The sequence below is a fragment of the Pedobacter frigoris genome, from assembly GCF_032678645.1.
Taxonomy (GTDB): Bacteria; Bacteroidota; Bacteroidia; order Sphingobacteriales; family Sphingobacteriaceae; genus Pedobacter; species Pedobacter frigoris_A.
Map to the genome: position 1 here is coordinate 576713 of NZ_JAVTSP010000003.1, position 115343 is coordinate 692055.

A 115343-nucleotide genomic window follows, 5' to 3' on the forward strand; every position below is an offset into this window, starting at 1 on the left:
GGCAGTATTGTAGATTTTCTGCAGGAGGTTCAGCCGGGCGATGTTGCTTTTTTTGACAATGACGAGGGCAGGATCACACATGTTGGGATGATGTTGAATACTACAGAGATCATTCATGCTTCAGGCAAGGTGAGAATAGACAAAATGGATAACCAGGGCATTTATAATGCGGACCTTGGCAGGTATACTCATAAACTCAGAATTATTAAAAGATTTGCTTAATAGTTTTATATAGATTTATGGAATAATTATTTTTCCGCATCTCTATTAGAAATATATAAGTATGAAATCTTTTTTGCTCTCAATGTTACTGCTTACTGCAGGTACGACGTCTCTTTTTGCACAAAAAACCCTAACCAACAGCAAGACTTCAGGCTATTATACTTATATCTATAAGTTGACGGATAAAGAAACTTTTGAGATCGCATCAAAATCAACAGCTGTGATCAATGATGGATTTTTACACACACTGGTCGACTCTTTCTATAATGTAAAGTCCAATGTGTATCCTAGGAAACTTCCGTATGGTAATTACTTAAAGGTAAGAGCGGTTGAAAGTAAATTGCAGTACAACCTTGAAGCCATAAGTAATATAAGTATAGCCTTTATCAGTAATACCAGGGATTTTCAGATCAGTGTTTCAGACTTAAAGGGGAATCTTCTGGAAGATGCCGTGGTAAAAGTAGGTAAGAGTAAGCGAATAAAATATAATGCAAACAGCAAGCTTTACATAGCATCATCGGGAGCAAAACCTAATGTCATCACCGTAAATTATAATGGGGTCAATAACTTCTTTACTTATGATGAAGAAGAGCGATACAGACCCGACAAGGGACCTTCATTTTTCAGGAAGCTATTTAATGCAAAAGCTTATAGACACAAATCCCCCCAGTATAAACCTGAAATACCTAAATACAAAGGATACATGGTATTTAATAAACCGATGTATAAGCCTGCTGATACAGTGAAGTTTAAGGCTTATTTGCTGACAAAAGAAGGTAAGTCGCTTCGTAATAAACCATTAAGAGCTGAGTTAGAAAGAAATGGAACCAATGTATTGCTGACGACTTTAAATCCTTATTTTGAAGGTGGTTATGAGCATAGTTTTCTACTACATGACAGCTTAAATCTTGTGCTTGGAAGAAACTATAATATCGTGCTTAAAGAACAGGTGAAAAATGAGTGGAAACAAGTGTACAGTAGCTATTTCAGATACGAGGATTATGAATTAAAATCTGTTGATTTTTCTGTACGAACCGACAAGGAGGAGTATAGCCCGGGAAGTCCTGTGACGATTTACTTAAAAGCTTCTGATGAAAATGAACTTGCTGTACCTGATGGGAGAGTGGAAGTAGTTGTAACCAGCAATTATCCCTCAAATTATTATAACCGACAGGTTTTTGTGAAAGATACGTTGTGGAAGACAAACGTTGTAATGGATCCGGTGGGCGAGACAAAACTGGTATTGCCGGATAGTATTTTTCCTCAGGCCGATCTTGGCGTTTCCATGAGTTTTACATTCTTAAACAGCAATAATGAAAGCAGAACAGCATATAAAGGATTTAACTATAAAGTCAAAAGCCAGGAAATAAAATTTCACCTTGTGAAAGACAGTCTGAATCTAAACTATTTAGTTAATGGACAGTCACTGAAACAAGGTGCCACAATTTATACTTCTTACCCAAATAGTGATTCGCAGGACTCTGTCAAGGTTCAGCTTCCTCATATCATGACAATGGATTATCATGTTAGTGAGTATAAAATAAAAACGGCAGATGGTTTTGTCGACTATAAACGGCCGGAGGATATGAATGCAAACATCAAGGTGCTGGCAGCTCAAAATAAAGATTCTTTAGTTATCGTTGCATCCAATGTAAATAAGATTCCTTTCTGGTATACTGTCTTTTCGGGAGATAAAGTCTTTTTAAGGGGGTATACCACTAAGCTGGATACGCTGATTAAACACAACCCCGCCAAAATCAGTCAGGTTAAAATCGTTTATAATCTGGGCGAAGCACTAAGAGGGGCGCAGACCAGTGCCGCTTATAAGCCAAATATATTGAGTGTTAAACTCCTGGGGCCGGAGATTGTATATCCCGGTCAGACTGTCAATATGCTGGTGAACGTAACCAATTCTGATGGCCAGCCTGAAGCAGGTACAGATGTTACCGCTTATGCCTATACTTCCAAATTTAAAAATGCGCAAAACCCTGAAGTACCTTTTTTTGGTAAACAGTATGTTTTCCGTAAGCAAAGGCCTCATATAGATATTGATGATATCAACAAAGCCAGCGAAATTAAGCTAAATTGGAGTAAATGGGGTAAAGCTCTAAACCTCGATACTATTGAGTATTACAAATTTATGAATACTACAGATTTGTATTCCAATAATGAAGCAGGAAATGATACGGCGAGAGCAAGCGTTGCTCCATTTGTAGTTAAGGATGGAGCTGTAGAGCCCGTTCTAGTGGCTTATATAGATGAGGTGCCGGTATATTTTAACAATGCAGAGCAGCCCAAGAGGTATGCTTTTTGGTTGAGCCCTGGTCGTCACAACATCCGTTTGCGTACAGCTGAACATCTGGTTATTTTAGATGGTTATAAATTTGTAAAGGGGAAAAGAACTGTACTGGCAGTCGCAGCAGATGTCAGGAATACAAAAGCGACAGTAACCAAGGTAACTGCTGTGCTAAGCGAAGACGAAGCAGCCTTACTATCACAATACATGATCCGGGTCGAGAATAATTTTGGCGTAGAAAAGACGACCATTAGTAATCAAAATACCACTACTTTATTGTCCCTTCCGATGGATGATGGAAATGGCATTATGGTAAGGAATCAAAGTGCGAGATACGCAAATGGCAAAGGTTTCTTATTTGGTCCTTTTCCTGAAATGTTCCTGCATTTCAAATCCGGCGATCTGGAACATCCATTTTTAAAAGAACCTGGCTATACTTATACATTCGAACCTGGCCTGATCAAACAAAAATCTTTTCCGGGAAAATATGTATTCAACACCACTTTAGCTAAGAGTGTGGATGACAATAGAGATTATAAACAATATCCTATAAAACGAGGGGAGATCGACAGCATTTGGAATGAATACCTGAATTTAAGAAGCAGCACCAGCACGTTATTCCGAAATCAGTCTGGTTATAGCGATGACTACGGACGGTTAATTATGAAACTGGATACTGCCCTGGCAAAAAAGATGCCTTATGTGAAAAATATAATTATTTTAAAGGAAGGAGAACCAGACTTTTTGCAAATCTTTCCTGGAAATAGCAATGGATTCCTTAACCTCGAAAAAGGTAAATACCGGGTACTTTATTTGTTCAGAGACAATCGTTATTTAATTACCAAACATGAAGAAATTAAGCCAAAGGGCAAAAATTATTTTGAGTGGACAGGACTGCAAGTGCAGGCTGCAGATAGTCTGAGCAATAAAGTAGATGCAGAAATTAAGTCTGTCAATTCAGGTAGATTGGGTTCGGCTTCTGAAGATGCTAAAGAACGTATCTCAAAAATTCTCAATGGAAAATTTCTAAATGCAGCATCAGTAAATATCCCTAGCTATGGAAGAATATTTGAATTAAAAAGCAAAAAGCCAATTCAGGGAGCCTTGGTCGTTGTAAAGGGATTAAATTCGGGGACAACTACAGATGTAAACGGGAAATTTGAGATTAAAACGCCTTCCCGCGGATCAATAATCATCAGTTTTATTGGGCACCAAAAACTGGAAGTTAAGGCGCTGGCCGGTAATATGGGCGATTTCTATCTGGAAGAATCCGGACACGCGCTCAATGAAGTTAAAGTAACCGCGTATGGTAGTGAAACTAGAACTAAAACTCTGATGACGGGTTCTGTAACGACCATACGTCAGGAGGTAGAAGCTTTGCCTGCCAGTGACGTGATGAAATTATTGCAAGGGAAAGTCGCAGGACTGAATATACAGGAGGATGCTTCGGTTATGCGCGGATCTGTGACGATACGCGGAATAAGTAACATTCCGATCGGCGGGGCTGATAAGGCTGGTTATTCTTCTGGTGTTAAGCCTCTGATCATCGTAGACGGCCTGCCTTATAACGGAGATATAAGTGATATAGATCAGGCTACTATAGATAATATAAATGTGCTGAAAGATGCTGAGGCAACCGCAATTTACGGATCCAGCGGAGCGGGTGGAGTGATCATCGTAAAAACCAAAGGTGGGAAATCACAAACGAATGCAGCAGGAGAAATTGTGCAACAGCAGCAACAAACGATGCGTAGCAACTTTTCTGATTACGCCATATGGCAGCCTAAGTTGCTAACCGATGCCGAGGGAAAAGCTTCATTTAAAGTTAAATTCCCGGATGACATTACCAATTGGACGACGAAGTTGGTCGCCGTGAATGGTCGCAAACAAAGCGGTGTCAGTGAAAGTAATATCAAATCCTTCAAAGTGTTCAGTGCTAATTTTGTCTCGCCGCTTTTTGCAGTAGTTGGCGATAGCATTAATGTCATCGGCAAACTAATGAATTACAGTAATGTAGAAGAAGCGGCGTTAAGAAAATTGAGTTACAACGGTACAGATATGCTGAACGGCGCTGTTAAATTCAAAAATGCTCATATTGATACCGCGGCTATTGTCGCCAAAAGCTCGGGAAAACAAACCCTGAAAGACAGTCTTGCTTTTGAATACAGCATGAAACAGGATAACGGGTATTTTGATGGAGAGTTGCGTAAGATCCCATTGATGCAGGCAGGAGTCCTTGAAACCAAAGGCTTTTTTAATGCACTGATGCGTGATACGATAGTCACCTATAATTTTGACAAAAGCCTTGGTAAGGTAACATTAAGGGCTGAAACTTCGATATTTCCAACACTATTGGATGAAATGGAAAAACTGCGGAATTACGAATATTTGTGCAATGAGCAGCTGGCCTCCAAGTTAAAAGCACTATTACTTGAAAAGAAGGTGAGGAAATACCTTGGAGAAGAATTTAAGGAAGAAAAGAATATTACTAAGATCATTGAAAAGCTTCAGAAGAACAAACGTCCGGAGGGAACCTGGGGATGGTGGCAAAACAGTCAGGAAGAACTTTGGATCAGTTTGCATGTCGTAGAAGCAATGTTGCAGGCTCAGAAGCAAGGGTATACGGTTACTTTGGATAAGCAAAGGCTCTATAGTTATATAGTTGATAAAATGGTCAGCCAGAAGTATTTCGATCAGATCTATGGAATCAGACTGTTGCTATTGCTAAACGAAAAGTATTACGTAAAAGATTGGATAGAAGCTATAGAGAAACAGAGAAAAGAACAGGAAGAAAAGAACCTGGTTGAACGAAAAAAGAACCTGACCACCTATGTGTACAAGCAGCCTTTGTACGAGAAATTACAGCTCATGCAATTGAAACAGCAGGGAGGTATGGCGGTAGACCTGAAATGGCTCGCAGCACAGAAAAAGGAAACCATGTTTGGGAATATTTACTGGGGTGAAGAAGGTAGTCGTTTCTGGGATAATAATATCCAGAATACTTTGCTCGCTTATCAGATCCTCAAAGAAGGAGGCGCGCACAGGGACGAGCTTGACGCCATAGCACGTTACTTCCTGGAGCAAAGAAAAGATGGTCAGTGGCGCAATACCTTTGAGTCCTCCCTAATCCTGGAAACCATACTTCCTGAACTGATGGTTGATAACAAAAAATCAGAACCTGCCTCCATTTCACTAAATAACGAAGAAAATATTACCGTTTTCTCTTTCAACAAGTTCATAGAACCGGCAACCTTGAAATTGAGTAAAAAGGGGAATGCACCAGTTTACTTTACAGCTTATCAACAATTCAATAACCCTAAGCCTGAAAAAGTAAGTAAAGATTTTACTGTGAAAACGACATTAAATCAGAATGGGGTGGAAGTGAAAAACTTAAAAGCTGGAACACTGACCACTTTAAATGTGGAAGTAGATGTTCGTGCCGATGCGGATTACGTGATGATCGAAATCCCTATTCCTGCAGGTTGCTCGTATGAAAACAAAATTCAGAGTTTCTGGGGCGTTGAGACACACAGGGAATATTTTAAGCATAAAACATCTATATTCTGTACGAAGCTTAAAGCAGGTAAGTACAATTTTTCTATACAATTGTTGCCAAGGTATTCGGGAAATTATGTGTTAAATCCGGCTAAAGCTGAAATGATGTATTTCCCGGTATTTTATGGAAGAGAAGAAATGAAAAGAGTTGGGATTAAATAAGCTCCCAGATCATTACCTGCCTGTCGTCTCCCGTGGAGATCAGGTACTTCCCATCTGTGCTCCAGATGAGTTTATTGATCGAGTGAAAATGGCCTGGGGTGGTTTTCTCCAGGCTCATGATCTTATATAGTTTAAGGTCTTCACTGCCCCAGATTTTGATGCTTTTATCCTGACTGCAGGTCGCAAAGTAAGGGAGGGAAGGATGAAAAGCAACGGCATATACGCTGAACATGTGCGCAGGTATATTGTTGACAAGTTCATAGTCTGGTAGGCTCCAGAACTTCAATTGTGCGTCTCTGCTACCCGAAATCAGCTGACTGCCATCAGGAGTGTATTGCAAGGCTGTGACAGCAAATTTGTGACCGTTCAATTCTTTGCTCAGCGAATAATCCTCAGAATTGTAAATACGAATTATACCATCCTTGCAGCCCAAGGCAACTTCCTTTTCATCTTTACTAACTGCAATGGTACGAACAGTATCCTGAAACACTTGAAAATGATACAGCAATGAGAAGTCGTTCAAAGACCATACGGCGACTACACCATCTTCTCCGGTGCTGAGCAATTCTTGTTTGTATGCCAGGGTTTTCAAGTCGAACACCCCTTTTTTATGATGGCTCAAAGTAGCTTTTAACTTTTGCTCTTCCAGATCAAATACTAAAATCAGTCCGCTTCTCTGGGCGATGAACAGCATGTTTTCATAGCAATGCATTGCATACACAGAACTTTGCACCGGCACCAGTACCTTTACAAAACTCATGGTCTCCAGCGACCATTCTACTACACCTTTATCATTTCCCGCGCTAAAGAAATATCCTTCTTTGGGAGAGTTGATTAAGGTATAGACTGGATTTTGATGTCCGCTCAGTGTATGTAGATGCTTCAGCATAATGTTATTTGCTGTGTCTGCCTTTTAAATTCAAGCCAATATCAGCCAACGTTTTCCCTTTTTCCCTTAACAATACCAGAAGGTGGAAAATAAGGTCGGAGCTTTCATTGATGAAGTCTTCATCAGTTTCATTTAAAGCAGCGATAACAGTTTCTACACCTTCCTCGCCAACTTTCTGGGCAATCTTATTCAAGCCTTTTTGACGAAGCTTATTTACATAAGATTCTTCTGAGGGGTTAGCATACCTATCCTCAATGATTTTCTCGAGTTCAAAAATGAAATTCTGGTTGTATTCAGTTTTAAAGCAGCTGCGTGAACCCGTATGGCAGGTTGGGCCAACAGGACTGGCTTTGATGAGAATGGTATCATTGTCGCAGTCAATATGCGTATCTTTTACGTAAAGAAAGTTTCCGCTTTCCTCACCTTTAGTCCACAGGCGGTTTTTACTGCGGGAAAAGAAAGTTACTTTCCCTTCAGCCCGGGTTTTATCCCATGCTTCCTGGTTCATGTAGCCGAGCATTAAAACCTCAAGGGTTTGTACATCTTGTATGATGACAGGAACCAAACCCTGTGTTTTTTCAAAATCTATAGTCATTGTTTATAATCTTTACGTCATCCTGAATTTATTTCAGGATCTCCGGCCATTCTAATCAACCTTTCTTTTGCGGGATCCTGAAATAAATTTGCTTCGCAGCTTCTCCGAGGTCAGGATGATGCCCGCTTTACCTCACCGGTATGTTGTGTTTTTTTAATTCTTCTTTTAAATAGGGTATGGGAATCTCTCCAAAATGGAAAACCGAAGCTGCCAATGCTGCATCTACACCCGTTTCCAAAAATACTTCTGTAAAATGTTCGACTTTTCCTGCACCACCGGAAGCAATCACCGGAATATTGATCGAGCGTGCTACCTTGTCCAGCAACCCGCAATCGAAACCGTTCTTTGTACCGTCATGATCCATGGAAGTCAATAGTATTTCACCGGCTCCGAGGCTCTCCGCCCTCCGGATCCAATCTTCCGTCTCCAACTCAGTGATCAATCTGCCGCCATTCAAGTGCACCATATTTCGACCGTCAACGAGTTTGGTGTCTACCGCAACAACCACAAACTGAACTCCAAAAGCCTTTGCAAGATCTTCGATTAATGAAGGATTTCTAACTGCTGCGGAATTGATGCTGATCTTGTCAGCACCTGAATTCAGCAATGCTTCAGCATCAGCAACAGTTGTAATGCCGCCACCAATGGTGAATGGAATGTTCAGCTGTCTTGCTACAGACTTTACCATTTCTATGGTAGTTCCTCGCCGTTCATGAGTAGCAGTGATGTCCAGAAATACCAGTTCATCTGCACCCTGCTGAGCATATTGCCAGGCAAGTTGTACCGGATCTCCGGCATCTTTAAGGTCTACAAAATTAACTCCTTTTACTGTGCGCCCGTCTTTTACATCGAGGCATGGAATGATACGTTTACTCAGCATCTGATTACAGAGAAGTCATTTGCTTCAGGTTCCATTCCTTGATCTCTTCAATCGTGATTCTGTTTTCATAGATTGCCTTTCCAACTACTACAGAACGAATTTCCAGTTTGTCAAGTTCTTCAATGTCCTTCATAGAACTTACACCACCGGAAGCGATCAGTTTAATAAAAGGAGAGTGGTCTAATAACTTCTTATACAGATCAATTGCTGCACCACCTAATTTACCGTCTTTGTTGATATCTGTACACAGGAACCTGAAAAAGCCCAGTTGCAGGCACTTATCAACGTAGTCCATTAGCTTGATCGGTGAGCTTTCCATCCATCCTGAATATTTAATGACCTCATCCAATACATCGATAGCAATCACGATGCGGTTTGCGTAATCGTATTTTTTACCAACCTCAGTACTCAGTTCTTTCAGAAAGTCAGGGTTTGTAATCGCTTGCGTGCCTACAATCACGCGGTGAACACCTGCATCAAGCAAGTTTGTTACTTGTTCGATTGTGCGGATACCCCCTCCGTACTGCACGCGCATATCTGTTTTTTTAATGATGTCAAACAGCTCCTTTTGATTGCTGAAATCACCTTTGGCGCCATTTAAATCAATAATATGTATGAATTCTGTACCATTCGAACGGTACGTTTCAATCATTTCGGCGATGGAAACATCATAAACTGTTTTCTGGTCATAGTCGCCTTCTCTTAAGCGAACAACTTTCCCATCTAGAATATCAATTGCTGGAATTATGTACATTTTACTGTTTTAAGTTTGAAAAATTCTTTAATAAACTTTCTCCGGCGGCACCAGATTTTTCCGGATGAAATTGCACGCCATAGAAATTATCCTTTTGTACAGCTGCAGAAAATGGTTGCCCATATTCAGCAGTTGCAATGTCAAAAGTAGGGTTATATTCAATAAAGTACGAATGCACGAAGTAAAATTGTGACCCACTTTTAACATCTTCAAAGAGCAAATTGTTTTTATGCTCAATGTTGTTCCATCCCATGTGAGGGATTTTAATCCCCTGATTCTTATTGAATAGCCTTGTTTTTAATGGGACAATGCCGATTAATTCGGCATCTCCCTCTTCAGAATGATCGGTTAGGAGCTGCATACCTACACATATTCCCAATACAGGCTTTTTTAATGCTTTTATCGGTTCCACCAGCCCGGTGTCTGCTAATTTCTTCATAGCGGCACCCGCATGACCTACGCCAGGTATGATGATGTGGCTATATTTATCCAGGTCAGCCTCTGTGTTGACCATGCCGTAAGGCAGGTCCAGCCTGTCCAGCGCTGAAGTTAGCGAAAAGATGTTGCCGGCTCCGTAGTTTACAATTCCAATCATGATTATCTTCTTATTACTCATTCTCGTCATTCCGACGATAGGAGGAATCTCTTGTTGATGCTTAGTTCAAGAGATCTCTCACCATGTTCGAGATGACGATCAATATTACAATACTCCTTTAGTACTCGGTAAGACTAACTTCTCCGCATCCCTTTTAATCGCCATTTTTATTGCCTTTGCAAAGGCTTTAAATATAGCTTCAATTTTATGGTGTTCATTATCTCCCTCTGCTTTAATGTTCAAATTGCATTTAGCGGCATCAGTAAACGATTTAAAGAAATGATAGAACATTTCTGTTGGCATATCACCTACCTTTTCACGCTTAAATTCAGCATCCCAAACAATCCATGCCCGGCCACCAAAATCAATTGCAGCCTGAGCCAGACAATCATCCATTGGCAGACAGAAACCATATCTTTCCAACCCGAGTTTATTACCTATTGCTTTAGCAAAAGCCTCCCCAAGCGCAATTCCAGTATCTTCAATGGTATGGTGTTCATCAATATGCAAATCACCATCAGTCTTAATACTGAGGTCGATACTGCCATGACGGGCGATTTGATCCAGCATGTGATCAAAGAAGTTCAGCCCGGTATGGATATCCGCTTTTCCGGTACCATCCAGATCTATCTTAATGGCAATCTTTGTCTCATTGGTGTTGCGCTCATGTGAAATCACCCTGGCTCCAGCTTTTAGCATGGTATAAATGTCTACCCAGTTAGAGGTCTGCAATGCAATGTGCTCACTCAAAGCCTCAGCCTTGCCAAGATTTTCATGAGCCCCCAATGTGTCATTGTTGCGCAGATAAATGGCCTTAGCCCCCAGATTTTTAGCTAGTACGACATCATTCAGTCGATCACCGATTACAAAGGAATTTGCCATGTCGTAACCTTCATCGAAGAAATGCTGTAAAAGCCCGGTATTTGGCTTGCGGGTAGGAGCATTGTCGTGCGCAAAGGTCTTGTCAATAATTACCTCGTTGAACACGACACCTTCACCTTCAAAAGTGCTCATGATGAAATTATGCACTGGCCAGAAGTTTATTTCCGGGTGTGAATCTGTGCCCAGTCCATCCTGATTGGTGACCATTACCAGATCATAATCCAATTCGGCGGCAATCTTTGAAAGATAGTACAAAGCCTTCGGGTAAAATTCAAGCTTAGCAAATGAATCAATTTGCTCATCGGCAGGCTCTATGATCAATGTGCCATCACGATCTATAAAAAGTACTTTTTTCATTATATATTTTTAAGGGCTTCTAACAACGTTTTGTTCTCTTCCGGGGTTCCAATAGTGATGCGCAGACATCCTTCGCACAGTGTCACCTTAGAGCGGTCTCTTACAATGATTCCCTGGTCTACTAATGTGTTGTAGGTATTCAACGCCTCATCGACCTCTGCGAGTATAAAGTTAGCATCTGAAGGATATACTTTTCTAACATTAGGAAGCGCGAGCAGGTCATTGCTTAGCTTTTCTCTTTCTGCTACCGTGATCCTGATCCATTCATTAACTTTTTCAATGTTCTCAAGTGCCTTTAATGCGATATCCTGAGTAGCCTGATTGATGTTATACGGGGGTTTCACTTTATTGAAAATGTCGATCACCGGGCGCGAAGCAAAAGCCATTCCCAAACGGAGTGCTGCAAGTCCCCAGGCTTTTGAGAAAGTCTGTAAAACCACCAGGTTCGGATACTCTGTTAATTCCTTGATGAAGCTGCGTTGTTTAGCATAATTGATGTAGGCTTCATCAATGATCACAAGGCCTTTAAAATTGGCAAGTATAGTCTCAATATCTGTGCGTACAATTGAGTTTCCGGTAGGGTTGTTTGGAGAGCAGATGAAGATCAGTTTGGTGTTTTCATCTATCGCTTCGGCAATCCCGTCAAGGTCTGGTTGGAAGTTTGGCAGGAGGTTTACTTTACGCACTTCAACGTTGTTGATGCCGGCCGAAACTTCATACATTCCGTAGGTAGGGGGCAGGATAATTACATTGTCTTTTGCCGGTTCGCAAAAAGCGCGGAACAACAAATCTATGGCCTCGTCACTTCCGTTTCCAAGGAAGGTGTTTTCGATGGGAACTCCTTTGATTTTGCTGATGGCATCCTTTAAATCCAGTTGCAAAGGATCGGGATATCTATTGTAGTTTTTATAGGATTCGCCTGCTTCCTCTTGTGGAAATGGCGAACCAAAACTGTTCTCATTGGCATCCAGAAATACACTGGCCTGGCCTTTATATTCATCCCTGGCAGTAGAGTAGGGGCGAAGGTTTTTTATGTTTTCTCTTTGTAAATTATTAATGTCCATTTTGTGTTATCCTTTCAATCGTATACTAATCGCATTTTTATGTGCATCCAGGCCTTCTGCGGCAGCAAGTACTTCCACTGTAGTTCCAATATTGTCTAAACCCTTCCTGCTGATGTGCTGAAAAGTAATCTTCTTAACAAAAGAATCAAGTGAAACGCCTGAATATGCTTTAGCAAAGCCACTTGTAGGTAATGTGTGGTTGGTTCCGGAAGCATAATCCCCTGCACTTTCAGGAGTTAGATTTCCTAAAAATACAGAACCTGCATTGACAATCAATGGAATAAGTTTTTCAAACTCCGTTGTTGCAAGAATGAGGTGTTCTGGTGCATAAACATTGCTGAATTCCATTCCCTGCTCTAAATTTTCAACCAAAACAGCATAAGAATTTGCTATAGCCATTGCAGTAACATCTTTTCTGGGTAGTTCTTTTAATTGAATATCAAGTTCTTCAAGTGTTTTGTCGATGATTTCTCTGGAAGTAGCGACCAAAATTGCCTGACTATCAGAACCATGTTCTGCCTGAGCGAGCAGGTCGGAAGCTACGTATGAAGGATTGGCAGTCGTATCAGCAAGTACCAAAACCTCTGAGGGGCCCGCCGGCATGTCTATTGCAGTGCCCGCAGCCGACTGTACCAGTTGCTTAGCCTGAGTTACGTAGCGGTTACCGGGACCAAAGATCTTGTAGACCCTTGGGACGCTATCTGTACCGTAAGCCATAGCTGCTACAGCCTGTGCTCCGCCAATCAAATAGATCCTTTCAATACCTAGTTTTATTGCACAGTAGGCGACGTAGCAATTGGTCTTCCCATCCTGTTGAGGAGGAGAGCAAACGACGATCTCTTTGCAGCCTGCAAGTACCGCTGGAATGCCCAGCATCAGGAAAGTACTCGGCAACACAGCGGAGCCACCGGGGATATACAAACCCACCTTTTCGATAGCTCTTGTTTCCCTCCAGCATTCTACGCCTTCCATGGTCTCTACGCGGGCTTCTTTGTTCGCTTGTGAGGCATGAAAAGTACGGATGTTCAGATAAGCGGTATCAATGGCTGATTTTGCATCAGCAGGGATGGTTGACGCAATGCTTTCAATCTCTGCTTTGTCGATGCACAGCTTGTTCATGATCACCTTGTCGAACTGTCTCGCATAATCAAATAACGCTTTGTCGCCTTCGCTTTTCACTCGTGCAACAATACTTTTTACACGTTCCTGTATGCTGTTATCGTCTTCCAATTGCCTCAGACATATTGACTCAATTTTATCTTTAGATAAATCAGTATAGCTATAGATTTTCAATTTGTTATGATTTGAGTTTAACTATTGGTTAATGATGAAAATGGGCTTAAGCAATGATTTTTTCAATTGGCATTACTACAATGCCCTGAGCACCGGCAGCTTTCAGGCTATTGATTTTTTCCCAGAAATCGTGTTCTGCAATTACCGAATGAACAGCTACCCAGTCCTCGTCAAACAACGGAACAACGGTCGGGCTTTTTACTCCCGGCAATAAATCCACTACTTTTTCAAGGTTTACTTTCGCCACGTTAAGGACAACATATTTAGTCTCTTTAGCACGCAGTACGGAACGGATTCTTTGCAGTAATTCCTGTACTTCCGGAAGCATTTCTGAACCTGCCTTTCCAATCAATACCGCTTCAGATTTCATGACTTCGGCAAAGGGTTTTAGTCCGTTGCTCTTTAAAGTTCCGCCAGTTGAAACGATATCGCAAATGGCATCACTCAGTCCAAGTCCCGGACCAATTTCCACCGATCCTGAAATCATTCTGATGTCTGCATTTACATGATTTTCCTTCAGGTATTTTTCAAGGATCACAGGGTAAGAAGTAGCGATGGCTTTACCTTCCAGCTGCGCAATTTCAGTGATGCGGCTTTCGTTGGGAATGGCGATTTTCAGTGTGCATTTTCCGAAGCCCAGTTTTTGAAGATAGGTCACTTCAGAACCAGACTCAATGATTACATTTTCACCAACAATACCGAGGTCGGCAATACCGTCCTGAACATACTCCGGAATATCATCATCTCTAAGGAAAAGGATTTCCAACGGAAAGTTAGTTACTGTTGAAATTAATGAGCTTTTGTAGTTTTCAAAAGATAAACCACAATTTTTAAGGATTTCTACTGATTTTTCGTTTAGTCTACCCGATTTCTGGATAGCAATTTTAAGTGTTTTCAATTATGCTGATTTGATATTATTGATATTGAACAAGAAATAAGGTCGGAAACAAGTTTTGAAGTACAAAACATTACATATACATCGCCAACTGGCGATGGTGCAAATGTAAGTGATGGTTCAAAGTTGTGTTCATATTTATTTAAGTTCCTTACCAACAACGACAAGCATGCTGAGGAAGTGCAAATATATAGATTGAAATTGCAAATGCAAATAAAAGCTGAGTTATATTTGTTACATCATCGCCCAGGGGTATAATAGAACAGGTTTTTTTCAGGCGCGGATTAGGACAGTTTTATGCCAGGTAAAACCTAAGGATATAGCAATCCCACTATTAACCTATACTTAATCTGTATCTACCCCACCTTTTATTAAGAAAAATGTGGGGTAGAGGTGGGGTAACTGTGGGCTAGAGGTGGGGTAGATGTAAGCATGAGTAGAAGTTAGGGTAAGGTGATAGTGAAGAGTTATTAATTGCTGAATTATTTTTCTAATTAATAATTAAGAAAAGGAGGTTCTCTGCTTGTCGATCAACTTTAAATTTCATATAAAAATAGTGGCATTCAATTTGCATCACCGGAAGTCTAAAATAACACTATTTTTGCGCTTAATTAAATCATGTCGAGAAAATCATTACTCATACTTGTTCCTCTAATAGCGATACTTGCCTCCTGCAACTGGTTCAGGGATACTCCTGAAATTGGTTTGGTGCTGTCGAAGCATTTTAAGCGCAAACTCTATAAGAAATTTGATACCACTGCTTATAATGTTGTTTTTAGGAAACGCCTTGATAGTTTAAGAGATAAGTTTTCTAATCCCAATACCCTGGCTAATTTTTATTATGCTAATAATTTAGAACCTATGCTGGTTACAAAATACTTTGCAGGTGGCGGACTGGATACGCTTTCGGCTTACATCAGCAGAAGCGAGCAGCATGGTTTTAACCCTAAATTATTCAGGAATCAGCAGATACGGGATTTGCTGACAACCATGGCGGCCAATAAATTTAAGACAATAGAAGAGGTATACCCTGTGGTGGCGGATCTGGAACTGAATGCTGCTGAAGGATTGATCAAGTACAATAACTTTGTGTATTATGGAAGTGTCAACCCGCGCAAACTGTTTAGCAGGTATTATGTTCCTGTAAAAAGACCTGATAGTTTAACGGTTACTGCGGTTTTAGCTACAAGGGATATTCAGAAGCTTCTGAGTGATATACAACCAAAGTCTGATGGGTATAAAGTATTACAGCAACAATACCTCCGTGCGGGTCATGATTCAAATACAGTAAGTTCTGCTATAAAGACCATTTTAGTTAACATGGAAAGGTTACGCTGGAAACTACCCGAACTGGGAGAGGAGTATGTGGAAGTAAACATCCCGGACTTTTCCCTTACCTGGTTTGATGGAAAAGATACCACCACTCACATGAAGGTATGTGTTGGCGGAAAAAGGGAAGCCGATTATCTGGAAAAGCAAAAGTTATTTGCCAAATCAGGCAATCTGGATGATAAACCTAAAAATCATGAGACACCGATTTTATATAGCAAGCTAAACTCCATACAGGTAAATCCGGTCTGGAATATTCCTGTGAGTATTGCAAGAAGTGAAATTTACTGGCAGGCGCGTAAGGATCCTTATTATCTTTCGAACAACAACATCAAAGTTTATTATAAAGGGAAACAGGTGAATGATCCTGATACGATTCAATGGGATAAGTATCCAAGGGAAAAGCTGCCATTTCAATTTAAGCAGGGTTCTGGTGAGGACAATGCCCTTGGTAAGTTCAAATTTATATTCGACAACGGATCGAGCATCTACCTGCACGATACCAATAATAAGACCGCATTTGCAAAAGCCAATCGTGCCATCAGTCATGGTTGTGTTCGCGTAGAGCGCCCTCTGGAGTTTGCAGAAATGCTGGTTAAGGATAAATACCAGTATGATCAGTTGAGGATGGAGGTTAATTTGCCGCCAATAGATACCACTAAAATGGAGGTGTACCGCAAAAAACTGGCAAAAAAGACGGATACGGTAAATATTTTTCAATTGAAACCAAAATGGTTTGGGGTTAAAAAACCTATCCCATTGATCATAAACTACGTTACAGCCTGGTCGGATAAAGGAAATATTCAGTTCCGTCCGGATGTTTACGGTTTAGATGAAACTTTATGGGATGCTATGAGGAAATTCATGTAAAAGTTCTACCTTTGGTTTTTAATGAATTTCCTATACCCAGGTTTTCTTTTAGCGCTGCTGGCAATAGCGATTCCTATTGCGATTCACCTATTCAATTTTCGAAAATTTAAGAAAGTATATTTCAGTAATGTACAGTTTCTGAAGGAGGCCAAAGAGCAGAATTCTTCCAGGGAAAAGCTGAAGCATTTATTGATTTTATTCAGCCGTATATTAGCGGTAGCATTTTTGGTTCTTGCTTTTGCGAGACCATTTATCCCTTCTGATGCAAGTCACAACCCTGGTTTGCGAAATGTAGTGAGTGTCTATATTGACAATTCTTACAGTATGGAAACTGTAAATAAGGAGGGTAGTCTGCTGGATGAAGCTAAGCGTAAGGCTAAAGAAATAGCAGCAGGATATGGCTTAAATGACCAGTTTCAGCTCATCACTAATGATTTTGAAGGTAAACATCAGCGACTGGTCAATAAGGAAGAATTTATCAGGTTGCTTGACGAAGTGAAAATCTCTTCGTCTTCCAGAACATTGCAGCAGGTCATCAACAGGCAGCAAGCCGATCTTGCAGCCAATAGAAACCAGGTAAGTTATCTGTTGTCCGACTTTCAAAAAAGTTTTACGGGAACAAAGTCTCTTTCAGTGAATAATGATGTGGGTTACAATTTTGTGAAGCTGAATGCAAATAGTTTACCGAATATTGCTGTGGACAGTGTGTGGAGCCTTTCTCCGGTACATCAACCAGGCGCATCTGAAAAGATGGTCGTTGTGCTGCATAATTATGGAGAAGAAGATGCGACAGGTGTACCTCTTAAGTTGACTGTAAACGGACAGCAAAAGACAATCAGTAATGTGGCAGTACCAGCCGGGAAATCTGTAAAAGATACTTTGAGTTTTAGCGGATTGAGTGCAGGGTGGCAAAAAGCAACACTGAGTATCAAAGATTATCCATTGACTTTTGATGACGCACTGAACTTTAGCTTTAAAGTAAGCAACGAGTTGAAGGTGCTGAACATCAAAGGCGACCTTACCGATAAGTTTGTGAAGTCTTTGTTCGCCGCTGATCCTTATTTTAGATTAACCGAAATGCCGGAGTCCAATATCAGGTATTCTGAATTTGGACAATATGGCCTGATTGTATTGAGCGGATTAAAAGACCCTTCTTCCGGACTGGCACAGCAGTTGAAGAGCTATGTTCAAAATGGTGGCTCGATTGTGATTTTTCCGGATGTAAGTGCAGGGGCAAATGCATATAGCCCATTCTTTACTGCCATGGGACTTCCTGCTGTGCAACAGTTGAATGCAGGTGCCCCTGTTACAAGTACGATTGATCTGAAAAACCCGGTATTTAAAGATGTATTTGAACAGGTGCCTTCTAATATGGATTTGCCGGTGGTAAATAGATACTTCAGTTATGTAAATCAAAATTCAAGTGTAAAACAAAGTATTCTTCAGTTGCCGCTGGGCACTTCATTGTTCGCTATGTACAGTTTAGGAGCTGGAAAAGCCTATTTATCTGCGGTATCGTTGGATATCAAGGACAGCAATCTGCCAAGGCATCCGGTATTTGTGCCGATGATGTATAAAATTGCTTTTGCGAGTGCTAAGGAGCAGCCCTTGTATTATACAACCGGTGGTAGCGATCTTTTGGAAAGTGAAAAAGTATCGTTGTTGAAGAATCAATCACTTAAATTGGTTTCTGAGGGTCTTGAGGTAATTCCGGAGCTTAGACAGACATCTGATAAGACTTTGCTTTATGTGGCTGACCAGATAAAAAAATCAGGTTTTTATGAGCTTAAAAAAGCAGATTCAACTTTGGCTGTCGTTGCATTTAATAATGACCGTACGGAGTCAGATATGCATTATACAACCGAAGATGAATTAAACGGGTTATTCGGAAAGCAAAAAGTTGAGATTTTTAATTCTAAAAAAGACGCACAGTCATTAAATATACAGGCTAAAAATAACAGTACGGAGTTATGGAAACTTTGCATAATTTTAACACTTGTTTTTTTAGCTGTTGAAATACTATTGATCAGATTTTTTAATTATAAAAAAACCATAATAACATCATGAACCTTCTTATCACGGGCGTAACTATTGCCGATCCAAACAGCCAGTTCAATCAAAAGAAATGTGATGTACGTGTAGAACAGGGAATCATCACTGCTATAGGTGCAAATTTAAAGGAGGCTAAAGATGAGCAGGTATTTGATGGTTCTGGTTCTGTCTTGTCGCCGGGTTTCTTCGACCTAAACTGTTCGATTGGTGATCCGGGTTTTGAAACCAAAGAAGATATTCAAACCGCGACAGCTGCTGCTAAAGCAGGAGGGTTCACCGGAATTGCGGTTTTGCCCAATACCAGGCCTGTAGTTCATTCTAAAGCTGAAGTGGAGTATATCATCAACAGAGCTAAAGGAAGCCTTGTAGAGGTATTGCCAATAGGTGCTGTGAGCAGAGATATGGAAGGCAAGGAGCTTGCCGAACTGTATGACATGCAGCAGGCGGGAGCAGTAGCATTTTCTGATGGTGGTAAATCCATTACAGATGATGGATTCATGAGCAGGGCGCTGCAGTACGCCAAGGGTTTTAATGGTTTGTTGATGGTTTATCCTGAAAATAAATCTATCGCAGGGAAGTCTCAGGTAAACGAGAGCAAGACAAGTGTATTGCTCGGGATGAAAGGCTTGCCAGCGCTTGCGGAAGAAATGCACATCAGCAGGGATATTTTTCTTGCTACCTATCATGATGCTCCGGTACACATCAGCAATATTTCTACTTCGGGTGCGGTAGCCCTGATTAAAAAAGCTAAAAAGGATGGTGTGAAGATCAGCTGCGATGTGGCTGCGCATCACCTAGTGTTTACAGAGGACTTGTTGAATGATTTCGACAGCAATTATAAGGTAAAACCACCGTTGCGCGCCAAATCTGATGTAAGGGCATTGCTGGCTGGCTTAAAAGACGGAACTATTGATGCAGTGGGTTCACAGCACCGTCCGCATGAAATAGAACATAAGGATGTAGAATTTGAAATCGCAGCTTACGGGATTATAGCATTACAGACCGTTTTGCCTCTATTGATCAGGGCTGGTCTGGATGCTGTTCAGATTGCAGAGAAACTGGCCATTAATCCGCGTGCGTTACTTGGACTGGAAGTACCGGTGATACAAGAAGGCAGGGTAGCGAATTTTACAGTTTACAATCCCTCGGAAGAGTGGGTGTATGATTCAAAAAGCAATTTTTCAAAATCATCTAATTCACCGCTATTAAATAAAAAACTGACCGGCAAGGTTCAGTTGGTATATAACAACAAACAAATACAATCATATGGATAATCAGGTAAAAGTTGCGCTGATCGCGGCATTGGATAAATTTGCTGCGGCATCAGGAAAAGATTCTGTTCAGTTGGAAGAAAACCTGGTAGAGGTTTTTAGCAAGGATCTGGGTTTTTTGGAGAAGGTAGAAGAGTTCGATGAGGTATTTGACGGCTATCCTGCTTTTGACGAGTTAAGGGAAGTGTTTTTTGATTTGTTGATGATCAATTTCTTTACTTCAGATGTTAAGAAACTGGAAGAAGATTATCTGGATTCAGAAGAATGGGAAAACATTGAGGAGGAGACGATAGACAGGGGAACTGAATTGCTGAATTTACTGCTTTACATCAATGAATGCCATGATGAGAAGATCAAGCCTGAACTGGGAGATTTTCTAAAGGAGTTTTTATTGGTTGAAGAAGATGAATTCCAGGATGAATTTCACATTTACGAAGACCTGATTAGCAACCAGCAATTGGTAGAAAGCAGTGTGGAAGATATTTGCAGTCATGCCGGCATGATTGAACTGGGTGAGGAAATGGAAGAGTTGTTTGTGCCGTTTATGGTGTTCTTTTATTCGCCGAAGGTTAATGATAAAGTAATAGCTGAACTGGAAGAGTTTAGTTCGAATAAAGAATTTGATGCGGCAGTTTATACTTTGATTGCTAACTTTAATATTCAACAAAACTAACATTCAATAAAAATTATGGAAGAGAAGATCGAAAACGTAAATGCGTTAGAAAATTTGAAGCCAGAGGCAGCTAAAAGTGGAATTGGACTGGGATTGATCTCATTAGTCTTAATGGTGATTTCAGCTTATATATTGATTGGAGCTACTTCCATGTGGACAGTTTTTCTTGCTCCTGTTTTTCTTGGGTTGCTTATACCGCTGGGTTTGGTGATCTATCTGAGTATAGATCTGAGAAAGAAAGTTGGCGGATATTGGAATTTTCGTCAGGCTACCTCCGGTGTGTTTATTATGCTTTTGGTTTCTTATGTCATCTCCAATGTCGGTAATTATGCTTTTACCAAGTTAATTGAGCCTGATATGCCCTCGAAGATGCAGTCGACGGTTGTAGATGTTACCTCCAAAATGATGGCTAGTCAGGGCGTGGACCAGGAAGCCGTTGAGAAAAAAGTAGATGAAATGAATGCCGAGTTTGAAAAGAAACAAAATGGCACTTTTATGCAGACTTTTCAAGGCCATTTAATCGGAGTTGTTATCGTATTTGTCGTTTCCTTGTTATTTGGCGCGATTTTCAAAAAAGATCCGCCGAAATACTTGATAGAGGAGTAAAAACAATACGGGTGCCCTTTTTAAGAGCACCCGTATTGTTTTACGCTGGTGTCAGGTTTTCAATCATCCCTGCCTGAAATTCAAGAAGTGACATTTTTAGTTTATTCTGCTGCTTAAATATGACCAGTGTAAATGCATTTATTACATTGAAAAGCAATTCAACTTCAAGATCGAAATAGGTGTCATGACCAAAGTATTTCCAATCTTTCGATAGGTATTCTTCAAATTTGCTGCGTGTATCTGTGTCTATAAATTCATGATAGAGATCGCTTTCCAGTAAAAATTTCACTTGTTCTTTAAATGGTTCTTCCATTTTCTTTACTTTGAACATGTTGTTTTTAATCTCGTCGAATGGGGTTGTGGTTTGCATGAAATAAGTTGCTTCAACCAAATTGACATATGCATCGCGCTGGGTCTGTACTGGTTTTGCTATTTCCTGAAACGCAAGGGCATGTGTTTTGAAATCTTCGGCATTGCCGATCTCTCTGGATCTTTGTAAAAAGAAATTAAACAGCATTTTATCCCGTTTTTCCAAAGCACCTTTTAACTCCTTAATTTCTTTGTCCAGGAAGGCAGATACTGAATAAGCATCAGCTGAGCTATATTTTATTCCGTCATAATCAAAGGTGTTGATTTCCAGGATACCCTCACAAATATTATCAACAGTTGCCTTATCCGAAATTGCGGCGGTGAGGTTATTGATTTCTGCTGCGCTCTGGTCATTGATGAGGTCTTCAAATTTCAGTTGTTCCCGGGTCGCGTTAGGTTCGAAGTCCTCGGCGGTAAAATCTTGATAGGGATCTCTGGTGTCAAAGTAACCTTTAAAAACAGCAGGATAGTCATTCTCCTGTTTATTCTTGAAATATTGAGTTTGAAATTCATCCAGTCCTGTGATAACCGGTTCCTTTTCAAACTTTACATGTTCAAAAAGCCGTTTAGTGATCATTTCTTCAATGATTGTTTTATCTGCCAGAAGATTTATAGCGATTTGATTGGAATGAGCTCTTACCGGCAAGTTTAATTCCTCTAATTTAGCGACCCGCTGTTCCGTACTCGGATGTGATGACCATTGGTCATCCAAAACAAGTTTGGTTCTATTGAATTTTTTATAAACTTCAATTGGCAAATGAGGCAGTTTATCCTGGATTTCCAGTTCTTCCGCTTTGGCAATCTGATCGATGATAAATGAATGCTGGGGGTAGAAATTATTGGTTGTTTCTGATTCGGCGATTTTTGCGTTGTAGTAGTTGAATACAGCATCAAGAGATTGATTTGCAAGTCCAAGCCGCAACAAAGAATTGGCGAGCGGTGAGGATCCGGCTACGCTTGCCGCCACAGCATCCGCATGGAACTCCATTTCCCTCGAGAGTGCCATGTAATTTAAGTTTAGTACGCGGTATACCTTCATCAGCACATACTGAATGCCTCGTATGACCAATATTGATCCTTTAGAAAACAAAACAAAGTAAGCACTTACATCTGACCACCTGTCGAGCAGATTTCCATATCCTTCGTTCTCGTATAGCATGTTGTAGATCACTTTATTTACATTGTATACATAGCTGCCTACCTTCATACTGCGCTGCGAGAAATGACCAAACTCGTGAGCAAGTATGGCTTTTAGTTCAATTTCCGATACCGAATTCATCAGTCCCAGTCCGATTTGAAGATTCTTTTTTACCGGGAAAAACATACTCCAGAAACTGGAGTCGTAGAATACAGAAGCATTTACATCCGAGGAGAGGTATACTTTTTTTGGAAAGTTTGTTTGGACTTCATTTACAATTTCATGAATCATTTTGAACAATTCAGGTTGTTGTTTTTCAGTAATTTCAAGCAGATGACTTCTGTCTATTTTCTTTGGACTGCTAAAAATAAACTTAATGAGGAAGAAGAAAATCAAAAACCCCATCCCAAGGAAACCCAGGGCTAAAGCTGCGGTAACAGCCATGAATTTTAAGGCAACTAATCCGTAGGCAATCAGTCCACAAAGAAATATAACTCCTATGCCAAGAATGATCAATACTAAGTACGTAATAAAAAAAAGAGCAATGGCATATATAGATTTAACTGCCATTTTTCTGAAATTTTCAGAAACACTGAGCGCATTGTTTTGCATGTTTAATAGTTTTAAATGCAATATAATGGAACTAAATATTTTTTTGCTACTCCCCTGCAAATTTTGTCCGTTTCAAGATCGTGTTTTTGCTTAAAAGTTTAAGTTTTTGAATATGGGGTTTTAGTTTGCCGCTTACCGCAGGCGTACATTTGTAGAATCTGGCCCTTAACTACAAAGTGTTCAGGTAGTATAAACCAAAATACACATATGAAAATTTTTTACAGGGCATTAGGGACCTTGCTGCTTTTTGCGAATACGGTGGTGCAGGCTCAAATCCAAAAGATCAGTTATACTACGACTGATAATCAGGTTTTGAAACTTAACCGGATATCTCCGGCAGCTTCCAGGCAGCCAAATAGAATCGCACTGGATGGAACATGGCAATTTTCAACGGATATCAATTCATTGCCTGCTGATAAAAATATCCAGGTGCCCGGCGAATGGGTAATGCAAGGCTTCGAAGTGAAGAGAAACGTATTTGCAGGTTATAGACGATCCTTTGAAATACCTGCAGATTGGAAAGGTAAACGCGTGAAGCTAAGGTTCGATGCGGTATACAGTGAAGCTGAAATTTGGGTGAACGGCAAAATGACAGCCTCACATTTAGGAGGATTTACTCCATTTGAAGTTGATGTCAATGATTTTATAAAATGGAATGGCAGCAATGACCTGCTGGTGAAGGTGAAATCGGAGAGCAAAGCAGATTCGCTGGCAAGCGGATCAACTTATGCTATACATTCCCTGGGTGGAATTCCCCGCAAAGTATACCTGGTTGCGGTAGCACCTGTGAATTTTGCCTATGCAGATGTAAAAACCATTTTAGATAAGAATTATGAAAACTCCATTTTAAATACGGATGTGATCGTAGCTAACGAGCAGGATGGTAAAGCCAGTAACCTCGTGATAAAAGCAGAGCTTTTTAAGGCCGATGGCATGAGTAAGGTGGGTGAGAAGGCTGTAAACATTGAAAAGAGTATCAATAAAGGTGATTTTGTACAACAAAACATCAGCTTTGATGTGAATAACCCGGCAAAATGGGATCCTGAGCACCCCAATTTATATGTTGTCAAACTGAGCATTATTCAGGATGGTAAACTGCAGGATGTCATTACTAAAAACATTGGCTTTCGCCAGATAGAAGTACGTGGTAACCGTGTTTTTGTAAATAATATGCCTATTAAATTGCGCGGAGTTTGCAGGCACGAAGTGATGCCGCTGCGCGGTCGCTCTGTTAATGATAATACCTGGGAAAAAGACGTTAAACTATTTATCGACGGAAATGTAAACTATATCCGTACCTCACATTATCCTCCGGCTGAAGAGCTGATTGAGGCCTGTGATCGCTTAGGGATGTTTCTAGAGGTAGAGGCTCCTTTTTGTTGGGCAGACAGGGCCAGGGCGATACCTGCAGGAACAGAACTTTACCAAACGGTATTGGTAGACCAAACGCTGGATATGGTAAACTATTTCAGATCTAGTCCATCTGTGCTCATCTGGTCGATAGCTAATGAAAGTAATAAGTATAAAGAGTACTTTAAAGAAACGGCAAAACTGGTTAAAGATTTCGATCCGACACGGCCACGTAATTTTAGTCAGTGGACCCCGAATGCCGATGATGGGGAAATGGAGATTGCCAATCATCACTATCCGGGACCAACCGGTCCGGCGGTTTATAATAACTATAAGAGACCTATTGTTTTCGATGAGTACGTCCATTTAAATGCCTATAACCGCTTGGAGCTGGTAACAGATCCGGGCGTGCGTGACGCCTGGGGAATTGGATTTTTGGCAATGTGGGAGGATATGTATAAAACTGATGCCGTTTTAGGAGGCGCGATCTGGGCGGGGATTGATGATACATTCTTTCTGCCCAATGGGAAAGTTGTAGGCTATGGTACCTGGGGTCCGATAGATGGATGGAGAAGGGAAAAGCCGGAATACTGGCATATGAAAAAAGCATATTCCCCGGTAAAGATTGAACTAGCCGGTAACTGGAGCAACGGCAATGTAGCACTGACATTACAGAACAGGCTGCTGTTTAGTAATCTGAACGAGTGCAGGATAGAATGGAGCCTGGGATCGGAAAGTGGACGCATCACTGCCGATCTGAAAAGGAATAAGAGTACAACTGTAAATGTGGCGGTCGGCAAGAAGCCTTTATCAAAGGATAAAATGATGGTTAAAGTCTACGATCCACGGGGTGTAATGGTTGATATTTACGAGTTTTCTGTGGTTCCGGGTGTTAAAGAAGTCACTGAGCATGCCAGCGCGGCTGGTCAATCCTGGAGCTATACACAGAAAGGCAGCATATTGACTGCCAAAAATGCAAGTATAGAGGTCAAATTTAACCTCAGCAGCGGAGACGTGGAGCAGGTGACGAAGGGCGGAAAAAGCTTGTGGAATACCGGTGCGAGATTGATGGTATTGCCATTAACTCCAGAGGGCAGAGGAATACAAATGACAGGGGGCAGCCAGGAATTCGATCCCTTTACAGACGTATGTAAAGGTCGTATTGTTAAAGATATCACATTAAACAAGGCTAAAAATGGATTTACAGTAAGTGTTTCCGACTCTTATTTAGAAGCTGCGGGAGTTACGACCTACAACTTTATGTCCGATGGACAAGTAAAAGTAAGCTACAAGTATACCATTCTAAAAGCTGTGAACCCACGCCAGTGGGGATTCGTATTTGGTTTGCCAGATACTTTTCAAGAGTTGGACTGGAACAGAAATGCACTTTGGAACTACTACCCTTCAGATCATATTGGAAGATCATATGGTAGAGCGAAACTGATGTCTGAAGTGAAGGTTTCCGGACCTGCCGGACCAGCTGCACTGCCAACTAAACCCTGGAGTCAGGATAGGAGTGAGCTAGGTACCAATGATTTCCGTTCTACCAAGATGTATATCTATTCGGCTTTCCTGACAAATGGTGTTTCCACTTTTGATGTCATGGCTAATGGGCAGCAGCACATTCGTGCCTGGAAGGATTCACAAAATATCAAAGCTTTAATAGCTGGTTACAGTAATATGGGCGCGGGAGATTATTTCCGGGACCATGCAGCAAAAATGGACCGTCCGCTAAAAGTGGGCGATGTAATACAGGATAATATCGTCCTCAAATTAAGATAAGCTCTCCTCAATTCTTATGTAAGGTGCTCTGAAAGGTGCACCTTACTGTTTTTATGGCGTTCCGGAATACAAGAAGATTTCGGTTAAAAACGGCATGACAAGCAGCTTAGATATTATTTTAAAATAAATACTACTGTTTTAGTAGTATTTATTATATTTGCAGTCACAACAGTTCTTAAATTTACTTACTTATCCAGAAAGACTGAGGGAAAGGCCCTATGAAGTCTTAGCAACCTGTAATTATATAAGGTGCTAATTCCTACCACCAAAAGGTGGATAGATAATCTAGTTTTAGCTTAGTGCTATCCGGATAAGTTTTATTATTCACTTATAAAACGATAACCGAAAATGAGAATTTACCTTGACAATGCCGCCACTACACCATTAAGCAGAGAAGTATTTCATGCAATGGAACCTTATTTGTTCGACAATTTTGGCAATGCATCTTCTACACATCATTATGGATTACAGGCACGCGCTGCGGTGGAACAATCTAGAAGAACAATCGCCGAACTGCTAAATACCAGTCCTGAGCATATCGTATTTACATCGGGCGGTACTGAGGCAGACAATACTGCAATACTTTCAGCCATCAGGGGCAATGGCATTAAACTGGCTATAACAACACCATTTGAGCATCATGCCGTATTAAATACATTGAAGGCACTTCAACGAAATGGAGAGATAAAACTTGCGTTCCTGAAGCATGATGAGAAGGGTAATTTATCTGTTTCTCATTTAGATCAGCTACTTGCTGCACATGAAAAGGCATTCGTCTCTGTAATGCATGGAAATAATGAGATTGGAAACCTGAATGATATCCATGAAATTGGAGAAGTCTGTAGTAAATACGGTGCGGTCTTCCATTCAGATACGGTGCAGACCATGGGCCAATACGTATATAACACTCAAAAGCTAAAAGCCGATTTTCTGGTGGGGTCTGCTCATAAATTTCATGGACCAAAAGGAGTGGGATTTTTATACAAAAGTTCGAAGGAAGCTATTCTACCATTTATCAACGGAGGTTCACAAGAAAGAGGACAGCGTAGCGGAACTGAAAATGTGATGGGGATTGTCGGACTGGCTAAAGCTTTAGAGCTGTGTTATCGCAACGGGGCATTTTTTCAGGAGCAGCTTGGTAATTTGAAACAACGCATGGTAGATAAACTGAGCAATAGGATTGATGACCTGGCTTTTAATGGTAATTCTGCAAGCAGAGAACTGAGTCTGTCGACAGTGCTAAGCGTATCGCTACCTGATTTAAGTAATGGATTGAGTCCTTTAAGTTATCTTGATAAACATCAGATCTGTGCGTCCGGTGGGAGTGCGTGCAGCAGCCGGTCTGCTTCCGGATCACATGTATTGAGTGCTCTGGGAAGTGATTTTAACCGAAATACCATTCGTTTTTCTTTTAGTCGTTATAATACCGAGGAAGAGGTGGATTATGCGGTGGAAAAGCTGGCCCAGTTTTATGCCGGAGATAAATTAGAAGACATCCGGATTTCACTGGAGGAAGTAGCTTATTAGAATGTGGAATTGTTTATAAAATTATTTAGGTATCAAACTTAAGAATGACTAAATTGTTATGTATAAAGCAAGGGGCTAATTCCCAGGAAAAAAAGTCCTGTGAGCGGGAGATCCGCGGAGGGCAGGCACAGCATAAAGAAGGTCTTGATGGAAACCCATCAAGACCTTTATTTTTTAGATGAAATCCAGGTTTAGTTCATTGAATAGATGGTATTCAGTTGGTTTAGTATGGCCTTCCAATCTTTTCCGAACTGTACGTTCATCATCTTTCCTTCGGGAGATATGAGTATTTTGGAGGGGTATCCCGTAATTTTGTAATCGCGCTCTACTTTATTGTCTGACATGGCTACAGGAATGGAGTACTTGTTTTGAGCGATAAATGACTTTACTTTATTCTCCTGGTCGTTACAAGCGATACTCAGGAAATTGTTGTCACCATGTTTACCTGCTGCCAGTTCAGTATAAAATTTATTAACCGAAGGCAATTCTTCTTTACATGGGCCACACCAGGTACCCCAGAAATCCAGAATTAGCCATTTATTCTTATAATCTGCCAGGGCGTGCTCTTTGCCATCAATATTTTTAAGTTTGAAGTCTGGAGCGGCGTTCCATGAAGCCATTACATCCTGTATGAAGAAAGATTTAAAATCTTTCCCCGGAAAACGGGTCTTATAGATTTTCTGCATTTCCGGTAAGTTTTCAGGATTGGCATTAATGTCAACCACAATCAGTTTCAACGCTAGTTTTTCATTACCGGAACTTAACAGTTTATCTATGTAATCCTGCCGGTAGCTCTCTTTTGATTTGAGGAACACACGGTCATAGAAACTAATATGTGCTTTTTCATTATTTCCTTTGGGGGAGTAGTCCGCCGCTTTGGCCAGGTACTGAAGCGCTTGTGTTGAATCTTTGCTCAGCGCCGACTGATATTTCAGATACCATGCGTAGGCTAGTATATTCTGGTCTGCATAGTGATTTGGATTTTTAGCATCCGCAGTATATTTTTCAAGCTTTTTAATTGTGCTATTTAATAATGAATCGGCTTCGGTCCGTGCTTCGGCTTTTACCAGTATACTGTGTAACAGTAACGCATACCTGCCGCCATTTCCACTTTGCATCTGTGTGTCGTCCATTTTAGCGAATGCTGCTGCATTTTTTATGAGCAATGCCTTGTTTTGCTGATTTTTTTCAGATGCAACCCATAGGTATAGCGGCCTTACTTGCTGTTGATATAGCGGGTCTTTATCCTTCATGAATAGTTCTAAAAGCTCGTAAGCTTTGCCCGCAGATGGGTTTGGCTTTCCTTCGTCGGAGAGGAAACTTTGTGACATGGAATTTTGTATCCATTCGTAGAATGAAACATCTTTGTAAACATACTTGCTGACATCGTACGCAGCCATCGGACCTTGTTTGTCAAGTGCGCTACCCAATTTGTTAAAAAGATGATGCGTTTGTTCTAAATATTTATTTGGGGTAAGCAAGAGCAGACTATCATATATTTTATAAGACTCATCGCCGTCCAGTTGCTGAATCATGCCCAGCTTGCTAAGCATATAGTAGCGGTCGTTACTATATTTCTGGTCGTAGGCTTTAAATGCTGAGAGCATCTTTACAGAATCATATCCCAGTTGATTTTTAATTGCAGTGCTCCAATAGCTGAATTTAACAGCCATGTTGGTCCAGGCAGTATCCGGAATCGGTTTTGTAGTGCTGGCACTTATTTTCTGAGAAGATTTTACCCCGTCACTGTACTTTGCCGTTGAACCATCACCGGCTTTGCCGAATTTGGAATCTGTCTGAGCATTTTGTATAAGACCGCTAATCGGATCCACGTTGTATTTGCCCTGGATACTAAATCCACTTGTATCTACTTTGGATGAATTGAACGTTAGCGCTTTTGCATTCCTGCTGCCTAATTTAAATTTTGCTCCAGAGTCCTTGCTTTCCCATTGTGGGGTTATGGCCAGACTTTTTTCCGGAAACTGGAAAAACAAACCTTGCATTGTACCTTCAAAAGCTTTGTCGGAATTGTGCAGCAATTGCTTTTCTATCTCAGGGGTTAAATTCCAGGAGCTGAGTACATTTTTTAAAGCAGGTATCACACCGTTCACGCTGATTACTTTTCCCTTTGGGCTTACTACTACCGTAAAAGACTTATTTAACATTGCCATAGGAAAGAGCACACCTGTCGAATTTAAGCTGGTATTGTAAATGGAATCTGTATTCAAAATAGTCTTGCCCTCGCTGCCGCTCTTAATAACGGCCCTTACGAGCTTACAATCAAATACAGTATTTCCGGCGGCATTTTTACCAAGCGATTTAAAGGCATAAGTAAATTGCTCGTCGCTGGTGAAAGTTCCATGCTGAGTATTTCTTGTGGTATATTCAAACTGCTTGTTTTTAGGCACGTTTAATTGCTGTGCATAGGTGGTTGTTGCGGCTGTTAAGCCAAGAACCAATACGAGTAATTTCTTCATGAGTTATCGTTAATGGCTTAAATATAAAGGAAAAATTGTCAGATTTTATATAAGTTTGCACATTGTTTAATTGCTTGTAATCGTACATGGATATTTCTGTTGTAATCCCGTTATATAATGAAGATGAGTCTTTACCGGAATTAACTGCCTGGATTGCAAAGGTTATGGAAGATCATAACTTTTCCTATGAGGTTGTTTTTGTTGATGATGGAAGTACCGATAACTCCTGGGCTGTAATAGAACAGTTAAAGGAACAGTATGATGCTGTGAAAGCGATCAAATTCAGAAGAAATTATGGTAAATCTGCCGCGCTGAATGTAGCTTTTGCAGCAGCTCAGGGCGATGTAGTCATCACTATGGATGCTGACTTGCAGGACAGCCCGGACGAAATTCCTGAACTGTTCCGGAGAATAAAGGAAGAGAAGTATGATATTGTATCGGGCTGGAAGAAGAAACGCTATGATCCGATTACGAAGACCATACCTACCAAACTGTTTAATGCTGCAACCAGGAAAATGTCTGGTATTCAACTGAACGACTTTAACTGTGGCTTAAAAGCATATCGTAACGATGTGGTAAAGACCATAGAAGTTTATGGAGAGATGCACCGTTACATTCCTGTAATTGCAAAATGGGCAGGATTTAAAAAGATTGGAGAACAGGTAGTAGAACACAGGGCCCGAAAATATGGCGTGACCAAGTTCGGATTGAGTCGTTTTATCAATGGATTTCTGGATCTGCTTTCTATATTTTTTGTAGGCAAGTTTGGGAAAAGACCGATGCACTTTTTTGGTTCATTGGGTGTGCTGAGTTTCTTATTGGGAACTTTCATGGCCTTATGGTTGATTGGCGAAAAGCTTTATCACATCTCAATGAATATCCCTTATAAGAGAGATATTACAGAACAACCTTTATTTTACATTGCTTTGGTTGCCATTATAGTTGGATCACAATTGTTCTTAACCGGTTTTGTGGCGGAACTGGTGACCCGTAATGCACCGGAACGAAATCAATACCTGATAGAAAAGGAGATAGCTTAAGCGATGTTTTTTTCCATAATAATACCACTTTATAACCGTCCGCAGGAAATAGATGAGCTGTTAAATACGCTTACTCAGCAGACCTATATGCAATTTGAGGTTTTGGTAATAGAAGATGGCTCAGTTAAGGATGCAAAAGCAATAGTAGATAAATACACTAATTTATTAGACGTAAAATACTTTTTCAAACCCAATGAAGGGCAGGGATTTGCTCGTAATTATGGTTTTGAAAGGGCTAAGGGTGATTATTTTGTCATATTTGATTCGGATTGCCTGATTCCCAAAGATTACCTCGAAATCGTAAGGGATTACCTGTTTGAGCATAAGCTGGATGCTTACGGCGGACCTGATGCGGCACATCAAAGCTTTACACCAATACAGAAGGCCATTAGCTATGCAATGACCTCTCCATTTACCACAGGAGGTATAAGAGGCAATCAAAAGCATATTGGTCAGTTTCATCCCCGAAGTTTCAATATGGGGGTTTCCAGGGAGGTCTGGGAAAAAGTAGGTGGTTTTATTCTAACCAGACTGGGAGAAGATATTGAATACAGCATCAGGATTCATGAAAGCGGATTTAAAATAGGCCTGATCCAGGCGGCTAAAGTTTTCCATAAAAGACGTACAAGTTTTTCTCAGTTTTATAAGCAACTGCATTTTTTTGGCAGGGCGAGGATAAATATTTATAAACATTTCCCTTCTGAACTCAAATTAGTGCATTTTTTTCCTGCAGTTTTTACTTGTGGTGTCATATTTACTATACTTATTAATATCATTTACTGGCCTCTTGCCTTTGTATGCAACTTTTTAATGTTGGTATACTTTATGTTGATATTTTTTCATTCATGGCAGGTTAATAAATCATTAAAAGTTGCATTTTTGAGCATTATTGCTGCTTTCATACAATTGTTCGCTTACGGGCTGGGTTTCATACAGGATTTATTTAAAAGAGTAGTATTTAAACGACAATGATAGAGTTTTTAAAGGACAGTACTTTTGCTGTAAATGAAGTGATTAGTAAAGCCTGGGCGGTGACTAAGAGGAATTACTTCTCGATAGCTACGCTTTGCTTTTTGATGTTCATTACTTACGCGGCCTCTAATCTGATGGCATTTTTTATGAGTGAGGTAAATATTGGTCTGCGTTTGCTGATGTCATTTACATTTATCATGTTCTATTTTACCATCAACCTGTCGTTGTTCAGATACATTTTTCATTTACTGGATGATGAAGAAAACGACGTAAGTATAGTAAGTACTATCCCCACCAGACAGCAGATCATCAGGTTTCTGGTAGCATCGCTTTATTTTATGCTGTGTATTATAGGGGTGTATTCTGTGGTTATTTTGGTTGCTTTTCCATTTATTTACACTGGTATTCCATTGGAAATCATCACTAATGTCGCTATTTCCGTAGGAATCGTTGCCATTTTTATCACCTGGGTGCGTATTTCCTTTTTTCCGTTCTTTATCATTGATAAGAATATGGGACCTTTTACCTCTATTAAATACAGCCTGGCTACAACAAGAGGTAATTTCACTAAAATATTCCTGCTATTATTAGTATTGGCTGGTTTTCATTTGTTGAATCTTTTCTTTGGTTATATCCATTGGCCATTGGTTGCTTTTTTTGTCAATGTTTTGAGTTCCTTTATTATTGTTCCTCTGGCTAGCGTAGCCCTTACCGTTGCATACCGTAAGATGATGAATGAATATAAAGGAGAAGGCGAACCAGATATTTTACATAACATAGTTTAGTCAGTTATGGGATTAAAAGCGGCATTGAGCAAGCCATTTGCTGCCTTTATTGTAAGGGGCATTGAAAAATGGAAAAGAAATGCAGTTGCTGTTCAGAAGAGCACTTTACTAACATTAGTAGACTCAGCTAAAAACACTGCTTTTGGTAAGGATCATTCTTTTGCGGAGATCCGTAATTATGAAGATTTTAAAAAGCAGGTTCCTGTCAGGGATTATGAAGGGCTGAGAACCTATATAGACCGGGTCGTAGCAGGAGAGGAAGATGTGATGTGGAAAGGGAAGCCTCAGTATTTTGCTAAGACTTCAGGTACAACCTCCGGTGTGAAATACATTCCTATTTCCAAAGAGTCGATGCCGGAGCATGTAAAAGCAGCAAGGAACGCTTTACTTACCTATATACATGAAACGGGTAAATCCGCTTTTGTAAATGGGAAGATGATCTTTTTACAGGGAAGTCCGATTCTTACGAAGAAGAACGGGATAAATGTGGGAAGGCTTTCAGGAATTGTAGCGCACTTAGTGCCCGGTTATTTACAAAAAAACCGCCTGCCATCTTACCAGACCAATTGTATCGAGGATTGGGAAGAAAAGGTAGATGCGATAGTTGGAGAGACCTTTGATCAGGATATGACCCTCATTTCCGGGATACCACCATGGGTTCAGATGTATTTTGACAAGCTTACAGAAAAATCCGGTGGTAAAAAGATCAAGGATATTTTTAAGAACTTCAATCTGTTTGTATATGGCGGGGTAAACTATGAACCCTATCGTGCAAAGATTGAAGCCAGCATCGGCAAGAAGATAGATACGATAGAAACCTATCCGGCCTCAGAAGGATTTATCGCTTATCAGGATAGCCAACAGGAAAAGAGTTTATTGCTGCTGGCAAATGCAGGGATGTTCTATGAATTTATCCCTGCTGATGAGTATTACAATGACAATCCAGCGAGGCTTTGCCTGGAAGATGTGGAACTGGATAAAAACTACGCCTTAATATTGAATACAAATGCAGGGTTATGGGGTTACAGTATAGGCGATACCGTTAAATTCGTTTCTAAGAATCCGTATAAGATATTGGTGACAGGCCGCATTAAGCATTTTATTTCCGCTTTTGGAGAACATGTAATCGGTGAAGAGGTAGAACATGCATTGCTCACTGTTGCCAATGAAGAGGGGGTAGGAATCACAGAGTTTACCGTTGCCCCCCAGGTAAATACCCCTGCGGGTGAATTGCCGTATCATGAGTGGTTCATAGAGTTCTCAAATCCACCTAAAGATTTAATTTCTTTCAGTAAAAAGGTAGATGAGGCTTTACAAAAGAAGAATATTTACTATTTTGACCTCATTGAAGGGAAAATACTGCAGCCTTTAATCGTTCGTTCGTTGCAAAAAGATGCTTTTGTGAACTATATGCGCACCCAGGGCAAGCTTGGCGGGCAAAATAAAGTTCCAAGATTGTCGAACGATAGGAAGATTGCAGATGAATTAAGGAGTTTTATAGATTGAAAAATATATCCATTTTAGGTTCCACTGGTTCAATTGGGACACAGGCTCTGGAGGTCGTCAAAGCAAATCCTGATTTATATAAGATTTCTGCACTTACGGCACAGTCTAATGCTGATCTGCTGATCAAACAGGCGTTGGAATTTTTGCCTTCGATGGTAGTTATAGGAGATGAAGGCCAGTATTTGAAAGTAAAAGCTGCATTGTCAGCAACTGCTATCCAGGTATTGGCAGGTGTAGATGCATTGTGCGAAGCTGCCAGTATAGCGGAAGCAAATCTGGTACTGACTGCAGTAGTAGGTGCGGTAGGGCTGAAGCCGACAATTGCTGCAATTGAAGCCGGAAAGGATATTGGTTTGGCAAATAAAGAAACCCTTGTGGTGGCGGGCGACCTCATTACAGCACTCGCTAAGCAATATGGTGTGCGGATCATTCCTGTGGATTCAGAACATTCTGCCATTTTCCAGTGCCTGGTTGGCGAAGACAACAATCCAGTAGAAAAAATATACCTTACCGCGTCCGGAGGGCCATTCAGAGGTAAGGATCAGGCATTCTTATCGGGAGTTACAAAAGCCGAAGCATTAAAACACCCAAACTGGGTAATGGGTGCGAAAATCACCATAGATTCAGCTTCTTTGATGAACAAAGGGTTGGAAGTGATAGAGGCCAAATGGCTGTTTGGACTTGAGCCGGACCAAATTGATGTAATTGTACATCCTCAATCTATCATTCATTCCCTGGTTCAGTTTAATGATGGCTCAATGAAAGCACAGATGGGCTTACCGGATATGAAACTACCCATTCATTATGCACTGGCATATCCTCAGAGAATAAGCAGTGATTTTAAACGTTTCAATTTCATGGATTATCCAGAACTTACTTTCGCGCAGGCAGATAGGGAGACCTTCAGGAACCTTGATCTGGCATTCAGAGCTATGCGAAAAGGAGGAAATATGTCCTGCATCATCAACGCTGCAAATGAAGTTGTTGTAAATGCTTTCCTGCAGGGACAAATTGGCTTTTTACAAATGAGTGACGTGATTGAGTCCTGTATGGACAGCATTGCGTTTATTGCTGAACCAAGCCTGAATAATTATTTAGAAACAGACCGGTATACACGTATATTTGCCGGCGAACTCGTAACAAAACAAGTTAATTACAATCAAAACATAAAATATTAAAATTATATATGAGCGGACTGATTATGGCGGCCCAGTTACTTCTGGGATTATCGATACTAGTAATTTTGCATGAGTTAGGACACTTTTTGGCGGCACGTGCCTTTGGAATTAAAGTAGAGAAGTTTTACCTGTTTTTTGATGCCTGGGGATTTAAGTTGTTTAGTTTTAAAAGAGGCGATTGCGAGTATGGCATCGGATGGCTGCCTTTAGGTGGTTATGTGAAAATAGCAGGTATGATTGATGAGTCAATGGATACTGAGCAAATGAATCAGCCCGCACAACCCTGGGAGTTCAGATCTAAGCCTGCATGGCAACGATTGATCGTGATGCTGGGAGGTATCTTTGTAAATATAGTAGTAGGTATTTTCATCTTCTGGATGATGACCTTTAATTATGGAGAGACATTTATTCCGAATAATTCTGTATTAGGTATTAATCCAGGAAAGATAGGAAAAGAGATCGGTCTGAAGCTAGGAGACAAGGTAGTGGCCGTGAATGGTCAGGAAGTAGTTCGTTTTGAAGAATTGATCAGTTCCAAGGTATTATTAGGTAATACAACACTAACTATTCTTAGAGATGGTAAAGAAATTGACATCAAAGTTCCCGATAACATCCTGAATAAGGTTTCTGATTTAGGAATAGAAGAATTTATTAGCAGAATGCCATTGAGGTCTTCTTTAGTTGACAGTGTGCTGCCTAATAAAACTGCGATAAAGGCGGGACTTAAAGTTGGCGATAGGATCACTGCTGTAAATGGAACACCTGTGAGTTTTGATGCTGATGCACAAGCATTAATCGTTAAAAATAAAGGTAAAGTAGTGAATTTTGATGTGGAGCGTGGTTCAGAGAAACTTGCGATCAATGTCCCTGTGGATACAGCCGGTACTGTTGGTTTGCGTTTCAATATCGCAGATATTAAAGAAGAAACGATTAAATACGGTCTTTTTGCTTCCCTTCCTATTGGTGTTAACCAGGCCTGGAAAGTATTCAGTGATAATGGAAAAGGAATCTGGAAAGTATTAACAGGTAAAATAAAAGCCAATAAAGCATTCTCCGGACCTGTGGAGATTGCACGTAAGGTTTATGGAGGAGAGTGGATCTGGGCAAGGTTCTGGGCTTCTACAGGATTTATTTCAATAGCCCTTGCATTTATGAACCTATTGCCGATCCCGGCATTGGACGGTGGACACGTTGTATTCCTGATCGTAGAAATGATCAAAGGAAAACCTCTTGGAGATAAGTTTATGGAGCGGGCACAGATTGTTGGTTTCGTGTTGCTATTGTCGCTCATGGTCTTTGTGCTGGGCAATGATATCTTTAAAGCCTTCATGCATTAGATACCCTATGACAGATTATTTTGAGTTTTATGGTTTGCCGGTCAGTTTTAATCCTGATCCGGCGCTGATAAAACAAAAGTTTTATGCGTTGAGCAAGCAGTTTCATCCCGACTTTTTTATTAATGAAAGCGAGGAGAAACAAGCTGAAGTTCTTGAACTAAGTACTGTAAATAATAAAGCTTATCAGGTATTGTCTGATCCGCAAAAACGTCTTGCTTATATTCTTGAGCTGAAAGGTCATTTGAAAGAAGGAGAACATTATGCGCTTCCTCAAAGTTTTTTGATGGAGATGATGGAAGTAAACGAGGCACTGATGGACTTGCAATTTGAACCGGATGCCGCAAAGCTTGATTTTTTAAAATCAGAAGTTAACGCTATAGATAGTGGTATAACTGGGGAGATTGTACTATTGACTAATGACTTTGATCAAAAAAGTGAAGATGTTCAGGGGCAATTGTTGCTGTCAATCAAGGATCTTTACTACAGGAGTAAATATCTGTTCAGGATTAAAGAAAGCATTGCGAAGGCCGCTTCTGCTAACACATTGTAAAAAAGTGAAATGCTTGTTTTTTGACAAGCCTGTTTGGATATCTTTGCCCGCAAAGTCAATATAATTATGAATACACAATCCATTTTTAGAAAAGTTGCCGTTGCTGAAGGCTGGTCCTACGTCTTGCTTGTTTTTATTGCTATGCCTTTGAAATATTGGGCAGACATGCCTTTGGCTGTAAAATATACAGGATGGGCACACGGGCTCTTATTTATGCTTTATATCGTGTTTTTGATCATGGCATGGGTAGAGTATAAATGGAGTTTTAAGAAAGGGGTCCTCTTTGGAGGTGCGTCTTTGATCCCTTTTGCGCCTTTTTGGGTGGACAAAAAGTTAAAAGAAGATAAATTAAAATAAATCTTGCGAATTAGTATTTCAATTTATACATTTGCAACCCGCTGATAAAGCAATGCCCAGCTGGCGGAATTGGTAGACGCGCTGGTCTCAAACACCTGTGGGAAACCGTGCCGGTTCGACTCCGGCGCTGGGTACAGATCCCTCTTTACGAAAGTAGAGAGGGATTTTTGGTTTAAAACCCTCTTTTAAAGCTCTCAAATTGTGTTTTTTTAGTTCGACCTCCGGTTAAGATAAGTTGCTAATAGCAGCCGTACTAAATTCGAACCATTTGTTCTGTTTGCATTATGGAGCTATTACATAAAAAACACAGGCATTAACATGGATTTTCTCTTACGTGTGCTGAAGAGCCGGAGATTCCGTTAACCGGACGATTTAATTCTGTGCTATTTTGCTCACTTTTGTAATTTATTATTTTTATTAAATAGTCAGAATTTTTGTCGCTTTATCTTTCCTTTTTGAATGGGTAGTTTTTAGTAGAATAGCTAGTCAGGGGATTTCGGAAGGGGGTGTCCAGCAACCCGGAGTTTCTACGTACCGCTCAAAGTAGGTTCTAATAGAATTCTAGAATCTGAAGCTATCCTATTTTTACTCATTTTGCAATCCCTGTTTTAGAAAAGACTAAGAATAAAATGATCATAACTAATAATAAGAGTCCGTTAACCCAATGCCGGTTTTTCCATGGCTTTAAATCTACTGCTTGTTTGTTTTGGGCAACATAAGCGGTTTCCATAGGAAGTAATTTTCCGATAATGAGCATAATAGCAGTAGTTAGTAAAAAGAGGATGGCCAGTACATGTAGAAAGTGGATGCCTGTGTCGAACACAATTTGGGTAAGGATGTAGCCTGCAAAGCAAAATCCAAGTCCAATTTTAGCGGCAATAGGAGGTACCCGTTTTGTAACAAAGCCAACAAACATAATGGTAAAGATAGGGATGCTGAAAGCTGCATTTATCTTTTGCATAAAGGTATAAAAGCTGTCGTTAGAGAAAATGATCAGGGGCGCAATAAACATCGCCAGTAATGAAGCAAACATTTCAAATCTCTTTGAGTTTTTGAGCATATTGGCTTCTGTAACTACCATTCCTTTTTTTTCTTTGAAAGGTTTGTAGAGGTTTAAAATAAACAGGGTACTGGCGCTGTTAAGCCCAGGGGAAAAGGAGGTGATTGCTGCGCCAAAAATTACTGCTGCAATGAAACCGCTTAAAACAGGAGGAGATACATCGCTTACGACTCTTGAAAACACCTCGGTTGTGTTTTGCATGTTGCTATACAGGTGAACTGCAATGATTCCAGGTAGGATGAAGAGTAGTGGGCCAAGTAGCTTTCCTGCGCAGGCAAGTGCAATCCCTTTTTGACTGGTTTTTAGATCTGATGATGCGAGTGCTTGTTGTACAATTACCTGTTCGGTGCCCCAGTAAAAAAGGTTCATTAAGATCATTCCGGTAAAGATTGTAGAAAAGGGAACAGCATCGGCAGATGTACCTATAGAATTAAAATGTTCCGTTTTTGAGGTAAGGATGGTGTGTATGCCTAGCTGAAGGCTGCCGTTGCCCACATGACTTACTCCGAAGTAAGCCAGTAACAATGCCCCGGTAAACATACAGATCCCCAAAACAAGGTCTGAGATCACAATAGCCTTTAGTCCGCCCAAAATAGAATATAAGCTACCTACAAGACCTATGCACCAAACCAGGATCCAGATGCTGCTTGCATAGCTGATGTGCCATATGTCAGAAAAATGAAACAAGCCATTCAGGGCAACTGCACCACTGTAAAGTACAATAGGCAGCAGGTTTACCATGTAGCTGATCAGGAACACGAATGAAACCAGTTTCTTTGTGTCAGGGTCATACCTGTTTTCCAGAAAATCCGGAGTGGTAGACATGGCGCCTTTTAAATACACGGGGATTACAAACTCAGAAACAAGCAGCATGGCAAATACCGAGCTAATTCCCCAGGCCATTACCGTCATGTTGTTCACGTAGACTGATTCACTGCTGCCTACAAATTCTGCGGCGCTGATGTTCGTGAAAAACAAGGCACTCCCTACAGCGGTAAAACTTAAGGTACGGTTGGCCAGAAAAAGACCAGCGGATGTGGTAATTTTATGCTTTCTGGTTTTGAACCAGGAAATAACCCCTACAAGGAAGGTGACAACAATAAAGGTGATAAAGGCTGTTGTATTCATCTGAGCAGGTTAAAGCGATTTTCTTCGGATCAGTAGAGTAGGAATAGTTTCCTGTACTCTTTCCTTTTTCAATACCGCTTGTGCCACTTTTATGCCCATTAAAGAGAAATCGGCAGAGTAGGTGGTGATGCCGCCGCCAATGATTTCTTTAACCACCTCGTCGTTATGTGACAAGATGCCGATATCTTTGCCTGGCTGTAATCGTTTTGCTTCGCAATCTTTCAGTATTTTCCATATTTCTGAGTTGTTTAGGGTGAAATAAACCTTTCCCTTTTCTACGCTTCCGGGTTCATATTCGTGTAAGATCCTGGTGTTGACCTTGAAATCTTTAGTGAATCTCTTAAATGCTTTAATAATCTCAACCGGATCCAGAGAGCCGGGTATATGGAAAAAGATCATTTCATCAAATTTCTTTATAGTTTCTACCAGTTCTGCCAATATCGCGTAGGTAGACTGTTCAAATTCCTGCGTAATGTAATTGAACTCACCTTTAAGTGGTTCGTAGCGATCAAACATAATGAACTTATTGCTGGGTAGCATCTCCAGCAGGTGTTTGGTTTTGGGGTGAGGTATCGGAGAAATCACGTACATACCATACTTACCTTTAATCATATCCAGCATGGTTTCGAACATGGTGATGTTGCCATGGTGAAAAAAAACATCGATATGTACATTTGGACCGAGTTCGTTTCTGAAGTTTCGGTAAAATTGTTCCTGAAAGGAGTCGATCAGGTACATAAGTAGCGCCACCTTTAAAGTTTGTTCCGTGTCGTCATTTGCAACAAAGTATCCGAGTCTGTTTTTTGATTCTACAATTCCACGGCTGATGAGCTCTCGGTAGCCTTTCATTACGGTTTCCCTTGCAAAGCCAAGCTTTTTGATCAGGACATTTATAGAGGGTAGTGCCTCTCCCTTGGAAATGATTCTTTCGTCGATAGCATTAATTATGCCTTGTACAAATTGCTCGTGTTTGGAGTAAGAAGGTACTTCGTCAAGTTCCTGTATTTTTTCAAAGATGGTCATCATATTGGTAGTTTGGACTACACTAGTCTATAGGTGTAAAAAATGTTTTTTATCTCTTTTTTTACAAGGTAATAATTTTTTTATTAATCATTAGACATAAAATAAGGTAGTTGTGAAACTAAAATTTGCAATTATAAAAAAACTTCCTTTATATTTACTTAATTATAGAACAGTATAGACTAGACTAATAGCTATGCTGTACTGTTACTAACCAAAAATAAAACCAAATATGAATGTGAAACTTACTATCAAAAAGGTAGGCTATCCTGATTCGCTCCGGAAAAAGCTTATGCTATTACTGCTCTTTTTTGTTTTTTATGTCCATGCATTTGCTCAACAGCAGATCACAGGAAAGGTAACGGACAATAATATTGGCTTACCAAATGCCACGGTAAGGGTAAAGGGAACCCAGCTGGGTACCAAAACAGATGGCGAGGGGAAATTTAAACTGAATGTCCCGGATAATGCGGTACTAATTTTTAGCTATATCGGATTTACAGATCAAGAGATCGCCCTGAATGGCAAGAAGCACATTGAAGTGCAACTTATGGAAGCAGCTGGCTCCGGACTTAATGAAATTGTGGTTGTGGGCTACGGCACCAAGAAACGTGCAAACCTGACCGGAGCTGTCGCCACCATTAGTGGTGCGGAATTGGCAAAATCACCATCAACGAACCTCACCAATTCTATTGCAGGCCAGGTTCCAGGGCTGATTGTAAATGCCAGAAGCGGCGAGCCGGGTAACGACAATGCGGATGTGTTTGTTCGTGGAAAGAGCACACTTGGTAATTCAAGTGCTTTGGTGGTTATCGACGGAATTCCAGATAGGTCAGGAGGTTTCGCCAGGTTAAATCCGGCCGATGTAGAATCATTTACCGTGATTAAAGATGCAAGCGCTGCTATTTATGGTGCCAGATCAGCCAATGGAGTTATTCTGATTACCACAAAAAGAGGTAAGTCTGGTAAGCCGGTACTTACGCTTGGAACCAACTGGGCTACAACAGAACCAACCCGTGTTCCTCAGATGCTTAATTCTTACCAGTATGCGCAGGCTACAAATGAATATGATGCCCTGGTGGGGCAGCAGCTTACCTGGAAGCCGGAGGATATTGAAAAATTCCGTGATGGTTCTGATCCATTGGGTCGTCCAAACAGCAATTGGTGGGATGCTGTAATGAAGAAACGTGCATTACAACAAAATCATATCATGTCTTTAAGTGGAGGCACAGACAAGCTGAGCTATTTCTTTTCTGGTCAGCATCAGAAACAAGATGGGATTTACAGACGAGATGCTGCCTATTACAAACAAGATCAGGCAAGGGCTAATGTGGATGTAAATGTGACCGATAACTTTAAGATTGGTGTAGACGTATCTTATCGCAATGAATTCCGCAATGCAGCGAAACCAGGTTATGATGCAGGAGGTATTTTTAGAGAACTGTGGCTAGCCTATCCTTATCTGACGCCAATTTATCCTAATGGGCGTGTGGGTGTAGGTATTGGTGGTGGCCCGGATAACAGTATGGTATACATTACCTCGGGTGAGGCAGGATATCAGCGTTTTACAACTGACTATCTGCAAACCAAGGCTTCATTTAGCTGGAAGCTGGATAAGGTTACTCAAGGACTTTTTGTAGATGGTTATTATGCTTATGACAAGACCATATCAAAAACGAAGTCTTTCACCAAAACGCCACCGCCGGCGTATAGGTATGATCCTGTTACAAAAGATTATGTAAAGGTGAGCTCATCAATAGCGCCATCACTTTTTGAACAAAGAGGTGACATTGGACAGGGACTGCTCAATTTAAAACTGGGTTATTCAAAATCCATCAGCGACCACACATTTGACGCTTTTGTAGCCTTCGAAAGCTTTAAAGGAAACACCGATATCATAAACGCTTCAAGGTCAAACTTCCTAAGTAATAGTCTTGATCAGTTGTTTGCAGGGAGCCTTATTGGTCAGCAAAATAATTCTAATGCTGCAAAAGCTGCCCGTATCAATTACATTAGTCGATTGTCTTACAACTATAAGAGTAAGTACTTGATTGATTACACCATGCGTTATGATGGGTCGCAAAACTTTCCCGAAGGAAAACGCTATGGGTTTTTCCCAGGGGTTTCTGCAGGATGGCGTATTTCTCAGGAAGATTTCTTTAAATCAGATGTGATTAATGAATTGAAATTAAGGGCATCGTGGGGCAGAACAGGTAACGATATTGTGAGCGCTTTCAATTACCTGCAAACTTATCTGCTGGGTACAGGTTATGGTTATTCATTGGGATCGGGGGCTTCGCAGGTTTCCTCACTAGTGCTTGGACCAACCCCAAATCCTAACATTACCTGGGAGTTGGCTACCACTACCGACATCGGCTTAGAATCGCAGTTCTTTAATGGCAAGCTGGGCGTTAATGTAGATGTGTTCAGGTCTATGCGTTCCAATATCCTGATCACCAGGAGTGAATCTGTTCCCGGGTATACCGGACTGGTCCTGCCGAATGAAAACCTGGGAAAAGTATTGAACCGTGGTATTGAGCTTGAAGCAACGCATAATAATACCATAGGTAATTCCTTTTCTTATAACATTAGAGGTAACATCACTTTTGCCAGAAATAAGGTGATTTTTATGGATGAAGCAGCAAATATCCCATCATATCAGCGCAAAACAAATATTCCTGTCGACGCATGGTTCTTGTATCAATCAGATGGTATTTATCAAAACCAACAGGAAGTAGATAATAGTCCGCATCCTGCCGGTACAAAGCCTGGCGACATCAGATATAAGGATGTAAATGGTGATGGGGCTATAAACGACCTTGATAAAGTGAGGATGCCACTGGTACGTACGCCAGAGCTTATGTTTGGTTTGGCTTTGGGAGGATCATGGAAAAACATAGATGCGTCCGTTTTCTTCCAGGGACAGGCCAGGGCAAAATCATACTTGGCGCCTGCAGGCTTAAACATGGTGACCGAATTCTTTGACCAGAGGTGGCAAAAACCTGGTGACACGAAGTATCCAAGAAACTTTAGTGGCCCAACAGGAAGAACTTTTGGGGTAAATACTCTTGAATCTGATCTGTGGTTAAGGGATGCTTCATTTGTAAGGCTGAAAAATGTAGAATTGGGATATACTTTGCCAAAATCGGTGTCCGAAAGGTTAAAGATGCAGGGTGTAAGGATTTATGTCAGCGGTACAAATCTCTTTTCTATCGACAAGTTCGGGCCGTCATTTGATCCGGAAGTGCCAAACAACTCAGGGCAATACTATCCGCAACAGCGTTTGATCAATATTGGTGCAAACATCACTTTTTAAAAACTTATAAAGCATATCATGAAATTGAACATAAATAATTTTAAAATCAACAGCGCTGCTTTACTCGTTTGCACTGCGTTGATATTTGGAGGATGCAAAAAGGCATTAGACCTGCAACCTCTGGACTCTTATTCTGAAAAGGATGTCTGGTCGGATCCCAAATTGGCCCAGGTTTTTGTGAACAATATTTATAACGCAACAGTACTGGCCTACCAAGATGGGGGTTTTGGCTGGGCAGCGCAAACCGATGAGCTTTACGGAAACTTTAACTGGACCAATGAAAACTTATACGTGCGCGGAGAAGCGACACCGGATAACCAGAGTTCCGGTTCTTTGAACCATTGGAATAAAATGTATGCCTCTATCCGTTCCAGCAATATTTTCTTCACCAATATAGAGAAGATAACCGGAGCCGAGACTGCAGTAAATACCATGAAAGGGGAAGTCCATTTTTTAAGAGCATTGGCTTATTTTGAGCTGCTTAAAAGATTTGGAGGGGTGCCACTTATTGCAAAAGTTTATGATGTGAATGACAGGACCTTTGATGAAAAAAGAGCCAGCTGGACCGAGACTAAAGACTTTATACTTACAGATATTGCTGAAGCATTAAAAACATTGCCAGCGGTTTATTCCAACAACCCAGATAAAGGACGCGCAACAGCAGGAGCAGCACTGGCCTTAAAGTCGAGACTATTGTTGTATGCCGCAAGTCCGTATTTTAATAAAAGCAATGACAGGAAATTGTGGGAAGATGCTAAACTGGCCGCAAAAGCAGTGATCGATTTTACAGGAGTAAAGTATGCTTTGTATGGCAATGCAGCCGATGGTACTTATAATAAAACCTTTCTTGATTTCTTTAATCCGGAAATTATTTTTGGGAGGGTATATAGTGGTTTGGTGAAAGCTGACAGGTACAATACGGTAAGCAGAGATTTAAGTCCGAATGGCTATAATGGCTACAGTGCGTACAATGTTGTTCAGCAGATGGTGGATGATTTTGAGATGGCCGATGGTACAAAGTTTAGCTGGAGCAATCCTGAGCAGGCAAAAAATCCATACCTGAACAGGGAACCGAGATTTTATGAGACCATATTGGCAAACAATCAGCAATTTAAGGGAAGATTGACTGGCTTTTTTGAAGGAGGAAATGATTCTCCGCAAAGTCCTTATTCGCCATGGAATGCTTCTAAAACCGGGTATTGCGTGAGGAAAATGGTAGACGAAACCCATGACTGGAATGTTCAGGATTATGATGCTACACAATGGGCAGTTTTCAGATTGTCTGAAATTTATCTGAACTATGCAGAGGCTTGTTCAGCACTGGGAGAAGATGGAGAGGCACTGACTTATCTGAACAAAATAAGAACAGAGAAGGCGGGTTTGCCAGCGGTTAGTGGTGCAGGAACAGCATTAATGGAAAAAATAAGACATGAGCGCAGAATTGAATTGTGTTTTGAGGGACATCGTTATTTTGACATTAGAAGGTGGGGGATTGCTGAGATTGGTTCAGAAGATGCGAAGGGTGTGATTATCAGAAAGCAAAGCAATGGCACGTTTACGTATGAGTTAATCACGGTTCAGGAACGCACGTGGGTGCCAAGTTTTTATTATTACCCAATTCCAAGAAGCGAAAGGCAAAAGAATCCAGCTATAGCACAGAATCCAGATTACAAATAAATTTAACACCAACACATTCATCATCCTGAAATAAATTCAGGATTGGTTTTAGGATGACGAATGTTTATTTAATACCTAATTTAATATGAAATATTTCCCTATAAAAAGTTTATTGTTTTTCCTGTTTCTCCTGTACGGCGTTATTGATGCGAATGGACAAAACCTACGATGGCACTTGGTGAAAAACGGAGGTATAGAATGGACCGTAAAAAAAGGTGCTGCCCATACCGATCAGATTGAAATGAGTGGGAAACAGATTTCAGCAATAATTACTTATGGCGTAGATGATAAAGGTAATTTCATATTAAAAAGGAAACTGGTGTTCCCAATGCTGCGCATTATTCCTAATGATACACGGGGAAGTCTGATTAGGGATTTTGATCATACTATACCGTCAGTATCCATAAACGGGAAAGCAATAGAAGAGCAGCCTGATGCAATTTCATTTAATGGCACTATAAAAGTGAGATCGGCTATTGGAACGATAAGCTTGTCGCACGCGCTTTTTCCATCGGTTGATAAACCTGCATTTATTGAACAATGCACCTTTAAAAACAAGGGAACAAAGTCTGTTGAAATTACCATTCCGGAATTAGACAGGACTGACAGTACAAAGAAAAGCGAAGGGGTTTATGGAACTTACCTGTTAAATACTAAAATCTACGGTTCAGGAAAATTCACCTTAAAACCGGGCGATGAGCAGGTATATGCCATTGTTCATGCCGCCAGAAAAACCTCCGATCAGGCTTATGATTTCTCTTCTGAATACGAATCCTTAAAACGCAAAAAATTCATTACTGAAATTACCCAAGAGCTGGTGTTAAAAACTCCGGATGATACCCTGAACCAGATGTTCTCATTTGCAAAGATCAGAGCTTCCGAAAGTATTTTTGATACCAAAGGAGGGCTGATGCACAGTCCGGGTGGCGGCTCTTATTATGCAGGAATCTGGGCAAATGACCAGGCAGAATATATGAATCCGCTATTCCCGTTTTTAGGTTATGCTGCAGGAAACGAAAGTGCGATGAACAGCTTTCGGATGTTTGCAAAATACATGAACGAGCAGTACAAGCCCATTCCGAGTTCCATTATTGCAGAGGGGGAAGGAATGTGGAATGGGGCGGGAGATCGTGGAGATATGGCTATGATTGCCTATGGTGCATCAAGATTTGCGCTTGCTTATGCCGATACTGCCGAAGCGCGGAAATTGTGGCCGCTAATAGAATGGTGCCTGGAGTTTTCGAGAAGGAAGAAAAGTGCTGATGGTGTAATCGCATCCGATTCAGATGAATTGGAGGGTAGGTTTCCTGCTGGGAAAATAAACTTGTCGACCAATACACTTGCTTATGGTGCACTGATCAGTGCTTCGGATCTTGCAGCTACGCTGGGCGAGAACGCTGTGTCGAAAAAACTTGCTAAGGAAGCTATTGCATTGAGAACAGCCATTGAGAAGTATTTTGGTGCAAAAGTACAGGGGTTCAATACCTATCGTTATTTTGATGGAAATGATAAACTAAGGTCATGGATAGGTATGCCATTAGTAATGGGATTATATACCAGAAAAGCAGAAACTGCAAAAGCACTGCTCTCAAAGCATTTGTGGACCAAAGATGGTATGCTTACTGAATCGGGATCGAAGACGTTTTGGGACCGATCACTTTTATATGCCGTTCGGGGATTGTTTAATGCAGGCATAACCGATACCACGCTGAAATACCTGAAATATTATACCTCAAAACGTTTGCTTGGTGAGCATGTGCCTTATGCTGTTGAGGCCTGGCCAGAGGGAGATCAGCGTCATTTAGCGGCAGAGAGTGGTTTGTATTGCAGAGCGATAACAGAAGGATTGTTTGGGATGCAACCTAAAAGCTTTAAGTCATTTTTATTGATGCCTTATCTTCCAGCAGGTTGGAAAGAAATGTCGCTAAATCATATCAGGGCTTTTAATGAAGATTTTAACATTACGGTAGTTAGGTCTGGTCAGAAACTAAAAATTATTGTAGAACAAGCCGGTAGTAAAAAGCAGGAAATCAACTGGGACGGATTAAAAGCAGTAGAAATAAACTTATATTAAACACATGAAAAGAAACCTTTTTGTATACTTATTGCTTTGCCTTTGCTGCAGTGCATATGCCCAAAATGGCGGAGTAACTTTTACATCATCGGATGCTGCATTGCAGACTGCCTTCGGTAGGGCGAAAGAAATGGCCTTAAGCTATAAAGGAAAACCAGGTGATCCGGTGGGCCCATGGTATGAATCGGCATTGCCACCCAGATCAGCATTTTGCATGCGCGATGTTGCACATCAGAGCATTGGTGGAGAGATTTTAGGATTAAACAAGGAGAACAAAAATATGCTCAGGCTATTTGTGAGCAATATCTCGGCATCAAAAGACTGGTGTTCTTACTGGGAAATTAACCATTTGGGCAAACCTGCGGTTGAGGATTACCGTAATGATAAGGAGTTCTGGTATAACCTGAATGCGAACTTTGATGTGTTGACAGCGAACTGGAAATTGTATTTGTGGACCGGTGATGAAGAATACATTAAAGGAGCTGCTTTTGAAAATTTTCATGAAAAGTCTGTTACTTCATTTATTGACAGTTGGGTATTGCAGGCTGATTCATTATTGAGCCGGCCCACCCATCCAAATGCACCTGTGCCTTTTAATGATGAAGATTCCTTTCATCGCTGTCGCGGTTTACCTTCTTATTCTGAAGGTGTACCCAATATTAAAATGGGAGTAGATTTGATAGCAGCAATATACCGAGGGCTGATGTCGTACGCCTCGATGCTCGATGTGAAAGGTAAGTCTGAGGAAGCCAAATTGTACAGGGAAAAAGCTGCAACATATCAGAAAAGCATAGATGATTTGTGGTGGAACGAATCTGCTTCACTTTATAACACCTATTATTCGACTGACCACAAGTTTGGAATGGAAGAAGGAGAAACCTTTTTGCTGTGGTTTGATGCATTGAAAGATGGCGATAGAAAAGAAAAGACAATACAGCACTTATTGTCTAAGGATTGGAATGTAGAAAACCTGTCGTACTTTCCATTGATCATGTATCAGAATGGACAAGCCGAAAAGGCTTACAACTATATGCTTCACTTGACCAATCCTGAAACGAAAAGAAGGGAATATCCTGAGGTATCGTATGGGGTAGTTAAAGGTTTTGTAGAAGGATTAATGGGTTTAGAAGCAGATGCGAGATTTGATCGCATCACGACTTTATATCGAGGTAAAAAAGGGAGTATATCGGAGATTAAAGATGTACCTGTGCTGAAGACATTGATTACGGTGAAGCATGTAGGGAATAAAAGATCCAGACTAACTAATAACGGTAAAAAGAAAATCTTGTGGCAGCCCAGGTTTATAAATGATCAGGGAAAATTGATTATTAAAACTGCAGTTTGGGTGCAACCGAAAGCTTTTAAAGAAATTAGCCACATCTAAATTGAAGTGATAGATTGATGTTTCAGTCTGAGTACGATGAAGTGTGGTTTAAATATTAGATGAATATATTGTAATGATTAGATTTTTAAATGCTAAGGTTATTTGTTTTCTTATGGCACTAACACCAGGCTTGGTGGTGGCGCAAAAACGGGAATCCAAACCTAATGTGATTGTTATCTACGCCGATGATTTGGGTTATGGAGATGTGGGGGTATATGGTGCTACAAAAATAAAAACGCCGAATTTGGATCGTTTGTCCAAGAGCGGCATTCGTTTTACAAATGCACATTCCTCTTCGGCAACATGTACACCTTCTCGTTATGCTTTGATGACAGGTAATTATCCCTGGCGGGTTAAGGGAACTGAAATTTTATCTGGTGATGCGGCTTTGATTGTCCCTTTGGACAAAATTACCTTGCCTAAGCTGTTCAAGAATGCAGGCTATAATACTGGTATTGTCGGGAAATGGCATTTGGGTTTAGGTAAGGGAGTTAAAAAGGACTGGAGCACCAGGGTTTCGCCTGGACCCAATGAAATAGGTTTTGACTATTCTTTCATTTTTCCGGCAACAGCAGATAGGGTGCCTACAGTTTTTATGGAAAATCAGTGTGTAGTGGCTCTAGATCCTAATGACCCTATTGAGGTCGATTATCGAAATAAGGTGGGCAATGATCCAACCGGAAAAGACAATCCTGAATTGTTAAAGATGAAAGCATCTCCGGATCATGGTCATGACAATACGATTGTAAATGGAATTGGTAGGATTGGTTTTATGAGTGGTGGACACAGTGCAAGGTGGGTGGATGAGGAAATTTCTACTACCTTTTTAGCCATGGCTAAAAACTATATGAAACGAAATGCTGATCGGGCATTTTTCCTGTATCTTCCGGTGACAGAGCCTCATGTTCCAAGAATGCCAGCTACAATGTTTAAGGGCAAGAGTGGGCTTGGTTACCGTGGTGACGCAATTTTGCAGCTAGACTGGACAGTTGGTCAACTTCTGGATGAGGTGGAGGCACTGGGGATTAAAGAGAATACGATTATTGTTTTTAGTAGTGATAACGGTCCGGTATTGAATGATGGGTATCAAGACGGAGCAGTAACGCAACGAAATGGTCATCTGCCGGCGGGAGTTTTACGAGGTACTAAAGGCAGCGTTTTTGAAGCCGGAACTCGGATTCCTTTTATGATATCAGGGCCTAACATTGCAAAAGGTAAGGTGTCTGATGCACTTATTGGACAAATCGATCTTTTGGCTTCGTTTTCTAATCTGTTGAAACAAAACGTGCCTATAAGTGAGGCAAAGGATAGTCAAGATTTATGGAGTACGCTGTCTGGAGCTACAAAAACTGGCCGCAAAATCTATGTGGAGCATTCGGAAGGTTTGGCACTTGTTAAAGGGGATTGGAAATACATTGAACCTAATGCTGGAGTTTCTTATAGAAAGTCAACGGACACTGAAACTGGTAATTCTCCAGAACCGCAATTGTACAATTTAGCAGAGGATATTGCAGAGAAAAATAATCTTGCTAAAAAGTTTCCTGATAAATTGATAGAGTTGCAGAAATTATTGCAACTAGAAAAGGATAAGAAATAATTGATGATGTGTTAGTGGAGATTCCGCTGATTCAGTTCTTCCTCATTTTTGTTGGTTGAACCCTAAGCGTGTATTTTGGAGATAGTGGATCTTGTCTAGTGTATGTATCTTGTCAGAACAAGTATCTTATTTATTGCTGAAGCCCCATAGGAATGTGTTGTACAGAATTTTTACATGATTCCATTGACTGTATTACTCACAAATTTAAAACGTCCGTCGAAATGAAATTCTTAGTTTAATACCTGTGTAGTCAAAAAAACATCGGTATTGATCAATATTGGAATAGTTTAAATGTTAGGTTATAAGTAATTTGCATGCTTGTAGTTTTTTTACAGATTTAAATTGCGAATTATATAGAACCAAGTTTATCTTTTTAGATGGTTTCGTTTAATATTTGTTGTGAAAGAAGATTTAGGGATATTCCACCATGTTGATGTATTGTAAGCTCAATGATCAAGAATTAATTTCCCTGCTTAAGGAGGGGGATGAACTTGCGTACACAGAAATTTACAACAGATATAAAAGGCTCTTGCAAAATCATGCCTATAAAAAACTGGGTGATTTTGAAGAAGTAAAAGATGTACTACAGGAGCTTTTTGCAAATCTCTGGACAAAAAGAGCTGAAATATCTGTAACCATCAACTTGTCAGGATACCTTTATACTGCACTCAGAAACAGAATTTTCAACATAGCTGCACACCAAAAGGTAGCCTCAAAATATGTAGAGTCGCTTCAAAACTTTATAAATGAAGAACATTGTATCGCAGATCATTTGATCAGGGAAAAAGAGTTCACCTTGCTGATACAAAAGGAAATTGAAGCCTTACCACTCAGGATGAGAGAAGTTTTTGAGTTGAGCAGGAAATCTGGCTTATCTCATAGAGAGATTGCCAATCAATTGGATATCTCAGAACAGACCGTATCCAAACAAATCACCAATGCGCTGAAGATCTTAAGGGTGAGATTGGGCATATTATGGATCCTGATTTTTCTATTTTAATTTTTTTTCATTTTCATCTACCTGTTACACCTACCCTTAGCTGTCTTAGTATTGAATAAGGAATAAATCGCCTTTGAATTTATGAGAGAACAAAACGCTAAGGAATTACTAAGGAAATATATTGCAGGAAACTGTACCGAAGAAGAGAAGGGTTTGCTAGAAACCTGGTATCTCCAGTATGAAGTAAAGGATCTTTCCCAAGTATCAGAAGAAGAGAAGGAAAAGCAACTGGATGAAGTTTTCAGTTCCTTACCTATTCACCACAGTTCTAGCCGTAGAATTTCTTTATGGCCGCGTATTGCTGCCGCTGCGGCGGTCTTAATTATCCTAGGCTCTGGTTTTTATTTTTATCGTCATAAACTCGCAAAGGAAGAGCTTGTGCAGCATGAGTATGTTAATGACATTAAACCAGGGAGGAATAAGGCTATACTTACTCTTGCCGATGGTCGTAACATTACGTTAGATGATGCCGCAAATGGTAGTATAGCTAAACAAGCAGGCATAACTATCTCTAAAACAAAGGATGGTCAGTTGGTGTATGAGGTAATTGCGAATGCAAATGAAGATATTGATGCTCCATATTCTTTGAATACCATAACAACTCCCAAAGGGGGGCAGTATCAGATCAGTTTGCCTGATGGAAGTAAAGTCTGGTTAAATGCGGCATCATCATTAAGCTATCCGCTGAGATTTAATAAAAAGGAACGAAAGGTGGCGCTTACGGGTGAAGCTTATTTTGAAGTGGCCCATAATAAGGTAACACCATTTAAAGTTAAAACCGCTACTCAGGAGGTGGAAGTATTAGGCACTCATTTTAATGTTAATGCTTATCAGGATGAAAAAAGTGCCAAAACTACTTTGCTGGAAGGAAGTGTTAAAATCTCTCAAATTCAATCTAATGTTTCTAAACTGTTAAAACCTGGCCAACAGGCAATAGTAACCAATACCATTAGTGTGGTAGATGTTGACTTAGAGGAATCCATTGCATGGAAAGATAATCTGCTTATGTTCAATGAGGATAACCTGGATCATATTATGCGCATGATTGCCAGATGGTATAATGTTGAAATTGTTTTTAACGATGATAGCCTTAAAACAGAATTGTATAGTGGCTCGGTGTCAAAGTTTGCCAATGTTTCTCATGTATTAAAGAAACTTGAACAGCTTGGGGGAGTGCGCTTTACTATTGTTGACAGAACAATAAAGATCAGCAGAAATTAAGCTTCCAAAAGCTTAAAAATAAATATGAACCACAAATGATTTAATATAACCAAATACTAAACAAACAGAAATTATGAACATTCAGAAAGAAAAAACAGAGCCTTAGCGGCAGAAAAGCCTGAATAGAAAAAAACCAGCATCCGAGTGCAATCGGAATGCTGGTAATACTGTTCAGGTAGCCCAAAATTGTCAAGAAACAACATTTTAAAGCTTAATCTTAAACATTCAAATGTATAAAAATTCTACAAAATTTATATGCAGGCCCCGGCCGTATATATTTAAATTCCTACTAGTTATGAAACTAGCTACAGTTATACTATTAGCAGCAATCATGCAGGTAAGCGCAAATGGCTTTGCGCAGCGGTTAACCCTGAACCAGGGAAATGTAACCCTAAGCACGGTATTTAAGGAAATCAGGAAACAAACAGGTTATAATGTTTTATGGAAGCCGGATAAATTGAATGCCAATAATACCATTGTGGCCAATTTTAGCAACGTTCCCTTAGATAAGGTGATGGAGCAAGTTCTCTATGGAAAGAATCTGACCTATACCATCGATGAGAAAACTATCATTATTAAACCTTTGCCCCCAATAATTAAGGTGGCACAAGAGGTAATTACAGTTACAGGAACCGTAACAGAAAAGGGAAGTAACTTACCACTAGCTGGTGTTAGTGTGGTTTCGGTTGAAGACAATAAGAATGGAACTACTACCAATGCCAGTGGTAATTTTGAAATTAAAGTACCGGCTAACAGTAAGTTGTTGTTTAGAATGCTCGGGTTTCAGGAGGTAGCGGTAGTGGCAAAAGCTCGCCTTAATATTGAAATGGAGTTAATGATCAAAGAACTTGAAGAAGTTGTAATAGGTTACGGAAAGCAGCAAAAGGACCTGGTTACAAGTTCCGTTGTGACCATGAAAATGGATGAAGCCAAAAGATCTATCCCAACGACAACTTTAGGAAACTTGCTGGCCGGTCAAATGGCGGGCGTAAGGGTGAATACTCCTGCAGGTCGTGCCGGGACAGCTCCTGGGATTAGGATTCGAGAAAAATCTTCTTTTAACAATCAAGATGTATTATATGTTATCGATGGTTTAGTTACCGGGGCAGGGGATTTTAATAACTTGAGTCCCAATGATGTTGACAATATCACTGCGCTGAAAGATGCCGCTGCTACCGCTGCATATGGGGCACGGGCTTCAGGTGGTGTAATTGTCGTTACCACCAGACGTGGAGAAAGGAATCAGAGAGCTAAGATCAATTATTCATTTAATACCGGCTTTGATAAAAGGGGGAAAAATGCAGAAAGAACTAGTGCAATTGAAACTGGAGAAATCTACAACCGCCTTAATCCGACGGCACCTGATCGCTGGACTCAATCAGATTTTGATTACTTCAAAAACATCAACAACGGTTGGGGATATGACATTATAGAATACATTTGGCAGGATCCTTCTATTACCACACATAACCTCAGTGCATCAGGCGGTACAGACAAGCTTAGTTATTTTGTAGGTGGTTCTTATGTAAAGCAGAACGCTTTTCAGAAAAATACATCTTTCGATAAATATAATTTTCGTGTTAACCTTACGGCCGATATTACTAAAAATTTAACTTTATTTGCCGGAGTTTCTGCAAACAATAACCTCACTGAAAGACCTCCTGGAAATAATGAAACTGATGATTACCGTGCAGAATTACTAAGGCAGCCATATCAGCCGGTTTGGACTGATGCAGGTAACCCTATTGCTTTTGATTGGCATAACCTGGGGGCAGAAATGAGGGGAGATGGAGGGTATTCGAAAGAGAATTTCTTAAAGCCAGTGATTAACTTGAAAGGAACATATAAAATTTCTTTGATCGATGGTCTTAGTGCTTCTGCTCAATACATCAGGGCATTCGACAATTATCGTGGCAAGAATTATTTTAAACGCTATAATTTGTGGGTAATGAAAACCTTCGACACACCCAAACAGATCAGCACTAAGGAATCCGACAAGCTAACGACAAAACCGTCGGGGCATAATTCAGAATATCTTTCTGAAAACTATACCTGGGGTGATGCGACTCAGCTAAATTTTCAATTGAACTATGACCATACTTTCGCAGAGAAACACCATGTGCAAGGATGGCTTACTTATGAAAAAGCACAAAATAAAGGTGGTGGTTTAAATGGAACCCGCGAAAGGTTCCCTGTGATCTATACGGATCAATGGTGGGCTACCAGTGGTGACCGTGTTGATTCTTTTGTTGGAGGGAATACAGAGCAAACTACCGGACGAAAATCATACGTTGGCCAGCTCTTTTATGATTACAGTGCTAAATACCTGGCTAGTTTTACCTTCCGTTACGATGGGTCGTATAAATTCGCTCCTGAAAACCGATGGGGATTTTTTCCTTCAGGTTCAGTGGGTTGGGTGGTCTCTCGTGAAAGCTTTTTCAAGAATACAAAAGGAATTGATATGCTAAAAATAAGGGCTTCTGTCGGCACCACCAGTGCAGATAATGTGGCTGCTTGGCAGTATCAAGAAAAGTATGGAAATGATAATTCTGCTTATTTTGGGAGCACCCCTAGCAACAATGTTGGTGTTGGGTATGGAGGAATGGTTAATCCCGATATCACCTGGGAAAAAACACGAACGTATAATGTTGCTGTTGACGTAAATTTCTTGAGCCATTTTAATGCGACTGCAGAGTATTTCAAAACAAGAACCTATGACATTCTTATTGGTAGGGTTGCACAGGTGCCTCCAACTTTTAGCCGTTCACTACCTTCATCAAACTATGGCGAATATAAGTCAGACGGTGTTGAATTCACATTGGGCTACCAGAAAAAAACCAGTAATCTGAATTACTATGCAAACGTGAATGCCAGTTATGCAAATGCAGTTCCGATTTATAAAGATCAAAACATTACCTATCCATATCAAAATGAATTAAATCAATCCAGTTCAAGGGTAATCACCTATGTAAATACAGGCATGCTTCGTACACAAGCTGATTTGGATGCTTTTGTTGCTGCCAATCCGAATTATAAATTCCATGGCAGGGCACCTGCTTTAGGCCAGCTAACTTATGCCGATCTGAGTGGTAAAGAGGGCAAACCTGATGGTATTGTTGATGACTGGGATCAAACTGTTGTTAAAAAAAATAGCAACCCTATTTCATTGGGTTTAAATTTAGGTTTTGAATGGAAAGGATTTAACCTAGATGCAAGTTTTGCCGGTAACCTTCATACTTATAGAATGGTGAATGGCCTTGTTGATGGGAATGTAGAATGGAACCGCATGTGGAGGCCATGGGCTTATGATGCCTGGACACCTGAAAATCCAAATGCTTCACTGCCTAGACGTTATTCTGCAAATGATGGAACCAATTGGGTGACCAATGCTCCAAGTACTTTTTGGTTGAAAAGAGCTGATTTTTTAAGATTACGCATGTTAAACATTGGGTATTCACTCCCTTCTAGTGTTACCAATAAAATCGGTATTGGCGGCTTGAAGTTTTATTGCAGTGGATCCAATCTGTTTATCGTTAGTGGGTTCAATAAGAAATATTACGACCCGGAAATGGGAGGGGGCTTTAGCTATCCTTTAATGAAGTCTTTCAATTTTGGGGTCAATTTATCGCTTTAAATTATTAACAACAAACTTTAAGAAACATGAAACTCAATAATAAATATATAAAATTCTTTGTTGGCGGTATATCGGCAGTATTGCTGATGTGGGGTTGTAAGAAAGGATTGGATTACCCAAATAATAGCGTAATCAGTCCGGAAATGGTATGGGGTGATGCCAATATGATAAAGGCTTATTTGAATGGTATTTATGGAAGATCAATGCCGGAATGGCCATTTAACGGTGCCAGTTCCGATGAAGCCATCAATGCACCCAAGGATTTCGGGAACTATCTGCGTGGTATTATTTCGGAATCTGGTACTACTTCTAATCTTGATTACAACATCATAGATAGAGCTAACTTTTTTCTGGATGAATTGGCAAATGTACCTACCACGGTTTTACCTGAGCAACTGAACAAGCAATATGTGGGTGAGGCCAAATTCTGGAGAGCCTGGTCTTATTGGGGTATGGTAAATCGGGTAGGAGGAGTTCCAATTATTTTGCACAAACAGGATTTTAATGATGTGCCAGGTTTGTTTAAACCCCGTAATAAAACATCTGAATGCATTGCTCAGATTATTAAAGATTTAGACAGTGCAATTCTGTTACTGCCTGGTGTTTATGCTAATGCAGCAGCAGATTATGGACGCATTACCAAAGTTGCAGCGATGGCTATGAAGGGAAGAATATTGCTTAGTTATGCAAGCCCCTTGTTTAACCCCACTAATGACCCTACACGCTGGCAAGCAGCCTACGATGCATGTAAAGCCGCGGTTGATTTTGGTGCAACTCAGGGGCATGACCTGCATCCAAGATTTCATACCATCTGGACCGACGAGCGTAATAAGGAAGTGGTAATGGTAAATCAGTTCTTTTATCCTGGTCACTCTAATAATTTTGGTTTTCTTCGTCCGGGTGCTGAGAATACCAATCAACCTTTGTTATCGCTGTTACTTGCTTTCCCTAAAAAAGATGGCTCTCCAATGCAGTTTGATAAGAACCAACTGAATGATCCTGCATACAACAGCCAGTTCATGACTGATTTTTATACGAATCGTGATGACCGTTTTTTTTCTACGATTTATTGTGGCGGAACGCCACAACCAACTCCTGAAGAACAAGCTCCTGGCTATATTAAAGGTATGAGCTTTTGGAGTGTTTGGCGTCAAGATGGTGTAGATAAATATACCAATATAGCTCAAACTATTCATCCCGGGTATGGCGGTAATATGGGTTGTACCGGATTCTTTCAACGTAAAGGTATTGATACCACAGTTAATACAGTGGATAGGTTTAAGGCCCAAACTGACTGGGTAGAGATGCGTTATGCCGAATTGCTGATGAATTATGGCGAATGTGCCAATGAATTGGGTAAATCAACGGAGGCTTTAGAGGTATTAAAAAGAATCAGAAAGCGTGCAGGTATTACTGCAGGTGCTGGTGCGAACTATGGACTTACAGCATCAACCACTACAGATATAAGAGAAGCTTATATTAAAGAGCGTTTTGTGGAGTTTGCTTTTGAGAATAAACGATTTAATGACTTACGTCGATGGAAACGCTACGATATTCTGAATAACCAAATGGGAAGACATGGTTTGTATATTACGGTGAAGAGTATGAGCAACTTGCCTTTGCCATATGAAAAAATCACCAGCGCTGATGCACGTGCCAAGCTGACTGCAAACTATATTGATAATCTTGATGGCGATGCGACCTATAAATTTAACCTTGATTTGAATCACTGGTTTTATGCACTTCCACCATCCCAGATTTCTCAGTCAAAAAATGTTTTGCAGCAAAATAAAGAATGGGGTGGAACTTTTGACCCATTACAATAAGTGAAGTAAAGGGGGCTGGTTAGAGCCCCTTTTTTACTTCCTATACACCGAAATCTTAATAAAAAATGTTAAAAAAATCTTTACACACACAAATGTTCCGTAACGCCTGCTTGCTATTGCTTTTGTTGGTAAGTAACGCGAACGGTCAAACCCAGCAATTAACGACATCATTGTTGCCTGTGAAGCAGTTTGCTCATCCGGATCGGATCCGTTATGATGGCTCATGTATGACCATCGATGGAAAGGATATTTTTATCTATAGTGCCGCCTTCCATTATTTTCGTTGTCCGCAAGAGCTATGGCGTGATCGTTTCCAAAAGATTAAAGCAGCCGGATTTAATACTGTTGAAACTTACATTCCCTGGAACTGGCATGAACGCACAATGCCCTCTGGACTAAATGATAATTCCAAATTCGATTTTAAAGACCTGAAAGCCTGGTTAAAGATGGCGCAGGAAGAATTTGGTTTTTACACCATTGTACGCCCAGGACCATTTCTTTGTGCCGAATGGTCGGGCGGAGGTTATCCCCGCTGGCTGGCCAAGTTTGGTCCAGGAAAAGGCGATTTGTGGTTACGCAGTGCCGATCCTGAACATATCAAATGGTCTGTTCATTGGTACAATGCCGTTTCTAAAGCATTAGCCCCAGAACAGATTAGTCGGAAGAAGAATGGACAGAAGGGGATTATTATGTTTCAGATCGAAAACGAATATGATGCCCATGGCACTAAAGACAAAGAAGCCTTTCTAAAAGCCTTGTATCATTCTTATAAAAACAATGGTATCGATGTGCCTTTGTTTACTTGTCTTACCAGCCAAACCAGGGCCAGCAAAGATCCCGAATTGTCGCAGGTATTCGATTGCGATAATTATTATGTAGCCAATTTAAGTGATGCGCCAAGTTGTGCCCGTCGCATGTACGATCTTCGCAAAAAACAAAGCGATGCTCCTGGTTTTGTAACGGAATTACAAGGAGGCTGGTTTTCTTTGGTAACCGGAACATTGAGTGAAGAACATTATTCTGATGCACGTCATTTTAAGGCAATTGGTTTAATGAGCATGCTTGGAGGTGGTACCGGTATCAACTACTATATGTTTTTTGGTGGTACTCATTTTGACGGTTGGGGAGCACGAGGCATGACCACCAGTTATGACTATAATGCAGCCATCAGAGAAAACGGAGCAACAAGCCCAAAATATTTTGCAGCCAAAGCTATGGGGGAATTTATAAAGCAGTACGGGACTAAACTGGCAAGATCAGCAGGTGGACCTTGTGAACTAAAAGATGCACCTAAATCACTTTTTGGTGGACTCCGCATAGCACCTGATGGTACCAAATTTGTTTTTCTCCACAATACAGATCCAGACAAAGCTTTAAAAGGTAGGGTAACTGTAGTACCTGGTCAAGTGGCCCAATCCACAGAACCGATTTACAATGTGAATCAGAACGGAGAGAAAGTATTGATTAAAACAGCTGCAGTGACAAATGATCACACTGCTGCAAATGATTCATTTACCATTAATTTCAATTTGCCAGATCTTGGGGCACAGGTATTGGTGATTCCTCCGGGTGCTACTCCTGAACAGGGTAAATGGTGCTTAAAGGAGCCAGAGCAACCTGTTCGTCCATCGGTAGATATTACACCAATACGCATAGCAAGTGCCTTGCGTTATAACGATCCTGTAAATGAAGCTAAATGGAAAGCACTTCCAAAAGAAACTTCTTTGTCAGAAATGGGGATCAATGATTTTCGATACAACCTGTACCGTTCAAAAGTTACCCTGAGTGCAGCCGATATTCAGCAAGAAAACAGGCTCTTGTTTAACATGTTTACCCGTGATATTGTTTCTGTAAAAGTTAATGGCAAAATTCCTAAACGTCTTTTTCCTGAAAAAGCAGATGTACAAACCTGGATTACGCGCGGTGCTTATTCGCGCATCCGTTCCAAAGAATTCGACAATCGTTTTGATGTCACCGGTTTACTAAAAGCAGGTGAAAATGAAATTGTAGTGGTATACGAAAACCTTGGCCATGCGCATGGTTATGTACCTATGGAAGAGTTGGCGGGTATCAGGCAGGCCGGACTTTCCACAACGGATACCGTGTTAACACATCCACTGCAGTGGGAGCTGGCTACAGATGTTGCAGGCGTCACAAAAGGTTTTACTGCACCGTCATTTAAGGCTGACAAATGGGAGCGTGTTGCACTAAACACGCATGATGAAATTCCCCGCAAGGGCAATGGTGTTCAACCAAAAGGGGAGCAAACAGGTTTGTTTACCTGGTACAGAGTCGAGTTTTCCTTACCGGAAAAGGATGCTAAAGTATGGATGCCATGGATGGCCAAAATTAATGCTTCTGGAAATGGGTATTTATGGCTAAATGGACATAACATCGGTCGCCATTGGGAAGCGGGCCCACAACGTGAGTTCTTTTTGCCTGAATGTTGGTTGAATTCCGGAGCTAAGAAGAATGTATTGGTATTTGGACTACGCCAAACGGTTAATGGTGCAACCATTGACGCTATAGAAGTAATGCCGTATCCTAATTCAGCAGAGTTCAGAAAATAACTGTTATTTGTAAATGATTATTAAATAAAGATGTCTAGAATATTTCAAAAGTGCATTGTGCTTTCCATCATCCTATTGATGCAGACTGGCTATGCAAACAGTAAAAGTAAAAACCCAAGGGTAGACTATAACCTGAATACAGGTTGGGCATTTTATAGAGGCGATGCGAAGCATGCCCAGATGCTCAATTATGATGATTCAAAATGGATGCCGGTAGTTTTACCACATATCATGCAATTGGAAAAGAAACACAACGGAGGTGATATTATCTATGACGGTGTTGGATGGTACCGCCGCTACTTTAAACTATCCAAGGATCAGGCTGATAAGCGGGTTCTTCTGAATTTTGAAGGAATTATGAGCAACAGCGAAGTGTTTGTAAACGGAGAAAGCGTCGGTATCCACCACGGGGGATACGTTGGATTTACAATGGATGTTTCGAACAAAGTAAAATTCAACAATGAAAATAACGTGATCGCTGTTCGCGTATCAGCAGAATATGATTCACTGACGCCCCCAGGAAAACCACAAGGCCGATTGGATTTTTATTATTACAGCGGTATTTATCGTGATGCAAATCTGATCGTAACCGATAAACTTCATATTACGAGTGAGCTGGCTCAGCATAGTACCAGGGCAAGTGGCGTTTTTGTAACTTATCCCCAAGTAAATGAGCAGCAGTCAGTGGTTCATGTGAAAACTGAAGTTGCCAATTCATATGCAGCTGCGAAAGAAGGATATTTGCAAACCTTGCTTAAAGATGCAAAAGGAAAAGTAGTGGCCCGGAGCAAAAGTAAATTTCAGCTCGGAGTAGGTAAGCATACGTTGATTGAGCAGGATTTGAATTTGATTAATCCTAACTTATGGTATACATATACCCCTTATATGTATTCGTTGGAGAGCCAGGTATTATTTGAGGATGGAAAGGTAGTAGATGTTCGAACTGAAAAGATAGGCGTCCGTACAATTAAGTTTACGCGTGATGGAGGTTTCTTTATCAATGGAAAGCATTTGTATCTGGTAGGTGCCAATCGTCATGAGGCTTTTCCTAACATCGGTGATGCTGCCTCAAATTCAATGCAGGAGCGGGATGTTATTGAGATGAAAAAAGGAGGATACAATGCGGTGAGAGCAGCGCATTATCCACAGGATCCAGCTTTTTTGGCTGCTTGTGATAAATATGGACTGCTGGTTGTGGAATGTGTGCCGGGCTGGCAGATTTTTAATGAAAATCCGGTTTTTGCTGATCGCCTCGAATCCATTACGCGAAACATGATCAGAAGGGATCGGAATAGAGCTGCTATTGTATTATGGGAAACTGCGTTAAATGAAACAACCTACCCTCTACAAGTTGTTAAACGTATTTTTGATGCAGCCCATGAAGAGTATCCGGGAGATCAGCTTTATACAGCCGGTGACTATTTTAGCCATGAAGAAACAGAACCCTATTATGATGTTTTCTACAAGCAGGTCAGCAAGTTTCCCAAAGACGGGAGCGTGATGAGTAATTATCTGGAAGACCAGATCGCTGTTAAACCGCTTTTTTCAAGGGAATGGGGAGATGGTGTGGGCGAAAAACCCCGCGTAAGCATGGTTGAAAACGAGTATGAGCAGATGCGGCAAGGGCGTAGCCGTTTGAGGCAATTGAATGGTGACGGATATTTTGACTGGTGTATGCTGGATGCCAATCCCCGGATGGGCGGACATTTTATGTGGAGTTACAACGATTATACCCGGGGTGCAGAGGAAGAAACGATGTATTCAGGAGTCGTAGATGTGAATCGGTATCCGAAGTTTGCCTATTATATGATGCAGAGCATGCGGCCCAGTGGAATTTCGCAAAAGGGACTGTATGAGGGACCGGTGGTATTCGTTGCTTCCTTTAACTCGTCCGGCAAGTATAAAACCTCGACTTCTGAGATCACAGTTTATTCAAATTGTGACGCTGTTGAGCTGTATAGAAACAATAAGTTGATTGGAAAACAGACCCGTGCCGAGCGGGCAAAAGTATATCCTCATATCGTGGCGAAGGGTGGGAGTCCAAGTTTTGTGTTCGATGCCGGAGGTTTTGAGCCAGGAGAATTGAAGGCCATAGGATACATAAATGGAAAAAAGGTGACCGAGCACGCAGTTCGGACTGCCGGTGAAGCCGATCACCTGGAGATAGTTATTCCTGATCACCACATCACTCCTGTAGCAGATGGGTCAGATATGATTCCGGTTTATTTTAAAATATGCGATGCCAATGGCTCATTAGTACATGATGCAAAATCTGAAATTTTCATTAAGGTAAAAGGGGAAGGTGCATTGATAGGTGACGGTATATCGAGAGTTGAAATCAACCCTCAGGCGGTAGAGGCTGGGATCGGTTTCGCATTTATCAGAACATCCAAAAAAGCGGGAAAAATAGAAATCCAGGTTGAATCCAAAGGGATGAAGGCCGGCCAGTTAACCATAAACACAGTCGCGTACAAAGGGATGCATTTGCCGGATGGTACCCATGGCGAATTTAAAGGGCAGGAAGAAGATGGTGCAATAGTCAAGCCCACCAAATGGGATAAAGGTTTTCTTACTAAACCCAAAGTGGAGATCAGTCATGTTGCCACAACATCTTCCCACCCAGATTTTCCTGCAACAAATTTATTAGACGGCAATGATTACAGTTGGTGGATTGCCAATCAGGATCAATTTCCTCAAGTAGTTACTTTGACCTTGAAAGAACCAACAACTGTAGTAGGAAGTCGGGTAAGATTTCAAAAAGATAGTTCAAAGTATGGTCATAAGGTGGAGGTGTCCTCAGATGGTAAAACCTGGGAACTGGTGTACGAAAAGGAATGTACAGGCTGGGACTTTAAACCTGTTCGTTTCAAAAAGACAATCAAGTATTTCAGAGTCTCGATATTATCTGCGAGCGAGGGTAGGGCTGGACTGGCAGAAGTAACACTCTTTAAAGATAAATAAATTAAAAGAAGAGAATTGATAAAAGGTATTGGTTTAGTTGCCGGAGCATTGTCCATACAGTGCGGTGCGATGGCAGCAGAATCGGTTGCCTGTCCTAAAACCACCTGGTGTGTGCGCAAAACAAAATCATCGTGATTTATTTTGCAGCTCATTCTTTCCTTGGTTAACTTTGTTTATCAATAGATGAGTATGAGAGGAGTAGTTAAGATTCAGAAAGCAGGTTTAGAGGATTTGCACACATTGCAGAACATTGGTAGGAATACCTTTTTTGAAACTTTTGCAGAGAGCAATACCGATGAAGATATGCAGCAGTATCTGGCTGTAAATTTCAGTCTAAATAAGTTAAGCGCTGAGCTGGCGGAAAATGATTCTCATTTTTATATAGCTTTTGATGGTGATGAGGCTGTTGGCTACCTTAAGGTTAATGCCGGACAAGCACAGACAGAATTACGTGAAGATCATTCTCTGGAAATTGAACGGATCTATGTACTCAGTACCCATCATGGTAAGAAGGTCGGCCAGTTGCTGTATGAGCAGTCGTTAGACGTGGCTGGGGAGCTGGGTAAGTCATCTATTTGGCTTGGGGTTTGGGAAAAGAATCTAAAAGCGATACGGTTCTATGAAAAAAATGGCTTTGTTGCCTTTGACACACATATTTTTAAAATGGGTGATGATGAACAGACAGACCTTATGATGAGAAAAGAATTGATCACAATATGAATTCGAGTTTATGATCGTATATGAAAAGGCAGAGCTGGAAGAGGCGTTGCGGGCTATAAAGTCAACGCTGAGTAAGTGTGAGAAAGCCATTCTCAATTTAAAAGAAAATTCTGCTCAGTATACCTTAACGATCCGAAGGATTGATGCGCTCGGTATTTCGGTTGAACTGATACAAAGGGAGCTGGACAGATTCACGGATTAGGCTGCAAAACTTTATTTACAAAATTTACATTTTTATTTACAATCCAAATTCGTCGCTCTGAAAGATATCAAAGTAGATTTGTTCAATCAATTCTGATAGGATTAATAAATAAAAGTTATGAAACACATACACGTATATGCATTGCTCTTAATGTCTGTTTTTCTCATTTCCTGTGGACAAAACAAAACAGGCCTGCCGCAAGCTAATATCAAATCCGAAATTAACGACATAGGACCTAACATCATGGTTCGTAATCTAAAAAAAGGCAGAAATGGCGCCATTTTGATTGCCGGTCCGAACAACTCATCATTTGGTGATGTTTTTCGCTACGATGGAAAATCTTTTACTAATCTTACCAATAAAATAGGTCCGCACCGGTTCTGGGACGTACTGGAAGACCGTCGGGGAAATATGTGGTTCGCCACTACAGATTCAGGCGTTTATTATTACAACAATTCAGCGCCGCTCGGCGCGGGGGTGAAATCTATTCAGCATTTCACCACAAAGGAGGGATTGGCCAATAATCGGGTGATGTCTGTTTATGAAGATAAAGCCGGCATGATCTGGTTCGGTACCGGATCTGGAATAAGCCGTTTTGATGGAAAGTCATTTCAGAATTTCACGATACCTAATGCGCCGCGTGTTTATAACGATGGAAAATGGAATAATGATGTCAATACCGTCGTTGAAGATAAAACAGGGAAATTGTGGGTTGGTACAAGAGGCGCCGCCTTTGTTTACGACGGGAAAAAATTTACTGCGTTAACCCATAATGGCGAACCCTTCATCGACGTTTGGAGCATCATAGAAGATAAAAAAGGCAATATTTGGCTCAGCGGTTTCAATGGTTTTAAGGTAAGCCAGACCGGTGGCCTCTGGCGCTATGACGGCAGTACTTTTACTAAGGTGTCGGAGAGAGGTGCTAATACTATAGTCGAGGATAAAAAGGGAAATATCTGGACTACTGGTTCAGTAAATCCTGCTAATCCGACGGTTCAGGCGCTTTCCCGTTATGCTGCTAATTCCCTGGATGGTAAGCCAATGGTAACCGAATTAAAGTCTGGAAAGGCTTTTTACGGGCTTTTGGAAGCTAACGATGGAAGTATTTGGTTTGGCGATGCGACTGGAGTGTACCGTTATGATGGAAAGACCATTACGGACTTTTATAATAAAGCCGATCAGAAAAAATATATCATAGATACGAAGCAAAGTGTTGTAGTGTGGAAGGGGTCTATGGTGTTTGGTGGATGGGAAGGTACTAAGTTTCTTGGTGATGGTTCAAATACAGGGGACGTCGATATATTAAAAGGAGAATTACTGATCGAAAACAGTCGTCTGATGAGTGGTGCAGTCGAAGTCGATATGAAGACCATTGAAAATTTTGTTGATCAACGTTCACTCAATCAATTACCTGCATTTTTTGATGTCAAAAAATTCCCTGTTGCTGCATTCGCTATTACGAAGGTTGAAACAGGGAATGGTGGAAATGCGAAAGTTCCAAATGATGGAAGTATAAGAGTTAATGATGGAAATGTAAAAGTTACAGGGAACTTGACGATTGAAGGTATCACGAAGGCAGTTACTTTTCCAGCCAAAATGCAATTTAAGGATGGCATGGACGGAATTGTCGAAATGAATGGCGCGCTGATCATTGATCGAACAGACTGGGGTATCGATTATTCGTCAGAAAAACACTTTGATAAGTCTGGTGATGGAATTATTTCGGATGAGGTTAAACTCTTTATGAAAATCGTGGCGAAAAAAGTCAAACGTTAATTTCAAGTTTATACCCCTTGCCGCGTATCACAACGATGTTGATATTCGGATCAAGTTCCAGTTTTTTTCTGAGTTTTGATATAAACATATCCAGGCTGCGCCCAACAATAACACCTTCATCTTCCCAGATCTCTTTCTGTAACCGGCTTCTTTCTATGGTTTCGTTGGGAGATAATGCGAAAATGAGCAATACACGTGTTTCCGTTCCGGTCAGGACTATGGTTTCGTTATTTATGCTTAGCAACCGTTCCTGGGCATTAAACAAGACTGAGCCAAAAGAGAATATATGGGAAGATTGAGACTTTGGTAATACGTTCCGCGGCTTGGTGGATCTCAAAAAAACAAACCCAATAAATGCTAAAAATGGCAGGCTGCCCAGAAGATATTCATTTTTTACTGCCTGTATGCCCATTGGTTTGAATTTGATATTGATTGTGTAATGTGCCATGGGTTGTTTTCTCCCTGAACATGCCATAATATTATCCTTTTCCTTTCCAGATATAGCGTATCCATAGGCTACACTGTTGTCACTATTGATGACATTAACTACATAGTCACTTGCGAGTGGATCTTTCGCCAAAACACGCCGGGTAGTATTCACCAGGGAGTCCGGTTGAAAAGCAAAATCCTTCTCAAACCTGATCTGGTATTCATTTTCTGCGATCTTTTTTACCGGGAGCACCCTTGATGTATTGTCGCCCGATTGTAGAAGTAGTTCATGCCCGATGCTGCGGAGCAAAACTTCCCTTCTGGCGAAGTCAAAACTGTCACCGCTGATCATACTGAAAGCAGCGCAGATGATAAAAACAAATAAGAGCAATATCATTCCGCCCAGGTACTTGCGTTTCCCGGAGAGAATATTTCGGCTATCTAGCATAGTGTCAAGTTTTTATTTGCAAAGTTTGCATTTTTATTTACAATACTGATGCTTTCGGAAGGAAAGATATCAAAGTAATTTCGCTGGATCAATTTAATAAGATATGAAACCGGGTGTCTTTTAGTGTGCGCTGGATTTTGCTGCGCTGCAACAGCGCTGTTTCTGAGGTGCCGCTCCGGTGTTGGCTTCGATCCTGACCGAAAGAACAGCGGAGATTAAGCGTAAATACACCGCAATTGATACAGCCGCATAGCATGCAGTCTGCTTAGAACCGTCAATGTATTAAATATCCCATTCTTGTCACGATGATTTGTCATCCATAACTGCACTTTGTCATTCAGACCTGCATTTTGTAATCCAGGCCTGAATTTTGTCCAGAACGAAGTGAAGGATCTAATCTTCTTCCTTTAAGATTTCCAGTCTTTGTTCTCTGCAGATATCAACGCATCTTTTTTAGCACGGAACCAACCGGGATGCTAGATAAAGCTGATAATACTTCCCGTGATCGCCATCACAAGAGCGATGATCAGTGCAGGTGTAAATCCCTTGATGTAAAAATCAGAGAATAACTTATCAGCTATTTTTATCATTATTGCGGTAACTATCAGGTGGACGACAAAAGACAGCAATCCGAAGGTAACGACATTGAGCGGAAACCTTAAAAGCCAGCCTACTGTAGCATTCAGCAAGCCAATGACAAGCGCCACCAAAACTGCCGTAGTAAAGTTTTTAATGGTTACCGTGGGTAATATATAGGTCATTCCTAATAATATCCCCGCATTAAGAAGTATTAATAATATGAAATTCATACTGGCAATTTAGTGTATAGGTTTTATATCAGGAAGTATGGATATGAAAATAAACTCTTTTGTTGCTTCAATCCATCTTTTAGGTGTTAAAGAAAAGCTATTGGTGCCTGATAGATTTTTAATTCCATCGAATCCGATGGAATTAAATGCGGATTATGAAGTACTTCCCAAAGCCCAACAAAATCTCTGGTACTTCGGTTCCTTAGCCAGTTTTGAATAATGTTATTCTTCGTGGTTTTTTATTTCTTTATTAATTTCAGCAATTAGCTGTTGCTCAGTTGGTAAATACAAAAGGTATTTACTTGCTACAATAGTCTGGTTATTTTCAGGTAAGGTGAATTTAACTACCGTATCATTTTTACTGGCATAAAGAAGAATGCCAATTGTCGGATTTTCAGCAGGTAGTTTTTCGACGCGGTCATAATAGTTTACATACATCTGCATCTGGCCAATATCACCGTGAGTCAGTTTATTTTCTTAATTTCTAAAATTACGAAGCAAGACAGGAGACGATTATAAAGAATGAGGTCGCAAAAGAAATCGTCACCAGCAATATGTATGCGTTTTTGCCTGGCTACAAATGAAAATCCATTGCTAAGTTCTAACAGGAATTCCAGAAGATGCGTGATGATGGCAGATTCCAGATACATCGGATCTTTTATGATCTGTTTGGCATCGGTTGGTTGTTGTTCCTGGTTGGCTACCGCCATTACTGAATCCTGATCATTGCTCATTAAAAGCCGTTCAAAAAGATTACTGTTGATCTGCCTTTCAAGTTGGCGAACAGACCAGTTATTCTTTACGGTTTCGGCAACGTAAAAATTTCTGCTGTTTTGATTTTCAATACCTAGAAGGTGCATGTAATGACTCCAGCTCAATTGCGTCTACAGTGTCGACGTAATTGGGAAGAAGCGAAAGAACTGCCTGTATCGCTCTAATTGACTGGAAGAAAACCCACTCCGATACTCAGGCTTTAATTGCTCCGAAAGTGTTTTAATTAAGAACTTTCCATAATCAGCACGGTCTTTACCTTCCTGTTCTTCCAGGAAGATTCGTTGACCTATGTGCCAATACATAAGTACACGTTTGGTATCGACTGCACGTATCGCTTCGTCACGTGCGGAATGAATAATGGTTTTAATGTCCAATAGGACGGCAGGGTTTAGCATCATAATTTTCAGTGGTTTTTTAAATAAATAATCTGAGCAAATCTCCTTCAGATTATTTATAAAAACCACATTTCCAAAACAAATTTATTTTGTTTAAAATATTGATATACAGTTTAATGTGTTGGTTTTTTTGGTAAGATTTTGAATAAGTATCATAGGAAACTAAAAATAAATCTGATAAGGAAATACCACATACTTTACTTTATTCGCCCCTATTATCAGGCTACTGACCACTTTTATTTTTTAGTTAAATTTTAACAGCCTTAATTTGGACTATGAAAAAAATTAAACCTCTTTATTGGATTCCCTTACTTGGTCATATGTTGATTATATGGATCATCATAAACATGAAAGCTTTTTCCAGACTCTACTATTCATACCCTAATGAAAAGGATTTGGAATTAGCATGGGAAAGCTTTATGAATCGCAATTTCGAATCGCCGAATTATTATTATATCATAAATTGCCTATTTATCCTTGTTCCTTTAATAGAGGTTAATTATTGGTTGGTAATTGAAAAGTATAATCTTCTAAAAAGCATATTGATCACAATCGGCATATTTTTTATTTATCAAATTATCATTTCTATTCCAATCCCTATTTCCGAGATTAAGATCTCCCAGGTAGGGTTACGAGCTATTGAACCAATCTTATTGCTCACTTTTTATGCCACTGGTTATGGATTCGCAAGAAAATTAATTTGCCAATATTTAAAGAAGAAAACAGATACTATACAGCGTTATGGTCATGAACTTCAAACACTACGAGCACAATGGAACCCGCATTTCTTTTTTAATAGCCTTAATTATCTTTATGGAACTGCATTAGAGGAAAATGCACCAAGGACAAGTGAGGCAGTAGAAATATTATCTAAAATGATGCGTTATAGTGTATCAACAGCAAATGAACAATGGGTTCCTCTGAAACAGGAACTAGAATTTATTGATCAGTACTTCGCTATTCAAAAACTAAGACTTCCCAATCATCCGAATATAGCTATTTCTCAGTCGATTGAAACAGACGCTGAAGACTATAAAATCCCACCAATGCTTATTCTTCCCTTTGTTGAAAATGCTTTTAAATATGGTGTCAGCCTGGAAAAACCATGTTCTATTAAGATGTCTATACTTGTGAGTAAAAATGATTTTACATTGGAGATAAATAATAGTATATTCAATACATCACATTTGAAGGGAAACCAAACTGGACTGGTAAATACGAAGAAATTATTATCATTAATTTACGGGGATAAATTTACCCTCATTCATCAGAAAACGGAGGCTGCTTTTCAAGTCATGCTTAAGTTGCATCTGACTAGATTATTCGCATGATTATTCATATACCTTCATTAATGCGTTGTAGCTTATGATACGAACTATTGCAATTGACGATGAGCCCGTGGCGCTGGAAATAATAAAGACTCACGCCTCTAAAGTGCCTTTTTTACATTTTTTAGGTGGTTTTACTGAGCCTAGTGAAGCGCTGACTATTTTACATAATGATCAAATAGATTTGGTATTTCTTGACATTCAAATGCCTGATATATCAGGTCTCGATATGGTTCGGCTGATTGGTAAAAAAACACAAATCATTTTTACGACCGCATTCAGCGACTATGCAGTTAAGGCCTTCGACCTGGCAATTACTGACTATTTATTGAAACCGATCGGATTTAGCCGATTTCTTCAATCCTGTCAGCTGGCGAAAGAAAGGGTGTCATTACTATCCAGCCAAACGAACGAAGCAACAAAGCAATTGTTTGTGAAGGATGGTTATCAATGGGTAAGAATCGATCTTGACCAATTGTTATTTATTCAGGGCCAGGATAATTATGTAAGGCTTTGTGAATCGGGCAAGCAAACACTGACGAGGATGACGTTATCTGATCTGATTGGACAGTTGCCTACTAACGAATTTATAAGGGTAGAAAAGTCTTTCATTGTAGCGATTTCCAAAATTGACAGAATAGAAAAACATCAATTGATCATAGGCACTGAACGAATTCCGGTTTCTCAGGCATATCGTATAAATTTAATTGAGCGCCTTAAAAATTTCATGCCTTATTCCGGAAGAAATGTGAAGGATTCTTTGTTAGCCCCACCAAATACTTAAGTATACCTAGAATGCCCGATTTTCTTTAAGTTTGACGCATGACTTGTACAACATCTAAACGCAGTTCTGAGAAGCCGGATGTACTGGTTATTATTGGCAGTGCAAGCAGAGCATCGTCCAACTCTAAGCTCATGGAGGTCTTCGGGAGGATGATGTCTGATAATTTGCTGTTTACCATTTTTGATGATCTAGGATCACTGCCGCATTTTGATCCTCTGATGGCTGATGCTTTGCCCTTACCGGTTGCTGAGTTGCTTGAGAAAATTGCAGCAGCTCCAGCGGTTATTTTTTGCTCACCTGAGTATATTTTCAGTATTCCTGCCAGGCTTAAGAATTTTTTGGAGTGGTGTGTATCAACGACGATATTTTTGGATAAGCCCGTTGTATTGATTACTGCTTCGGCTGACGGCCAGCAGGGTCATACCCAACTCAGATTGATCATGCAGACGCTTGGTGCAAGATTGTCTGATGAAACAGAACTGATTATTCCCGGTATCAAAGGGAAGTTTGACGAGCAGGACGGAATTAAGGACAAAGAACTGATTACGGCATTGACCAGCCTGGGGATAGCACTTTGCGAATTGATTAAGGGGCCTTAATCAGATAGCATACTATACAAGTATTCATCCATCACCACGTCGTTTTTGATAATGCCGGATTTGACAATGACTTCCAGGTGGAAGCCAGATTTCTCCAGTATTGACAAGTGGGAAGTATTGGGCATGTCGGGTAAGCCAATGGAGCTATATGTATCGGTGATCTCGGAAGACAGAAAGGAAGTAGCAGATAGTAAGTATTTGGGTTTATATCAAATTCCGCTATCTTTGCCCCTCAATTTAATACCCCCTTTTTCGTGATTAATGTAAATAATATCTCCGTTTCATTTGGTGGAACTACTTTGTTCAGTGACGTAACCTTTTCGATTAACGAGAATGATAAAATAGCCCTGATGGGTAAAAATGGTGCAGGCAAGTCTACCATCTTAAAAATAATTGCTGGTGCAGCTAAACCTACTTCGGGGAACGTAACCGGTCCTAAAGAAGCCGTAATTGCTTATTTGCCGCAACATTTACTTACACAGGATAACGTAACGGTATTTGAAGAAACTTCGAAAGCTTTTCAAGAGGTTAATCAAATGCAAAAGGAACTTGACGAGCTGAATGAGCAATTAACTATCCGTACCGACTACGATACTGATGATTACATGAAGTTAATTGAGCGCGTGTCTGAGTTAAGTGAGAAATTTTATTCGATCGAAGAAATCAATTACGATGCTGAGGTAGAAAAAGTATTAAAGGGCTTGGGCTTTGAAAGGAAAGATTTTACGCGACAAACTTCAGAATTCTCTGGTGGATGGCGTATGCGGATTGAACTGGCTAAGATTTTATTAAAAAAGCCGGATCTGATTTTGCTGGATGAGCCGACTAACCACATGGATATTGAAAGTATTCAATGGCTGGAAGATTTTTTAATGAACTCTGCAAAGGCAGTAATGGTTATTTCGCACGACCGTGCTTTTGTAGATAACATCACCAATCGCACGATTGAAGTGACTATGGGCAGAATTTATGATTACAAAGCCAAATATAGCCACTACCTGCAGTTACGGGCCGACCGTCGCGTACACCAATTAAAGGCTCATGAAGAACAACAACGTTTTATTGCCGATAACCAGGAATTTATAGATCGATTTAAAGGCACTTACTCCAAAACCCATCAAGTGCAATCGCGCGTAAAAATGCTTGAAAAGTTGGAGGTGATAGAGATTGATGAAGTCGATACTTCAGCATTGCGTTTGAAGTTTCCACCTGCACCACGTTCCGGAAAATATCCTGTGATGGTGGAAGAGCTGACCAAAAAATACGGAGATCATGTGGTATTCGAAAAAGCTGCAATGGTCATCGAACAAGGTGAAAAAGTAGCTTTTGTAGGTAAAAATGGTGAAGGTAAATCGACCATGATTAAAGCCATCATGAATGAGATTGATTTTGAGGGGAGTTTAAAAGTGGGTCACAACGCTAAGATTGGCTATTTCGCTCAAAATCAAGCAGCCTTGCTCGATGGCAATTTAACCGTATTCGAAACCATAGATCAGGTGCCTTTAAGCGATGGAAGCATAAAAATAAAAGACCTTTTAGGCGCCTTTATGTTTAGCGGCGACGATATCAATAAAAAAGTAAAGGTACTTTCCGGTGGTGAGAAAACTCGTTTAGCCATGATTAAGTTGTTGTTAGAACCAGTAAATTTATTGATCCTGGATGAGCCGACAAATCATTTGGACATGAAGACGAAAGACATCATCAAAGAAGCCCTGCAGGATTTTGATGGTACTTTGATTTTGGTATCGCACGACAGGGATTTCTTAGATGGACTGGCTCAAAAAGTATTTGAATTTGGAAATAAACGTGTTCGCGAACACTTTGAAGATATAAAAGGCTTCTTAGCCTACAAGAAAATGAGTAGTTTGAAAGAAATTGAGCAATAAAAATTTTGTAAGCCACCTTAAAAAATACATTTCATTATCTGATGATGAAGTGGAATTGCTTTTGTCCAGTGTAAAACCACTGGATGTTAAGAAGAAGGATTTTCTAATCAAAGAAGGTCAGGTTTGTAAGTCCAATTATTTTGTGGAACAAGGCTTACTCAGAATGTTTTTCATCAACAACAAAGGAATTGAACAGACCACGCAATTTGCTTTGGAAAACTGGTGGATAGCTGATTACATGAGCTTAACCACACAGAATAACTCTCATTTCTATATTCAGGCGGTGGAAACGTCAATGGTAATTGCAGTTGAACACCATAAACAGGACGAATTGCTGAAACAAATACCACAGCTTGAACACTATTTTATGTTGATGATGCAACGTGCTTATGCGGCAGCACAGATGAGGGTTATGTATTTCCATGTCTATTCTAAAGAAGAAAACTATCGTCAGTTTGTAAGCTTATTTCCCGATTTTGTTCAGCGCATCCCTCAATATATGCTGGCTTCTTATCTGGGCCTTACTCCCGAATATGTCAGTGAATTGAGGAAAAAACAACTGTAATTCATTTCTTAAACCAGTTTAAGTTTTTAAAAAGAGTATCGATTTATCTTTGATCCATCATTTAAATACCAAAGAAAATGGAAAAAAGAATAAATATTGCAGAAATAGAACCTGCTGCTTATAAAGCTTTACTAGGACTGGAAAACTATTTGGCTAACATCTCTATTAGCCATACATTGAAAGAACTGATCAAGATCAGGGCATCCCAAATCAACGGATGCGCATTTTGTATCAACATGCATACTGTAGACGCTCGAAAACAAGGCGAAACGGAAAAAAGAATTTATCTGTTGAATGCCTGGAGAGAAGTGGATGGACTTTACACCGCTGAAGAAAGAGCTGTTTTGGCCCTAACAGAGGAAATGACTTTAATCGCAAATGGTGGTGTTTCTGAGGAAACTTATCAGACCGCAAAATCCTTTTTTAACGACAACGAGCTGGCGCAGATCATGATGGCCATCATCACGATCAATAGTTGGAACAGAATGAGTGTTGCTACACAACTACAACCTGCCTAATAAATACGCCGTCTATTAAAACACAAATTTTGCCTGTTCCAAACTTTTCTTTTTATTTCTGGTTTGTATAAAGATATTATATCGTATACTAGAGTATTGACAGAACAGCATTTTTTTTAATAGATGGCTAAAACCAAAAAACAGTTAGCTACACCATCGCCAGGTGGGATAGCTAAAACTAAGACAGGAATCTCTGGATTAGATGAAATTACATTAGGTGGACTTCCAAGTGGCCGCCCTACACTGATTTGTGGGGAGGCAGGCTCAGGCAAGACTTTATTCTCGCTGGAGTTTATTGTCAAGGGGGCTACACAATATGAGGAGCCAGGGGTCTTTATGGCCTTCGAAGAAAAGGCCGATGAACTAAAACTCAATGTGGCATCGCTGGGCTTTGATCTGGATAAGCTGGAGAAAGAAAAGAAAATCAGAATAGACTATGTGCATATCGACCGTTCAGAGATAGAAGAAACCGGCGAATATGATCTGGAAGGACTTTTTATAAGATTGGGTTATGCGATTGACAGCATCGGTGCAAAACGAGTCGTGCTGGATACCATAGAAAATCTTTTTTCCGGCCTTTCAAATGAGGCAATCATTCGTGCGGAGATCAGAAGACTATTTCAGTTTTTGAAGTCGAAAGGGGTGACTGCGATAATTACCGGGGAAGCGGGAGAAAAGACGTTAACCAGACAAGGGCTTGAAGAATATGTTTCTGATTGTGTGATTGTTCTCGATCACAGGATTATCAATCAGATATCAACCAGAAGACTTAGGGTTGTCAAATACAGAGGTTCCGTTCATGGTACCAATGAGTATCCATTTTTGATCGATGATGAAGGGATTTCAGTGCTTCCGGTGACTTCTTTGGAATTGAATAAGGAAGTGTCGTCCCAAAGTCTTTCTTCAGGTATACCAGCTTTAGATAAGATGCTGGGAAATAAAGGATTTTATAAAGGGAGCAGCATTCTGGTTTCAGGAACTGCCGGAACAGGGAAGACTAGCGTTGCCGCCAGTTTTGCCGATGCGGCCTGCGATAGAAAAGACAAGTGTCTTTACTTTGCATTTGAAGAATCTCCCAAACAGATTATTCGTAATATGCGCTCCATAGGGTTGGATCTCCAAAAACATATAGATAGTGGATATCTTGATTTTTATGCTTCCAGGCCGACAATCTATGGACTAGAAATGCACCTGGTTGCCATACACAAAGCGATCAGGAAATTTAAGCCTTCGGTTGTCGTACTTGATCCGATTACCAATCTGATTACGATTGGGTCGGTTAGCGAGGTAAAGACCATGCTGGTGCGTCTGATCGATTTTTTACAAGCAGAACAGATTACGGTAATGTTTACCGCTCTGACTTTAAATAACATTGTGAATGAACAAACGGATGAAGGTGTTTCTTCATTGGTAGATGCCTGGCTCCTGATCCGTGATATAGAAAATAATGGCGAACGAAACAGGGGATTGTATATCATGAAGTCCCGTGGTATGAAGCACTCTAACCAGATACGTGAATTCATAATAACAGATAATGGTCTGAATCTTGTAGATGTATTTCTTACAGAGGATGGCGTGCTGACTGGTTCAGCAAGAGAGGCCAGGATGTTATTGGAGCAAACGGGTGAAATGATTCATGCGCAGGCGGTCAGTCGTAAGGATAGAGAATTGATCAGAAAACGGAAGGTACTGGAATCTAAAATAGACAGCCTAAGGTCGGAATACGAATCTGCAGAAGAAGAGCTGAACAAGGTCTATGTAGAGGAAGCGCTAAAAAGACAAATTATGGGAGATACGCTTTCAAAGATTACTGACCTCCGTCGAGCGGATGTATCGGAACTAAAGAAAGTTGTTAAAAAAAATAAAAAGTAGTGGGTAAAGCATATGAACTGCGACTGTATGTCGCCGGAAAAACAAGTAAATCCGTTGTTGCGCTGGAAAACCTGAAAAAGATATGTGAGGAGCATCTTAAAGGAAAATATAGCATTGAAGTGATCGATCTTTTGGAAAAACCGCAACTGGCGGAAGGCGATCAAATCTTCGCTATTCCAACATTAGTGAAAAAAGTGCCGGAGCCGGTAAGAAAAATCATTGGTGATCTTTCGAGTGAGGAGAAGGTGTTGGTGGGTTTGGACATTAGACCAAAAACAAGTTAAGGATGCCTCAGGAAAAACAGGATAATGCCGCGGACATCAAGAAAGACGATTTTTACACTTTAAGGCTCTTTATAGCTGGTGTTTCGCCGGTTTCAACAAGGGCGGTAAAAAATGTAAGGGCGATCTGTGAAGAATTTTTGCAGGGTCGGTTTGATCTTGAAATCGTGGATGCTCATCAGCAGCCTTTGATGGTAAGGGATGAGGATGTTACGGCTTTACCTATGCTCATTAAAAAAACACCCGGGCCTAAGCGTAAACTTATCGGAGACTGCTCTGATAGGGAGAAGGTGCTAAAGGGGTTGGGGATTAAAAATTAATATGGAGAAGTCAAATGAACATATACTGCTGGAACAAGCTTATGAAGAGCTTCGTATTCAGCTTGAGGAAGCTAATGACATTATCCATGCGATCCGTTCAGGTGAAGTTGATGCGTTGATCGTAAACGGTAAAGATGGACATCAGGTTTTTACGTTAAAAAGTGCTGATCATACTTACAGGATTTTCATTGAGCAGATGACGGAAAGTGCATTGACGCTGGATACTTCCGGTCAGATATTGTATTGTAACTCAAGATTTGCCGAATTACTTGAACTCCCTTTGGAAAGGGTAATGGGTTTGAGTTTTCTTGATTTTATTCCCCGTTCAAGCCGTCTGTTTGCAAAACAAGTTATAGACGGTGCCTGGGAGACTGATACTAAGGCGGAACTTGACCTGCAAAATAGATCAGGCGATGCCATCTCGGTTCAGCTGTCTCTAAAAGCATTGAATCTGGATGAAGGCACCGCACTGAGTATCATCATTACAGACCTGACTGAATTAAAAAAGAACCAGACGCTTCTGGAAACGAGGAACAGGGAGCTGGAAGAATCCAGGAAGATTGCTGAAGAGCTGAATGAGAACCTGGAAAATACAGTCCGGCTGAGAACGCTTGAGCTTGAATCAAGAAATGAAGAACTGGCGGTGGCCAACAGTTTCCAGGCAGAAGTAAATAACCAGCTCAGTATCGCACTGACTAACCTCAGAGAAAGTGAAGATAACCTGCATTCTGCCTTCAATGCTGGTGACTTGGGAAGTTGTAGTCTGGATTTGAAAACGGGTAAGGCCGAAATGTCCGAACGATTCAGGCAACTTTACGGTTTGCCGTTATATGAAGAAATTACCTGGGACATGGTGCTTGCCGCTGTTGAAGATGAATATATAGATGGTCTGAATCAGATCATGAAAGATTGTATGGTTTTCGGAAAACCGGTGGATAGCACTTATCCCATCAAGCATTTAATTTCCGGAGAACGACGGTGGATGCGTGTAGTAGGAAAGGTAAAGAAGGATGCCGATGGTAGTTTCAGCAGCGTTTATGCTGTCTTGATGGACGTTACTGTCCAAAAGCAGGATGAACAAAGAAAGAACGACTTTATTGCCATGGTGAGTCATGAGCTGAAGACACCGCTGACTTCGATGAAGGGCTATATCCAGGTATTGCGTAAGACCAAAAAGGATGTTAGTGAGCTTACGCAAAAGGTATTGGAGCGAGCTGAACATCAGGTGACCAAAATGACGAATATGATCAATGGCTTTTTAAATATAGCCCGATTAGAGTCAGGAAAAATTACCATTGAGCGTAAGCCTATTCGGATGTCTGTGCTAATGGACGATGTCATCGAAGAATTTACGACTACAGTTACGAGTCATCATATCAAATTTAGCTGTAATGGTGATTTCTCCGTTGATGTTGACCGGGAGAAACTTTCTCATGTCATCAATAACCTGATTAGTAATGCGGTGAAATATTCTCCACTTGACAGCAATATCTATGTTGACTGTTATACAGAAGACAGCAATGCAATTTTTAAGGTAAAGGATGAGGGGATGGGTATTACCTCCTATGACCTTCCTAATCTTTTTGAGCGGTTTTATCGTGTGGAGAATGCCCAGATGACCAGTATCTCCGGATTTGGTATTGGATTGTATTTGTCTGCTGAAATTATAACCCGCCATGGCGGAAAGATTTGGGCGGAGAGTGAATTCGGAAAAGGATCTGTTTTTTATTTTAGTATCCCGCTGAGTTCAGCGCTACCTGAAGCTAAGTCCTGAGTTTTCCTGACGTGGTGGTTTTGAAAATATAATAGGGGCCGTGGCTGCGGCCCCTATTAAAACTATTTTGTTGCTTTCTCAAATGCACTTGACCCGCCAACCACAGGCAGTGTAAGTATGGTACCATTCAAATCGATGGTTATTTCGGTACCTGCTTTAGGCCAAAGCGTAAATTCCTTATCACTAGAAAAGATCATTAAGCCAATTTGTTTCCCTGCCGGAATGATCTGATCATCGGGCTGAAGATTGAACTTCAGGTCGTAGAACTTCCCAGGTACCAGCGGTGCGCTTTTAGTGAGCGATTTACTATTCTGTGGATCTGCCCAGCCTCTGGTAATTACGTTGTCCATTAACCTTACCGTCTGACCCTGAGTCCATGGCAGGGCAACCAGCCAAACTGAAAAATTAGCAGCTGGCTTGCTACTCGCTAACTTAACTGTAACCTGGGTAAGGCCAGATAAGTGTACAGCTTCTTTTAACACCGGAGTTACGTATAGCAAACGGTGTTCTGATTTTTCTGCTTTGGCCAGATCGCTGCCTGAAAATGATACATCATCAATCAGCTTTTCTGACGGTTGCTTAACTGGCATGGCAGTAGAGAGTTTGCCAGAGGTTGTTCCCCCTGCTCCAGGATAAAGTTTTACATCAGCAGCATCCGGATTGGGGTAGTCTGCGTATGAAGTTGGATTAGAATTCGGTTCATTTTCCCTTACAATCCATGCTTTGGGATCTTTTTCTACGCCGTTCTCTACTCCAAATAAATAACGGGTAAACCACCTGTTCATCATTTTCATTGGAGGAGGCCCGCCATGTCCGCCCTGATGGTAATAAATCTGCACCGGTAATCCTTTTGCTTCTGCGGCTTTATAGATGCGATAACTATGCTCCGGCATCACGTTCCAGTCGTTAAAACCATGTGACATCAGCAATGCCGCTTTCATTGGTTTCATTGCATTCAGATAATCTCTTCCTGCCCAAAAATCATTGTAATCGCCTGTAACACGATCCATTCCTTTTGCCATTTCTCCATCTCTGAAGGTCTTGTCTCCATAAGCTCTTTTGTCTTCATCACCACTGTGGATAAAATCATATAAGACATCAACATCCTCACCTAAATATCCTCCGGGGCTTCGAACCAATCCGTTTGAACGGTAGTAATGGTAGTAAGAAGTATTGGGCGCAACAGGTATAATTGCTTTCAAGCCTTCAACACCAGTGGTGGCGGCGGCAAGAGGAAGCGTTCCGTTATAGGAAGTACCTGTCATGCCTACGTTTCCTGTACTCCAGTACGCTTTGATCTGCTCATTCCCGTCAGGAGTGGTATATCCGTTTTCTTTTCCTGAGAGCCATTCGATGACAGCTTTTGGTGCCAGTGATTCATTAATTCCCCCAACGGTTGGTGATCCCTGAGAAAATCCTGTTCCCGGAGATTCTGAATGTACAATGATGAAACCTCTTTTTACCCATTCTCTGATTAGCGAATTGGAGATGATAGGTCTGCTGCCTGTGCGCTTTACGGTAGGGTGTAAATGTGCAACCGGAGGTTTTTCGCCCACTTCATGTTTTACATCCCAAAAGGTTCCAGGAGCATTACCTGCTGTTCCTGAATAATAGGGGCTGGTCTCGTAAATGACAGGCAGCTTTAAGCCTTCTGTTTCGGTTTGGAAGGGGCGCGTGACACTTACGTGCATGCGGTCGGGTTTTCCATCGCCATCAGTATCAAATGTGGTTTCTACCCATAGGTCGTGGCGGATCCATTTTTCAGGAGTATCAAATGCGGTTACAATTTGAGCCTCACCATCTTTAAATACCGGTACTGCTTTTTCCTGTGCAAAAGCGGGAGGGAGTGCTATAAATAAAGAAAGTGATAAGAAAAGACACTTGCTTTTCTTTAGATGAAGGTTGATCATGCTTTTATTTTTGATAAGTATGGCTAATATAAAGAATCCAGTTCTGTAAATTCATATATTTAACTATCATGCAAAAGGAAATAGAAACTTTTTGTCCTGCGAACAGGCAGGAGTGGCGACAATGGTTACAAGAAAATCATCGTTTACAACAATCTGTGTGGCTTGTTCAGTATAAGCAAAAATCATCGAAACCAAGTCTCTCCTGGAGTGACGCTGTAGATGAAGCGCTTTGCTTCGGTTGGATAGACAGTACCAGAAGGACGATAGATCAGGATAGTTTTGTACAGGTGTTTACTAAGCGAAAACCCATTAGCAACTGGTCTAAGATCAATAAGGCAAAAATCATGAGGCTGACAGAAGAAGGATTGATGACCAATGCCGGGCTTGAAATTGTTGAGCTTGCTAAACAAAATGGTTCATGGACAATTTTAGATGAGGTAGAAGAACTCAACATTCCCGAAGATCTGGAAAAAGCTTTCCTGGCTGAGCCAGATTCGAGAGCGTTCTTTTTAAGCCTGAGCAAGTCGGTTAAAAAAATGATTTTACAATGGATAGTGCTTGCCAAAAGACAGGAAACCAGAGCAAAAAGAATTGCCGAGACCGTATCTTGTGCGGCAAGGAAACAGAGACCCAACAATTTCTAATCATATTGGCTTGTAAACATAAATTTTACTTTAAATTTGATAGCTTATTGCATAGCAGCCTTTATTCATGCCGAAATTCAATCTTAGGAGCCTCAGTGATCAATCTTTAAATGAAAAAAGTACCTTTTGGTCTGAACTGATCGGCAGTCGGGAAATGTTTTCCTTAGAAAGCAGGATATTCCATTCTATCAGTATATGTTTGATCATTCTGGTTGGTGTGTACATCCCTTATAATTTGTATGCAGGTCTTTATATTGGTTCTCTGTCTGCACTTATAATTGGTTCGTTCTTTTTTTACCAATACTACTACTCCAGATTTTATGGGCGTCCTCACAACAACACTTTCTTTGGGCTAACAGGGGTACTGATTTTAGGCGTCAATTATTTTACCAATTCGGGAATTCATGGTTCTACAGATTTGATATGGCCGGCTTACCTGTTACTTGTATTTGCAATTTCTCCGTACAATCAGCATATCCGATGGCTGGTGGTGTATTTATTGTGCTTTTTAATATTGCATGTTGTTGAATTTTACTATCCTTCTTTGGTAAAATACCCTTTCAGCTTAGGCCAGGGTCAATTTATTGACAGAATTACAGCATTCCCTATTCCTGTGATTGCAATTTATATCATCATTAAATTCATAAGGAGGAGTTATGATATAGAAAGAAAAGCCACTGAAGAAAAGACACTGGCTGTACAGACATTGATGTCGGTCATATCACATGATCTCAGAACACCGTTGATAAATATACAGGGATACCTGGCACTACTCAGTGAAAATGATATAGACGTCACTGACCGGCCAGCATTGGAAAAAGCATTACTTAAATCTACAAACAATACTGTGGAAATGCTTTCCAATCTGTTGCACTGGTCAAAGTCGCAAATGGAAGGCCCTAATGTACATCTGGTAGAAGTGAATTTACTTAAGGCACTGACCGGCACTTTGGAAATGCAGAAAATGCATGCTTTAGAAAAGGACATATCGTTAAACTACGAAATCCCTGAAGCAATGACAATCATTGCTGATGTAGATATGCTCCAATTGGTGGTGCGCAACCTGATCAGTAATGCGGTGAAATTTACACCTCAGGGCGGATCGATAACCATCAGCGCCCAGCTGATATTGGACGAATGCAAAATAACGGTAAATGATAATGGGAAGGGCATTCCGAAAGACAAACAGGAACAAATCTTTTCCATTAAGTCATCCTCTACTTTTGGTACGAATAATGAAAAAGGGGTTGGTTTAGGTCTGGTTTTGTGCAAAGAGTTTATAGAACGGCAAGGTGGCAGGATAGGCTTTGAAAGTGATTCTGGGACGGGTTCCAGCTTTTTTGTATTTCTGCCGGCGCAGCAATATAATCGTCTGTAAATAGTAGAAAAATCCATCTTTTCAGTCGAATTTCCCATTTGAATTTCTGAATGGGTTTCCTAGATTTAAAACTTAGAATTGTCCGTGGCTTGGTATACCAAATGATAGCTTTATATTTATCATAAGTGATATACTTGTTATGTTTTATCATAAAACCTGTTGTTTGGGTAATATAGTGTCAGCAACGGACAATTAGCTTGTAGTCTTGAGCTAAATAAAGTTTTAATTTTAATTTTTATGGTTAGGGGATAACACACACACTATCTCTGACTTAATAAATGAAACCAGATTGAATGCCCTTATGAAATTTTTTCAGAACAAGAAATTATTGGTGTTGGCGGTGCTTTGTGTTATAGTGGTACTTTGTACGCTATTGATGCCTTACGATAAAGCAGTTGATTTTAATACCGAAGTAAAACCAATCATCAACAAAAAATGCATTTCCTGCCACGGTGGAGTTAAAAAACAAGGTGGTTTTAGCCTGCTTTTTCATGAAGAAGCACTAGCTGCAACTAAAAGTGGTAAACCGGCAATTATACCAGGAGATCCGGATGGAAGTGAATTTATCAGGAGGCTGACCAGCAAAGATCCTGAAGAGCGCATGCCTTACAAACATGAACCATTAAGTGACGGAGAAATCGATATTTTTAGAAGATGGGTTAAGCAAGGTGCCAAATGGGGAGATCACTGGGCATATTTGCCAGTGAAAGAAGTAGAAATGCCGGATGTAGACGATAACTGGGTAAAAAACGATATAGACCGGTTTATCTTTGATAAACTCGGTGAACATGATCTAACGCCTTCTAAAGAAGCAGACAAACCAACTTTATTGCGTAGGGTAAGCCTTGATCTGATCGGGATGAAGCCATCTGATAAGCTGGCAAATCAGTTTTTAAACAGCAATAACAATGATAAGGCTTACGAGCTGTTGGTTGACTCTCTATTGGCTTCTCCACGTTTTGGAGAAAAATGGGCTTCTATGTGGCTGGACGTGGCCCGCTATGCTGATACCAAAGGATATGAATCTGATGGAGGAAGAAATATATGGGAATACAGGGATTGGGTAATTCGCGCATTCAATGCAAATAAGCCTTATAACACCTTCATTACGGAGCAAATTGCAGGCGATCTGATTGAAAATGCTACGGATGAAGATTACATTGCTACTGCATTTCACAGAAATACCATGACCAATGATGAAGGGGGGACGAGCAATGAAGAATTCCGGACTGCTGCGGTATTGGATCGGGTAAATACAACCTGGGAAGGACTGTTGAGTACCACTTTTGCTTGTGTGCAGTGCCATAGTCATCCCTATGATCCTTTCAAGCACGATGAGTTTTACAAATTCATGGCTTATTTTAATAACACCAGAGATGAGGATGTTGCCTCTGAGTATCCGTTGCTTAAACAATATAAAGATTCTTTAAATACAAAGCTGATCTCGTTAACCAGTTGGTTAAAGCAAAACGTATCAGAGCAGAAATCGAAGGAAATCTATAAATTTCTAAAAACAGGACAACCAATCATCAACTCTATCGAGGCCGACAGTCTGGTTAACTCGGTTATTGGAAACAACAATATCGCCTTATTTTTTAAGAATAATGCCATAGCACGTATTAAGCAGGTTGATCTGAATGGTGTCGACCAGCTGATTGCAAAATACTCCACAGGTAAACCCGGCGGGAAAATGGAATTACGTCTGGATCGTCCGAATGGTCCGCTTATAGCCTCGTGGAAGGTAACTGAAGCACCGGGTTATCAAAGCGTTCCTGTTGATTTTAAGGTACAGCAAGGTATACACGATGTCTATATTAGTTATAAAAACCCTACGCTTACCAATAAAGACGAGACCGTGGTGTATTTCGACTGGTTCCGCTTCTCTCAACAATTTCCAGGGAAAGACAAACCAGGGTATAAAGAAAACAAAGATACTTTCTGGGCATTGTTAAACTCAAATGCAAAGTCTATTCCTGTTATGGTAGAAAATCCTGCAAACAGGCAGCGCAAGACCTATGTGTTTTTAAGAGGGGCATGGACTTCACATGGTGAGGAAGTGACCGCAGGAGTTCCAAAGACATTGATGTATGCGATGCCGGCCAATGCACCTAAAAACAGAATGGGGCTGGCGATGTGGTTAACAGATAAAAGAAATCCTTTGCTTTCCAGGACTATGGTAAACCGCTTATGGGAACAATTGTTCGGAACCGGAATTGTGGAAACACTTGAAGACATGGGTACCCAGGGTATGAATCCTACGCATAAAGAATTACTTGATCATCTTTCGTGGCAGTTTATGAATGATTATAAATGGAGCATGAAAAAAGTAATAAAAGAAATGGTAATGAGTGCTGCCTACAGACAGGATTCAAGGGTTACCGAGGAGATGAAGGAAAAGGATTTATTCAATAAGTTCTATGCGCGTGGACCAAGGATCAGACTTAGTGCTGAACAACTGAGAGATCAGGACCTTTCTATAAGTGGCGTACTGAGCACCAAGATGTATGGACCAGGAGTAATGCCATGGCAGCCAGAAGGGATTTGGAACTCTCCATATAATGGCGCCAAATGGAACAACTCCGCAGGTGAGGATCAATACAGAAGGGCTATCTACACTTATTGGAAGAGAACAGCTCCTTATCCGTCGATGATTGCTTTTGATGGTGCACAACGCGTAGTATGCAGTCCGAGAAGGATCAGGACGAATACGCCATTACAGGCATTGGTTACGCTCAACGATTCAGCCTACATTGCCATTGCGAAGCACTTTGCACTGAGGATGAAGAAAGAGGGCGGCAAGGATGTGAGAAGTCAGATTGCCAAAGGCTATCAATGGATGATGTACAAGTCAATTCCAGAGGCTAAGCTTAAGGTTTTGGACGATCTCTACAGGACGGCATTAAATGATTATAAGAGTCATCCTGATAAGGCCCTGGAAATATTGGGAGAGGAACACAAAAGTGAAATTCCTGAAAGGGCTGCAATGGTGGTAGTGGCAAATGCCATGTTGAATTTTGAAGAGGCATTGACAAAAAATTAAATGTAATGACAAGAGACGAATTAAATGCACATCGCCTGGTAAAAGAAGCTCAGGAAACAGAGTTAAGGGCATTTACGCGCAGGCATTTTTTAAAGGAAAGTGCGATGGGACTTGGAGCGGTTGCAATTGGTTCATTGCTGGCCAGCTGTGGCCTTGGGGGTAAGACTCATAACGATATTTTATATGATCCGGCACACCCGCTGTTGCCTAAATCGCCGCCATTTCTGGGTAAAGCCAAAAGTGTAATCTACCTGCATATGGCGGGTGCTCCATCACAATTGGAACTGTTTGATTTCAAACCTGAGCTGATGAAAATGGATGGGCAGGATTGTCCGCCTTCTCTGCTGGCAGGTAAAAAATTTGCGTTTATCACCGGTGTGCCTAAAATGTTAGGTGCCCAGGCAAAATTCGCCCAGCATGGAGAAAGCCGCGCATGGGTGAGTGAAAATCTTCCGCATTTTTCTACCATGGTGGATGAGGTTAGCTTTTTAAAGGCTTGCTCTACGGATCAGTTTAACCATGCTCCGGCGCAATTACTCATTCATACGGGTAGTCCAAGGTTGGGAAGGCCAAGTATGGGCAGCTGGGCTACTTATGGACTGGGTACAGAGAATCAGAACCTGCCAGGCTTTGTGGTACTAACCAGTGGCGGAAGTTTTCCTGACGCAGGTAAAAGTATATGGGGCAGTGGATTTTTACCTTCAGTATATCAAGGTGTACAGTGCAGGAGTGAAGGTGACCCGGTTTTGTTTATCAAAGATCCCCATGGAATGAGCAGGGATTTGCGTAAGGCGTCTTTGGATGCGATTAATGCTTCCAATGAACAGGAGTATGCAAATTATAACGACCCTGAAATACTTTCACGTATCGCCCAATATGAAATGGCCTACCGGATGCAGATTTCTGCGCCAGAGGTAATGAATATCAACGATGAGCCGCAATACATTCATGACATGTACGGGACTCAGCCAGGTAAGTCTTGTTTTGCAAATAACGTTTTGCTGGCAAGGAAGCTGGTGGAAAAAGGAGTGAGATTCGTCCAGTTGTTTGACTGGGGCTGGGATGCCCATGGTGACGGCCCGAATAACTCTCTAAACATCGGCCTGAAAAATAAATGCCGCAGTACTGACAAGCCGATTACAGCTTTATTACTGGATCTTAAGCAACGCGGACTTTTGGATGAAACACTGGTTGTTTGGGGTGGCGAGTTTGGCCGCACACCAATGATGGAGAACCGGAATGGTGTTCAGAATCCTTATAATGGCAGGGATCACCATACGGAAGCGTTTACCATGTGGATGGCGGGCGGAGGTATCAAAAAGGGATATACCCATGGAGAAACAGATGAAATTGGGTATAGCGCTTTAAGCGGGAAAGTAGATCCTTTTGATATCCAGGCAACGATATTAAACCAGTTGGGCTTTGATCATGAGCAGTTTACTTATCCGTTCCAGGGGAGACCTTTCCGTCTTACTGATGTAGCGGGTAAAGTCATACATGATATTGTAGCCTAAATATTGACCAAATTATAGACAAAACAAACCTGAACCAATTCAATGAATCAAAATAGAAGAAATTTTTTAAAAACTACAGCTACGGCAACTGCAGCTGGCCTGCTGGGACCTCTTGGTGAAATTACCGCTGCAGAAATTCCATTTGTACCATCAAAAGCAGGTTATGAGCTTTTGTTTATGGCAACCGACTGGGGCTTTGCCGGCACTACCGACGAGTTTTGTGCTGCCGCTAAAAAAGAAGGCTATGAAGGCATAGAAGTCTGGTGGCCTGCGGGGAATACAGAGGCACAGCAAAATTTATTTGCCGCCTTAAAAAAGCACAATTTACAGGTAGGTTTTTTATGTGGTGGCGGCGGATCAGATCCAGTGGCTCATTTGAATTCTTTTAAGGCTAGTCTGGATGCAATCCTCAGCAATAAATTCCAAAAGCCGGTATATGTCAATTGCCACTCAGGCAAAGATTTCTTTACTTACGATCAAAATAAATCATTCATAGATTATACGGTAAAGAAGACTAAAGAAACCGGTGTATCAGTTTACCATGAAACGCATAGGGGAAGAATGCTATATTCGGCAATCGTAGCGAAGCAATTCATAGAAAAAAATCCTGATCTGCGTCTGACACTTGACATTTCACATTGGTGTGTGGTTCATGAAAGTTTGCTGGGCGATCAGAAGGAAACGATTGACCTTGCTTTGAGCCGTGTAGATCACATTCACTCCAGGGTAGGACACTCGCAGGGGCCACAGGTAAATGATCCAAGAGCTCCGGAATGGGAGCAGGCTATAAAATCGCATCTGGCATGGTGGGATAAGGTGATAGAACGAAAAAAGCAAAAAGGAGAGCGAATGACCATACTCACAGAGTTTGGACCTCCTGACTATTTACCTACATTGCCATATACGAGACAGCCCGTTGCTGATCAATGGGGAATAAATGTTCATATGATGAATTTGCTGCGTAAACGTTATCAATAGTCACTATGATCATTTTAACAATAACTGATTTAATAGGGAGGTTTCACCCTGTATTGGTACACTTGCCTATAGGAATCCTGTTACTGGGCTGCTTTTTTCAATTGCTTTCTGCGGGAAACAGGTTTCTGACTTTAAAACCCGCTATTCCTCTTGTTTATTTGCTGGGTGGAGTTGGAGCTGTATTTTCTTCAATAACTGGCTACCTGCTTTCTCAGAGTGGTGATTACGATGCTAGTCTGGTTCAGCTTCATCAGTGGATGGGAATTAGCGTGGCTGCCATTTCTATGGTCGTATATCTGCTGTGCAGGACACAGGTAAAGGAAGTTTATTTAAATGTTATAGCTGTCTTTCTGATTCTGTTGACAGCACTTACGGGTCATTATGGAGGTTCATTGACTCACGGTTCAGATTATATTACTTCCGCATTGAAAAGTGATGGAAAAGGAAAGGTCGCAATACCACCTGTGCCCAATGTACAGCAGGCATTTGTGTACAAACATATGGTTCAGCCACTGTTGCAAAACCGTTGCTACAGTTGCCACGGCTCAGAGAAACAAAAAGGAAAACTCAGACTCGACACGAAAGACTTTATTTTAAAAGGAGGTGAGGCCGGCACGTCGCTGGTAGCTGGTAATGTAGAGGAAAGTGAATTGATCAAGCGATTATTGCTACCTCCGTCTAATGAAGATCATATGCCGCCTAAAGAAAAACCTCAATTGACCGAACAGGAAATTGAGCTGCTAAAATGGTGGGTAAGTGAGGGTGCGGATTTTGATAAGAAAGCACAGGAATTGAAACAAACGGAAAAAATTAAAACCACATTGCTCAGTTTCCAGGAAGGTGCTAAAGCGGCGACAGTTAAAAAGCAGGAATTACCTGAAAAAGAGGTGACTAAAGCCGATGCTTCGGTAATTGCAGACTTGAAAAAGGCCGGAGTCGTGGTGATTCCGGTAACCGGTAACAGTAATTATTTATCAGCAAGTTTTGTAACAGCAAAACCAAGTCCGGAAGTTTTGAAATTACTGGGTGGACTGAGCAAACAATTGGTTTGGCTTAATCTGTCGAATACTGCGCTTAATGATGATCAGATAAAAAGTCTTTCCGGGCTTGATGCATTGATACGTATCAATCTAAGTCGTACACCGCTGACAGATGCAAGTGCCGATGGTCTTGTAAAGTTGAAAAACCTACAATATATAAATCTTGTGGGTACTAAGATTACGGCAAAGGGTTTGGCTAAGCTTGCCGGTTTAAAAGAACTAAACGAAGTATATCTTTATCAGTCGGGCGTGAAGAAAGAAGATCAGGCTGGATTGAAAAAGTTATTTAAGAAAGCAACCCTGGATTTTGGCGATTACTCAGTACCTATCTTAGCACAGGATACGACAGAGGTAAAACCGCCGGAGGCAGGCAAATAATTTCTAAAATAGGTCGCTGACTTTCGTATAGGACATTTGAAGATAGTTTTCTATGTACAGATTACATGGGGGTAGTTCATCTTTAGTATGTGAAGATAATACACCGACTACCCTCATTCCTGCATTTATTGCTGCGGAAGCACCTGAAAAGGAATCTTCAAATACAATACACCGATCAGGAGAAATGCCAAGGTTTTCAGCTGATTTGAGGTAAACCTCAGGATCTGGCTTGTGTTTTTTTACATCTTCGCTTGCAAGGACAGAGCCCAGTTTTTCACGGATGTCAACTTTGCTTAGTATCAATTCCAGGTTGGCAAAGGGAGCGGAAGTCGCAACACCCAACTTCACGTTGTTATTGTACAGGTCGGCGATGAATGGTGTGAAACCTGCTATCGGCTCAATGTAAGGGGCATAAATCTTTCTGAAAAGACTTTCTTTTTCAAATTCAAGCTGCAGTAATTCTTCCCCTGTGATAGGTCTTTTTAGAAAATGGCTCAAGATATAGCTGTTGCTTTTGCCATACATATGCTGCGCAAACTCTTCTTCTGTAGGAGATAGGTTTCGAGTAGAAAAAAACTCACGGAATGCTTTTGAGTGATAAGGGTTGGTATGGCAAATGACACCATCCATGTCAAAAATGACTGCAATTTCTTTATTCATTGCTGCAAAGTTAATGCTTCTGAGACTCTGTTTTTAGTGTGAATTGCTATTGACCGGTAAAAATGTATTATTTTTTTTTGCCTGAATTTCAGCTCATTTCGCAGGTATTTTAAAATAGAATTAGAAAATATAAAAACAAGCTATATCTTCGCAGAAATTAAAAGCGAAAGTAGCTCAGTTGGTAGAGCACGACCTTGCCAAGGTCGGGGTCGCGAGTTCGAATCTCGTCTTTCGCTCAAATTTTTCCCAGTGCTGATCCGGCACACCAGACAGCTAAAAGTTTCCTGAAAAAGAAAAGCCAGCTTTTTTATCCTGATAAAGCGGACTTAGATTGAAATTCGATGAATGCTTACCCATTATTAATTTTTTCAGATGCGGGTATACAAAATATCCCAGTTTGGTAGATATGATACCAAATCCCGCACCAGCAACAACATCACTTACCCAATGCCTGTTGTTGTATAACCTCAATATGCCTGTGGTTCCTGCTACAGCATAACCTGCATAGCCAATCCATGGAGAAACATCTTTATATTCTTGTTTTAGAAACTCAGCGGCTGCAAAAGAAGTCGCAGTATGCCCTGAGGGGAATGAGTTGTCCGTTGTCCCATCCGGTCTGATCCTGTTTGTCTGAGATTTAACGATTCTTACCGAAGCGGTCATAATTGCCATGGAAACTGCATATATACCTGTAGCATCCAGCAGGTCATTTTTACCTTTTATGCCAGATAAATTTAAACCGTAAACTGCAGCAGCAGGTGCATACTGAATGAAATTATCGACATGTACTGAAAAAAACGGATGGTCTTCCTGTAACTCTGCCCGTGTAGTTCTGTCAAGATCACGTATAGGGTTATTGCCCCCTGCTGCTATCCCATAGCCAATAAAAACGGTTGGAATAATGAAGGGGGCAATTTTTAGACGGTTATCCTTTTTAAGGGAATCGGTATTTTTATTGTACTGTGCCTGACTTATAAATGGAAAGCAGATCAGTAACAGAAAGCTATACTTTAATTTCAACATATTATTTATTTACCCGAAACTAGCCATCAATTCTGAATTGATTTTGAAGTTGGGCCAAAGTAGAAAAAATATGTTAGAAATATGCTATTTGGAATTTATTGGCATTCTATCCAAAATCCCCGTTATAGGCCCTTTTACTCCAATTTTCCTGTTGAAGAAAATGGCTGTGAAAATCAGGATACATGTGCAGATGATGGTCAGCAAATAGCTAAACTGCATCAGCATTTTTGCCCAGCTAAGATCCTTCATGAAGAACTCCTTGTAAAGCAGTAAACCAACGCTGCCCATATATCCGGCAGAATCGCAGATGTATACAAAAAAGCCCGCATTAGCCTTTATTTTGAAAAGAGCAATCATACGGTCAAAAAGCACGACTTGTATCGGTGTATAAGCTAAAAACATGCCTGTACCTACCAGGAGCATCCACCAGAAAGGAGTGATCAGATGAATGTGAAAAAGTAGTGTGCTGCCGCCGCTTAACAAGAGGCCTAATGCGATAATGTACTGAGTTCCCCAGAAGCCTTTGATGTTATTCCTGATGAGCGATAAGCAGCCTATAGCCATCAAAACTACTATTCCAGTTACTGCTTCCGTTATTGAAAATACTGTTTTGTCCCAATGGATATCTATTTCGTTCCATATTTCTACTGAGAAATTATCTCTGAAATCGCGCATGGTTGTGAGCATCATGTATACCAGTCCAATTCCAATGATACCAATGCCATATTCTTTTAATACCGCACGTTTATCTTCGGAGGTCATTGGTAGTCTTTCTACCCTAAGTAACTTGTCAGTTTCGTCAGGTTCTGGAATTACTGAGAGCATCCAGGTGAATAAGAGGAACAGTGGTAGAAATAATGCCCCTATAACACAAGGCATCCAGAACTCAGAGATCATAGGCAACCATTCATGTACTGTAAAATAAACGGTTTTCATGATGCCTGATGATACGATGAGGCTGATGCTCATTCCCATTGTCAGCATTTCTGTAAAACGTCTTCCTTCAAGGTAGCTGAAAACAACACCCCATATCATACCCAGAGGCAGGCCGTTCATCAACAAAAAGACAAAATTGTATGGGTAGGGTACCAGTCCAAAAAGCAATAAGGCTACTTCAGCGAAAACAATGAGGCCAATGATGAGTTTTGTACGTCCGGATGCTTTTAGTTCCGAAATCACTTTGATACCCACAAATTTGGAAAGCATGTAGCCCATCACTTGCGCGATGATTAAAACAGCTTTGTAATCCAGATTCCACAGTAAAAGTCCGCTATAAGTTCCGCTGGTAAACGGTTTTCTGAATGCATACATACAGAAGTATGTGCCAAAAGCAGCTAATATGCACCAGAATATGAAGAAAATTTTTGAGTTGGTTAGTAGTCGGTTTAGGTGGCGCATAGTTTGGTTTAGGTTTAGTGATCAAATCAGCTGTAAATCTTTCGCACACTCGCCTCTGAATAGCCGGCGGAGGAGGTCATTCCTTTGCCACCGATAGCAGTACGAATATGTATCCTGTTTTCGATATCATATTCAACAATGTGTTTGCTATTGTGTTGAGGATAAAACCCAGCCCAGGTACTAGCTATTTTGCTGACATCAAACTTCACTATTTTTTGTGCTTCATCTATCATCAATTGATTGATATGACTATTGATGCCAAAGCCGAGATCATCGGTATGATTTACATCCGCATATTCATGCGAATCACCTATAATGATAGAACCATCTGTTGCTTTCTTAAATAAAATATGTATGCCCCATTTTTTGAGTTCAGTATAATGCTCAGGAGTGGTAATCTTGCTGAAAGAAGGACATTCTTCGAAAGCTTCATATCTGCGGATCGATAGTCCCGTTAAGATATTTCCTTCGAGCTGAACTTCCGGCATAGGTGCCGTTCTCATCATCTGTAATTTACTTACAACGATCCCGCTGTCTTTAAACAGGTCTGCAAACAAGAGTTTAAATTCGCCTCCACTGCAGATAATCGCTTTTTCAGCTGTGAATTTCTCCTTTGATGCCGTTGTGATTTGTACCAGGTCTGCTGTTGTAATGCAGTCTATTACTGCTGTGGCAGGTTTGTAGGTGATGTTAGGATATTTCTTTACTGCATATTCCAGGAGCCTGTATATTAATTTTTCAGGCTCAACACTTACTTCCTGCGGGAAGAACAGTCCTCCATTACAATATTCTTTAGTCAAAGAAGGCCATTTTGCCAAACAATCGCCGGCAGAAAGCAATTGCGCTTCATAGTCTACGCCATCCATCCGTTCTTTCAGTTCGTTAATTAGCTGCAATTCATCAGGATCTGATGAAAGGTACACCGTTCCATTATTGCGCACACTGATGTCAAATTCCGCCTGGATTTCTTTGTATAGTTCCGTTGATCTTCTTGCATAGTCTAACCAGTCTGACGACATGCCCGAGGCTACTGCCTGGCCGAAATTCCTAACGGTAGCATTCACCGGATACTGATCCTTTTCTGTGAGTAATACTGTTTTGCCTAATTTAGCAGCATGGATTGCATGAAAGGTGCCTAATACACCTGCTCCTACTACTATCAGATCATATTGAGATTTCATTAATAATTCTTTTTAAATGATGAAGTTTGTTTTATTTACCAGGGCAGGGAGAAGGTTTTTACAGAAGAAAAGCATTTGATAGCTTCAATTACACCTTCTTTAATTCCTAGTCCCGAATCTTTAATTCCTCCAAAAGGAGAATTTTCAATGCGGTAACCTGGTACCTCATTAATGTTTACAGTTCCTACTTTTAATTCCTTAACAAAACGTATCGCATTAGTCATATTGGTCGTCACTATACCCGACGACAAGCCAAATGCTGTAGAGTTAGATAGTGCAATGGCATCATCTATGTCTTTAAAGGTTAGGATAGGAGCTAATGGGCCAAATGATTCCTGAACTACCATTTGCGCATCTCTGGGTACGTTTGTGATCACTGTCGGTTCAATTAATGCTCCAGTGCGTTTACCTCCAAGTAAAACCGTAGCTCCCTGCTCAACTGCCTTTTTAACCACATCCTCCAGATAGATGGCAGATTGTTCGTCTATCACAGTTCCTACCTTTGTTTTAGGATCAGCAGGATCTCCACAGGTATATTCTCTCGCTTTCTCTAAAAATCTTTTTGTGAATTCTTCTGCGATGCTTTCCTGAACTAAAATGCGTTTTACAGCAGTACATCTCTGTCCGGAATTCCTAAACGCACCTTCAGCAGCTAATGTGATTGCAAGTTCCATATCGGCATCTTCCAGTACGATAAGCGGGTCATTACCTCCCAGTTCTAAAATCACTTTTTTATAACCGGCAGTTTCAGCAATCTTTTTTCCTACAGCAACACTTCCTGTGAAGGACACGAGGTCTACACGGGGATCTTTTACGAGTAGTTCCGCAACATCTCTGGTCTCCCCTAAAAGTACGCTAAGCATATATGTAGGAAGACCAGCTTCATAAAGAAGCTGCACAAATTTAATAGCGGTAAGTGGTGTTTTTTCTGAGGGTTTTAATATTACAGGGGTTCCTGCGGCTAATGCCGGAGCTATTTTGTGTGCAACCTGATTTAAAGGATGGTTAAATGGAGTGATTGCTACAGCAAGACTCAATGGTTCCCTTAAGGTAAATATTTTCCGTTGTTTACCATTTGGAGAGATATCACATGAATATACCTGTCCGTCATCCCGTAAACATTCCATTGCAGAAAAAAGCAATACATCATGTGCCCTGCCAATTTCATACCTTGCTTCTGTAATGCAAAGCCCGGCTTCAGCGGTGATCAATTGTGCAAAGTCTTCCTTTCTTTCCATCAGCAGCGTCCTTGCTTTATCAAGTACCGAATATCTTTCAAAACGGTTCAATACTTGTCCACCTTTAAGTGCGGTCTCAATAGCTGCATGTGTATCAGCAGCATTTGCTGTGGTTACGGTTCCTACCAAATTACCGTTGTATGGATTTTTGACTTCAAGCTCAATTGTTGAAGAAACCGGTTTACCCGCAATCAATGAAGCCAGTTTTACTATATTTTCTGTTGCAATTAATTCTTCTTTCATTTTTATTCCTAAGGTTGCAGAGCTGGTTAATTAATGTGTGCCGTTGACAGTGAAGTCAAAGACGTCAAAATTGCGGGGATCTCCCTGGGTTTTCATTTTATATTCGGCATTCAGTTCATGCGAGATTACCAGAGGTACCATTTCTTCGTAGCGACCTCCATGAGAACGTAATGTTCCGTCAAGGGCTTTCAAGTCATGGTGTGCTGCTGTTTTTCCAACTACCACGTCACGTGCGGATAATACGAAAAGGTCACCGGTTCTGTCAGCTGGTTGTTCCAGTATACGGCATCCGGTTTCTTTATCGTAAACCTCAGTAATTCCGGGTTGAACCGCGAGCCAGTTTTTCACTTCCTGGATATTTGCAGTGTTTTCTACATGTACAACTACATATGAACCCAAAGCTCCGTGATGTTTTACATATGGATCAGTAATCGGGCAAATTACCCTGAACCCTGAGCCGAATTTTTCTGTAAGCATGGTTTCAATGAACAATACATTCGGGCTTCCATCTGATTTAACTTTTGCGTTCATGCCGTGATCTGCTGTGGCACCGATAACGGCACCCAGTTCAAGCATTTTGCCCAATTCAGCATCCTGAGCTTCATAAAAAGCAAGAGATTCTGCGGTATCTGGAGCGTAAGTGTGTTGCATATAATCAGTTAATGATAAATATAAGAAATCTGCCAGTCCTTTTTCTATAAGGGCCACACCCGCACGCAATACGAAGAGACTTGCTTCTGCACTATAGATCTGTGGTGTTTTGTGACCGATCACTTCTTCTGCATTGCTTATTCCATGTGTTTCTGTTTTTGCCTGATCTGCTTTTTCTGCAGAGAAGGCGATGCCGTCAAGTTTGTAAGAAAGTATATCCCTAAGCTTTTCTTTTGCAGTTACAACGGCTACTTTTCGGCCTGAATTGGCTGCGGCTGCAAGAAGTGTTTCTGCTCTAAGGTATTCGGAAGAGTTCATCATTACTTCCTGATCCTTTTGAACATCATAAAAGAAATTACCACAAATGCCATGTACCGCCGGACTCACTCCTGTAACAATTGATGAATTGTTGACGTTTGTAAAAGAAGGAAGGGCACCTCTTACCATTCCGCGGTATCCCTGTAATGCCATCTTTTTTAAATTAGGCATACGGTCGTGTGCCATAGTGGTGTCCAGATACTCATCTGCTGAGCCATCCATACAGATTACTACAATTGGTTTCGCCGGTGGAGTATAGGTTTTTCCGTTTGCAGAGAAGGAATTTGTTGAGATATTTTTCATTTCTGTGTTGTTGTCTTTTGTTTACTTTTCAATCAGTTATTTAACAGTAACTTAACAATAATTTAACTTTAAATTCCGATAAAATAAATTGTTGTTTTGTTTAGTATTTGTACAAATATAAAGAGTTTTTTGAAACGAAAGAATATAAATACTAAACTTTTTTCTTTCAAACCACATATGTTTTATTTAGCTTTGGTAAGGGCTAATGCCCAGCGAAAGCATTAGTGATTTTAAGCCAAACTGAAAGTATATGATGAAGATCCTCAATTTAAAAATAATCACTGCAATAGTGCTGATTTTATCGTTAAGTTCATTTGCATGTGAAGACGAACCGAAAGGAGATAAGGGAGATGCTATTGTTAAGAAAAAAGAAAAAAAGGTGTTATTTATAGGTATTGATGGACTGGTATGGAAAACACTTATTCCGGAAAATGCTCCCACTCTGAGTTCATTGATGAAAGAATCCTGGGTAAGTACCAATGCTGTAGCTGAATTACCTACCTGGAGTGCCAATGGTTGGTCGGCGCTATTTACCGGAGTCAGCGTAGAGAAGCATAAGGCCAAAACGAACTCATTTGCCAACGCTGATTTTGTAAATTACCCTTCGTTTTTCAGGTACATTAAGCAAAAAAATCCCAATGCACGTACTGTCTCTGCGGTATCATGGCTACCTATTCACGATAAAATTATTGCAGATAGTGATGTCACCTCAAAGATCAGCTCAACAGGAGCAAACTATGCTGAAGCAGATGCCAAAGATGAGATAGCTATAGTTGATGAACTAACCAATAGAAATCCTGACGTGGTGTTTTGTTATTTCGCGGATGTGGATGGGGTAGGGCACTCAAGTAATTTTAAGCCAACAAATCCAACTTATTTAAAAGCAGTTAAAAAAGCAGATCAACGGGTAGCTAATGTGCTCGCTGCGCTTAAAGCCCGCCCCAATTATAAAAATGAAGATTGGCTCATTGTAGTCTCTACTGATCATGGCGGCGATGGTTCGCATGGAGGATCGAGCTATCCTGAACAAAATGCGTTTATCATTTTAAATAACAAGGCAATAAAACCTAAGTTAATTTCGGGAGAAACCATTGTAGGTGCACCTTATTTATATAATGTGCCGCCAACAATACTCAGCTTTTTAGGTGTTCCGATTCCTGAAAACTATGATGGGAAAAGCCTGGTTAAATTCTGATCAATGATCTTTAATCATTGGTTATGAAGTAATAAACAACCAGCATAATGGCATCAGACTCCCCGATATTTGAGAGATTATGCCCTAGCCGTCCGTCGAAAAAGATGGAATCCCCTTCTTCAAGAATATAGGTTTTATCTTCTATCAGGTATTCAATCTTGCCTTTTACCAGGTATTTGTATTCGAAAGCATCTGTGACCACCATCTTATTCCGGCGGGCGCCTTTTTTTAGCTCCAGTAAAACAAAATCAACAGGTCCCCCATGAATATTACGGGCAAGGATCCGCTGGTAGTTAAAGCCCTTAGCGGCTTCCTTTTTAAGTGATGTGTATTCGGATGAGCGGATGACAAAGACCTTTTCCTGGCGGTCGCCCGGAGATATGTCCTTAAAAAAAGCAGTTAGATCAAGGTCCAATGAATGCACGATATTCATTAGAACAGGCAAAGAGGGGATGGTACGGTTATTTTCTATCTGGGAAATCAGGCCTTTACTCACTCCGGCTCTGTTCGCTAATTCCTGAATAGTAATGTTTTTTTCTTTCCTTATCTCTTTTATTCTGTAACTGATCTTCAGGATTATATCGTCTTCCATATTTTATTATTTTGTCCAAAAGTAAACAAATTTTGCAATGAAGCCTGCTGCCTCTAATAAAATGAAACCATTGTATTAAAAACAGCAGGCTTTAGCTATAAATATAGCAATTGGTATTAATTTATAAAACTATCTGCTACTGCCTTGCCGCGCCAGCTCTGTGGCGTCTTTAAACCCAGTATCCAGGCTATTGTAGCGGCAGTATCATAAGTAATGATTACGTCTTTTATTTCATGGTTTGATTTTACACCAGGACCATTGATTACCCAGGGAATCAATACCTCATCAAGGCTTTTTCCACCATGTCCTTTGCCCGTTCCACCATGATCTGCACTTAAAATCACAATGGTTTCTTTTTCAATACCGGCGTCTTTAATGGCCTGCAGTATTTTTCCAATTCTCAAATCTACTTTTTCAAGCTGACTGTAATATGCCGGTGTACGGTGACCGATTCCATGACCGGTATTGTCAGGTTCGTCAAGGTGTAAAAATGTAAAATATGGTTTCTCTTTTCTAATGATGCTTGCGGCAGTATCGGCACAAAAATCATCCTTATCTTTTCCGGGGATTACAATGTTGATGGCATCTTTTTCGATCAATGGACCAATTCCTCCCCAGCTGTATACTACAGCAGTTTTAGCCGATGGTTTCTGATCGCGGATCACGCTAAAAATCGAAGGAAACAGACCGTACTTAGTTGTCACAGCTGATGGAATTTCAGGTGTTGCGCTTCCCCATTCTGTATAGCCATGCTCGGTTGGACCAGCTCCCATAAGCATAGACGCCCAGTTGACCGCACTTGATGAAGGCAAAACAGACCTTGCCTTTAACGTCCATGATCCTGTTTCCATTAATTTTTTCAAGTTTGGCATTTTGGCATCGGGAACTGCATACGCACCAAAGCCGTCGCAGCCAATCAATACTACGTGTTTTACTTTTTTTACCTGGGCATTCAATTGCAGTGTTAAGCAAAGGATGCATAAGGCAATCATTGATCTTTTCATTGTGTTTTATTTGTGGTTTAAAAATTACTAAATAACCTATTGTCATAATGTTGCAGGACGACGTGGAGCACGAACAGCAATTTATTAGTGTCTTCGACAGCCTTATAACGCGTTAAATATATGTATTTATTTGTTTAGTTTAACTAAACAAATAAATTAATTGAACCACAAAAGAGGAAACAAATAAAAGGGAATGTTACTGCGGACTTTTCTTAAATACCCAGTATTTTTGCAATACGTAATTGAAGCTGAGAGAAACAATGATGTCCACCATGATCCGGGTTATTTTATAGTCCAGATTCAGCCAGTTTGTAAATAAATAAGTCCCGGAAGATTTGAGCATAATGCTGCCTGCTACAACAAATATAAACTTTAAGAGTTGGTTGCCAACCGGCGACTCACTAGCTTTATTGGCGGTAAAAGTCCAGTAACGGTTCACTGAAAAATTAACTACAGCGCCGATAATTCCGCCAATAGCAATAGAAATAGTATAATGAATATGAAGGAGTTCGGTACAGGTTACCATTACAAGATAGTCAACTATTCCACCTGAGAAGGCAGATAGTTGTGCTTTTGCAAATGTGTATACCGATTTTCTTTTATCCATTAAGGTGTATTGTTTTTAGCAAGTTTTTCTTCACGTTCGGCATTATCCCTTATGTCCCCAAGTTTTAGCAATTTACGGGTATCCATAAAATTGATCACGACAAGTATTGTGCATAAAACACAGGCAAAGTACTCAATGATATGTCCAAATGAGGCTTCCAGGATCAACATGATGGCAAGGATAATTCTGATTTCCGTAGGCCCGGCAAGCCCTGAATCAATACTATAGATATCAGTTATTTTATACCGCAATTGCGAAATGATCATTGCCCAGCCATATAGCACCACAAAAGCAAAAGCAATAAGTTCATATTCATTTCTGGCGTAGACCATATAGCCGACACCAATCATTACGGTACTGACCCAGTCCATAATAATGTCCAGTGAAAACCCATACCACTTCCTGGGAATATTGCGGTAATACGCGATGCGGCCGTCAAGAGAATCACCAAACCAGTTTATTGCCAGTCCAACCACACCCAATAAAAGATATTGTTTGCCATAGTAAGTCGCCAGTATGAAAGCCAGCAAAACAATGCCGGAACCTACTGTTCCCAGAAAGGTAAGCATGTCTGAGGTGATGAATGCGGGAACTCTCTTTACCAGAAAAGAAATTGTGGCTTGCTCCGCACTTCTTAAAATGTTTGTTCTTTTTCTATCTTGAAATATCCTTTTTACAGTGCCGTTTTCAACATTTTTAATGAGCGTATCTTCCCTCAATTTATTTTCTTCCATTCGGATTTGCAGATCTACTTTTATATTGCTACAAAAGTATGTATTTTAAGTTATTTTGGTGTTCTTTTCAATTCAATTACCGTAATTTCCGGCCATATTCCTATACGACCTGAAAACCCAAGAAAGCCAAAGCCCCGGTTTATATTTAAATAAAGCCCATCATTGCCGGTTACACCAGCCCAATGTGCATAACGATATTTTACAGGACTCCATTTTATACCAAACGCTTCGATACCAAATTGCATACCATGTGTATGTCCTGCCAGGGTGAGGTGGATTTTGGAGGGGAATTTAGTTACCTCAGCTTCCCAATGGGTAGGATCGTGTGACAATAAAATTTTGAAATCAGAGCCGGGCACATTTGCCATTGCTTTTTTAAGGTCTCCCCGTTCACCAAAACCTATGCCCCAGTTTTCAACTCCCGCAAGGGTTATTTTCTGTCCGTTTTTATTGATTTCGACATGTTCGTCAAGTAATAGTCTGAAACCAATCTCTTCATGGTATTTCTTCAGTTGTTCCAGGTTGGCCTTTTTTGCCGATTCACTTTCCCACTTCACATAATCGCCGTAATCGTGGTTTCCTAAAATAGAGAATTGTCCGTAAGGTGATTTTATCTGGCTGAAATGCCCAATCCAGGGTTTGATCTCTTCAGCCTTATTATTGACCAGGTCGCCGGTAAATACAAAGAGATCTGAATGTTGTTTTTTGATCAGATCAATTCCTTTTTGTACCGCTTTCGTATTATTGAAACTTCCGGCATGGACATCTGAAATTTGTGTAATAGTAAAGCCTTCGAAATTTTCAGGAAGATCATCAAAATAAAGTGTGTGTCTGATGACCCTGTATGCATATTTACCAAAAATCATCCCGTAAATGAATGCTCCAATCGTGAGAAAAAATACAAACCAGGCAAATTCTACCCAATAGATGTTCCGTGGGACGCCTGCGGTCAGCCTGTAAAGATCGTTTGGCAACAGAATTAACATGAATACCAATTCGGCAGCAATTAATATCAAAAATGCATGGGTAGCAATTTTAAAGAATGTATCCATCTCCTTGTTCCGCATTCTTTGAATTGCATAAAACAAAGAGCCGGTAATGGCAGCTATGATGATCCAGAAGATTGGTGTAATGAGGGAATTTGAACTTAAGCTGTGGATTCCTGACAACACATAACTATTGATTAAGAAAAAAACAATGGCAATGATGAGGAAAGGCAACAGATTTATTTTTCGTTTCATGTATAAAATATGAGTATGTAAAATTACAGATTGGGTAACAAAGTGCAGGCCATGTTGAGCTGACTGACACTCAACAGGTAATCTAAGTGTCAGAGTTTCGGTAAAGTAAAGCAAAAGATCGGTGAAAGGCATTGAGTGTTTTTTGGGATTTATGAATAAACTCCATTATATTCGTGTTATGTTCAAACATATAGAATAACTGACTCCTTGGTCAAATGCCATTTGCAGCAGAATATATGGGTTTAATTGGACGTGTAAAATATGGCAAAATATAGGGTGTTTTTGATATTGTGTTTTATAGGTAGCGTATTGATTCTTCAGGCACAGGAAGTAAAAGTATGGAGCCCTGATAAAAAAATAGCGTTAACAATTGCCACGAAAATAGAACCTGGTGATGCCCTAAATTATTCTATTTCCTACCAGGGTGCTTCCATTATCGCGAATTCACCTTTAGGACTTGAGTTTGAAAATGAAAAACCATTGTCAGGAAACCTTGAAATTGTTTCGGTAAAACGCAAATCCGTGAATGAAAAATGGAAGCCGGTGTATGGTGAGAAAAATATCTATCCCGATCACTATAATGAGGCGACTGTTCAATTTAAAGAGCGTAAAGAACCCCATCGTTTGTTTTCCGTTACTTCCCGGGTTTACAATGAAGGTGCTGCATTTAGGTATGACATGCCTACGTCTAAACAAATCACTATTAACCGTGAACTTACCGGTTTTAAGTTTAACGGGGATTATCCGTCATGGATTGCCGGAGCGGCCCAGGCGAAGTATAGCAAAGGCAGCATCAGTAAAACGGTGAATGGAACTGAGCGTCCATATGTGATTGAGCTGAGCGAAAATCGTTTCATTGCACTGGGCGAAGCAGCCCTGGTAGATCATGCGCGAATGAAATTTAGCCGTTCGCCAAAAGATAGTTTAATGCTTGTCGCGAGTCTTGATGGTAAGGCCGTTTATAGCCATGATTTTTCAACTCCATGGAGATTTGTAATGATTGCGGAGTCGGCGGCTAAGCTGCTGGAAAACAATTATTTTATTTTGAACCTTAATCATGCTTCTGCTTTAGCAAATGTGTCCTGGATAAAACCAGGTAAGGTGATTCGTGAAGTAACACTTACCACAACCGGTGGTAAAGCCAGCATAGATTTTGCGGCCAAACACAATTTGCAGTATGTAGAATTTGATGCCGGCTGGTATGGTCATGAGTACGACAACACATCCAGTGCTTTAGCTGTAAATGTTGACCCCTCCAGATCAACAGGGCCATTGGAGCTGCAGGAAATAATAGATTACGGAAAGCTTAAGGGCATTAGTGTGATACTCTATGTAAATCAAAGGGCATTATCCAGACAGTTAGATTCCATACTTCCATTGTTCAAATCATGGGGAGTGAAGGGGATAAAATATGGTTTTGTTGATGTAGGTCCGCAGAAAAATACATCCTGGCTTCATGAGGCGGTCAGAAAGGCTGCCAACAATCAGCTGATGATTGACATTCATGATGAATACAGGCCAACAGGGTATTCCAGGACTTATCCGAATTTATTGACCCAGGAAGGCATACGCGGGGAAGAAGAAAGTCCTGACAACCGGCAGGTTCTGATGACCATGTTTACCCGCATGATTGCCGGGGCAGGGGATTTTACCAATTGTTATTTCGCACCCAGGGTAAATGCAATGGGTTCCCATGCCTCTCAAATGGCGAAGGCGATCTGTATTTATAGTCCATGGCAGTTTGTGTACTGGTACGACCGGCCTGCCGGATCTCCCATACAAAAAGGAGGGGCTGGCTCCACCGCTTCGGTCATAGATGAAATTCCTGATCTTGGTTTTTATGATGCGTTGCCTACCGTGTGGGATGATACCAAAGTGATCGACGGAAAAATAGGGGAATTTGGAACAATTGCACGCAGAAGCGGAGACAACTGGTATGTTGGTTCCTTAACGGACCAGGCGAGAAGCTTCGTGTTGCCACTTAATTTTTTAAGTAAAAACAAACGTTATGAAGCTACGATTTATACCGATGATGCTTCACTTACTACATCAACGAAAGTCGCGATAAAGAAAATGATTGTAAACACGTCAACAGTACTGAATGTTCAGTTAGGGGCAAAGAATGGGCAAGCGATAATTATTAGGATTATACATTAATTATTAAAGTAAACTAACCAAATGATCAAATCTTTTTTACTATCAGCACTAATTGCTTTCGGGGCTTCGTCAATAAACAGTGCAGTGTTGGCCAAGTTACCTGGTTCGCGTAGTCTTGCACAGGAGCAGGTCGGTAATCGCATTAGTAATGCGGCTTTAATTGTAAACTACGATCCCCAGACCCGCAATTTTAATATTAAATCGACTGTTACCGGAAAGGTTTTTGTTAAAAAATTAGTTCCAAACTTAAATTTCAATAAGGTTGTAAAAAAGAGCATTGCAGATCCTGTTTTTGGTAATGGACAAGCGTTAATCGTAAGTAGTGCTACAGGAGCTGTAATCTCCTTTGCCCTTTATCCTTCACAGCCCTTTCTTTTTATCACTGAAACTGTAAAAAATACAGAGGGGCAAACTATAGACATCCCAAAGCTCAATCCGGTTTCTTTTTTAGTAGACCTTGGAAAACCGTTGCGTGGTTTAAAAACACTGGGAACCGGTGGATTACTTGACCCAGATAAAAATCCTGGTAGCTATGTCTTTCTGACTACTGTCGACCCTGCTTCACGAAATGGCGTGGTGAGTGGCTGGATAACCAATGAAAAGGGGAGCGGGGTGCTGTTTTCAAAGGTTAAAAATAACCTGGTTGAAATAAAGCCTCAGATAGATTATGGCCGTTTTCAATTGCCTGCTGCTAAAAGTGAAAGCACTGAAACCTTAGTCATCGGTTATTTTAATGATGCGCGTTTAGGTGAAGAGCAGTTTGCCGATGCGATTGCTAAAAAACAACACATCATATTAAAACCGCGGACTGCCGTTTATTGTACCTGGTATTCCGAAAAAAATGGTGGAGCCGGTACCGAATCGGAAACCATTAAACTGGCTGGTTTTATCAAAGATCAATTGAAACCTTTTGGACTTAGCGTGCTCCAGATCGATGATCAATGGCAGGCGGGAGAACAATACAATGGCCCCCATAGAAGGTTTGACCGGGTAGACCCAAAGGGAGGCTATCCGGATGGTATGTCGACCACAGCGAATTCCATCAAATCAGCAGGCCTAACGGCAGGGATATGGTGGATGCCTTTTAGTCGCAATCATCAGGATCCCGAATATAAAGACCGTCAATATTGGTTTGCACAAAGAAAAAATGGGAAACCTTATGAAACTAACTGGGGAGGAACATCTCTTGACCTTACCCATCCCGAAGTTAAAGCACACGTCGCAAATTATGCGAGTACGATGCACAAATGGGGGTATGATTATTTTAAAATGGATGGATTATGGACAGGCACCGTTACCGAGCAGGTTTACATTAACGATGGTTACAAAAATGACAGCATTGGAAATTGCAAACCACTCTATGATCCATTCAAAACGCAGATTGAATCATTTAGAGATGGCTTAAAAATTATACGCAATGCTGTGGGTGAAGATGTATTTTTTTCCGGGTGCTGTGTCAGTCAAAATATGCGGTCGTTCGGTGCTTCAATCGGCCTCGTGAATGCGATGCGCATAGGGCCGGATTTTAACCATGATGGACAGAGTATCCGTACAGGGGCAATCCGTGCTTCCAGGCTTTACTTCTTGAACGGGAAAGTTTGGTGGAATGATCCCGATCCTTCTATGCTCAGAGAAAAGGGTAAATCAACTGCTGATGGTGCGGCAGATGGAATCGGGAGCCTCACCAGGGCAAGGTTACTTCCCTCTTTTGTTGCTGTTTCGGGACAGTTCTTTTTAAGTAGTGACTGGCTTCCTGACTTAGCGTTGGACAGATTAGAAATCATGAAACGTTGCATGGCTTCACACAGTGGAATCGCACGTCCGGTTGATGCCTTTGATAAGGCACTTCCTTCTATCTGGCTGGCCGCCGACAAAAAATCAGGTACAAACCGTAATGTATTGGGCTTGTTTAACTGGGAAACAAGTGCGCAGAAAATCCGTACTTCTTTAAGTTACGCAGGATTAAATGATAAAATCAGCTATTATGCCTTTGATTTCTGGGGAAACAAGCCACTTCCCATTATTAATGGTTTCATCGAAAAAGAACTTCCTTCCGAATCGTGCCAGGTAATTGCTCTTCGGGCCAAGGTAAATCACCCAGTGGTGGTTTCTACCTCTCAGCACATCACCCAGGGCATGACAGATCTGCTTAAAGAAGAATGGAAAAACGGAACGTTATCAGGTAGCAGCAAGGTAATTGGCGGAGACGCTTATGAACTTCGCATTGCGGGGATGAATGATGGAGCGCAATGGAAATCAAGTAAGGCCGAAGTTGTTGGCAACCCCGCTGGCGTAACTATGGAAGTATTGCCGCAGACGGAAAAAGGGTGGTTAAGGGTGCTTATTAAAGCCAAAGAAAGTCAGGTGGTTCATTGGCGGATTGCTTTTAGAAAGTAAATGCTGGGTAGATCACTTGTGTTTATTGGCGTCTGAATAAAGTGCGATAACGATTTCGTAGTTTTAGTTAGGGATATCTTCATTAAAGTGCTTAGAACTAGTTAGATTTAGTTTCAAAAAATGAACTGATGCACCAGTATTTAAGACACGTGGGTAACCAGATAATCCTGATCATGGGATTGTGGATTTCGACTTTAAGTGTGAGTGGACAGAAGTTACATTTTGAACACTTGACTGTAAAAGACGGACTTTCGAGAAATTCAGTTCTTGACATTACACAGGACAATTTCGGATTCATGTGGTTTGCTACGGGGCATGGGCTCGATAGGTATGATGGCAGCCGGTTTAGTACTTATATCAATAATCCTGCAGATAGTAATTCAATAAGTGACAATTATATCAACTCATTATTTTTTGATAGTAGAAAGACGCTTTGGGTAGGTACATCAGAAGGGATGAACAGCTATGTTCCTGAAACCAATAACTTCAAACGTATTGAGCTGCTTCATAAAAAAGATGCAGTGCAGCCGGAGGTTTTTTGTGTATACGAAGACAAGAAAAATAATATCTGGGCAGGTACAGGTAATGGGCTTTTTGTAAAACTTCCATCGGCTTCCGGATTTGTAAATGCCAGGAATCTAGGGTTGGCTTCAGAATTTGCTCGCAGTGAAATTTTGTGTCTATACGAAGACCGCTTCGGTTTCCTCTGGATAGGAACGGGTAAGGGACTTGTCAAAAGTCGCTTTAACAAGGTTTTTTCTGAGGTTGAAACCTTTGTTCATGACCCTGGCCGGTCTGGAAGTATCAGCGACAGTCCGGTGAAGTCTATTTTGGAAGATGCCGAAGGTAAAATCTGGATGGCAACTGAAAGCCGCGGACTCAATCTTTTACATCGCAATACGGGAACCTTTGAGCACTATGAGCATTATCCCGGAGATGCAAATGGTCTTGTTCACAATTCATTAAGAAAAATGATTTCCGACGGGAATGGCAATATCCTGATCGCAACCCAGGAGGGGTTATGTATATTTAACCCTATTAGCAGAACTTTTACTTCCTATCAGAACCAGGTTGATGATCCCGGAAGCCTGAATCAAAACTCACTATACAGTCTTTATAAAGATAAAAGTGAAAATATATGGATTGGTACCTATTATGGGGGAGTTAATGTGATATATGGTGTAAAAACTTTGTTCCGGACCATCACGCATAAAGAAAACAATTCGGGGCTTAACCACAATGTGGTGCGTTCTATTACAGAGGATAAAAGAGGGAATTTGTGGGTCGGAACAGAAGGAGGTGGGGTAAATTATTTTGATCAGCAGACAAAAAAGTTCAGTTATTACATTAACAGTCCCAAAGATCTAACTTCATTAGCTTCCAGTTTTGTAAAAGCCATTTACATAGATAAAAGCGATCACATATGGATTGGCACGAGTGGAGGAGGCTTAAACCTGTTTGATCCCGCAACTGGTAAGTTCAAACATTTTTTTGTTGGAAAAAGCATGTTTGAATCTAAACGTTCAGCGATATCATCTATACTGGAAGATTCACAGGACAGATTTTGGATTGGAGGCGTTGGGATTAACGCTGTGTATCGGCGAAAGGGAACGCAGCTCAGCCCGCTCAGGAATTTTCCTTTGGCCAATAAGCTGAAAGGAAATATGATCATAAAGTTTTTTGAGGATGCAACGGGTAATTTATGGGTTGTTTGCCGAACAGAGATCTACCGGCTCAGTAAAAACAACAGAGTTATAACGAAAATAACAATTCGTAATAAGCGGGGCGATGTGATTGAGCCTAATTGTTTGACTCAGGACTATAGAGGGAATATTTGGATCGGATTTTATCATGGAGGTTTGTGCTGTTATAATCACAATGCAAAAAAGATCATTAAAAGGTATACAGTAAAGGAAGGTTTGTGTAATGATAATGTTTTAGGGATTTTGGAAGATAAACAGCACAATCTATGGGCCAGTACAATGAATGGCCTGTCAAGAATAAATCCGGAGCAGAACATCATCCAGAACTATACTGTTGCAGACGGAATGGCTGCGGATGAGTTTACTTTTAGTTCAGCCTATAAGGCCAGAAATGGGGAGCTGTTTTTTGGGGGTATGAACGGGATAACTTACTTTTTCCCGGAAGAAATCAAGGGTAATAACAGCAAGTCTTCTCTTGTATTTACGGGACTCAAACTATTTAACCGTTATGTGGACCCTGCCAAAGAACAGGAAATATTAACAAAGAATATCATTTTCCGGCCGCCGCTTGTTTTCAGCAGTACGCAGAACATTTTTACGCTGGAATTTGCATTGCTGAATTATATTAAGCCTGATAAGAACAGGTACGCTTATAAACTGGACGGTGTAAATCAGGATTGGAATGAAACCACGCTGCCGCAGGCAACTTATACAAACTTACCTTCAGGAAACTATGTGTTTAGTGTAAAAGGGGCAAATAACGACGGAGTCTGGAGCGAGGCTGAACACATTCAAATTCGTATCCTTCCCCCGTTTTGGAGAAGCTGGTGGGCATATCTTATTTATACCATTGCCATTGCAGGTATTGTTTTTTTTGTTGCCCGTTTTTTCTATTTGAAGCAGCTCCTTAAAAGAGACGAAGAACTCCATCAGATCAAACTGAACTTTTTCACGAATATCTCGCATGAGATCAGGTCGCACCTTTCCTTAATTATGATACCGCTTGAAAAAGTGATCGACGAAAGCAAGCAGTATACTTTCGTTAACAAACAGTTGGGGGGGATTAAAAAAAATGCCGACCGTTTGCTGGGGCTGGTGACTGAACTAATGGATTTCAGGAAGGCAGAATCGAAAAATCTGAAACTCAATGTACAGGAAAATGACCTTGTTAGTTTTTTAAATGACATTTACCTTTCCTTTAAGGGAGTATGTGAGAAAAAGAAGCTGAGTCTGTCATTTATTTATCCTGAGCAGCCAATTTTGGTGCTTTTTGATAAAGAGCAACTGGAAAAAGTTGTTTTTAACCTGCTTTCGAATGCATTTAAATTTACACCCGAAAATGGGCAGATTACTCTCGAGGCAAATGTAACTGGAGACGAAGCTATAATTGAGGTCTCAGATACCGGTAAAGGAATTTCGCCGGATTACTTCGATAAACTGTTTACCAATTATTTCCAGGTAGACGATGCACTTCAGAATACTGGTTATGGAATCGGGCTGGCATTGAGCAAACATATCGTGGAACTTCATCATGGAAAGATCACGGTGAGCAGCAGAATCGGTTTTACACAATTTACCGTTAGTTTGCCGCTGAAAGACACTTTTGTCAAGGAAAACCCGATCGGGGTCATTGCTGGTCTGCCTGATGACAAAAGCTTTACCATTCTGCTTGCAGAAGACAATGCCGAACTCAGGAAAATAATTAAGGATTTGCTGGAACCTGAATACCGGGTTTTGGAAAGTATTGACGGAGTGCTTGCTTTACAAATGGCAAGGACGGAAATCCCGGATCTGATGATCAGTGATGTGATGATGCCGAATAAGAACGGCTTTGAACTTTGCGCTGAAATTAAGACTGACGAGCGAACAAGTCACATTCCGGTGATCTTGCTGACCGCCAAAGATACCCAGTCCGATCAGATCAGCGGATTGAGCAATGGCGCAGATTTATACCTCACCAAGCCGTTCAGCATCAAGGTCCTGCAGTTGAGCGTACGGAACATCATCGCGTCCAGGGAGAAAATAAGCAGTAAATACCGTAAGCAGTTTATTTTTGCCCCAAGTAATACCTTGCTGAATACAATGGACGAGCAATTCCTTTCAAGACTGATCGCGGTCATAGAGGAAGGCATGGAGAACAGGGAATTTGGGGTAGACCTTCTGGCAGACAGAATGGGAATGAGTCAGACTGTGCTCTATAAAAAAGTGAAGGCACTGACCGACATGACGGTAAATGACTTCTCCAAGAGTATCCGTTTAAAGAAAGCTGCCCAATTACTCAAAGAATCTGGTTATAATGTTTCAGAGGTATCGGTACTTGTGGGGTTTATTGATTCCCGTTACTTTACAAAAGAATTCAAACGGCAATTCGGGCAGACTCCACGTGAATATCTAAACTCCTGATAAGCTCTTAGTTTTTTAAGCGCTATATATGAAGTTCGAGAACGATTGCATAGTTTTAGCCGCGGATATCTTCATTAAAACGATTTGAACTAGTTAGATTCGTTTACTTATTTCTTCATTTGTTAACCAGATAATGAACTACAATGAATTCGTTTACCAGATATAATTTTTTTAAAGCAGCAGGATCATTCATCTTACTATGTATGATTGTGCCTTTGTCGTTAAATGCACAATCAAAAGACAAAAGTGAGACCTTATCCCAACCTAAAAAAATTGTTTCCAGGTCATTTGAATTCAGAGGAATCAGCGATCATCTAGCCGCAAATGGTGAGACAGACTTTAAGGGGAAAACAGAAGTGATGTCGACAGAAGAGCGGGTGAAGTTTCTCGATGCCTATGCGAGTTATGCTGCGCAATGGTTTGGTGATCCCGGCTTAAATAAACTGGCGGTCACTCCGAAGGAAATAGCCGTCCGGTTAAAACAAATAAAGCCAATGCCGTTGCCTGCTTTCCGGAAGGTGATCCTGCTAAACGAAGGCTGGAAGCAAAATGGCGTGCAGGCAGTTAAAGTAGAAAAGGAGCGGCCCTGGAGAATACATAAAAATGCAGAACTGAAAGTTGGCGAATTGCTTTTCCATCCCGGGGAAAATGAAGTGATAAATCTGGCAAAAAGTTCCGGATGGAGATATGAGTTAAGGTGGGAAGCTGCGAGGAAAGAAGGCGGAGCTGTTGTGAAGTGGAAATTCGGAACAGTTGAAGCCCCTGAGTCAGCATGGATCAAACAAGACGGAAAACACTTTTTCCGGTTTAAAGCAGATCTGGTGGAAAAAATGGCTTACATATGGAAAGATGAAGAATGCGTGGCTAAATTCCCTTTTGATCATGAGGAAAACAAAGAAGTTTTCTTTAAAATTTTGAACAGTGCCGATGTCAGCCTGCATAGCCTGGTATTCATTGATTACAAATACAGACTGGATAAGGACGGTAAACAGGATGAAGTAGTTTTGCCGGGAGGAATGCCCCGAAAACCCTATCGTGACGGTCAGGTATTTGAACCTGTTTGCCTGGCAGATGACGATTTTAAACCTTCCCCTGATATGACAGGCTGGATCACTGAAAAATATGACGACGGGTTATGGAAGACTGCAAATCTGCCTTGTGCACACGGAGGCTTCAGAGAAATTGGAGAAGACCTTTATTTGAGAAAAAGAATAGTGATTCCTACGGTAAAACGAGTTTTGCTGGGTGTGGAAGCGCTGGATCCTTCAGGTGAAATTTATATCAATGGCAAGCTTGCAGCAAAGATTCCTAACCGTTTGCCGGTGAAGCTTGATATTACTTCTTTTGTAAAACAAGGTGAAAATGTAATTGCTTATAAAATCAATTACAACTGGATCGATGATCTCGTAAGTCATGCGATGCTTGATCGGTCATGCGGATGGTTTGCCGGCCGTACTACTCTACATCTTTTTTCTGATGAGGCAGGTATCAAGGAAGTTTTTGCAAACACTACGAGCATCGAAAAGGGGAGTACGGCAACACAGCATAACCAGATATCAGTTGAAAATACAGGCAAAAATGTCTTCGAAGGAAGCCTGCAGGTTACCTATAGTCCATGGTTTCCTAAAGAAGGTGCCGTAGTGGCTTCAAAGGTTCAGCAGATTAGTATTGCTACCAATGAAGCAGTGCAGCTAAACGTTAACCTGGATATTAATAATGCCGAATTGTGGAGCCCTGAATCGCCACAATTGTATTCAGTCAGGGTGGTGTTGAAAAACAAGAAAGGTAACGTAGTTGATGATTTTGTGACTACAACAGGTATCCGGACGATAGCGCAAAAAGAAGGAAAGTTGTATTTAAATGGAAAGCCGACACTTTTGGTTGGGGCACAGAATATGGGTATCCGTCCTTACCCCGATCTGGAAAATGCTTCTAAATACAACAGATCTGCTACTAACGAAATGATCATGTCTGAAATTCTTGCGATAAAAAATATGGGAGGGAACCTTTTCAGGCTGCATGTACACATGTCCATGAACAAAACAGGAGGAATCAATGATCCGCGCTTTGCTGAAATTGCAGATCAACTGGGTATGGCACTGATCTGGTGTAACCCATCCTGGGTAAGAGAGGGCGACGAAAGAACCATCGACACAAAAAATGTAGGGTACTATATCAAACAGATCTATAATCATCCGAGCATCATCATTTGGGAAATGGGTAATCATCCAAATGCCTTCGACAGAAATAATCCTGCAAGTGCATCACGAACAGACGATTTTGTGCGGAATACAGTAAGATCTGTTTTAGCTGCGGATTCATCCCGTTTAATTTCTCCTACGACTTATTGGTCACACACACATTATGGAAATGACCTCGGGACCCAAGACTGGCAGAAAAAACCTATTCAGGCCGTACCGGAATATACACATCCACTGGTAACCAGAGGCTCGCAGGATGCCCTTACCGGTTATGGAGCGTCATGGACGGTGCTGAGACAATGGCCTTCAGGAAAGGCGAAAGATGCGCTGGACAATAAGATCAGAGCCTGGTTTAATTTTGAACATGAAGAATCTACGGGACAGCCTAACTGGGCATTATCTGAAGGAATGCCCTGGCATCACATCCGCTCGTACGAAAAACCTTATGATCAGGGCAGCATCGGCCGTACACTTGAATTGGATGAATGGAGGGCAAGTCAGGGCTGGCAGGCATTCAGTGCCTATGAATCCATGAAAAAACAAATTTGGAATGGGGTTGTCGGTTTTTCATGGTGTACCATAGAGGGTGGTGCGAATGCAGGGACTTACGAAAAGCCATTGCTCGATCCGATGGGGCATGCAAAACTTGCTTGGCATATACATCAGTTTTTCGGGGCTAAAATAATTGCCGGCAGTGAAAATGTGGACGTGATATACGGACCAGATGACCAGATCGTACCTTGTATTTTTAATGTCGGTGAAAAGACTAAAGTCAGTCTGAAAGTAACTGTCAAAACTGTTGATGGAAAAATTGTCAAAACCTATACTATCCCGGATATTTTGTTGGAGGGGGGCTGTAAACTGACCAAGCTGCGACCTATAAAGCCTGAGTTGCCAAAAGACAAATATTGTGTAGTAGCTTATGAGGTACTCTTATAAGCTAGTCTATGTGGTGTAATTCGGTATCAAGTATCCTGGTTTCAAATTCTGTGACAGGATACTTGCTTTCAATCAGCTTTAGCAGCATTTCCATAGCGGTTCTTC

At 40.8% G+C, this 115343-nt stretch carries 82 protein-coding genes, 2 tRNA genes, 1 pseudogene and 1 riboswitch (2 of these 86 running past the window's edge); of the genes and pseudogenes, 56 read left to right on the forward strand and 29 right to left on the reverse strand.

The window, feature by feature from the left end; all coding sequences use genetic code 11:
* A protein-coding gene (locus R2Q78_RS12930; RefSeq protein WP_316792518.1) for a C40 family peptidase crosses the window boundary here: on the forward strand, positions 1 to 222 show its end. The gene continues 558 nt to the left of window position 1, outside the view; 222 of the gene's 780 nt are visible here — the last part of the coding sequence; its start codon lies off the left edge, out of view; the stop codon is at positions 220 to 222.
* A 61-nt stretch (positions 223 to 283) separates the two neighbouring features.
* Positions 284 to 6235 carry an alpha-2-macroglobulin family protein gene (locus R2Q78_RS12935; protein WP_316792520.1) on the forward strand — a complete coding sequence of 1984 codons (5952 nt, stop codon included), beginning with the start codon at positions 284 to 286 and terminating at the stop codon, positions 6233 to 6235.
* On the opposite strand, the gene R2Q78_RS12940 is transcribed toward R2Q78_RS12935, so the two are convergent.
* From R2Q78_RS12940 to hisG, 9 genes are all read right to left on the reverse strand, one after another.
* A complete protein-coding gene (locus R2Q78_RS12940; protein WP_316792523.1) occupies positions 6228 to 7124 on the reverse strand; it encodes a WD40 repeat domain-containing protein in 897 nt (298 codons plus the stop codon). The two genes, R2Q78_RS12935 and R2Q78_RS12940, sit on opposite strands and share 8 nt — an antisense overlap.
* Before the next feature lie 4 nt (positions 7125 to 7128).
* Entirely contained in the window at positions 7129 to 7719 is a 591-nt protein-coding gene (hisIE, locus tag R2Q78_RS12945; protein ID WP_316792524.1) for a bifunctional phosphoribosyl-AMP cyclohydrolase/phosphoribosyl-ATP diphosphatase HisIE, read from the reverse strand.
* A 127-nt stretch (positions 7720 to 7846) separates the two neighbouring features.
* On the reverse strand, positions 7847 to 8599 hold the full coding sequence (hisF, locus tag R2Q78_RS12950) for an imidazole glycerol phosphate synthase subunit HisF (RefSeq protein WP_316792527.1): 753 nt from the start codon (positions 8597 to 8599) through the stop codon (positions 7847 to 7849).
* 4 nt (positions 8600 to 8603) lie between these two features.
* The gene (gene hisA / locus R2Q78_RS12955) at positions 8604 to 9353 is read right to left on the reverse strand and encodes a 1-(5-phosphoribosyl)-5-[(5-phosphoribosylamino)methylideneamino]imidazole-4-carboxamide isomerase (RefSeq protein ID WP_316792529.1); all 750 of its coding nucleotides are present in this window, start codon (positions 9351 to 9353) and stop codon (positions 8604 to 8606) included.
* Between the two features lies 1 nt (position 9354).
* Positions 9355 to 9948, reverse strand: coding sequence for an imidazole glycerol phosphate synthase subunit HisH (gene hisH, locus R2Q78_RS12960; RefSeq protein ID WP_316792531.1), 594 nt, complete (start codon positions 9946 to 9948; stop codon positions 9355 to 9357).
* A 105-nt stretch (positions 9949 to 10053) separates the two neighbouring features.
* Complete coding sequence (gene hisB, locus R2Q78_RS12965) at positions 10054 to 11187, reverse strand: bifunctional histidinol-phosphatase/imidazoleglycerol-phosphate dehydratase HisB (RefSeq protein ID WP_316792533.1); 1134 nt, start codon at positions 11185 to 11187, stop codon at positions 10054 to 10056.
* Entirely contained in the window at positions 11187 to 12251 is a 1065-nt protein-coding gene (hisC, locus tag R2Q78_RS12970) for a histidinol-phosphate transaminase (protein WP_316792535.1), read from the reverse strand. The genes hisB and hisC overlap by 1 nt, the downstream gene beginning before the upstream one ends.
* Positions 12252 to 12257: 6 nt before the next feature.
* Complete coding sequence (gene hisD, locus R2Q78_RS12975) at positions 12258 to 13544, reverse strand: histidinol dehydrogenase (protein WP_316792537.1); 1287 nt, start codon at positions 13542 to 13544, stop codon at positions 12258 to 12260.
* Between the two features lie 46 nt (positions 13545 to 13590).
* Positions 13591 to 14442 (reverse strand): ATP phosphoribosyltransferase, encoded by an 852-nt coding sequence (gene hisG / locus R2Q78_RS12980; protein ID WP_316792539.1) that lies wholly within the window; start codon positions 14440 to 14442, stop codon positions 13591 to 13593.
* A gap of 615 nt (positions 14443 to 15057) precedes the next feature.
* Here hisG and R2Q78_RS12985 point away from each other — a divergent pair.
* From R2Q78_RS12985 to R2Q78_RS13005, 5 genes are read left to right on the forward strand one after another with little or no spacing between them, the layout of a single operon-like run.
* Positions 15058 to 16638 (forward strand): L,D-transpeptidase family protein, encoded by a 1581-nt coding sequence (locus tag R2Q78_RS12985; protein WP_316792541.1) that lies wholly within the window; start codon positions 15058 to 15060, stop codon positions 16636 to 16638.
* A 21-nt stretch (positions 16639 to 16659) separates the two neighbouring features.
* Complete coding sequence (locus tag R2Q78_RS12990; protein WP_316792543.1) at positions 16660 to 18705, forward strand: BatA domain-containing protein; 2046 nt, start codon at positions 16660 to 16662, stop codon at positions 18703 to 18705.
* On the forward strand, positions 18702 to 19964 hold the full coding sequence (locus tag R2Q78_RS12995; RefSeq protein WP_316792545.1) for a dihydroorotase: 1263 nt from the start codon (positions 18702 to 18704) through the stop codon (positions 19962 to 19964). The genes R2Q78_RS12990 and R2Q78_RS12995 overlap by 4 nt, the downstream gene beginning before the upstream one ends.
* Positions 19957 to 20634: a hypothetical protein gene (locus R2Q78_RS13000; RefSeq protein ID WP_316792547.1), complete on the forward strand. Its 678-nt coding sequence runs from the start codon at positions 19957 to 19959 to the stop codon at positions 20632 to 20634. Before R2Q78_RS12995 ends, R2Q78_RS13000 begins: the two co-directional genes overlap by 8 nt.
* A 15-nt stretch (positions 20635 to 20649) precedes the next feature.
* Entirely contained in the window at positions 20650 to 21240 is a 591-nt protein-coding gene (locus R2Q78_RS13005; protein ID WP_316792548.1) for a DUF4199 domain-containing protein, read from the forward strand.
* A gap of 40 nt (positions 21241 to 21280) precedes the next feature.
* Here R2Q78_RS13005 and R2Q78_RS13010 read toward each other — a convergent pair whose 3' ends face one another.
* A complete protein-coding gene (locus R2Q78_RS13010) occupies positions 21281 to 23359 on the reverse strand; it encodes a M48 family metalloprotease (RefSeq protein WP_316792551.1) in 2079 nt (692 codons plus the stop codon).
* Between the two features lie 207 nt (positions 23360 to 23566).
* Here R2Q78_RS13010 and R2Q78_RS13015 point away from each other — a divergent pair, with 207 nt between their 5' ends.
* Both R2Q78_RS13015 and R2Q78_RS13020 read left to right on the forward strand, forming a co-directional pair.
* Positions 23567 to 26491, forward strand: coding sequence for a glycoside hydrolase family 2 TIM barrel-domain containing protein (locus tag R2Q78_RS13015; protein ID WP_316792553.1), 2925 nt, complete (start codon positions 23567 to 23569; stop codon positions 26489 to 26491).
* A 186-nt stretch (positions 26492 to 26677) separates the two neighbouring features.
* Positions 26678 to 26778: riboswitch (SAM riboswitch) on the forward strand.
* A 61-nt stretch (positions 26779 to 26839) separates the two neighbouring features.
* Entirely contained in the window at positions 26840 to 28018 is a 1179-nt protein-coding gene (locus R2Q78_RS13020) for a cysteine desulfurase family protein (protein WP_316792555.1), read from the forward strand.
* A gap of 191 nt (positions 28019 to 28209) precedes the next feature.
* Here the strand turns inward: R2Q78_RS13020 and R2Q78_RS13025 are convergent, their stop codons facing one another.
* Positions 28210 to 30495: a DUF6263 family protein gene (locus R2Q78_RS13025; protein WP_316792557.1), complete on the reverse strand. Its 2286-nt coding sequence runs from the start codon at positions 30493 to 30495 to the stop codon at positions 28210 to 28212.
* Between the two features lie 86 nt (positions 30496 to 30581).
* Between R2Q78_RS13025 and R2Q78_RS13030 the strand changes: the two genes are divergently transcribed.
* The 9 genes from R2Q78_RS13030 (at position 30582) to R2Q78_RS13070 (ending at position 38354) form a co-directional block, all read left to right on the forward strand.
* A complete protein-coding gene (locus R2Q78_RS13030; protein ID WP_316792559.1) occupies positions 30582 to 31535 on the forward strand; it encodes a glycosyltransferase family 2 protein in 954 nt (317 codons plus the stop codon).
* Between the two features lie 3 nt (positions 31536 to 31538).
* Entirely contained in the window at positions 31539 to 32507 is a 969-nt protein-coding gene (locus tag R2Q78_RS13035; RefSeq protein ID WP_316792561.1) for a glycosyltransferase, read from the forward strand.
* Entirely contained in the window at positions 32504 to 33292 is a 789-nt protein-coding gene (locus tag R2Q78_RS13040) for a hypothetical protein (protein ID WP_136834216.1), read from the forward strand. Before R2Q78_RS13035 ends, R2Q78_RS13040 begins: the two co-directional genes overlap by 4 nt.
* A 6-nt stretch (positions 33293 to 33298) precedes the next feature.
* On the forward strand, positions 33299 to 34798 hold the full coding sequence (locus tag R2Q78_RS13045) for a GH3 auxin-responsive promoter family protein (protein WP_316792563.1): 1500 nt from the start codon (positions 33299 to 33301) through the stop codon (positions 34796 to 34798).
* Positions 34795 to 35976 (forward strand): 1-deoxy-D-xylulose-5-phosphate reductoisomerase, encoded by a 1182-nt coding sequence (locus R2Q78_RS13050; RefSeq protein ID WP_316792564.1) that lies wholly within the window; start codon positions 34795 to 34797, stop codon positions 35974 to 35976. The genes R2Q78_RS13045 and R2Q78_RS13050 overlap by 4 nt, the downstream gene beginning before the upstream one ends.
* A gap of 8 nt (positions 35977 to 35984) precedes the next feature.
* Positions 35985 to 37313 carry an RIP metalloprotease RseP gene (rseP, locus tag R2Q78_RS13055; protein WP_316792566.1) on the forward strand — a complete coding sequence of 443 codons (1329 nt, stop codon included), beginning with the start codon at positions 35985 to 35987 and terminating at the stop codon, positions 37311 to 37313.
* 7 nt (positions 37314 to 37320) lie between these two features.
* Entirely contained in the window at positions 37321 to 37863 is a 543-nt protein-coding gene (hscB, locus tag R2Q78_RS13060; protein ID WP_316792568.1) for a Fe-S protein assembly co-chaperone HscB, read from the forward strand.
* A 66-nt stretch (positions 37864 to 37929) separates the two neighbouring features.
* Positions 37930 to 38220 carry a DUF3817 domain-containing protein gene (locus R2Q78_RS13065; protein WP_316792570.1) on the forward strand — a complete coding sequence of 97 codons (291 nt, stop codon included), beginning with the start codon at positions 37930 to 37932 and terminating at the stop codon, positions 38218 to 38220.
* A gap of 54 nt (positions 38221 to 38274) precedes the next feature.
* A tRNA-Leu gene (locus R2Q78_RS13070) sits at positions 38275 to 38354 on the forward strand.
* Positions 38355 to 38809: 455 nt separating this feature from the next.
* Here the strand turns inward: R2Q78_RS13070 and R2Q78_RS13075 are convergent.
* Positions 38810 to 40408 carry a solute:sodium symporter family transporter gene (locus R2Q78_RS13075; RefSeq protein WP_316792572.1) on the reverse strand — a complete coding sequence of 533 codons (1599 nt, stop codon included), beginning with the start codon at positions 40406 to 40408 and terminating at the stop codon, positions 38810 to 38812.
* A 9-nt stretch (positions 40409 to 40417) separates the two neighbouring features.
* Positions 40418 to 41434: a GntR family transcriptional regulator gene (locus tag R2Q78_RS13080; RefSeq protein WP_316792574.1), complete on the reverse strand. Its 1017-nt coding sequence runs from the start codon at positions 41432 to 41434 to the stop codon at positions 40418 to 40420.
* 226 nt (positions 41435 to 41660) lie between these two features.
* Between R2Q78_RS13080 and R2Q78_RS13085 the strand changes: the two genes are divergently transcribed.
* The 14 genes from R2Q78_RS13085 (at position 41661) to R2Q78_RS13150 (ending at position 67386) form a co-directional block, all read left to right on the forward strand.
* Positions 41661 to 44744 carry a TonB-dependent receptor gene (locus tag R2Q78_RS13085; RefSeq protein WP_316792576.1) on the forward strand — a complete coding sequence of 1028 codons (3084 nt, stop codon included), beginning with the start codon at positions 41661 to 41663 and terminating at the stop codon, positions 44742 to 44744.
* Positions 44745 to 44762: 18 nt separating this feature from the next.
* Positions 44763 to 46421, forward strand: a complete 1659-nt coding sequence (locus R2Q78_RS13090; protein ID WP_316792578.1) for a RagB/SusD family nutrient uptake outer membrane protein — start codon at positions 44763 to 44765, stop codon at positions 46419 to 46421.
* Positions 46422 to 46506: 85 nt separating this feature from the next.
* Positions 46507 to 48495 carry a hypothetical protein gene (locus R2Q78_RS13095; protein ID WP_316792579.1) on the forward strand — a complete coding sequence of 663 codons (1989 nt, stop codon included), beginning with the start codon at positions 46507 to 46509 and terminating at the stop codon, positions 48493 to 48495.
* 4 nt (positions 48496 to 48499) lie between these two features.
* The gene (locus R2Q78_RS13100; protein WP_316792581.1) at positions 48500 to 49879 is read left to right on the forward strand and encodes a trehalase family glycosidase; all 1380 of its coding nucleotides are present in this window, start codon (positions 48500 to 48502) and stop codon (positions 49877 to 49879) included.
* 112 nt (positions 49880 to 49991) lie between these two features.
* Entirely contained in the window at positions 49992 to 51476 is a 1485-nt protein-coding gene (locus tag R2Q78_RS13105; protein ID WP_316792583.1) for an arylsulfatase, read from the forward strand.
* Between the two features lie 433 nt (positions 51477 to 51909).
* Positions 51910 to 52476 (forward strand): RNA polymerase sigma-70 factor, encoded by a 567-nt coding sequence (locus R2Q78_RS13110; RefSeq protein WP_316792585.1) that lies wholly within the window; start codon positions 51910 to 51912, stop codon positions 52474 to 52476.
* Between the two features lie 81 nt (positions 52477 to 52557).
* Positions 52558 to 53697 carry a FecR family protein gene (locus R2Q78_RS13115; RefSeq protein WP_316792587.1) on the forward strand — a complete coding sequence of 380 codons (1140 nt, stop codon included), beginning with the start codon at positions 52558 to 52560 and terminating at the stop codon, positions 53695 to 53697.
* 295 nt (positions 53698 to 53992) lie between these two features.
* Positions 53993 to 57331 carry a SusC/RagA family TonB-linked outer membrane protein gene (locus R2Q78_RS13120; RefSeq protein WP_316792589.1) on the forward strand — a complete coding sequence of 1113 codons (3339 nt, stop codon included), beginning with the start codon at positions 53993 to 53995 and terminating at the stop codon, positions 57329 to 57331.
* Positions 57332 to 57357: 26 nt separating this feature from the next.
* Positions 57358 to 59157, forward strand: a complete 1800-nt coding sequence (locus R2Q78_RS13125; RefSeq protein WP_316792591.1) for a RagB/SusD family nutrient uptake outer membrane protein — start codon at positions 57358 to 57360, stop codon at positions 59155 to 59157.
* Between the two features lie 92 nt (positions 59158 to 59249).
* Entirely contained in the window at positions 59250 to 61727 is a 2478-nt protein-coding gene (locus tag R2Q78_RS13130; protein WP_316792593.1) for a beta-galactosidase, read from the forward strand.
* 30 nt (positions 61728 to 61757) lie between these two features.
* On the forward strand, positions 61758 to 64688 hold the full coding sequence (locus R2Q78_RS13135; protein ID WP_316792595.1) for a glycoside hydrolase family 2 TIM barrel-domain containing protein: 2931 nt from the start codon (positions 61758 to 61760) through the stop codon (positions 64686 to 64688).
* Positions 64689 to 64871: 183 nt separating this feature from the next.
* Positions 64872 to 65408, forward strand: coding sequence for a GNAT family N-acetyltransferase (locus tag R2Q78_RS13140; RefSeq protein WP_316792597.1), 537 nt, complete (start codon positions 64872 to 64874; stop codon positions 65406 to 65408).
* Between the two features lie 10 nt (positions 65409 to 65418).
* Positions 65419 to 65610 (forward strand): hypothetical protein, encoded by a 192-nt coding sequence (locus tag R2Q78_RS13145; RefSeq protein ID WP_316792599.1) that lies wholly within the window; start codon positions 65419 to 65421, stop codon positions 65608 to 65610.
* 117 nt (positions 65611 to 65727) lie between these two features.
* Complete coding sequence (locus tag R2Q78_RS13150) at positions 65728 to 67386, forward strand: two-component regulator propeller domain-containing protein (protein ID WP_316792602.1); 1659 nt, start codon at positions 65728 to 65730, stop codon at positions 67384 to 67386.
* On the opposite strand, the gene R2Q78_RS13155 is transcribed toward R2Q78_RS13150, so the two are convergent.
* Together R2Q78_RS13155 and R2Q78_RS13160 are read right to left on the reverse strand one after the other, a co-directional pair.
* On the reverse strand, positions 67376 to 68263 hold the full coding sequence (locus R2Q78_RS13155; protein ID WP_316792604.1) for a winged helix-turn-helix domain-containing protein: 888 nt from the start codon (positions 68261 to 68263) through the stop codon (positions 67376 to 67378). The genes R2Q78_RS13150 and R2Q78_RS13155 overlap by 11 nt on opposite strands.
* A 476-nt stretch (positions 68264 to 68739) precedes the next feature.
* On the reverse strand, positions 68740 to 69072 hold the full coding sequence (locus tag R2Q78_RS13160) for a phage holin family protein (protein WP_316792605.1): 333 nt from the start codon (positions 69070 to 69072) through the stop codon (positions 68740 to 68742).
* 37 nt (positions 69073 to 69109) lie between these two features.
* Between R2Q78_RS13160 and R2Q78_RS13165 the strand changes: the two genes are divergently transcribed.
* Positions 69110 to 69292, forward strand: coding sequence for a hypothetical protein (locus R2Q78_RS13165; protein ID WP_316792607.1), 183 nt, complete (start codon positions 69110 to 69112; stop codon positions 69290 to 69292).
* A 2-nt stretch (positions 69293 to 69294) separates the two neighbouring features.
* Here the strand turns inward: R2Q78_RS13165 and R2Q78_RS13170 are convergent.
* Positions 69295 to 70244 (reverse strand): annotated as a pseudogene (locus R2Q78_RS13170) (PDDEXK nuclease domain-containing protein).
* A 272-nt stretch (positions 70245 to 70516) separates the two neighbouring features.
* Here R2Q78_RS13170 and R2Q78_RS13175 point away from each other — a divergent pair.
* From R2Q78_RS13175 to R2Q78_RS13225, 11 genes are all read left to right on the forward strand, one after another.
* Positions 70517 to 71572, forward strand: a complete 1056-nt coding sequence (locus tag R2Q78_RS13175) for a sensor histidine kinase (protein WP_316792608.1) — start codon at positions 70517 to 70519, stop codon at positions 71570 to 71572.
* Between the two features lie 34 nt (positions 71573 to 71606).
* The gene (locus R2Q78_RS13180) at positions 71607 to 72353 is read left to right on the forward strand and encodes a LytTR family DNA-binding domain-containing protein (RefSeq protein WP_316792611.1); all 747 of its coding nucleotides are present in this window, start codon (positions 71607 to 71609) and stop codon (positions 72351 to 72353) included.
* Positions 72354 to 72391: 38 nt separating this feature from the next.
* The gene (locus R2Q78_RS13185; RefSeq protein WP_316792613.1) at positions 72392 to 72952 is read left to right on the forward strand and encodes an NADPH-dependent FMN reductase; all 561 of its coding nucleotides are present in this window, start codon (positions 72392 to 72394) and stop codon (positions 72950 to 72952) included.
* A gap of 51 nt (positions 72953 to 73003) precedes the next feature.
* A complete protein-coding gene (locus tag R2Q78_RS13190) occupies positions 73004 to 73210 on the forward strand; it encodes a hypothetical protein (RefSeq protein WP_316792615.1) in 207 nt (68 codons plus the stop codon).
* Positions 73207 to 74838, forward strand: a complete 1632-nt coding sequence (locus R2Q78_RS13195) for an ABC-F family ATP-binding cassette domain-containing protein (RefSeq protein ID WP_316792617.1) — start codon at positions 73207 to 73209, stop codon at positions 74836 to 74838. The genes R2Q78_RS13190 and R2Q78_RS13195 overlap by 4 nt, the downstream gene beginning before the upstream one ends.
* Positions 74828 to 75403: a Crp/Fnr family transcriptional regulator gene (locus R2Q78_RS13200; RefSeq protein ID WP_316792619.1), complete on the forward strand. Its 576-nt coding sequence runs from the start codon at positions 74828 to 74830 to the stop codon at positions 75401 to 75403. Before R2Q78_RS13195 ends, R2Q78_RS13200 begins: the two co-directional genes overlap by 11 nt.
* A 77-nt stretch (positions 75404 to 75480) precedes the next feature.
* Positions 75481 to 75921 carry a carboxymuconolactone decarboxylase family protein gene (locus R2Q78_RS13205; RefSeq protein ID WP_316792621.1) on the forward strand — a complete coding sequence of 147 codons (441 nt, stop codon included), beginning with the start codon at positions 75481 to 75483 and terminating at the stop codon, positions 75919 to 75921.
* A gap of 123 nt (positions 75922 to 76044) precedes the next feature.
* Entirely contained in the window at positions 76045 to 77793 is a 1749-nt protein-coding gene (gene kaiC, locus R2Q78_RS13210) for a circadian clock protein KaiC (RefSeq protein ID WP_316792623.1), read from the forward strand.
* The gene (gene kaiB, locus R2Q78_RS13215; RefSeq protein WP_316792624.1) at positions 77793 to 78077 is read left to right on the forward strand and encodes a circadian clock protein KaiB; all 285 of its coding nucleotides are present in this window, start codon (positions 77793 to 77795) and stop codon (positions 78075 to 78077) included. Before kaiC ends, kaiB begins: the two co-directional genes overlap by 1 nt.
* A 2-nt stretch (positions 78078 to 78079) precedes the next feature.
* The gene (locus R2Q78_RS13220; protein ID WP_316792625.1) at positions 78080 to 78394 is read left to right on the forward strand and encodes a circadian clock KaiB family protein; all 315 of its coding nucleotides are present in this window, start codon (positions 78080 to 78082) and stop codon (positions 78392 to 78394) included.
* Position 78395: 1 nt separating this feature from the next.
* Entirely contained in the window at positions 78396 to 80168 is a 1773-nt protein-coding gene (locus R2Q78_RS13225; RefSeq protein WP_316792626.1) for an ATP-binding protein, read from the forward strand.
* A gap of 62 nt (positions 80169 to 80230) precedes the next feature.
* Here the strand turns inward: R2Q78_RS13225 and R2Q78_RS13230 are convergent, their stop codons facing one another.
* Positions 80231 to 82078 (reverse strand): Xaa-Pro dipeptidyl-peptidase, encoded by a 1848-nt coding sequence (locus tag R2Q78_RS13230; protein WP_316792629.1) that lies wholly within the window; start codon positions 82076 to 82078, stop codon positions 80231 to 80233.
* A gap of 68 nt (positions 82079 to 82146) precedes the next feature.
* Here R2Q78_RS13230 and R2Q78_RS13235 point away from each other — a divergent pair, with 68 nt between their 5' ends.
* The 6 genes from R2Q78_RS13235 (at position 82147) to R2Q78_RS13260 (ending at position 91050) form a co-directional block, all read left to right on the forward strand.
* Positions 82147 to 82722, forward strand: a complete 576-nt coding sequence (locus R2Q78_RS13235; protein WP_316792630.1) for a YdeI/OmpD-associated family protein — start codon at positions 82147 to 82149, stop codon at positions 82720 to 82722.
* 67 nt (positions 82723 to 82789) lie between these two features.
* Positions 82790 to 84100: a HAMP domain-containing sensor histidine kinase gene (locus R2Q78_RS13240; RefSeq protein ID WP_316792631.1), complete on the forward strand. Its 1311-nt coding sequence runs from the start codon at positions 82790 to 82792 to the stop codon at positions 84098 to 84100.
* Between the two features lie 301 nt (positions 84101 to 84401).
* Positions 84402 to 87140: a DUF1553 domain-containing protein gene (locus R2Q78_RS13245; RefSeq protein WP_316792632.1), complete on the forward strand. Its 2739-nt coding sequence runs from the start codon at positions 84402 to 84404 to the stop codon at positions 87138 to 87140.
* Positions 87141 to 87145: 5 nt separating this feature from the next.
* Positions 87146 to 88654 (forward strand): DUF1501 domain-containing protein, encoded by a 1509-nt coding sequence (locus R2Q78_RS13250; protein WP_316792633.1) that lies wholly within the window; start codon positions 87146 to 87148, stop codon positions 88652 to 88654.
* Between the two features lie 42 nt (positions 88655 to 88696).
* Positions 88697 to 89632 carry a sugar phosphate isomerase/epimerase family protein gene (locus R2Q78_RS13255; RefSeq protein ID WP_316792634.1) on the forward strand — a complete coding sequence of 312 codons (936 nt, stop codon included), beginning with the start codon at positions 88697 to 88699 and terminating at the stop codon, positions 89630 to 89632.
* Positions 89633 to 89637: 5 nt separating this feature from the next.
* Positions 89638 to 91050 carry a c-type cytochrome domain-containing protein gene (locus R2Q78_RS13260; RefSeq protein ID WP_316792635.1) on the forward strand — a complete coding sequence of 471 codons (1413 nt, stop codon included), beginning with the start codon at positions 89638 to 89640 and terminating at the stop codon, positions 91048 to 91050.
* 3 nt (positions 91051 to 91053) lie between these two features.
* On the opposite strand, the gene R2Q78_RS13265 is transcribed toward R2Q78_RS13260, so the two are convergent.
* A complete protein-coding gene (locus R2Q78_RS13265; RefSeq protein ID WP_316792637.1) occupies positions 91054 to 91710 on the reverse strand; it encodes an HAD family phosphatase in 657 nt (218 codons plus the stop codon).
* A 163-nt stretch (positions 91711 to 91873) separates the two neighbouring features.
* On the opposite strand from R2Q78_RS13265, the gene R2Q78_RS13270 reads away from it, so the two are divergent.
* Positions 91874 to 91946: transfer RNA gene (locus tag R2Q78_RS13270), tRNA-Gly, on the forward strand.
* 37 nt (positions 91947 to 91983) lie between these two features.
* Here R2Q78_RS13270 and R2Q78_RS13275 read toward each other — a convergent pair.
* From R2Q78_RS13275 to phnA, 5 genes are all read right to left on the reverse strand, one after another.
* A complete protein-coding gene (locus R2Q78_RS13275; RefSeq protein ID WP_316792638.1) occupies positions 91984 to 92733 on the reverse strand; it encodes a phosphatase PAP2 family protein in 750 nt (249 codons plus the stop codon).
* A gap of 84 nt (positions 92734 to 92817) precedes the next feature.
* Positions 92818 to 94131 carry a DUF5690 family protein gene (locus R2Q78_RS13280; protein WP_316792640.1) on the reverse strand — a complete coding sequence of 438 codons (1314 nt, stop codon included), beginning with the start codon at positions 94129 to 94131 and terminating at the stop codon, positions 92818 to 92820.
* A 26-nt stretch (positions 94132 to 94157) separates the two neighbouring features.
* Positions 94158 to 95312, reverse strand: coding sequence for a TIGR03364 family FAD-dependent oxidoreductase (locus tag R2Q78_RS13285; protein ID WP_316792642.1), 1155 nt, complete (start codon positions 95310 to 95312; stop codon positions 94158 to 94160).
* A 35-nt stretch (positions 95313 to 95347) separates the two neighbouring features.
* The gene (gene phnY, locus R2Q78_RS13290) at positions 95348 to 96793 is read right to left on the reverse strand and encodes a phosphonoacetaldehyde dehydrogenase (protein WP_316792644.1); all 1446 of its coding nucleotides are present in this window, start codon (positions 96791 to 96793) and stop codon (positions 95348 to 95350) included.
* A gap of 30 nt (positions 96794 to 96823) precedes the next feature.
* A complete protein-coding gene (gene phnA, locus R2Q78_RS13295) occupies positions 96824 to 98065 on the reverse strand; it encodes a phosphonoacetate hydrolase (RefSeq protein WP_316792646.1) in 1242 nt (413 codons plus the stop codon).
* A gap of 250 nt (positions 98066 to 98315) precedes the next feature.
* Between phnA and R2Q78_RS13300 the strand changes: the two genes are divergently transcribed.
* On the forward strand, positions 98316 to 99260 hold the full coding sequence (locus tag R2Q78_RS13300; RefSeq protein ID WP_316792648.1) for an alkaline phosphatase family protein: 945 nt from the start codon (positions 98316 to 98318) through the stop codon (positions 99258 to 99260).
* A gap of 10 nt (positions 99261 to 99270) precedes the next feature.
* Here R2Q78_RS13300 and R2Q78_RS13305 read toward each other — a convergent pair whose 3' ends face one another.
* From R2Q78_RS13305 to R2Q78_RS13325, 5 genes are all read right to left on the reverse strand, one after another.
* A complete protein-coding gene (locus R2Q78_RS13305; protein WP_316792651.1) occupies positions 99271 to 99852 on the reverse strand; it encodes an XRE family transcriptional regulator in 582 nt (193 codons plus the stop codon).
* A 116-nt stretch (positions 99853 to 99968) separates the two neighbouring features.
* Complete coding sequence (locus R2Q78_RS13310) at positions 99969 to 100856, reverse strand: alkaline phosphatase (protein WP_316792653.1); 888 nt, start codon at positions 100854 to 100856, stop codon at positions 99969 to 99971.
* 196 nt (positions 100857 to 101052) lie between these two features.
* Complete coding sequence (locus R2Q78_RS13315) at positions 101053 to 101463, reverse strand: GtrA family protein (RefSeq protein WP_316792654.1); 411 nt, start codon at positions 101461 to 101463, stop codon at positions 101053 to 101055.
* Positions 101463 to 102197, reverse strand: coding sequence for a CDP-alcohol phosphatidyltransferase family protein (locus R2Q78_RS13320; RefSeq protein ID WP_316792656.1), 735 nt, complete (start codon positions 102195 to 102197; stop codon positions 101463 to 101465). The genes R2Q78_RS13315 and R2Q78_RS13320 overlap by 1 nt, the downstream gene beginning before the upstream one ends.
* Before the next feature lie 50 nt (positions 102198 to 102247).
* The gene (locus R2Q78_RS13325) at positions 102248 to 103438 is read right to left on the reverse strand and encodes a metallophosphoesterase (protein ID WP_316792658.1); all 1191 of its coding nucleotides are present in this window, start codon (positions 103436 to 103438) and stop codon (positions 102248 to 102250) included.
* A 261-nt stretch (positions 103439 to 103699) separates the two neighbouring features.
* Between R2Q78_RS13325 and R2Q78_RS13330 the strand changes: the two genes are divergently transcribed.
* From R2Q78_RS13330 to R2Q78_RS13345, 4 genes are all read left to right on the forward strand, one after another.
* A complete protein-coding gene (locus R2Q78_RS13330) occupies positions 103700 to 105595 on the forward strand; it encodes a glycoside hydrolase family 97 protein (protein WP_316792660.1) in 1896 nt (631 codons plus the stop codon).
* 21 nt (positions 105596 to 105616) lie between these two features.
* Positions 105617 to 107992: a hypothetical protein gene (locus R2Q78_RS13335; protein ID WP_316792661.1), complete on the forward strand. Its 2376-nt coding sequence runs from the start codon at positions 105617 to 105619 to the stop codon at positions 107990 to 107992.
* A gap of 128 nt (positions 107993 to 108120) precedes the next feature.
* On the forward strand, positions 108121 to 112098 hold the full coding sequence (locus tag R2Q78_RS13340) for a two-component regulator propeller domain-containing protein (RefSeq protein WP_316792664.1): 3978 nt from the start codon (positions 108121 to 108123) through the stop codon (positions 112096 to 112098).
* A gap of 143 nt (positions 112099 to 112241) precedes the next feature.
* Entirely contained in the window at positions 112242 to 115238 is a 2997-nt protein-coding gene (locus R2Q78_RS13345) for a hypothetical protein (RefSeq protein WP_316792666.1), read from the forward strand.
* Position 115239: 1 nt separating this feature from the next.
* On the opposite strand, the gene R2Q78_RS13350 is transcribed toward R2Q78_RS13345, so the two are convergent.
* Positions 115240 to 115343, reverse strand: the end of a protein-coding gene (locus R2Q78_RS13350; RefSeq protein WP_316792667.1) for a LacI family DNA-binding transcriptional regulator. 907 nt of this gene lie beyond the right edge of the window; the window shows 104 of its 1011 coding nt (coding positions 908–1011); its start codon lies beyond the right edge, outside the window — the gene reads right to left on this strand; it ends in the stop codon at positions 115240 to 115242.

Excerpts from the sequence above, each read along its gene's own strand:
- R2Q78_RS13245 (WP_316792632.1), top strand. The coding sequence starts at position 84,402 with ATGAAATTTTTTCAGAACAAGAAATTATTGGTGTTGGCGGTGCTTTGT.
- R2Q78_RS13205 (WP_316792621.1), top strand. The coding sequence starts at position 75,481 with ATGGAAAAAAGAATAAATATTGCAGAAATAGAACCTGCTGCTTATAAA.
- hisH (WP_316792531.1), bottom strand. The coding sequence starts at position 9,948 with ATGATTGGAATTGTAAACTACGGAGCCGGCAACATCTTTTCGCTAACT.
- R2Q78_RS13080 (WP_316792574.1), bottom strand. The coding sequence starts at position 41,434 with ATGATGACCATCTTTGAAAAAATACAGGAACTTGACGAAGTACCTTCT.
- R2Q78_RS13150 (WP_316792602.1), top strand. The coding sequence starts at position 65,728 with ATGAAACACATACACGTATATGCATTGCTCTTAATGTCTGTTTTTCTC.
- R2Q78_RS13015 (WP_316792553.1), top strand. The coding sequence starts at position 23,567 with ATGAAAATTTTTTACAGGGCATTAGGGACCTTGCTGCTTTTTGCGAAT.
- R2Q78_RS12995 (WP_316792545.1), top strand. The coding sequence starts at position 18,702 with ATGAACCTTCTTATCACGGGCGTAACTATTGCCGATCCAAACAGCCAG.
- R2Q78_RS13165 (WP_316792607.1), top strand. The coding sequence starts at position 69,110 with ATGGATATGAAAATAAACTCTTTTGTTGCTTCAATCCATCTTTTAGGT.
- R2Q78_RS13030 (WP_316792559.1), top strand. The coding sequence starts at position 30,582 with ATGGATATTTCTGTTGTAATCCCGTTATATAATGAAGATGAGTCTTTA.
- R2Q78_RS13000 (WP_316792547.1), top strand. The coding sequence starts at position 19,957 with ATGGATAATCAGGTAAAAGTTGCGCTGATCGCGGCATTGGATAAATTT.
- R2Q78_RS13110 (WP_316792585.1), top strand. The coding sequence starts at position 51,910 with ATGTATTGTAAGCTCAATGATCAAGAATTAATTTCCCTGCTTAAGGAG.
- R2Q78_RS13105 (WP_316792583.1), top strand. The coding sequence starts at position 49,992 with ATGGCACTAACACCAGGCTTGGTGGTGGCGCAAAAACGGGAATCCAAA.
- R2Q78_RS13335 (WP_316792661.1), top strand. The coding sequence starts at position 105,617 with ATGATCAAATCTTTTTTACTATCAGCACTAATTGCTTTCGGGGCTTCG.
- R2Q78_RS13340 (WP_316792664.1), top strand. The coding sequence starts at position 108,121 with ATGCACCAGTATTTAAGACACGTGGGTAACCAGATAATCCTGATCATG.
- R2Q78_RS13100 (WP_316792581.1), top strand. The coding sequence starts at position 48,500 with ATGAAAAGAAACCTTTTTGTATACTTATTGCTTTGCCTTTGCTGCAGT.
- R2Q78_RS12940 (WP_316792523.1), bottom strand. The coding sequence starts at position 7,124 with ATGCTGAAGCATCTACATACACTGAGCGGACATCAAAATCCAGTCTAT.
- R2Q78_RS13225 (WP_316792626.1), top strand. The coding sequence starts at position 78,396 with ATGGAGAAGTCAAATGAACATATACTGCTGGAACAAGCTTATGAAGAG.
- R2Q78_RS13300 (WP_316792648.1), top strand. The coding sequence starts at position 98,316 with ATGATGAAGATCCTCAATTTAAAAATAATCACTGCAATAGTGCTGATT.
- R2Q78_RS13285 (WP_316792642.1), bottom strand. The coding sequence starts at position 95,312 with ATGAAATCTCAATATGATCTGATAGTAGTAGGAGCAGGTGTATTAGGC.
- R2Q78_RS13345 (WP_316792666.1), top strand. The coding sequence starts at position 112,242 with ATGAATTCGTTTACCAGATATAATTTTTTTAAAGCAGCAGGATCATTC.
- R2Q78_RS13090 (WP_316792578.1), top strand. The coding sequence starts at position 44,763 with ATGAAATTGAACATAAATAATTTTAAAATCAACAGCGCTGCTTTACTC.
- R2Q78_RS13180 (WP_316792611.1), top strand. The coding sequence starts at position 71,607 with ATGATACGAACTATTGCAATTGACGATGAGCCCGTGGCGCTGGAAATA.
- R2Q78_RS13255 (WP_316792634.1), top strand. The coding sequence starts at position 88,697 with ATGAATCAAAATAGAAGAAATTTTTTAAAAACTACAGCTACGGCAACT.
- R2Q78_RS13315 (WP_316792654.1), bottom strand. The coding sequence starts at position 101,463 with ATGGATAAAAGAAAATCGGTATACACATTTGCAAAAGCACAACTATCT.
- R2Q78_RS13160 (WP_316792605.1), bottom strand. The coding sequence starts at position 69,072 with ATGAATTTCATATTATTAATACTTCTTAATGCGGGGATATTATTAGGA.
- R2Q78_RS13330 (WP_316792660.1), top strand. The coding sequence starts at position 103,700 with ATGGCAAAATATAGGGTGTTTTTGATATTGTGTTTTATAGGTAGCGTA.
- rseP (WP_316792566.1), top strand. The coding sequence starts at position 35,985 with ATGAGCGGACTGATTATGGCGGCCCAGTTACTTCTGGGATTATCGATA.
- R2Q78_RS13085 (WP_316792576.1), top strand. The coding sequence starts at position 41,661 with ATGAATGTGAAACTTACTATCAAAAAGGTAGGCTATCCTGATTCGCTC.
- R2Q78_RS13275 (WP_316792638.1), bottom strand. The coding sequence starts at position 92,733 with ATGTTGAAATTAAAGTATAGCTTTCTGTTACTGATCTGCTTTCCATTT.
- R2Q78_RS13260 (WP_316792635.1), top strand. The coding sequence starts at position 89,638 with ATGATCATTTTAACAATAACTGATTTAATAGGGAGGTTTCACCCTGTA.
- R2Q78_RS13045 (WP_316792563.1), top strand. The coding sequence starts at position 33,299 with ATGGGATTAAAAGCGGCATTGAGCAAGCCATTTGCTGCCTTTATTGTA.
- R2Q78_RS13020 (WP_316792555.1), top strand. The coding sequence starts at position 26,840 with ATGAGAATTTACCTTGACAATGCCGCCACTACACCATTAAGCAGAGAA.
- R2Q78_RS13280 (WP_316792640.1), bottom strand. The coding sequence starts at position 94,131 with ATGCGCCACCTAAACCGACTACTAACCAACTCAAAAATTTTCTTCATA.
- R2Q78_RS13065 (WP_316792570.1), top strand. The coding sequence starts at position 37,930 with ATGAATACACAATCCATTTTTAGAAAAGTTGCCGTTGCTGAAGGCTGG.
- R2Q78_RS13325 (WP_316792658.1), bottom strand. The coding sequence starts at position 103,438 with ATGAAACGAAAAATAAATCTGTTGCCTTTCCTCATCATTGCCATTGTT.
- R2Q78_RS12935 (WP_316792520.1), top strand. The coding sequence starts at position 284 with ATGAAATCTTTTTTGCTCTCAATGTTACTGCTTACTGCAGGTACGACG.
- R2Q78_RS13140 (WP_316792597.1), top strand. The coding sequence starts at position 64,872 with ATGAGTATGAGAGGAGTAGTTAAGATTCAGAAAGCAGGTTTAGAGGAT.
- R2Q78_RS13005 (WP_316792548.1), top strand. The coding sequence starts at position 20,650 with ATGGAAGAGAAGATCGAAAACGTAAATGCGTTAGAAAATTTGAAGCCA.
- hisIE (WP_316792524.1), bottom strand. The coding sequence starts at position 7,719 with ATGACTATAGATTTTGAAAAAACACAGGGTTTGGTTCCTGTCATCATA.
- R2Q78_RS13220 (WP_316792625.1), top strand. The coding sequence starts at position 78,080 with ATGCCTCAGGAAAAACAGGATAATGCCGCGGACATCAAGAAAGACGAT.
- hscB (WP_316792568.1), top strand. The coding sequence starts at position 37,321 with ATGACAGATTATTTTGAGTTTTATGGTTTGCCGGTCAGTTTTAATCCT.
- R2Q78_RS13235 (WP_316792630.1), top strand. The coding sequence starts at position 82,147 with ATGCAAAAGGAAATAGAAACTTTTTGTCCTGCGAACAGGCAGGAGTGG.
- kaiC (WP_316792623.1), top strand. The coding sequence starts at position 76,045 with ATGGCTAAAACCAAAAAACAGTTAGCTACACCATCGCCAGGTGGGATA.
- R2Q78_RS12985 (WP_316792541.1), top strand. The coding sequence starts at position 15,058 with ATGTCGAGAAAATCATTACTCATACTTGTTCCTCTAATAGCGATACTT.
- R2Q78_RS13310 (WP_316792653.1), bottom strand. The coding sequence starts at position 100,856 with ATGAAAAGATCAATGATTGCCTTATGCATCCTTTGCTTAACACTGCAA.
- R2Q78_RS13185 (WP_316792613.1), top strand. The coding sequence starts at position 72,392 with ATGACTTGTACAACATCTAAACGCAGTTCTGAGAAGCCGGATGTACTG.
- R2Q78_RS13115 (WP_316792587.1), top strand. The coding sequence starts at position 52,558 with ATGAGAGAACAAAACGCTAAGGAATTACTAAGGAAATATATTGCAGGA.
- R2Q78_RS13230 (WP_316792629.1), bottom strand. The coding sequence starts at position 82,078 with ATGATCAACCTTCATCTAAAGAAAAGCAAGTGTCTTTTCTTATCACTT.
- hisC (WP_316792535.1), bottom strand. The coding sequence starts at position 12,251 with ATGGACATTAATAATTTACAAAGAGAAAACATAAAAAACCTTCGCCCC.
- R2Q78_RS13125 (WP_316792591.1), top strand. The coding sequence starts at position 57,358 with ATGAAACTCAATAATAAATATATAAAATTCTTTGTTGGCGGTATATCG.
- R2Q78_RS13135 (WP_316792595.1), top strand. The coding sequence starts at position 61,758 with ATGTCTAGAATATTTCAAAAGTGCATTGTGCTTTCCATCATCCTATTG.
- hisA (WP_316792529.1), bottom strand. The coding sequence starts at position 9,353 with ATGTACATAATTCCAGCAATTGATATTCTAGATGGGAAAGTTGTTCGC.
- R2Q78_RS13025 (WP_316792557.1), bottom strand. The coding sequence starts at position 30,495 with ATGAAGAAATTACTCGTATTGGTTCTTGGCTTAACAGCCGCAACAACC.
- R2Q78_RS13145 (WP_316792599.1), top strand. The coding sequence starts at position 65,419 with ATGATCGTATATGAAAAGGCAGAGCTGGAAGAGGCGTTGCGGGCTATA.
- phnY (WP_316792644.1), bottom strand. The coding sequence starts at position 96,793 with ATGAAAGAAGAATTAATTGCAACAGAAAATATAGTAAAACTGGCTTCA.
- R2Q78_RS13035 (WP_316792561.1), top strand. The coding sequence starts at position 31,539 with ATGTTTTTTTCCATAATAATACCACTTTATAACCGTCCGCAGGAAATA.
- R2Q78_RS13250 (WP_316792633.1), top strand. The coding sequence starts at position 87,146 with ATGACAAGAGACGAATTAAATGCACATCGCCTGGTAAAAGAAGCTCAG.
- hisB (WP_316792533.1), bottom strand. The coding sequence starts at position 11,187 with ATGAAAAAAGTACTTTTTATAGATCGTGATGGCACATTGATCATAGAG.
- R2Q78_RS13240 (WP_316792631.1), top strand. The coding sequence starts at position 82,790 with ATGCCGAAATTCAATCTTAGGAGCCTCAGTGATCAATCTTTAAATGAA.
- hisF (WP_316792527.1), bottom strand. The coding sequence starts at position 8,599 with ATGCTGAGTAAACGTATCATTCCATGCCTCGATGTAAAAGACGGGCGC.
- R2Q78_RS13320 (WP_316792656.1), bottom strand. The coding sequence starts at position 102,197 with ATGGAAGAAAATAAATTGAGGGAAGATACGCTCATTAAAAATGTTGAA.
- R2Q78_RS13075 (WP_316792572.1), bottom strand. The coding sequence starts at position 40,408 with ATGAATACAACAGCCTTTATCACCTTTATTGTTGTCACCTTCCTTGTA.
- R2Q78_RS13095 (WP_316792579.1), top strand. The coding sequence starts at position 46,507 with ATGAAATATTTCCCTATAAAAAGTTTATTGTTTTTCCTGTTTCTCCTG.
- R2Q78_RS13175 (WP_316792608.1), top strand. The coding sequence starts at position 70,517 with ATGAAAAAAATTAAACCTCTTTATTGGATTCCCTTACTTGGTCATATG.
- R2Q78_RS13120 (WP_316792589.1), top strand. The coding sequence starts at position 53,993 with ATGAAACTAGCTACAGTTATACTATTAGCAGCAATCATGCAGGTAAGC.
- R2Q78_RS13305 (WP_316792651.1), bottom strand. The coding sequence starts at position 99,852 with ATGGAAGACGATATAATCCTGAAGATCAGTTACAGAATAAAAGAGATA.
- R2Q78_RS13265 (WP_316792637.1), bottom strand. The coding sequence starts at position 91,710 with ATGAATAAAGAAATTGCAGTCATTTTTGACATGGATGGTGTCATTTGC.
- R2Q78_RS13190 (WP_316792615.1), top strand. The coding sequence starts at position 73,004 with ATGCCGGATTTGACAATGACTTCCAGGTGGAAGCCAGATTTCTCCAGT.
- R2Q78_RS13130 (WP_316792593.1), top strand. The coding sequence starts at position 59,250 with ATGTTCCGTAACGCCTGCTTGCTATTGCTTTTGTTGGTAAGTAACGCG.
- R2Q78_RS13155 (WP_316792604.1), bottom strand. The coding sequence starts at position 68,263 with ATGCTAGATAGCCGAAATATTCTCTCCGGGAAACGCAAGTACCTGGGC.
- R2Q78_RS13010 (WP_316792551.1), bottom strand. The coding sequence starts at position 23,359 with ATGCAAAACAATGCGCTCAGTGTTTCTGAAAATTTCAGAAAAATGGCA.
- phnA (WP_316792646.1), bottom strand. The coding sequence starts at position 98,065 with ATGAAAAATATCTCAACAAATTCCTTCTCTGCAAACGGAAAAACCTAT.
- R2Q78_RS12990 (WP_316792543.1), top strand. The coding sequence starts at position 16,660 with ATGAATTTCCTATACCCAGGTTTTCTTTTAGCGCTGCTGGCAATAGCG.
- R2Q78_RS13040 (WP_136834216.1), top strand. The coding sequence starts at position 32,504 with ATGATAGAGTTTTTAAAGGACAGTACTTTTGCTGTAAATGAAGTGATT.